Source organism: Pseudomonas frederiksbergensis, assembly GCF_001874645.1.
GTDB lineage: Bacteria > Pseudomonadota > Gammaproteobacteria > Pseudomonadales > Pseudomonadaceae > Aquipseudomonas > Aquipseudomonas frederiksbergensis_B.
This window is the reverse complement of record NZ_CP017886.1, coordinates 957052-1067339: the sequence shown is the minus strand read 5'-3', so window position 1 is coordinate 1067339 and position 110288 is coordinate 957052. Positions and strand designations below refer to the sequence as shown.

117 protein-coding genes, 1 tRNA gene and 3 pseudogenes (1 of these 121 running past the window's edge) are annotated in these 110288 nt (G+C 58.7%); 48 read left to right on the top strand and 73 right to left on the bottom strand.

Going from position 1 to position 110288, the window contains the following annotated elements:
- The first annotated feature begins 25 nt into the window (after nt 1-25).
- The 8 genes from BLL42_RS05350 to BLL42_RS05315 all read left to right on the top strand — a co-directional run bounded on the left by BLL42_RS05350 (nt 26) and on the right by BLL42_RS05315 (nt 6000).
- Nucleotides 26-529, top strand: a complete 504-nt coding sequence (locus tag BLL42_RS05350) for a translation initiation factor 2 (RefSeq protein ID WP_071551112.1) — start codon at nt 26-28, stop codon at nt 527-529.
- Nucleotides 530-697: 168 nt separating this feature from the next.
- Nucleotides 698-952 (top strand): YkgJ family cysteine cluster protein, encoded by a 255-nt coding sequence (locus BLL42_RS05345; protein ID WP_071551111.1) that lies wholly within the window; start codon nt 698-700, stop codon nt 950-952.
- Nucleotides 953-993: 41 nt separating this feature from the next.
- On the top strand, nt 994-1599 hold the full coding sequence (locus tag BLL42_RS05340; RefSeq protein ID WP_071551110.1) for an START domain-containing protein: 606 nt from the start codon (nt 994-996) through the stop codon (nt 1597-1599).
- A gap of 138 nt (nt 1600-1737) precedes the next feature.
- Nucleotides 1738-1974 carry a hypothetical protein gene (locus tag BLL42_RS05335; protein WP_071551109.1) on the top strand — a complete coding sequence of 79 codons (237 nt, stop codon included), beginning with the start codon at nt 1738-1740 and terminating at the stop codon, nt 1972-1974.
- A 211-nt stretch (nt 1975-2185) separates the two neighbouring features.
- A complete protein-coding gene (locus tag BLL42_RS05330; protein WP_019689386.1) occupies nt 2186-2527 on the top strand; it encodes a ribonuclease E inhibitor RraB in 342 nt (113 codons plus the stop codon).
- A 300-nt stretch (nt 2528-2827) separates the two neighbouring features.
- Complete coding sequence (locus BLL42_RS05325; protein ID WP_071551108.1) at nt 2828-4237, top strand: circularly permuted type 2 ATP-grasp protein; 1410 nt, start codon at nt 2828-2830, stop codon at nt 4235-4237.
- Nucleotides 4238-4249: 12 nt separating this feature from the next.
- The gene (locus tag BLL42_RS05320; RefSeq protein ID WP_071551107.1) at nt 4250-5200 is read left to right on the top strand and encodes an alpha-E domain-containing protein; all 951 of its coding nucleotides are present in this window, start codon (nt 4250-4252) and stop codon (nt 5198-5200) included.
- Entirely contained in the window at nt 5197-6000 is an 804-nt protein-coding gene (locus BLL42_RS05315) for a transglutaminase family protein (protein WP_071551106.1), read from the top strand. The genes BLL42_RS05320 and BLL42_RS05315 overlap by 4 nt, the downstream gene beginning before the upstream one ends.
- A gap of 85 nt (nt 6001-6085) precedes the next feature.
- Here BLL42_RS05315 and BLL42_RS05310 read toward each other — a convergent pair whose 3' ends face one another.
- Nucleotides 6086-6892, bottom strand: a complete 807-nt coding sequence (locus BLL42_RS05310; RefSeq protein ID WP_236721969.1) for a c-type cytochrome — start codon at nt 6890-6892, stop codon at nt 6086-6088.
- A gap of 606 nt (nt 6893-7498) precedes the next feature.
- On the opposite strand from BLL42_RS05310, the gene BLL42_RS05305 reads away from it, so the two are divergent.
- The 3 genes from BLL42_RS05305 to BLL42_RS05295 all read left to right on the top strand — a co-directional run bounded on the left by BLL42_RS05305 (nt 7499) and on the right by BLL42_RS05295 (nt 11713).
- Nucleotides 7499-8704, top strand: a complete 1206-nt coding sequence (locus BLL42_RS05305; protein ID WP_071551104.1) for an acetyl-CoA C-acetyltransferase — start codon at nt 7499-7501, stop codon at nt 8702-8704.
- A gap of 41 nt (nt 8705-8745) precedes the next feature.
- Entirely contained in the window at nt 8746-10890 is a 2145-nt protein-coding gene (locus BLL42_RS05300; protein WP_071551103.1) for a 3-hydroxyacyl-CoA dehydrogenase NAD-binding domain-containing protein, read from the top strand.
- Between the two features lie 94 nt (nt 10891-10984).
- Nucleotides 10985-11713: an amidotransferase gene (locus BLL42_RS05295; RefSeq protein WP_071551102.1), complete on the top strand. Its 729-nt coding sequence runs from the start codon at nt 10985-10987 to the stop codon at nt 11711-11713.
- 112 nt (nt 11714-11825) lie between these two features.
- Here the strand turns inward: BLL42_RS05295 and BLL42_RS05290 are convergent, their stop codons facing one another.
- The 3 genes from BLL42_RS05290 to BLL42_RS05280 all read right to left on the bottom strand — a co-directional run bounded on the left by BLL42_RS05290 (nt 11826) and on the right by BLL42_RS05280 (nt 14563).
- On the bottom strand, nt 11826-12797 hold the full coding sequence (locus BLL42_RS05290; protein ID WP_071551101.1) for a magnesium and cobalt transport protein CorA: 972 nt from the start codon (nt 12795-12797) through the stop codon (nt 11826-11828).
- Nucleotides 12798-12936: 139 nt separating this feature from the next.
- Nucleotides 12937-13659: a 1-acylglycerol-3-phosphate O-acyltransferase gene (locus BLL42_RS05285; protein ID WP_071551100.1), complete on the bottom strand. Its 723-nt coding sequence runs from the start codon at nt 13657-13659 to the stop codon at nt 12937-12939.
- A gap of 214 nt (nt 13660-13873) precedes the next feature.
- Entirely contained in the window at nt 13874-14563 is a 690-nt protein-coding gene (locus BLL42_RS05280) for a crotonase/enoyl-CoA hydratase family protein (protein WP_071551099.1), read from the bottom strand.
- Between the two features lie 308 nt (nt 14564-14871).
- On the opposite strand from BLL42_RS05280, the gene BLL42_RS05275 reads away from it, so the two are divergent.
- Nucleotides 14872-14961, top strand: a tRNA-Ser gene (locus tag BLL42_RS05275).
- Between the two features lie 133 nt (nt 14962-15094).
- Here the strand turns inward: BLL42_RS05275 and BLL42_RS05270 are convergent.
- The 16 genes from BLL42_RS05270 to BLL42_RS05190 all read right to left on the bottom strand — a co-directional run bounded on the left by BLL42_RS05270 (nt 15095) and on the right by BLL42_RS05190 (nt 25139).
- Entirely contained in the window at nt 15095-16288 is a 1194-nt protein-coding gene (locus tag BLL42_RS05270) for an Arm DNA-binding domain-containing protein (protein ID WP_071551098.1), read from the bottom strand.
- A gap of 94 nt (nt 16289-16382) precedes the next feature.
- Complete coding sequence (locus tag BLL42_RS05265; protein ID WP_071551097.1) at nt 16383-16592, bottom strand: hypothetical protein; 210 nt, start codon at nt 16590-16592, stop codon at nt 16383-16385.
- Nucleotides 16593-16594: 2 nt separating this feature from the next.
- A complete protein-coding gene (locus tag BLL42_RS05260; RefSeq protein ID WP_071551096.1) occupies nt 16595-16891 on the bottom strand; it encodes a hypothetical protein in 297 nt (98 codons plus the stop codon).
- Nucleotides 16881-17228, bottom strand: a complete 348-nt coding sequence (locus BLL42_RS05255) for a hypothetical protein (protein ID WP_071551095.1) — start codon at nt 17226-17228, stop codon at nt 16881-16883. Before BLL42_RS05255 ends, BLL42_RS05260 begins: the two co-directional genes overlap by 11 nt.
- A 259-nt stretch (nt 17229-17487) precedes the next feature.
- A complete protein-coding gene (locus BLL42_RS05245) occupies nt 17488-17994 on the bottom strand; it encodes a class I SAM-dependent methyltransferase (protein WP_071551093.1) in 507 nt (168 codons plus the stop codon).
- Complete coding sequence (locus tag BLL42_RS05240) at nt 17991-18581, bottom strand: Mu-Gp12 family protein (protein ID WP_071551092.1); 591 nt, start codon at nt 18579-18581, stop codon at nt 17991-17993. Before BLL42_RS05240 ends, BLL42_RS05245 begins: the two co-directional genes overlap by 4 nt.
- A 2-nt stretch (nt 18582-18583) precedes the next feature.
- Nucleotides 18584-18847: a hypothetical protein gene (locus BLL42_RS05235; protein WP_071551091.1), complete on the bottom strand. Its 264-nt coding sequence runs from the start codon at nt 18845-18847 to the stop codon at nt 18584-18586.
- 57 nt (nt 18848-18904) lie between these two features.
- Nucleotides 18905-19111 (bottom strand): hypothetical protein, encoded by a 207-nt coding sequence (locus BLL42_RS05230; protein ID WP_071551090.1) that lies wholly within the window; start codon nt 19109-19111, stop codon nt 18905-18907.
- 13 nt (nt 19112-19124) lie between these two features.
- Nucleotides 19125-19856: an Nmad5 family putative nucleotide modification protein gene (locus BLL42_RS05225; RefSeq protein ID WP_071551089.1), complete on the bottom strand. Its 732-nt coding sequence runs from the start codon at nt 19854-19856 to the stop codon at nt 19125-19127.
- Between the two features lie 23 nt (nt 19857-19879).
- On the bottom strand, nt 19880-20698 hold the full coding sequence (locus BLL42_RS05220; RefSeq protein ID WP_071551088.1) for a hypothetical protein: 819 nt from the start codon (nt 20696-20698) through the stop codon (nt 19880-19882).
- A gap of 25 nt (nt 20699-20723) precedes the next feature.
- On the bottom strand, nt 20724-23447 hold the full coding sequence (locus tag BLL42_RS05215; protein ID WP_071551087.1) for a toprim domain-containing protein: 2724 nt from the start codon (nt 23445-23447) through the stop codon (nt 20724-20726).
- Between the two features lie 12 nt (nt 23448-23459).
- Nucleotides 23460-23693 (bottom strand): hypothetical protein, encoded by a 234-nt coding sequence (locus BLL42_RS05210; RefSeq protein ID WP_071551086.1) that lies wholly within the window; start codon nt 23691-23693, stop codon nt 23460-23462.
- Between the two features lie 75 nt (nt 23694-23768).
- The gene (locus tag BLL42_RS05205; protein ID WP_071551085.1) at nt 23769-24140 is read right to left on the bottom strand and encodes a hypothetical protein; all 372 of its coding nucleotides are present in this window, start codon (nt 24138-24140) and stop codon (nt 23769-23771) included.
- Entirely contained in the window at nt 24137-24427 is a 291-nt protein-coding gene (locus tag BLL42_RS05200; RefSeq protein WP_071551084.1) for an Ogr/Delta-like zinc finger protein, read from the bottom strand. Before BLL42_RS05200 ends, BLL42_RS05205 begins: the two co-directional genes overlap by 4 nt.
- The gene (locus BLL42_RS05195) at nt 24424-24897 is read right to left on the bottom strand and encodes a YmfL family putative regulatory protein (protein WP_071551083.1); all 474 of its coding nucleotides are present in this window, start codon (nt 24895-24897) and stop codon (nt 24424-24426) included. The genes BLL42_RS05200 and BLL42_RS05195 overlap by 4 nt, the downstream gene beginning before the upstream one ends.
- 29 nt (nt 24898-24926) lie before the next feature.
- Nucleotides 24927-25139, bottom strand: coding sequence for a DNA-binding protein (locus tag BLL42_RS05190; RefSeq protein WP_071551082.1), 213 nt, complete (start codon nt 25137-25139; stop codon nt 24927-24929).
- An 84-nt stretch (nt 25140-25223) separates the two neighbouring features.
- Here BLL42_RS05190 and BLL42_RS05185 point away from each other — a divergent pair, with 84 nt between their 5' ends.
- The 3 genes from BLL42_RS05185 (at nt 25224) to BLL42_RS30025 (ending at nt 26680) form a co-directional block, all read left to right on the top strand.
- A complete protein-coding gene (locus BLL42_RS05185) occupies nt 25224-25544 on the top strand; it encodes a helix-turn-helix domain-containing protein (RefSeq protein ID WP_071551081.1) in 321 nt (106 codons plus the stop codon).
- Nucleotides 25545-25610: 66 nt separating this feature from the next.
- Entirely contained in the window at nt 25611-26390 is a 780-nt protein-coding gene (locus BLL42_RS05180) for a zinc ribbon domain-containing protein (protein WP_071551080.1), read from the top strand.
- A 125-nt stretch (nt 26391-26515) separates the two neighbouring features.
- Complete coding sequence (locus tag BLL42_RS30025) at nt 26516-26680, top strand: hypothetical protein (RefSeq protein ID WP_161492342.1); 165 nt, start codon at nt 26516-26518, stop codon at nt 26678-26680.
- 30 nt (nt 26681-26710) lie between these two features.
- Here the strand turns inward: BLL42_RS30025 and BLL42_RS05175 are convergent, their stop codons facing one another.
- The 27 genes and pseudogenes from BLL42_RS05175 to BLL42_RS05045 form a co-directional block, all read right to left on the bottom strand.
- A complete protein-coding gene (locus BLL42_RS05175; RefSeq protein WP_071551079.1) occupies nt 26711-27982 on the bottom strand; it encodes a phage late control D family protein in 1272 nt (423 codons plus the stop codon).
- Nucleotides 27979-28419 (bottom strand): phage tail protein, encoded by a 441-nt coding sequence (locus BLL42_RS05170; protein WP_071551078.1) that lies wholly within the window; start codon nt 28417-28419, stop codon nt 27979-27981. Before BLL42_RS05170 ends, BLL42_RS05175 begins: the two co-directional genes overlap by 4 nt.
- Before the next feature lie 6 nt (nt 28420-28425).
- Nucleotides 28426-31197 (bottom strand): phage tail tape measure protein, encoded by a 2772-nt coding sequence (locus tag BLL42_RS05165; protein ID WP_071551077.1) that lies wholly within the window; start codon nt 31195-31197, stop codon nt 28426-28428.
- Entirely contained in the window at nt 31187-31306 is a 120-nt protein-coding gene (locus tag BLL42_RS05160) for a GpE family phage tail protein (protein ID WP_041752072.1), read from the bottom strand. The genes BLL42_RS05165 and BLL42_RS05160 overlap by 11 nt, the downstream gene beginning before the upstream one ends.
- 8 nt (nt 31307-31314) lie before the next feature.
- Nucleotides 31315-31644, bottom strand: a complete 330-nt coding sequence (locus BLL42_RS05155) for a phage tail assembly protein (protein ID WP_071551076.1) — start codon at nt 31642-31644, stop codon at nt 31315-31317.
- 39 nt (nt 31645-31683) lie between these two features.
- Complete coding sequence (locus BLL42_RS05150; RefSeq protein ID WP_071551075.1) at nt 31684-32199, bottom strand: phage major tail tube protein; 516 nt, start codon at nt 32197-32199, stop codon at nt 31684-31686.
- A 57-nt stretch (nt 32200-32256) separates the two neighbouring features.
- Nucleotides 32257-33426, bottom strand: coding sequence for a phage tail sheath protein (locus BLL42_RS05145; RefSeq protein ID WP_071551074.1), 1170 nt, complete (start codon nt 33424-33426; stop codon nt 32257-32259).
- Nucleotides 33427-33556: 130 nt separating this feature from the next.
- Nucleotides 33557-33982 (bottom strand): phage tail assembly chaperone, encoded by a 426-nt coding sequence (locus BLL42_RS05140; protein ID WP_071551073.1) that lies wholly within the window; start codon nt 33980-33982, stop codon nt 33557-33559.
- Between the two features lie 12 nt (nt 33983-33994).
- Nucleotides 33995-36319 carry a phage tail protein gene (locus tag BLL42_RS30975; RefSeq protein WP_081427284.1) on the bottom strand — a complete coding sequence of 775 codons (2325 nt, stop codon included), beginning with the start codon at nt 36317-36319 and terminating at the stop codon, nt 33995-33997.
- Entirely contained in the window at nt 36312-36932 is a 621-nt protein-coding gene (locus BLL42_RS05130; RefSeq protein WP_071551072.1) for a phage tail protein I, read from the bottom strand. The genes BLL42_RS30975 and BLL42_RS05130 overlap by 8 nt, the downstream gene beginning before the upstream one ends.
- Nucleotides 36932-37843, bottom strand: a complete 912-nt coding sequence (locus BLL42_RS05125; protein WP_071551071.1) for a baseplate assembly protein — start codon at nt 37841-37843, stop codon at nt 36932-36934. The genes BLL42_RS05130 and BLL42_RS05125 overlap by 1 nt, the downstream gene beginning before the upstream one ends.
- Complete coding sequence (locus tag BLL42_RS05120) at nt 37840-38184, bottom strand: GPW/gp25 family protein (protein ID WP_071551070.1); 345 nt, start codon at nt 38182-38184, stop codon at nt 37840-37842. Before BLL42_RS05120 ends, BLL42_RS05125 begins: the two co-directional genes overlap by 4 nt.
- A complete protein-coding gene (locus BLL42_RS05115; RefSeq protein ID WP_071551069.1) occupies nt 38181-38753 on the bottom strand; it encodes a phage baseplate assembly protein V in 573 nt (190 codons plus the stop codon). The genes BLL42_RS05120 and BLL42_RS05115 overlap by 4 nt, the downstream gene beginning before the upstream one ends.
- 92 nt (nt 38754-38845) lie before the next feature.
- Nucleotides 38846-39718 (bottom strand): hypothetical protein, encoded by an 873-nt coding sequence (locus BLL42_RS05110; protein WP_071551068.1) that lies wholly within the window; start codon nt 39716-39718, stop codon nt 38846-38848.
- Between the two features lie 68 nt (nt 39719-39786).
- Complete coding sequence (locus BLL42_RS05105; protein WP_071551067.1) at nt 39787-40248, bottom strand: phage virion morphogenesis protein; 462 nt, start codon at nt 40246-40248, stop codon at nt 39787-39789.
- Complete coding sequence (locus BLL42_RS05100; protein ID WP_071551066.1) at nt 40245-40721, bottom strand: phage tail protein; 477 nt, start codon at nt 40719-40721, stop codon at nt 40245-40247. Before BLL42_RS05100 ends, BLL42_RS05105 begins: the two co-directional genes overlap by 4 nt.
- Before the next feature lie 207 nt (nt 40722-40928).
- Nucleotides 40929-41117 (bottom strand): annotated as a pseudogene (lysC, locus tag BLL42_RS30415) (Rz1-like lysis system protein LysC); the annotation flags it as partial.
- A complete protein-coding gene (gene lysB, locus BLL42_RS05090) occupies nt 41032-41475 on the bottom strand; it encodes an Rz-like lysis system protein LysB (RefSeq protein WP_071551064.1) in 444 nt (147 codons plus the stop codon). The gene lysB and the pseudogene lysC, both read right to left, overlap by 86 nt.
- A complete protein-coding gene (locus tag BLL42_RS05085) occupies nt 41472-41954 on the bottom strand; it encodes a hypothetical protein (RefSeq protein ID WP_071551063.1) in 483 nt (160 codons plus the stop codon). Before BLL42_RS05085 ends, lysB begins: the two co-directional genes overlap by 4 nt.
- The gene (locus BLL42_RS05080; protein ID WP_071551062.1) at nt 41951-42157 is read right to left on the bottom strand and encodes a hypothetical protein; all 207 of its coding nucleotides are present in this window, start codon (nt 42155-42157) and stop codon (nt 41951-41953) included. Before BLL42_RS05080 ends, BLL42_RS05085 begins: the two co-directional genes overlap by 4 nt.
- Nucleotides 42154-42996, bottom strand: coding sequence for an N-acetylmuramidase domain-containing protein (locus BLL42_RS05075; RefSeq protein ID WP_071551061.1), 843 nt, complete (start codon nt 42994-42996; stop codon nt 42154-42156). Before BLL42_RS05075 ends, BLL42_RS05080 begins: the two co-directional genes overlap by 4 nt.
- Nucleotides 42993-43316 (bottom strand): phage holin, lambda family, encoded by a 324-nt coding sequence (locus BLL42_RS05070; protein WP_174553325.1) that lies wholly within the window; start codon nt 43314-43316, stop codon nt 42993-42995. Before BLL42_RS05070 ends, BLL42_RS05075 begins: the two co-directional genes overlap by 4 nt.
- A gap of 45 nt (nt 43317-43361) precedes the next feature.
- Nucleotides 43362-43574, bottom strand: coding sequence for a tail protein X (locus BLL42_RS05065; protein ID WP_071551060.1), 213 nt, complete (start codon nt 43572-43574; stop codon nt 43362-43364).
- A complete protein-coding gene (locus BLL42_RS05060; RefSeq protein ID WP_071551059.1) occupies nt 43574-44035 on the bottom strand; it encodes a head completion/stabilization protein in 462 nt (153 codons plus the stop codon). The genes BLL42_RS05065 and BLL42_RS05060 overlap by 1 nt, the downstream gene beginning before the upstream one ends.
- A 102-nt stretch (nt 44036-44137) precedes the next feature.
- The gene (locus BLL42_RS05055; RefSeq protein ID WP_071551058.1) at nt 44138-44845 is read right to left on the bottom strand and encodes a phage terminase small subunit; all 708 of its coding nucleotides are present in this window, start codon (nt 44843-44845) and stop codon (nt 44138-44140) included.
- Nucleotides 44846-44856: 11 nt separating this feature from the next.
- A complete protein-coding gene (locus tag BLL42_RS05050) occupies nt 44857-45864 on the bottom strand; it encodes a phage major capsid protein, P2 family (protein ID WP_071551057.1) in 1008 nt (335 codons plus the stop codon).
- A gap of 45 nt (nt 45865-45909) precedes the next feature.
- Nucleotides 45910-46788 (bottom strand): GPO family capsid scaffolding protein, encoded by an 879-nt coding sequence (locus tag BLL42_RS05045; protein ID WP_071551056.1) that lies wholly within the window; start codon nt 46786-46788, stop codon nt 45910-45912.
- Nucleotides 46789-46939: 151 nt separating this feature from the next.
- On the opposite strand from BLL42_RS05045, the gene BLL42_RS05040 reads away from it, so the two are divergent.
- From BLL42_RS05040 to BLL42_RS05015, 7 genes and pseudogenes are all read left to right on the top strand, one after another.
- Entirely contained in the window at nt 46940-48697 is a 1758-nt protein-coding gene (locus BLL42_RS05040; protein WP_071551055.1) for a terminase ATPase subunit family protein, read from the top strand.
- Nucleotides 48697-49749, top strand: a complete 1053-nt coding sequence (locus BLL42_RS05035) for a phage portal protein (RefSeq protein ID WP_071551054.1) — start codon at nt 48697-48699, stop codon at nt 49747-49749. The genes BLL42_RS05040 and BLL42_RS05035 overlap by 1 nt, the downstream gene beginning before the upstream one ends.
- 156 nt (nt 49750-49905) lie before the next feature.
- A pseudogene (locus tag BLL42_RS05030) lies at nt 49906-50705 on the top strand (DNA adenine methylase).
- A 76-nt stretch (nt 50706-50781) separates the two neighbouring features.
- Nucleotides 50782-51057, top strand: a complete 276-nt coding sequence (locus tag BLL42_RS30970; RefSeq protein ID WP_071551053.1) for a BrnT family toxin — start codon at nt 50782-50784, stop codon at nt 51055-51057.
- A complete protein-coding gene (locus BLL42_RS05020) occupies nt 51035-51343 on the top strand; it encodes a BrnA antitoxin family protein (protein ID WP_071551052.1) in 309 nt (102 codons plus the stop codon). Before BLL42_RS30970 ends, BLL42_RS05020 begins: the two co-directional genes overlap by 23 nt.
- Nucleotides 51344-52364: 1021 nt before the next feature.
- On the top strand, nt 52365-52493 hold the full coding sequence (locus BLL42_RS30965; RefSeq protein WP_408004015.1) for a DUF4160 domain-containing protein: 129 nt from the start codon (nt 52365-52367) through the stop codon (nt 52491-52493).
- 107 nt (nt 52494-52600) lie between these two features.
- A complete protein-coding gene (locus BLL42_RS05015) occupies nt 52601-53059 on the top strand; it encodes a DUF2442 domain-containing protein (RefSeq protein WP_071551051.1) in 459 nt (152 codons plus the stop codon).
- Nucleotides 53060-53257: 198 nt separating this feature from the next.
- On the opposite strand, the pseudogene BLL42_RS30410 reads toward BLL42_RS05015, so the two are convergent.
- Nucleotides 53258-53374 (bottom strand): annotated as a pseudogene (locus BLL42_RS30410) (Hsp20 family protein); the annotation flags it as partial.
- A 160-nt stretch (nt 53375-53534) separates the two neighbouring features.
- On the opposite strand from BLL42_RS30410, the gene BLL42_RS05005 reads away from it, so the two are divergent.
- A complete protein-coding gene (locus tag BLL42_RS05005) occupies nt 53535-53789 on the top strand; it encodes a DUF1652 domain-containing protein (RefSeq protein ID WP_071551049.1) in 255 nt (84 codons plus the stop codon).
- A 53-nt stretch (nt 53790-53842) separates the two neighbouring features.
- On the opposite strand, the gene BLL42_RS05000 is transcribed toward BLL42_RS05005, so the two are convergent.
- Complete coding sequence (locus BLL42_RS05000; RefSeq protein ID WP_071551048.1) at nt 53843-54178, bottom strand: c-type cytochrome; 336 nt, start codon at nt 54176-54178, stop codon at nt 53843-53845.
- 155 nt (nt 54179-54333) lie between these two features.
- Nucleotides 54334-54696 (bottom strand): osmotically-inducible lipoprotein OsmE, encoded by a 363-nt coding sequence (osmE, locus tag BLL42_RS04995; protein WP_071551047.1) that lies wholly within the window; start codon nt 54694-54696, stop codon nt 54334-54336.
- Between the two features lie 219 nt (nt 54697-54915).
- Between osmE and BLL42_RS04990 the strand changes: the two genes are divergently transcribed.
- Nucleotides 54916-55251 (top strand): hypothetical protein, encoded by a 336-nt coding sequence (locus BLL42_RS04990; protein ID WP_071551046.1) that lies wholly within the window; start codon nt 54916-54918, stop codon nt 55249-55251.
- 87 nt (nt 55252-55338) lie between these two features.
- Here BLL42_RS04990 and BLL42_RS04985 read toward each other — a convergent pair whose 3' ends face one another.
- On the bottom strand, nt 55339-55917 hold the full coding sequence (locus tag BLL42_RS04985; protein ID WP_071551045.1) for a DUF4337 domain-containing protein: 579 nt from the start codon (nt 55915-55917) through the stop codon (nt 55339-55341).
- A 454-nt stretch (nt 55918-56371) separates the two neighbouring features.
- Complete coding sequence (locus tag BLL42_RS04980) at nt 56372-57277, bottom strand: LysR family transcriptional regulator (protein ID WP_071551044.1); 906 nt, start codon at nt 57275-57277, stop codon at nt 56372-56374.
- Between the two features lie 94 nt (nt 57278-57371).
- Here BLL42_RS04980 and BLL42_RS04975 point away from each other — a divergent pair, with 94 nt between their 5' ends.
- Nucleotides 57372-58361 carry an SDR family oxidoreductase gene (locus BLL42_RS04975; protein WP_071551043.1) on the top strand — a complete coding sequence of 330 codons (990 nt, stop codon included), beginning with the start codon at nt 57372-57374 and terminating at the stop codon, nt 58359-58361.
- 32 nt (nt 58362-58393) lie between these two features.
- Here BLL42_RS04975 and BLL42_RS04970 read toward each other — a convergent pair whose 3' ends face one another.
- A complete protein-coding gene (locus tag BLL42_RS04970; RefSeq protein ID WP_071551042.1) occupies nt 58394-58588 on the bottom strand; it encodes a hypothetical protein in 195 nt (64 codons plus the stop codon).
- A 258-nt stretch (nt 58589-58846) separates the two neighbouring features.
- Here BLL42_RS04970 and BLL42_RS04965 point away from each other — a divergent pair, with 258 nt between their 5' ends.
- A complete protein-coding gene (locus tag BLL42_RS04965) occupies nt 58847-59038 on the top strand; it encodes a hypothetical protein (RefSeq protein WP_071551041.1) in 192 nt (63 codons plus the stop codon).
- Nucleotides 59039-59406: 368 nt separating this feature from the next.
- Nucleotides 59407-59751, top strand: a complete 345-nt coding sequence (locus BLL42_RS04960; RefSeq protein ID WP_071551040.1) for a bacteriocin — start codon at nt 59407-59409, stop codon at nt 59749-59751.
- A gap of 119 nt (nt 59752-59870) precedes the next feature.
- On the opposite strand, the gene BLL42_RS04955 is transcribed toward BLL42_RS04960, so the two are convergent.
- Both BLL42_RS04955 and BLL42_RS04950 read right to left on the bottom strand, forming a co-directional pair.
- Complete coding sequence (locus tag BLL42_RS04955; RefSeq protein ID WP_019689429.1) at nt 59871-60197, bottom strand: helix-turn-helix domain-containing protein; 327 nt, start codon at nt 60195-60197, stop codon at nt 59871-59873.
- Nucleotides 60178-60432 carry a type II toxin-antitoxin system RelE family toxin gene (locus BLL42_RS04950; RefSeq protein WP_071551039.1) on the bottom strand — a complete coding sequence of 85 codons (255 nt, stop codon included), beginning with the start codon at nt 60430-60432 and terminating at the stop codon, nt 60178-60180. Before BLL42_RS04950 ends, BLL42_RS04955 begins: the two co-directional genes overlap by 20 nt.
- 255 nt (nt 60433-60687) lie before the next feature.
- Between BLL42_RS04950 and BLL42_RS04945 the strand changes: the two genes are divergently transcribed.
- Nucleotides 60688-61380 carry an HAD-IA family hydrolase gene (locus tag BLL42_RS04945; protein WP_071551038.1) on the top strand — a complete coding sequence of 231 codons (693 nt, stop codon included), beginning with the start codon at nt 60688-60690 and terminating at the stop codon, nt 61378-61380.
- Nucleotides 61381-61463: 83 nt separating this feature from the next.
- On the opposite strand, the gene BLL42_RS04940 is transcribed toward BLL42_RS04945, so the two are convergent.
- The gene (locus BLL42_RS04940) at nt 61464-62210 is read right to left on the bottom strand and encodes a 3-oxoacyl-ACP reductase family protein (protein WP_071551037.1); all 747 of its coding nucleotides are present in this window, start codon (nt 62208-62210) and stop codon (nt 61464-61466) included.
- A gap of 125 nt (nt 62211-62335) precedes the next feature.
- Between BLL42_RS04940 and BLL42_RS04935 the strand changes: the two genes are divergently transcribed.
- The gene (locus BLL42_RS04935) at nt 62336-63259 is read left to right on the top strand and encodes a LysR family transcriptional regulator (protein ID WP_071551036.1); all 924 of its coding nucleotides are present in this window, start codon (nt 62336-62338) and stop codon (nt 63257-63259) included.
- A 77-nt stretch (nt 63260-63336) separates the two neighbouring features.
- Here the strand turns inward: BLL42_RS04935 and BLL42_RS04930 are convergent, their stop codons facing one another.
- Nucleotides 63337-64071, bottom strand: a complete 735-nt coding sequence (locus BLL42_RS04930) for a phosphoadenylyl-sulfate reductase (RefSeq protein WP_071551035.1) — start codon at nt 64069-64071, stop codon at nt 63337-63339.
- A 174-nt stretch (nt 64072-64245) separates the two neighbouring features.
- Between BLL42_RS04930 and thrH the strand changes: the two genes are divergently transcribed.
- Entirely contained in the window at nt 64246-64863 is a 618-nt protein-coding gene (thrH, locus tag BLL42_RS04925) for a bifunctional phosphoserine phosphatase/homoserine phosphotransferase ThrH (protein ID WP_071551034.1), read from the top strand.
- 115 nt (nt 64864-64978) lie between these two features.
- Here the strand turns inward: thrH and pabB are convergent, their stop codons facing one another.
- The 4 genes from pabB to rloA all read right to left on the bottom strand — a co-directional run bounded on the left by pabB (nt 64979) and on the right by rloA (nt 69507).
- On the bottom strand, nt 64979-66322 hold the full coding sequence (gene pabB, locus BLL42_RS04920) for an aminodeoxychorismate synthase component I (protein WP_071551033.1): 1344 nt from the start codon (nt 66320-66322) through the stop codon (nt 64979-64981).
- Nucleotides 66323-66446: 124 nt separating this feature from the next.
- On the bottom strand, nt 66447-67433 hold the full coding sequence (locus BLL42_RS04915) for an alpha-L-glutamate ligase-like protein (protein ID WP_071551032.1): 987 nt from the start codon (nt 67431-67433) through the stop codon (nt 66447-66449).
- Nucleotides 67433-68965: an osmotic stress tolerance membrane protein RloB gene (rloB, locus tag BLL42_RS04910; RefSeq protein WP_071551031.1), complete on the bottom strand. Its 1533-nt coding sequence runs from the start codon at nt 68963-68965 to the stop codon at nt 67433-67435. The genes BLL42_RS04915 and rloB overlap by 1 nt, the downstream gene beginning before the upstream one ends.
- A 5-nt stretch (nt 68966-68970) precedes the next feature.
- Nucleotides 68971-69507 (bottom strand): retropepsin-like aspartic peptidase RloA, encoded by a 537-nt coding sequence (rloA, locus tag BLL42_RS04905; protein WP_071551030.1) that lies wholly within the window; start codon nt 69505-69507, stop codon nt 68971-68973.
- A 270-nt stretch (nt 69508-69777) separates the two neighbouring features.
- Here rloA and BLL42_RS04900 point away from each other — a divergent pair, with 270 nt between their 5' ends.
- From BLL42_RS04900 to prpD, 6 genes are all read left to right on the top strand, one after another.
- The gene (locus BLL42_RS04900; RefSeq protein WP_071551029.1) at nt 69778-70500 is read left to right on the top strand and encodes a GntR family transcriptional regulator; all 723 of its coding nucleotides are present in this window, start codon (nt 69778-69780) and stop codon (nt 70498-70500) included.
- Nucleotides 70497-71387 (top strand): methylisocitrate lyase, encoded by an 891-nt coding sequence (prpB, locus tag BLL42_RS04895; protein ID WP_071551028.1) that lies wholly within the window; start codon nt 70497-70499, stop codon nt 71385-71387. Before BLL42_RS04900 ends, prpB begins: the two co-directional genes overlap by 4 nt.
- A gap of 142 nt (nt 71388-71529) precedes the next feature.
- Nucleotides 71530-72657 carry a bifunctional 2-methylcitrate synthase/citrate synthase gene (gene prpC / locus BLL42_RS04890; RefSeq protein WP_071551027.1) on the top strand — a complete coding sequence of 376 codons (1128 nt, stop codon included), beginning with the start codon at nt 71530-71532 and terminating at the stop codon, nt 72655-72657.
- A 114-nt stretch (nt 72658-72771) separates the two neighbouring features.
- Complete coding sequence (acnD, locus tag BLL42_RS04885; protein WP_071551026.1) at nt 72772-75366, top strand: Fe/S-dependent 2-methylisocitrate dehydratase AcnD; 2595 nt, start codon at nt 72772-72774, stop codon at nt 75364-75366.
- Nucleotides 75367-75420: 54 nt separating this feature from the next.
- Nucleotides 75421-76611: a 2-methylaconitate cis-trans isomerase PrpF gene (gene prpF / locus BLL42_RS04880; protein ID WP_071551025.1), complete on the top strand. Its 1191-nt coding sequence runs from the start codon at nt 75421-75423 to the stop codon at nt 76609-76611.
- 145 nt (nt 76612-76756) lie between these two features.
- Nucleotides 76757-78241: a 2-methylcitrate dehydratase gene (prpD, locus tag BLL42_RS04875; protein WP_071551024.1), complete on the top strand. Its 1485-nt coding sequence runs from the start codon at nt 76757-76759 to the stop codon at nt 78239-78241.
- 114 nt (nt 78242-78355) lie between these two features.
- On the opposite strand, the gene BLL42_RS04870 is transcribed toward prpD, so the two are convergent.
- On the bottom strand, nt 78356-79243 hold the full coding sequence (locus BLL42_RS04870; protein WP_408004018.1) for a DMT family transporter: 888 nt from the start codon (nt 79241-79243) through the stop codon (nt 78356-78358).
- Between the two features lie 143 nt (nt 79244-79386).
- Between BLL42_RS04870 and BLL42_RS04865 the strand changes: the two genes are divergently transcribed.
- A complete protein-coding gene (locus BLL42_RS04865; RefSeq protein ID WP_071551023.1) occupies nt 79387-80805 on the top strand; it encodes an aminotransferase-like domain-containing protein in 1419 nt (472 codons plus the stop codon).
- Nucleotides 80806-80918: 113 nt separating this feature from the next.
- Here the strand turns inward: BLL42_RS04865 and ppsR are convergent, their stop codons facing one another.
- Nucleotides 80919-81737, bottom strand: a complete 819-nt coding sequence (gene ppsR / locus BLL42_RS04860; protein WP_071551022.1) for a posphoenolpyruvate synthetase regulatory kinase/phosphorylase PpsR — start codon at nt 81735-81737, stop codon at nt 80919-80921.
- Nucleotides 81738-81913: 176 nt separating this feature from the next.
- Between ppsR and ppsA the strand changes: the two genes are divergently transcribed.
- From ppsA to BLL42_RS04815, 8 genes are all read left to right on the top strand, one after another.
- Entirely contained in the window at nt 81914-84289 is a 2376-nt protein-coding gene (ppsA, locus tag BLL42_RS04855; RefSeq protein WP_071551021.1) for a phosphoenolpyruvate synthase, read from the top strand.
- Nucleotides 84290-84391: 102 nt separating this feature from the next.
- On the top strand, nt 84392-85381 hold the full coding sequence (locus BLL42_RS04850) for an alpha/beta fold hydrolase (protein WP_071551020.1): 990 nt from the start codon (nt 84392-84394) through the stop codon (nt 85379-85381).
- A 228-nt stretch (nt 85382-85609) separates the two neighbouring features.
- Nucleotides 85610-86101 (top strand): ribonuclease E activity regulator RraA, encoded by a 492-nt coding sequence (gene rraA / locus BLL42_RS04840; RefSeq protein ID WP_071551019.1) that lies wholly within the window; start codon nt 85610-85612, stop codon nt 86099-86101.
- 26 nt (nt 86102-86127) lie between these two features.
- Nucleotides 86128-87123, top strand: a complete 996-nt coding sequence (gene cmaX, locus BLL42_RS04835) for a divalent cation transporter CmaX (protein ID WP_071551018.1) — start codon at nt 86128-86130, stop codon at nt 87121-87123.
- Nucleotides 87124-87186: 63 nt separating this feature from the next.
- Nucleotides 87187-87432, top strand: coding sequence for a CrfX protein (locus tag BLL42_RS04830; protein ID WP_071551017.1), 246 nt, complete (start codon nt 87187-87189; stop codon nt 87430-87432).
- 2 nt (nt 87433-87434) lie between these two features.
- Nucleotides 87435-88259 (top strand): mechanosensitive ion channel family protein, encoded by an 825-nt coding sequence (locus BLL42_RS04825; RefSeq protein WP_008048604.1) that lies wholly within the window; start codon nt 87435-87437, stop codon nt 88257-88259.
- Nucleotides 88260-88349: 90 nt separating this feature from the next.
- Nucleotides 88350-88940, top strand: a complete 591-nt coding sequence (gene sigX, locus BLL42_RS04820) for an RNA polymerase sigma factor SigX (RefSeq protein WP_075949123.1) — start codon at nt 88350-88352, stop codon at nt 88938-88940.
- Nucleotides 88941-89047: 107 nt separating this feature from the next.
- Nucleotides 89048-90025 carry an OmpA family protein gene (locus BLL42_RS04815; RefSeq protein WP_071551016.1) on the top strand — a complete coding sequence of 326 codons (978 nt, stop codon included), beginning with the start codon at nt 89048-89050 and terminating at the stop codon, nt 90023-90025.
- A 132-nt stretch (nt 90026-90157) separates the two neighbouring features.
- On the opposite strand, the gene cobA is transcribed toward BLL42_RS04815, so the two are convergent.
- The 8 genes from cobA to BLL42_RS04775 all read right to left on the bottom strand — a co-directional run bounded on the left by cobA (nt 90158) and on the right by BLL42_RS04775 (nt 101895).
- Nucleotides 90158-90928, bottom strand: a complete 771-nt coding sequence (cobA, locus tag BLL42_RS04810) for a uroporphyrinogen-III C-methyltransferase (RefSeq protein WP_071551015.1) — start codon at nt 90926-90928, stop codon at nt 90158-90160.
- Between the two features lie 10 nt (nt 90929-90938).
- On the bottom strand, nt 90939-93656 hold the full coding sequence (locus tag BLL42_RS04805; protein ID WP_071551014.1) for a nitrate reductase: 2718 nt from the start codon (nt 93654-93656) through the stop codon (nt 90939-90941).
- Nucleotides 93656-93973, bottom strand: a complete 318-nt coding sequence (gene nirD, locus BLL42_RS04800; protein ID WP_054593246.1) for a nitrite reductase small subunit NirD — start codon at nt 93971-93973, stop codon at nt 93656-93658. The genes BLL42_RS04805 and nirD overlap by 1 nt, the downstream gene beginning before the upstream one ends.
- On the bottom strand, nt 93970-96423 hold the full coding sequence (gene nirB, locus BLL42_RS04795; RefSeq protein ID WP_071551013.1) for a nitrite reductase large subunit NirB: 2454 nt from the start codon (nt 96421-96423) through the stop codon (nt 93970-93972). The genes nirD and nirB overlap by 4 nt, the downstream gene beginning before the upstream one ends.
- 456 nt (nt 96424-96879) lie before the next feature.
- Complete coding sequence (locus BLL42_RS04790) at nt 96880-98550, bottom strand: bifunctional protein-serine/threonine kinase/phosphatase (protein ID WP_071551012.1); 1671 nt, start codon at nt 98548-98550, stop codon at nt 96880-96882.
- Nucleotides 98551-98557: 7 nt separating this feature from the next.
- The gene (locus tag BLL42_RS04785; protein ID WP_071551011.1) at nt 98558-99769 is read right to left on the bottom strand and encodes a nitrate/nitrite transporter; all 1212 of its coding nucleotides are present in this window, start codon (nt 99767-99769) and stop codon (nt 98558-98560) included.
- Between the two features lie 320 nt (nt 99770-100089).
- On the bottom strand, nt 100090-100668 hold the full coding sequence (locus BLL42_RS04780) for an ANTAR domain-containing response regulator (RefSeq protein WP_071551010.1): 579 nt from the start codon (nt 100666-100668) through the stop codon (nt 100090-100092).
- A 15-nt stretch (nt 100669-100683) separates the two neighbouring features.
- On the bottom strand, nt 100684-101895 hold the full coding sequence (locus BLL42_RS04775) for a CmpA/NrtA family ABC transporter substrate-binding protein (RefSeq protein ID WP_071555702.1): 1212 nt from the start codon (nt 101893-101895) through the stop codon (nt 100684-100686).
- Between the two features lie 249 nt (nt 101896-102144).
- Between BLL42_RS04775 and BLL42_RS04770 the strand changes: the two genes are divergently transcribed.
- A complete protein-coding gene (locus BLL42_RS04770) occupies nt 102145-103164 on the top strand; it encodes a quinone-dependent dihydroorotate dehydrogenase (RefSeq protein WP_071551009.1) in 1020 nt (339 codons plus the stop codon).
- 150 nt (nt 103165-103314) lie between these two features.
- Here the strand turns inward: BLL42_RS04770 and rmf are convergent, their stop codons facing one another.
- On the bottom strand, nt 103315-103530 hold the full coding sequence (gene rmf / locus BLL42_RS04765; protein ID WP_003223300.1) for a ribosome modulation factor: 216 nt from the start codon (nt 103528-103530) through the stop codon (nt 103315-103317).
- Between the two features lie 545 nt (nt 103531-104075).
- Here rmf and rlmKL point away from each other — a divergent pair.
- Nucleotides 104076-106346: a bifunctional 23S rRNA (guanine(2069)-N(7))-methyltransferase RlmK/23S rRNA (guanine(2445)-N(2))-methyltransferase RlmL gene (gene rlmKL / locus BLL42_RS04755; protein WP_071551008.1), complete on the top strand. Its 2271-nt coding sequence runs from the start codon at nt 104076-104078 to the stop codon at nt 106344-106346.
- Between the two features lie 137 nt (nt 106347-106483).
- Complete coding sequence (locus BLL42_RS04750; protein WP_071551007.1) at nt 106484-108883, top strand: sensor domain-containing diguanylate cyclase; 2400 nt, start codon at nt 106484-106486, stop codon at nt 108881-108883.
- A gap of 89 nt (nt 108884-108972) precedes the next feature.
- Here BLL42_RS04750 and dacB read toward each other — a convergent pair whose 3' ends face one another.
- On the bottom strand, nt 108973-110288 hold the 3' portion of the coding sequence (gene dacB / locus BLL42_RS04745) for a D-alanyl-D-alanine carboxypeptidase/D-alanyl-D-alanine endopeptidase (protein ID WP_071551006.1). It continues 145 nt past the right edge of the window; 1316 of the gene's 1461 nt are visible here — the last part of the coding sequence; the start codon falls outside the window, past its right edge; its stop codon occupies nt 108973-108975.

Here is a 110288-nt window from a genome sequence, read left to right as displayed (position 1 = left end):
CTCTGCCGTTAGCGCTGTAGTGTTCATGAAAGCGATTTTTCCTGCTGGTTTGATGTTGGCGTGCCTGTTGAGTGTCTTCATACCAGGTAGCGCGATGGCTGCGGCCGCCCCGGATAAAGGGGGCGTCAGCACGTCTGAGGTGAAGGCCAAGCCCGTTGCGCCGGCAAAAAAACACACACCCGCCAAAAAGACCGAAGCGGTAAAGAAGCCGACGTCACAAAAAAAACGCCCACCGATTGCCTCAAAATCAAAATCCGCGAGTGAGGTGGTCAGAACCACGTATTTGCCTCCGGCCACGCTGGATTTGAGCCTGCCGCCGGACATGGTTAAGCAGTTGCAACCTATTGGCACCGTTCCGCTAGTCAAACATGCTCCTTTGCTGCCACCCATGTTTGATGATAAAGCCAAGGATGACAGCCCTTTTCAGCTCAATGGGCGCCTGCTCAGCAACGAAATGCAGCTGCAAATGCGCAAAGAAGAGCACAGAGAAGTCGAAGGTGCGGCACTGGATTTTCAGTTCAAACAGTAAAAACCTGCATTGATCTGTGACCCTCGCACCTGACGCTTTGTCGGAGACTGGTCAGTCACGCGCGGTTTGAGCGAAAAACCGCTATTCGGCCAATTTCAAACGGCTGTTTAAGCGGGTACTCTAGTCCACGTTATTCAACACATTACCCGTCGCGAGGAGCGTGTCGTCATGAACTGCCGTGAAGGCTGTGGCGCCTGTTGCATTGCCCCTTCCATCAGCACACCCATCCCCGGCATGCCAAACGGCAAAGCGGCGGGAGAACGCTGTGTGCAACTGTCTGTCGATAATCTGTGCAGTATTTTCGGCAAGCCTGAACGGCCGGCGGTATGTGGCGCGTTCCAGGCGGATATCGAGGTGTGCGGCAACAGTCTGGAAGAAGCCATCAAGTTGATCGGTTGGTGGGAGCAAATGACCGCGGCGTAGTGTGTTCAACGAACGGAACTTCAACAATAAGGAATAAGACCATGGGTTCGCTGCATCGTATCGCTGTGTTGTGTGGTTTGACGGTTCTGTTGGCCACAACGGCCCAGGCTGAAGACTGGGTAACTGCCAAGGACGAAGGGGGTATCAAGGTTTCCTTGAGTGAAGTCGCCGGTTCTCAGTACAAGGCCTACCGCGGTGTGACCGTAATGAAGACCTCCGTGGCCAAGTTGCGCGCTCTTCAGGAAGATGTGGCCGGCGCGTGTGCCTGGATTCATGAGTGCAAGTTGCAGAAGCTGATCAAGCACGAAGGCGATCAAAGCTGGACCTACACTCAGTTCAGCACCCCATGGCCGGTGACCGCGCGTGATTCGGTATTGCACGTGACCACCGTCGAAGGTACCGATGGCAGCCTGACCCGTAAGCTTGAAGGTGTGCCGACCTACATTCCAGAAGAAAAAGGCTTTGTTCGTGTCGCTCAGGTTCAAGGCTTCTGGAAGTTTGTTCCAAAAGGCGCGGACCAGGTCGAAGTGACCTATCAGGTTCACACCGATCCAGGTGGCAGCGTACCTTCCTGGCTGGCCAACAAGTTTGTGGTCGACGCGCCCTTCAATACCTTGAAAGCACTGAAAGAGCGCGCCGAGAAGTAATTCCGCGCTCTTGGCATAGAGGCTGCCAACAGGCGGCCTTTTTCATCTCTAACCATCGGGTTCAGCGGGAACGATTATCCGGTATTCGGGGTCGAGATGTGTGTAAGCCCATCTGTGGGTTTTATCAAGGAGGCACCGATGCAAAAGTGGGAAGTCACCTTCGTTGATGATCACGGTGTGCCGACCGTGGAGCAATTCGATTGCGAACAAGAACCCACGATGGAGCGGGCCGCGCAATTGATTCGCTCAAAACTCCTGCCTGTCCCGGCCGAGCTCGATCTCAATGATCTGGAGGGCCGGACCGACGATCCGACAGTCAAAAGTCTGAAAGATCAGAACAGCATTGAAATCCTCAGTATCACGCTAATTGCATAACCTCTTGATGCGACTCGCAAGCAGGCCTTGGCAGCAGCTCTGACTTGAGGCTACTCTGCAATCGAGATCAGCGAATGGATCGCTAAGGTCTGGTCTTGTCAGCTACATGCTTGTTTCCCGGCGGCAATTGTATTGCCGTATCGCCCTCACCATTCGGTTGCGGGCGCAGGGAGTACGGAAAGTCTATCCATCAGTTTGAGGAGGACGTTTCATGAGCACAGCCTATCAAGAAGACATCAGCAGCAGCGTGCTGCGCCGCATGAAAGAGGGCGGTTTTGACTTTTCACGGTTTCATCCCATCGAGTTCTACGCCATTTTCCCGGATGAGGAGCGGGCACGGAGGGCGGCAGGGCATTTTCGCGGTGAATCCTTGAATGCGCAGGTCAGCGTGCGTGATGACGGTGCCTGGCATTTGGAGTTGAGCAAGGTGATGTACGCCACTTACGGCGGCATCGGCGACTTCGAACAGGACTTTGAGGCGGTGGTCGAGCCTTTGGGTGGGATTATCGAAGGATGGGGCGTCAAGCAGGAGGTACGAGGGCTACTCGCATAACACTATGAACAGCGACAACACTCAGCAACGGCTGACCTCAGGGTTGGCCGTTTTCGTTTGTGGTGATTAAAAATCAAAAGACTGCAGTCGCACGCGGGCAGTGGAATCAACTCTGGCTATGCTGGTTATAGCCATGAGCATTGCTTCGCAATGAAGCGGGGGCAATCAGGTTGGGGTATTTGCCGCACGGGATTGGTGCAGCGCGCTTTGGGCGATTATCCAACCTATTGATAATAAAGCGTTTATGCCGCTGGCACGGGCCTTGCGAAGCCTAGGTGTCCGGGTGACAAGGAGTACGGCATGATCCGCACCTATTTTGATGAGATGTATGACGCCGGCGGCCTGGTCCGCCCGCACTATCGGGAGTTTGCCCGTTGGTTAGCTGAAACGCCTGACGAGCTTTTGGCACAACGGCGACGCGAGGCCGATCTGTTGTTTCATCGTGCCGGGATAACCTTCACGCTCTACGGTGATGAGCAGGGGACAGAGCGTCTGATTCCCTTCGACACCATTCCCCGCAGCATCCCCGCCAGCGAATGGCGGATCGTCGAGCGCGGCTGTATTCAGCGGGTCAAGGCATTGAACATGTTTCTCGCCGACCTGTATCACGAGCAGCGCATTATCAAGGCCGGCATCATCCCGCCCGAACAAGTGCTGGCCAACGAGCAATACCAGTTGGCCATGCAAGGGTTGGATCTGCATCGCGATATCTATTCGCACATCTCAGGCGTCGATCTGGTGCGCGATGGCGACGGCACGTACTACGTGCTCGAAGACAATTTGCGCACGCCCAGTGGCGTCAGTTATATGCTCGAAGACCGCAAGATGATGATGCGGCTCTTCCCCGAGTTGTTCGCTGCCCAGCGCATCGCGCCCATCGATCATTACCCGAACCTGTTGCTTGATACCTTGAAAAGCTCCAGTGCGCTGGACAACCCGAGTGTCGTGGTACTGACCCCTGGGCGCTTCAACAGTGCGTTCTTCGAGCACGCGTTTCTGGCGCGGGAGATGGGCGTGGAGTTGGTGGAAGGCGCGGACCTGTTCGTACGTGATGACAAGGTGTTCATGCGCACCACCGACGGGCCGAAAGCTGTCGACGTGATCTACCGTCGCCTCGACGATGCCTTCCTCGATCCGTTGGCGTTCAACCCGGATTCGATGCTCGGCGTTCCAGGACTGCTGTCGTCCTATCGCTCCGGCAATGTGGTGCTGGCGAATGCCATCGGCACCGGTGTCGCGGATGACAAGTCGGTTTATCCGTTCGTGACCGACATGATTCGTTTCTACCTGGACGAAGAGCCGATCCTGAAAAACGTGCCGACCTGGCAGTGTCGCAATCCGTCAGAGCTTTCTCACGTGCTGGCGAACCTGCCTGAGCTGGTGGTCAAGGAAACCCAAGGTTCCGGTGGTTACGGAATGCTGGTCGGGCCCGCCGCCACCGCCGCCGAGATCGAGTCGTTTCGCGCACGCATCAAGGCCAAGCCACACGCGTATATCGCCCAACCGACGTTGTCCCTGTCGACCTGCCCGACGTTTGTCGAAAACGGCATTGCCCCGCGGCACATCGACTTGCGCCCGTTTGTCCTGTCTGGCCGCGAAACCCGGGTCGTCCCCGGTGGCCTTACCCGTGTCGCCCTGCGCGAAGGATCCCTGGTGGTCAATTCGTCTCAGGGTGGTGGAACCAAGGACACCTGGGTGGTCGAGGATTGAAGGAAGCCTGCCATGTTAAGTAGAACTGCCTCGGATTTGTATTGGATGTCGCGTTACCTGGAGCGGGCGGAAAACCTCGCGCGGATGCTCGATATCAGTTATTCGCTGTCATTGATGCCACAGGATGGCCGCGGTGATGGTCTGCACGAATTGGCGATGCCCTTGCTGATCACCGGCACGCTGGACGATTACCTGGAGCGCCACGGCGAGTTACACGCCGAGCGTTTGCTACACTTTTTCGCTCTGGATGCGGCCAACCCGGCCAGTATCTACAGTTGTCTCGGCGCCGCGCGGGCCAGTGCTCACGCAGTACGTGGGCGAATCACCGCCGACATGTGGGAAAACATCAACGCGACCTGGCTGGAGATTCGCGGTATCGCCGAACAGGGCCTCAGTCGTTATGGCATGAGCCGTTTCTGCGAGTGGATCAAAGAGCGTTCCCACCTGTTCCGGGGCGCGTCCTACGGCACCATCATGCGCAACGATGCCTTCCGCTTCATTCGCCTGGGGACCTTCATCGAAAGGGCCGACAACACGCTGCGCTTGCTCGATGCGCGCTACGAAATGGCCGGCGATCAGGCTGAGGCGGTCAGCGACGGTACGGCTCATGCGTATTACCAGTGGAGTGCGTTGCTACGGGCCTTGTCGTCCTTCGAGGCGTACACCGAGATCTACCGCGACGCGCCCGGCGCGAGGCACGTCGCCGAGCTGTTGCTACTGCGTGCTGACGTACCGCGTTCGCTGCGTGCCTGCACTGAAGAAATCGACCAGATACTCGCCAGCCTGCCGGGGGCCAACGGCCGTCCTGCGCAACGCCTGGCGGCGGAAATGGACGCGCGGCTGCGTTACACCGGCATCAATGAAATCCTCAAGGAAGGCCTGCACGCCTGGCTGACCGAGTTCATCCCGCTGGTGCGCCAGTTGGGCAATGCCATACACAGTTCCTACCTGGAGGCTGCATGAGACTTTCCATTAGCCACGAGACCACCTATCACTACGAAGATCAGGTGCGGGCGAGCATCCAGTATTTGCGACTGACGCCTCACGACAGCGAGCGTCAGCATGTGCTGAGCTGGCAGCTGGATCTGCCACGGCCAGTGCGTGCGCAACTTGATCCGTTTGGCAACATCCTGCATGTGCTGACGATGGACGAGCCCCATGAGGCGATCATCATCGGCGCCAGGGGCCAGGTGGACATCGATGAGTTGCGTGAGGCTGAGCATGAGAGCCAGTCGGCGCTGCCGTTCTTGCGTTTCACTCGACTGACCGAGGCGGATGAAGCGCTACGTGCATTCGCCGAGAAGGCATGTCGCCAACGCCGTGATCGCACAGCGTTGATCGACTTGATGCATGGCCTCAACCAGCACATGACCTACACGCCGGGTTCCACCGAAGTCGAAACCAGCGCCGCTCAAGCGTTCGCCGGACGTGCCGGGGTCTGTCAGGATCACGCCCACGCGTTTCTCGCCTGCACGCGCAGCCTGGGGATTCCAGCGCGGTATGTGTCGGGTTATCTGTACAGCGGAAACAGCGAACACCTGGCCAGTCACGCCTGGGCTGAAGCCTGGCTCGACGACGCGTGGTACAGCTTCGATGTCACCAATGAACTGGCCAGGCCCGAGCGTCATCTGAAACTGGCGGTGGGCCTCGACTATCTCGATGCCTGCCCGGTACGCGGCATGCGTCGTGGCGGTGGGAGTGAGCAGATGCACGCCAAAGTGTTTGTCTCACCAACGCCGGTGATTTCAGTGCAACAGCAGTAAGTGGCGGACGTTGAAAAGATCGCAGCCTGCGGCAGCTCCTACGGGGTCGGTGTAGGAGCTGCCGCAGGCTGCGATCTTGCAAGGTTCATGGAGTCTGCTTTCGGCCCGCCATATGCTTCAAATACCCCACCAGCAACGTCAGCTCCTCATCCGACAATACCGCCGTCGAGAACCCCGGCATTTTTGCCTGTGGCCATTGGCGCAAGCTTTGCGGGTCGCGGATATAGCGCTTGAGGAATTCGGCGCCAAAGTACTCGGTAGGGTTGAAGGGAATGTTCAAGTCCGGACCAAACTGCGCATCGCCCGCGCCGTTCAGACGGTGGCACGCCAGGCAGTTTTTCTGGAACAGTGCATAGCCCAGATTCACCGGGTCATTGGCTGCGAGCGCCGGGTCTGGAAGCAGGGCAGGGAAGCGTACGCCGACCGCTGCCAGGCGTTTGATACTGGCAACTTGGAAAGGCCATTGTTCAGGACTGATATGACCGGCCTGGGGGTGGGTCCACACCAGATAAAACGGTCCGGCGCCGGGTTTACCTTCCGCCAGCGCTGGCCAAGGGTTGGCCGGGTCTTCAATGGCCAGCCACGCCTGTGCACCCACCGTGTCGAGCAACGGCGCGGCAGCCAACTCGGCGGCGAAACCGTCCAGGGCCACGGCTTGCAAGTGGTCGTCAGCTTTTATGCCGGTCAACAACGCCGCCAGCGGCACAGCGCGATAACTCATGTCCCGTTTATAGGACACATCGTCGGTGATCTGAATAGTCTGAACCTGAGGATGCTTGAGCAACTCCTCGGTCTTCCAGATTCGGCTGCCGGTGCCCAGGTCGAGCACCAACTGCGCGGCATACGAGGGCGTGCTGAGCAGCAAGGCCCCAAGTAAAAGTAGAGCTTTCAAGTGATCGCCATCCTGTCGAGGGTATGCCGTGAAGGTTGGCACACGCTCGCAGACCCGGATAGCGAGCGAGTCAATTTTTGAGTGAGGCGTCGTAAACAACCACGCTTGATTATCCGATCACTTTGGTAAGGTTCGGCAAAATCAGTAATAGCGTAGTGGCGAATAAAATGAGTCCGGCTTGACGCACTTTCGAATGTTTGAACATGGCTGTCTGCCTTTTTTTGTTATTTCCTGAGCGTCGAATGCTTGCCTGCATTTCTCCATGACGGCAAAGCGCTGTAGTTCCTTTCTCACAGGTGCCTCGGCAAAACCCGACGACAACCTCGTACGGTTTACCTTAGGGGCCCCGCAGACTGTGGTTTAGATCTATTTCGTATCAAATAAGCGCAAAAGGTTACTAAAAAGGCATGAGGCATACTGCCAGCTGCTTTGCCGGCCTTTTGCTAGACAGTTCGGTGACCTGAATCGGTTAATCCGATAGCTCACTACCGTTCGTCTGAGCGTGACCGTCAAGGCCGTTGAGCGCTTCGGTCATTGAATCCATCGCTGCTGAGCCTAAGGTGAGAACTCGCTAACTATTCACCTGCCCAGCGGTACGAGGACGTCATGACCCAAGCTTTGATTTTCGATGCGTTACGCACGCCCCGTGGCCGTGGCAAGGCTGACGGCGCCTTGCACAGCGTCAAACCGGTGAACCTGCTGGCAGGCTTGCTTGGCGCTCTGCAACAGCGTACGCAACTCGACACCAGTCAGGTCGATGACATCGTGATCGGCTGCGTCACGCCGATAGGCGATCAGGGCGCCGATATCGCCAAAACCGCAGCGTTGGTGGCCGACTGGGACGTTAGCGTCGCGGGCGTACAAATCAACCGGTTCTGCGCGTCCGGGCTGGAGGCGGTCAACCTCGGTGCGATGAAGGTACGTTCCGGTTTCGAGGACCTGGTAGTGGTCGGCGGCGTCGAGTCCATGTCGCGGGTGCCGATGGGCAGCGACGGTGGCGCCTGGGCGCTGGATCCGCAGACCAACCTGCACAGCCATTTCACCCCGCAAGGCGTGGGTGCCGACCTGATCGCCACGATCGAGGGCTTCAGCCGTCAGGACGTCGATGCGTATGCGCTGCACTCTCAGCAGAAGGCTGCGCGGGCGCGGGCAGACGGCTCATTCAAGAAATCCCTGGTGCCGGTGCAGGATCAGAACGGCATAGTCCTGTTGGATCATGACGAGTTCATTCGCGCCGAATCGACGCTGGAAGGTCTGGGCACGCTCAAGCCGAGCTTCGAGATGATCGGGCAAATGGGCTTCGACGCCACCGCGTTGCGGGTCTACAGCCACGTGGAGCGAATCAACCACGTTCACACGCCAGGCAACAGTTCGGGGATCGTCGACGGCGCGGCGCTGATGCTGATCGGATCCGAAGCCTGTGGCCGGGCGCTGGGCTTGCAGCCTCGGGCGCGGATCGTCGCCACGGCGGTTACCAGCACCGATCCGACCATCATGCTCACCGGCCCGGCGCCGGCCACTCGCAAGGCCTTGGCCAAGGCCGGGCTGCGGGTCGAGGACATCGATCTGTTCGAGGTCAACGAAGCGTTCGCCTCGGTGGTGCTCAAGTTCATCAAGGACATGGCCATCGATCCGGCCAAGGTCAACGTCAACGGCGGCTCTATCGCCATGGGCCATCCGCTGGGCGCGACCGGTTGCGCGATTCTCGGCACCTTGCTCGATGAACTGGAAGTGCGGCAACTGCGCTACGGCCTGGCGACCCTCTGTGTCGGCGGCGGCATGGGCATCGCCACCCTCATCGAACGCCTCTGAGCCCCCGACTTCAGGGAATCCCGACTTCAAGGAAAATTGCCATGACCGATGCCATTCGTTACGAAAAAGGTCAGGACCAGATCGTCGTCCTGACTATCGACATGCCGGACCAAAGTGCCAACACCATGAACGCGGTGTACCGCGAGGCCATGGCTGACTGCGTTGCACGGCTGGTGGCCGACAAGGATTCGATTGCCGGGGTGATCATCACCTCGGCGAAAAAAACCTTCTTTGCCGGCGGCGATCTCAATGAGCTGATCACCGTCGGCAAGCCCCAGGCCAAAACCTTCTACGAGATGGTGCTGATACTCAAAGGCCAACTTCGGACGCTGGAAACGCTCGGCAAACCGGTGGTCGCGGCGATCAATGGTGCGGCGCTGGGCGGTGGTTGGGAAATCTGTCTGGCCTGCCATCACCGCGTTGCGCTGGACAATTCGTCGGTGCAGATCGGTTTGCCGGAAGTCACGCTGGGCCTGCTGCCGGGCGGTGGTGGTGTGGTGCGCATGGTGCGCATGCTGGGGCTTGAGAAGGCGCTGCCGTACCTGCTCGAAGGCAAGAAGGTCCGGCCGCAACAAGCCCTGCAAGCCGGTTTGGTCGATGAGCTGGCGGTGGATCGTGATGAGCTGCTGGCGAAGGCGCGCGCGTGGATTGTCGCCAACCCGACGGTCAAACAGCCTTGGGATGTGAGCGGTTATCAGATTCCCGGTGGTACACCGTCGCACCCGAAAGTCGCGCAGATGCTGGCCATCACACCGTCGATCCTGCGCAGCAAAACCCAGGGTTGCATGCCGGCACCGGAGAAAATTCTCTGCGCCGCGGTTGAGGGCGCCCAGGTTGATTTCGACACGGCGCAGCTGATCGAAACCCGTTATTTCACCGAGCTGACCACCGGCCAGGTGGCGAAAAACATGATCGGCACCTTCTGGTTCCAGCTCAACGAAATCAATGCCGGTGGTTCGCGACCTGCGGATTTTGCGCCTTACGTGACGAAAAAAGTCGGAGTGCTCGGCGCGGGCATGATGGGCGCCGGGATTGCCTACGTCAGCGCCGTGGCGGGCATCGACGTCGTGCTCAAGGACATCACTCTGGCGGCAGCCGAGAAGGGCAAGGCCCATTCGGCCGTGTTGCTGGACAAGAAAGTCGCCCGTGGCCAGTTAAGCGCAGAGCAGCGTGACGCCACACTGGCGCGGATCAAAACCAGTGAGCAGGATGCCGACCTGGCGGGCTGTGACCTGATCATCGAAGCCGTGTTCGAAGACCGCGAGCTGAAAGCCAAGGTCTCCTCGGCCGCACAAAAAGTCGTCGGTGCCGACGCGGTCATCGCTTCCAATACCTCGACCTTGCCAATCAGTGGTCTGGCGACGGCGGTGCCGGATCAGTCGAAATTCATCGGCCTGCACTTCTTCAGCCCGGTCGACAAAATGCCGCTGGTAGAAATCATCAAAGGCGCCAACACCAGCGATGAAACCCTGGCCCGAGGTTTCGATTTCGTCCTGCAAATCAGGAAAACCCCGATTGTGGTCAACGACAGCCGTGGCTTCTTCACCTCGCGAGTCTTCGGCACTTTTACCAATGAAGGTATTGCGATGCTCGGCGAGGGCATCACGGCGTCGATGATCGAAACCGAGGCGCGCAAGGCCGGGATGCCAATAGGTCCGCTGGCGATTTCCGACGAAGTTTCCCTGAGTCTGATGAGCCATATCCGACAGCAAACTGCCAAGGACCTGCAAGCCGAAGGCAAACCGCTGACAGTGCATCCGGCGTTTGCTGTGATCGATCTGCTGCTCAATGAATACAAGCGTCCTGGCAAGGCCGCTGGCGGTGGTTTCTACGAATACCCGGCCGGTGGGCAGAAACAGTTGTGGCCGGGGCTCAAAGCGCGTTTCGAGAAGGCTGACGGGCAGATATCGCCACAGGACGTACGCGATCGTCTGCTATTCGTGCAGGCCATCGAAACCGTGCGCTGCGTGGAGGAGGGCGTGCTGCAGTCGACGGCCGATGCCAACATCGGTTCGATCTTCGGCATTGGCTTCGCCGCCTGGACGGGCGGTGCGTTGCAGTTCATCAACCAATACGGCGTGAAGGATTTTGTCGCCCGTGCCCAATACCTGGCCGAGCAGTACGGTGAGCGCTTCACACCGCCGGCTCTGTTGCTGGAAAAAGCCGCGAAGGGCGCGTTGTTCTGACGGACTGGCGGCGCGCACCGGGCTTGCCTTGACCCCGCGTTTCAAGGCAGGCTCTGGGTGTGCACTATCGCCTCTATCGTGTCAGGTACTTTTTATGTCGTTACGCATCTGCATTCTGGAAACCGACATCCTGCGCCCAGAACTGGTCGATCAATATCAGGGTTACGGGCAGATGTTCCAGCGTCTGTTTTCGCAGCAACCCATCGCTGCCGAATTCACCGTCTACAACGTCATGCAGGGCGAATATCCAAGCGATGAGCTGAGCTTCGATGCCTATCTGGTGACCGGCAGCAAGGCTGACTCGTTCGGCACCGACCCGTGGATTCAAACCCTCAAGACTTACCTGTTGTCGCGCTATGAGCGCGGCGACAAGCTGCTGGGCGTGTGCTTTGGCCATCAATTGCTGGCGCTGCTGCTGGGCGGTAAAAGCGAGCGCGCGACCCAGGGCTGGGGTGTCGGCACCCACAACTACAAACTTGCCGCCAAAGCGCCGTGGATGAGCCCGGTGAGGGAAGAGCTGACCTTGTTGATCAGTCACCAGGATCAGGTCACTGCGCTACCGGAAAACGCCACGGTGATCGCATCCAGCGATTTCTGCCCCTACGCCGCGTACCACATCAATGACCAGGTGCTGTGCTTCCAGGGGCACCCGGAGTTCATTCACGATTACTCGCGGGCGTTGCTGGAAATTCGCCAGCAGCACCTTGGCGAGCAGGTTTACCAGAAAGGCGTGGCCAGCCTGGCGCATGAGCACCACGGCGCCACTGTCGCGGAATGGATGATGCGGTTTGTGGCTCATAAGCCAAAGGCGAAATCTGTATAGATGCCCGTAGGAGCTGGCGAAGCCTGCGATCTTTTCAGCGGAAACTGTGCGTCGTCGACGTGTGAAACGATCAAAAGATCGCAGGCTTCGCCAGCTCCTACGGGGTAAGGCTCTATAGCCACCCCGACCGCTTGAAGCTCGCCCACAACCCGAAACATCCCACGGTAATAAACCCCAGCACCGAAAAATAGCCGTAGTGCCAGCTTAGCTCCGGCATGTTCTGGAAGTTCATCCCGTAGATCCCGGCCACTGCCGTCGGGAACGCCAGAATTGCCGCCCAGGCCGCAAACTTGCGTTGCACCACGCTTTGTCGGGCCGCTTCCAGCAACACGCCGATCTCGATGGTCTGGCTGGCGATGTCGCGTAACGTCGTAAGGTCCTCCATCTGCCGCGTGACATGAATCTGCACATCACGAAAGTACGGGCGCATGTTCTTGTCGATAAACGGGAAGCTCAGCTTCTGCAGCTCTTCGCTGATTTCCACCATCGGCGCTGCATAACGACGTAGACGCAGAACGTCGCGACGCAAGCCGTGCAGGTTCTGAATGTCCTTTTCGTTGAGTGTGCTACACAGCACGTTGCGCTCCAGCTCATCGATCTCGTTATGGATCGCTTCGCCCACTGGCTGATAGTTTTCGATGACGAAATCGAGCAGGGCGTACAGGACGAAATCTTCGCCGTGCTCAAGCAGCAGCGGACGTGCCTCGCAGCGTTGACGCACATGGGCGTAGGACGCCGAGTGACCGTTGCGGCAGGTGATGATGTAACCCTTGCCGGCAAAGATGTGGGTTTCGATGAACTCCAGTTTGCCTTCATGGCGCACCGGCGAGTACGTGACGATAAACAGCGCATCGCCAAAGGTTTCCAGCTTCGGTCGGCTGTGTTTATCCAGGGCGTCTTCAATCGCCAGTTCGTGCAGGCCGAACTGGCGTTGCAGATTGGCCAGCTCCTGAGCGTTCGGCTCTTCTAGACCGATCCATACAAAGTGGCCTTGTTTTGCAGCCCAGGCGGCGCCCTCGTCGAGAGTGATATTGGTGACTTTCTTACCGGCACTGTAGACCGCAGCCGCAACGACTCTACCCATAATTCTGATTCACTTCTTCTTGGCAAATGGTAAATGGCAGTGACAGGCAGCGTTCAGCTTATCCTGCTCTGAGGCTTGAGAGTCAGCAAAGTCGGCGAAGTTCGCCGGCAAAAAGAAGCCCGCACGGGGCGGGCTTCATTCAGGCAGCTTGTAGCTGTCGGTCCATTGACTCGATGCACTCGCGCATCTGTTCGCGGCATTGGGCGATCAGCATCGGCATGTCGTCCAGGCTCAAGCCGGCGGTAGGAATCGCCGGCAGCGAGCGGATCAGGATCTTGCCACTGCGCCAGCGGTTCAGGCGCATATGGTTGATGTAGCTGCTGACGCACACCGGCACGATCGGCACCCCGGCAGCGATTGCCATCTGGAACGCGCCTTTCTTGAATGGCAGCAACTCTTCACCCAGGTTGCGCGTGCCTTCCGGGAACACCCAGATCGATGTGTCCTTGTGCTGCAAGGTGTTGGTCGTGGTGAGCATCGACTGCCGAGCCTTGTGCGCATTACCACGGTCAATCAGCACATTGCCGGCCAGCCAGAACAGCTGCCCGAACAACGGCACCCATTTCAGGCTCTTTTTGCCGATGCACACGGTGCGGTGCGGTACCACATTACCCAGTACAAAAAGATCATAGTTGGATTGATGGTTGGCGATCACCACGCAGCTTTGCGTCTTGTTCGTTAACCCGCCGACATCGGCCTTCACTCGTAATCGCAAAATGCACATCGCTGGCCAGGCATAAAGGCGCGCGCACAAACGGCTGTTATCCGGGTTGAACGGCCGGCACAGGCCCAGTAATACACCGAGCACACCCGCTACAACAAAATGCAGGCCCATCAATAACATGCGAAACAGATACAGCATCTACAGGCCCACCGGGACAAAAGGTGGCGCAGTGTACGGATGTGCACTGTTTTCGGCAATTGCCGCTATAGAAGTAGGAGATAGGCGATGTTTAAGCGCATGTTTCAGACTGATAGCGTCAGATGCGGAGTAGAGCGGCTGAAGGACTGTGAACAGATCAGGCAAGAAAAAGCCCGACTCGGCGGTCGGGCTTTTCGTTGCAGCGCTTTCGGGGTTAAGCCAAGTGTTCCTGATCCTGGATGATTGCGTTGTCCAGCGTCTCCAGCAGGGCCTTGCGTACTTTGAGCTTGGTGTTCTTGTGCGCGGTCATGTTGATCTTCTTCAACTGACGCGCCACAGCCAGTGCTGCACCTTGCAGTTCTTCGGCAGAGACGACCTTGTCGAGGAAACCGGCATCCACAGCGCTCTGCGGATCGAACATCTCAGCATTGATCACCGAACGGTGGAACGCCGACTTGCGCAGACGATCACGCGCCAACTCGATGCCGGCGTGGTGCATGGTCATGCCGATCTGCACTTCGTTCAGGCCAATGCTGAACGGGCCATCGACACCAATCCGGTAATCGGCCGACAATAAAATGAACGCGCCCTTGGCCACCGCATGCCCAGGGCACGCTACGATCACCGGGAAAGGGTGCGACAACAGGCGACGGGCGAGGGTCGAACCGGCAGTCACCAGGCTGACTGCTTCTTTAGGGCCGGCCGTCATCACCTTCAAGTCATAACCGCCCGACAAAATGCCCGGCTGACCGGTGATGATCACCACCGCACGATCCGTCACCGCACGATCCAGCGCAGCATTAAACGCGGCAATCACGTCCGGCGAGATGGCATTGACCTTGCCATTACTCAAGGTCAGGGTCGCGATACCGTCTTCGAGATGGTAGGAAATCAACTCACTCATGACGCTATTCCTTGTATTGAAGTGGGGCAGACGTTACCCACCGCCGTAGGCCAGGTAAAGCGCCATGACTGACCGGCCAGTCAGCCAATTCGCGTCCGCCAAGCGTAGCCGGCCATACGTACCGCGCATTGCCCTCTCTATAGAAGCATTCAGCCAGCCGAAGATTGGCAGGTTTGCCATGCCTCCAGACCCGCCCGAACGTACAAATGTCTTAACCGCATGAAAATTCTGAAAAAAATGTTTGCCATCAGAAAAGCTTTCGACTACATTAGCGCGCCTCGACAGACAGAACATGTTTGAAGAGATACGGTGAAGTGTCCGAGTGGCTTAAGGAGCACGCCTGGAAAGTGTGTATACAAGAAATTGTATCGAGAGTTCGAATCTCTCCTTCACCGCCAAATTTGAAACGACTAAACCCCTGAAAACGTTAAAGTTTTCAGGGGTTTTGTGTTTTCAGGGGGTCGAAAAAGGCCCATATGGGAACATCCATGGGAACACGGACTGCTGGATTGCCCGCGTTCAAACCCCGGTTTACGGGGCTTTGTCACCATCTGGTGGCTGAATGCTCAGGGCGTGCTGCAGCATGCCGATGACGTCCGGGCCGTCCTCGTTGATCCACATGCCGTAGTGCTGTCGGATCATGTTCGCGCTGGTGTGGCCCATTTGCTCCGCGATCCAGTCGACCGAAGCCACGCCGGTGGTGAGCAACTGGCTGGCGTAGGTGTGTCGGCACTGGCCAGGACCGCGATAGCGAACGCCGGCTGCTTTCAGGTGCGCTTTGAAGAACCTGTCCCTCACGACAAAGTCGCTGACGTGCGGCAGGCCGCTCTTCGTGTTGAGGAATACGAAGTGCAGCTTGTGCTTTCGGACGGTCTTGTTGTCCCGCTCGACGACGTCGACCGTATCCACGGTCTTGAGCTGGTTGATCGCGTCCAGCTTGCGCAGGGCATCCCACGCGGGCTCCAGCAGGCGAACCTTACGCGTCGAGCGCCGGGTTTTGGTCACACGATAGGCCCCGCGCACCTTGGACCGGCGGAAAGTCACCGTCCCCTGTTTCAGATCGACGTCCTCCCAGGCCAGCGCGATGGTCTCCGATACCCGTGGGCCTGCCCAAATCATGAACTGCACCATCAGCAATTCCTGGGTGCGGCTGGTGTGTGTTTCGAGGATCTGCTTGATTTCCGCTCGGGTGAACGGGTCCGGCGCTTCTGGATCGGGCAGACGCACGAATAACCCCTCGGTTGGGTCGTGTGCGACCTTCTTCCGGGTGCGGTAGAGCCGGAACACCTGGCGCACATTGCTGATGATGTCCCGGATGGTCTTGTTCTTCAGGCGCTTCGACAGCGGCCCCTGAATCCACTCTTGCAGGTCCAGGTGGTCAATCTGATCGATCTGAATGTCACCCCAGCGTGGCCGCACATGAACCTCGGCCTTGTTCTTGTACCCACGGAATGAGGTCGCGGCCACGCTGTTGCCTTTGATCGTCAGCCATAGATCCAGGTAATGCCCGAAGCTGTTTTCGGCCAGCTTGGTCGACTCTGGAAAATGCCGGCGGTAATCGAAGGTGCCGGCCTGTATCTCGTACTCGATCACCGTCACCAGGCGCTTTGCATGCTCGCGATTGGCCGATGTGTTGCCACCTGGAACCAGCTCCCGGCACAACTCGCCATTGAAACGAAAATAGACCCGTACCGAATTGCCACGGGCCTCTACGCCATCTGCCATATGCGTCCCCACGCGATGTATTGAAAGATCCAGCGTGCTGGAAGAAAAAAGGCCCGTTGCCGGGCCTCATGTATTGCGGTTTTAGTGTTGCCGATCACTGCTGGCGAAGTAACCAGAACAAACCGGCACTTTTTCTAGGTGCCGGTGTGGCCCCGGCTTGGGCTTCCTCGGCCCGACGCTTGGCGTTGAGGGCCTGGCGCGCTTTGCTGCACTTCTTGTGGTTGCCGTGGGCACGGGATCTACCGCACTGATCGCAGACGCCGGTCAGATCGAGGTTCCAAGGGAAGGATTTACCGTTGTTCATGGTTACACCCCCGGACGGCCTTTGAAGGCAAGCCAAATGTAGTGGCGACCTTTGGCGGTAACCTTGATTTTGCCCGTCGGCTTGTTCCAGCTGATAAGGCGAAGCTCTTGCAGGATGGTGGTCAGCGTGTGCCCCTGGTGCCAGCAAGCCAGTGCCTTGATGCAGCCTTGAGCCAGCAGGCCACGGTAGTCGTCGTGGCCGAAGTTGGTGCCCTGGAATGCCCCCAGCATCTGTTCGTCGGTCACAAGGTCGGTGACGGCGTTTACGGCTGGATCGCGGCGGTAGCACTTATGCGTCATCGCTTTCAACCTCTGCTGGCTTGAGTGCGGCCTCTGTTTCATGCAGAAGGACAGAGGCAATGCCGCCGAGATGACCGAGATGCTTATTCCAGCGCCGCAACAACCCCTCCAGCAGATCCATACGCTGCCCGGCTTCAAGGCTCACCAGCGAAAAGTCATCGTCTGCCTTTTCAAGAGTTGATTCGGCTGCGATCAGGCGCTGTAGCAGTGCGTCACGCTCGGCGGAGAGGCGGTCGAAGTCTTCAGCTGTAACAACCCAGGGCTGGAATAGCGCTTTCGAAACGCCTTCAACGCTTGGAATGAAGCCCTTCAATTTCCATCGCATTACTTCGCTCATACAACCTCCCTCTACATCCGAAACGATTGATGAATGAACGCCGGCTGAGCCTTATGTTCTGCGGGGCTCGCACTATCACTCCGGACCTCGCAAACGAACCGATGCCTTTCCCGGTTGGATGCAGTCAGCGCCTCGGTCAGGCCGGGCACGACGTTAATGCATCGCTCGTAGGCGTGAGGCCCGTTCCAGCTATCAGCCTTCACCACCTGGCAATCCGTTCGTGTCGCATCCGCGCACAGGTAGAGCAGTAGGAAAACAGTCATACAGCCTCCGAAACAGTTGGAGGCTGTGATGCCTCGGCCTTCATGAAAATAATCCAATGCGTGCCGCCTTTCTTACCGCTCGGATGCCCGAACAGTGGCTGCTGATCGGTAAGCGACAGAATCTGGCTGGTGCGAATCTGTGTTTCGTTCCACTTGAAAACCAGTACACCGTCGGTGGCCAACACGCGAAAGCACTCTGCAAAGCCCCGTCGGAGGTCTTCCTGCCATGTGTTCGGGTTGAGGACCCCGTACTTGGCCTTCATCCAGCTTTCAGCCCCTGCACGCACCAAGTGAGGTGGATCAAAGGAAACCAACTTGAACGCGCCGTCTGCATAGGGAAGGTCACGAAAATCAAGCGTGACGTCAGGACAAACAGTCAGCGTTCTCCCATCGCACAGGGATTTTTGCTCGGTCCTGATATCGCCAAAAATGACCGCAGGGTGTTTTTTATCGAACCAAAACATTCTGCTCCCACAGCACGGATCGAGAATTGTCTTGGTCATGACTGCTGGTCCAGCTTCGCCACGCGAGCGGCCTGGTATTCGCTGGCAAGAATTTCAACCGCGCCGTCGATCCACCCGCTGGTAGGCTCGCCAGCTGCTACGTTAGCCAGGTGCTTTTCCTCATTGATTTGGAAGCCCAAGTGAAAGTAGGCGGTGCCGTCGAGTTCAAACTTGATCCCGCCGCACAGCCACAGGTTGCCGCTGTTAACGCCAAGTCGATCCCAGTAGTCGGTACTGCTCAAGCGTTTTGGGCAATGCTCCTTCCACAAAGCGATAAGGCGCTCGTGCTCTGCTCGAATCGCTGCCCGATCCTCTTTCGGGACGCCTTTCCCAGGCTTGGCGGCTGCGCGCAGTGTCCGGTAGCCATGGTCATCAGGACGGCACCAGTGCACATCTAGCTCGGCGCCCCCGCTGAGTTTCACGCCGCCGGCAAAGTGAGAGTCCACATCACGCATTGGCGCGACCTTACCGCCGAAGTGAGCCCCCAGTGCCGCCAACTGAACGTTGAGAGCATTCTTCATTGAGTAAAATTCGCGAACAATGGCAACGGTCGCTGGCTCGCTTGATTTGTAGAAAAAGTCGGACATGATCACTGCCCTCCCATGAGCATGCGTGTCAGCTCGTTGGGCTGGCCGTCAGGCGTCAATTTGCTCAGTTGTTGCGTGGTGGTGCGGCCGTTGGAGCTACGCAATGTAGCGGTGTCGCCGTCGATTGCTTCGATCACGGCTTGGCGAGCGCTGAAGCTATAGCTGCTGCCACCTCCACTGATTGCGACGTAGCTGACCTTGTCGCCGACGGCGAGTGGGGTTGTGATAGCCTCTACGGTGCTGCCTTGGGGTTGATTCACTTGCATGGTGCTTCTCCTTTTGGTGGTAGGTGTCGGGGAGTTGGCGCTCCTCGACACCATCTTTCAGGCCGTTTTGGCCTGGTCTTGCTCAATAATCGCTATGACTTCGTTCCGGTCTTTCGCATAAGCGAAGGGCAGTTCGCCCCCTGGGCGGGTGATGGGGTAGCGCGACTCTGGTAACCGGCACAGCGCGACGGTGTAGCCGCTGTCAGTAACCCAGCAGTTCTGCTGGACTTGGCCCTCTCTGTTGCGTTTCGGCGCCCATTTCATGCCCACGTCCTGATCAGTTCTGCCCATATGCGGCAACGCCCTTGCTGAGGGTGGCGCGCACGGATGCGATCAACTCGACAGGCGCGAGCTGCTGTTCGTTTTTTATGGGTTTTGGCAGTAGCTGAGCGGCTTCAGGGAATAGCTCTTCCACCTGGCGGGAGCTTCGGCAGGTGATCAACACATCAATCACCTGTCCCCTGAAGGTTGCAGCTGCCTGAAGCAGTTCATTCATCTCGACTTGGATCTGCCGGCAGGTGGTGACAATGGGGTGTTCCCCAGGTATGTCACTCATGCTGTGGGTACGAGGAACTGATCCGCTTAAAGACTTGAAGCGCAGAGAAAAGGTGTTGCTGTAGCGTTCGGATTGTTTTACGAGATCGGCGACACCGGCAAAAGCAGGGGATGTCATAACAGCCACGAAAAGCGCCTTGGCCTGGGCCTCACGGTCTGAAAAGTAGAATTTCAGGAACTCACGGCTGTAGAAGTTCTGACCCTCTTGAACCGGGGTTGTTGGTACGCAAGTGCTGACGGCCGTGACCGAACCCACTTGAATCAATTCTGCCCAATGCTCTCTGTCTAGACCTGGCAACGCGGACACGCGGCTGGCGTGTTCGCTCCAGAAAATATTGTTTGCAGCCTGTAGCTTCTGAGATATCGCGGGACCTGACTGGGCGACAGCCTGGACTGTGAGCTGATCGGCGATGGTGTTGCGCATGGCGTTGGTGATAGAGAAAGGCTTGCTCATTTTTTGCTCCAGTGATGAGTGAATCAATAAGGAATGGTGTCGAGAAAAGCGATGTCGTTAATCACTTTCCTGGACTCAAGGCGTAGCCCCTCTGGGATCGACAGAAGCGTGCAAAGCACTTCGAGCAGAGCTAGCAGTTGCGCGCAATTAAGGGCGGTACGCCCGCTCAGACTTGCCCCGTATTTGCGCGTTAGTTGGCCCTGGTATGCAGGTACGAGGGCGTGGAGGCTGCTGGAAACCCACTCCTCGGACTGGGCCACCTTGATACCGAACGCGATAGCCTTTTCTGCTTTGAGGTCGTTTAGCGCGTCCGGCCGGACTCGGGTTGCATGTGGGTTATCGTCCGAAAAATTGATGGTCACCATGCGACTGCTGACGGCATCGCTGCATTGCAATGGCTGATTGGCGGTGATCGTTAAAGCACCTTTGAAGGGGAGAAGTTCGGCGTGGCCATCTCCCGATCTGACGGCGAAGCTGCCTTCGCTGTAGAGCGGTTTCAGTTCGTCCCAGTCAATTTGTTCATCCGATTTACCTTCTTGTTCGCAGATAACCACTCGGTTTTCTGCGCTAGCGACAAACCGTGCTCGCGCCGCTGGAGTGGAGTGGGCCAGCGAATAAGCATACGGAACTTGGGCTGTCAGTTTTTGCAGGTAGTTGAGAAGGAGGGTTTTGCCTACGCCCGCGTCCCCGATGATCTGAAGGAACGGAAAGCTGTTGTGGTCTTGGCGAATGCGAGCGGCGTGTACTGCCCCCAGCCACCAGGCCATGGCGACCACCCCCCGAGGCCCAAAGTAGGCAACGAAGTCCTTAAAGCGAATGACGGATTTCAGGTTGTTTTGCATGGTGCTGCTCCTGTTGTTGCGGTGGTTAAACGCCCTGGAACACCCAGCAGCGAGTGGTTTTCGGTTTATCAAATGCGTCGAGCAACCGTGCGGAGTTGACGGGTTTGTTCGACTCTAGAAACTTGGGTGACTTGCTGGTCTTGAGCAGGCGCTTCAGATCGCTGAGCGCGGGCACCTGCTGGCGTTTGTTGGCGGCCATTTCCACGAATTCGTTGAGGTTCACAGCGATCAGGCCATCGCGGCGGGCGTGGTTCAGCGCACCTTTCTCATCCAGGCCGTTGAGGAATTCGTACAGGTCCCAAAACTCGCGCACAGTCGGGTGGTCGGCGTTGATTGCCTGCTGCCGCTCCAGGGCCATGCGGTTGATCTCGGCGTGCGCAAGGGCCTTGCGGCGCTCGCCGAGCGGCACGACCCCGGCCAATGCATCCACCAGGCTGCGCAGCTGTGCGTGGTTTTTGGCGATACGCACGGTGCGCACGCCAGGCAGGGCCAGCAGTTCCTGTTCGTAGCCGGAGGTGTTTTCCTCCATCAGGCGCATGGTTTCGGTTTCGCGTTGCAGCGCCTTGACCATGAAGCCGCTGATGCTTTCCATCGGCATGCGCTCCAGCTGCTCGGCGTACTGCTTGGTTTCCGGGGTGTGGTGTTCGCGTGTCAGATGGACATGGCAGATACGCTGCAGGATGGGTTCCGAAGCGTTGACCGGGTTGTTCTGCGCGATCAACAGGGCGGCACGGAACGGCGGTTCGTGGGTGTCGTTGCCGTTGTTTTTCACGCCGGTGGAGCGAACGCTGCGGCCGTTGTAGGCGGTTTTCAGCTCGTCCCAGTCGAAGTGTTTAACTGGCTGGCCTTCCTTCTGCTCGCGCTCCGACTCGATCAGCACCACCGGCAAGTTGCTGACCTGCGAGAAGTTACGCGCACGGCTTGCGGCGGTCGCTTTGGACGGGTCGAAGCCTTCGTAATCAGTACGCCCGACCGACTTCCACAGCAGTTCCACCAAGGTGGTCTTGCCCGAGCCGGCTTCGCCCACTAGCTCCAGGAACATCAGTGACTTGTGGATCTGGCGGATTTGCTCAGCGTGCAACGCGCCAAGCCACCAGGCCAGTACCACCACGCCCTGGACGCCAAAGCAGCGCCAGTAGATGTCGAACCAGCCTTCGTTGTAGGCGTTGAGGTCGGTATTGATGTGCAACACCGGCGACTGGCTCTGCGACTTGATGCTCAGCTTGCCGAGGTCAAAAAAATCTTCCTTGTTGCGCACTTGGGCCGCGCCGCCGAAAAAGGCTAGGTCGTTGAAGACATAAGCCCCGTGCTCGCGGCTGTAGCCGATCCATTCGATGGTGTTGACGGTTTTCAGGCAGTCCAGCTGGGGCGCCAGAATCCGCTTCAGTTGTTGGGCGCTGCCCTCAAACATCGCGCCATTGGAGACGTTGAGCAGGCGATTCGCGAATTCAGGCGCCGACGTGAGCTGCTTGGCCGTGAATGTGCTTTTAATGGCAGGCCCTTGCGGGCGTTCGATACGGAAGTAGTACCAGGCCTCATCGGTCAGGTCGTTACGCATGTAGTACAGCGCCTGGAAATTGCAGTTGGCGATGCTGGTCACTGAGCCGGATTGGCGCAGTGCCTTGTAGCGCTTTTGTTCGTCGTTGAGCAGCTGGTCCTCATGGCGGTCTGAACTCTCCAGATCGCCCATGGCGCGGTCGTACTTATCAAGGTCCAGCCGGAACCAGTACAGCCGCTTGCGGAAGGTGAAGTTGAATTCCTTGCGCTCGTCGCGCAGGTAGATGAGGAAACCCTTTTCTTCAGCCGAGTCTGCCAGCAACAAATCGCCGTGGTGGCGGGCTTCGTCGAGATCCTGCTCGATCCGCTCGGCGCGTTTGTCATCGCCCTCGATCGGCTTCCACCGCAGGTGCAGGTCGTTCCAGTCAACCTTTTTGCCATTGGGCTGCGGGATCACCGCCGCCTTGCAGGTGAAGCCCAGGTCGCGCGCTTCCTTCGCCCAGCGGCGCATGTTGGCCTTGGCGACGGGCTCGTTGTCCAGTGCCCACACCAGAAGCGGCAGGCGCTTGTCAGCGTCGTGGCGCAGCTTGACCAGGGCCTTGAGCGAGTCGGTCGGGCAGGGGGCGCTGGACATCATCGACACGGCCGACGTGTCGTTATGCAGCAGTGCGATAGCGTCGAAGATGCCCTCTGTTATCCAGAGTTCTTCGACTTCCAGTAGATCTACGCTCGGCGGGCACCACCAGACGCCTTTGTAACCGGACAAGCCTTCGCCAGTGGGGCGAAAGCGTGCTTTCATCTTGCCGAATCGGTCTGGCCGATCTATCAGGCGCTCCCAGTAGCCACCTTTTTCTAGGGGGAAACGCACCGTGGCACTGCCGATGTTCAGCCGGCTATCCCAGTAGTTATCCTGGGTGAACCAACCAGCGATCAGCTCAAACTTGAAGCCCCGCGCAAACTCAAGGTAGGCGCGTGCCGTGGCAACCGGGTTATCTGGCGTCGAAGGTGCTGTCTTGCTCCAGTCGTTGAACAAGTCGTCGTAGACGTCCTTTACATGGACGCGGTGGCCGCACTTTTCTGGCCGGCCGCAGATCAACGTCCAGGGCGAATCGTAGAAGGTGTACAGGGTCTTCTGGCCGCAACTTGGCGCAGGGCATACACCCTTGCGCATGTAGTTGGTGCCTGGCATGTGCTTGAGCTGATAGTCCCGCTCAATGCGTTGGATGACGTCGGCTCGTAGCCTTTGTTCCATTTCCATCGTGGCTTACTTCGCTTCGTCGAGACTGTGTTTAAGGGCGCCAATCAGGCGTTTTTGCGCGGCCATCACTGGGAAGGCCGCGAGCAGCGAGCCGTGCCGTAAACCCTCGGGGATCAAGCGAAAGCGATCGTCATACCAATGCTCGTTGAACAGCATCGAGTACTGCACACGCAGGTCCTGGAGCATGGCTTCGGCCTCGCTGCGGGACATTTTTGCGGTGATGTCGACGTCGATTTCCATGGTCCACCTCGGATTTCGGGCAAAGCTCACCCAAACCCACGGGAAACGGGTCAGGGAGGGGTGTTTAAAAAGGGCTTATTGAGGGTGTGGCTTGTGCGCGGAATCGCGCTGAGCGAGCAACGTCTGCGGAAGCAGGCGTGCCGGGATCGGGTAACGCAGATCGGCCCGCATATCGATCAAGTGGACGACGGAACTGCCGGGGCTGTTTCCCCAGTCAACACTGATGCACTTGCGCTGGTTGATCACCTGCAATTCTGTCCAGGCGTTGTGTACCAGTTGCTGAGCCATGAATACCGGCACTTCCAGTGCGGTGGTCATGTGCCTGACGCAGTTGTCGTACAGCAGGTCGGAATTCACCAGGTACTGCGCTTCGTGCCGTTGCAGGTAGGCGAACGCCGCACGTTGCATGCTGCTGCGGTAGTCGTGGGTCAACTGTTCGTGGTTCATTGCGTGCACTCCTGTTCCATTTGGTCCAGCAGGTCTGGTTGATCGTCGGCGGTTTTCATTGCGGCACGGCGCAAAGCGATGTCGGCAATAGGGAGCTTTACGGTGGGGTTAGCCATACCGCTGGGGCTCATCTCATGAGTCATTTCGAATTCGGCCCGAACGGACCAGCCGCAGGCCTCGTTGGTGCATTGCAGGTAAGCCACGCGTAGAAAAATGTGCGTGCCTTCACTGGTGCGGATCCGCATACGGCCGTGGCAGTGGGGGCAGACGAGTTTGTAGGTGCTCACAATGCGGCCTCTTGGCTATAGAGCTGGATAGTCGCGAGCACTTCGGCGTAGCGGGCAGACATGTAATTGATCAGGGCGCTGATAATGGCTTCTGCCTCGCCTTTTTGTATGACGCCGTCGTCCAGAGCCTTGGCAATGATCTGATCGACTCGGCCACGCTTGGCGGCAGCCTTAACGGAGCGGTTGTAAAGGTCGACGTTGTCCAGCGTTCCCGGAGTGGTCAGCTGCACGAACATGCCGCCATACATGGCTGCAACATAGTCCGGCAGGAAGGTCGTGCCGGCCTGCTGTTCCAGTCTGAAAATGTGTTCGTCGGTCAGCGGGCGGCTGCCGGCATTTTCATAGGCCTGGTTGTCGAACTTTTTGAGCGGCATACCCAGGTTGACTGCGGCATAGGCTCGCCCCCCCGGATAGCTACAAATGACTGCGCTGACGACATCTTTTCTGGTGCCTAGAACTGGGCGTTTCATCTTCTGGTATCCCCTTGGAGCCAGAGGCCCTAGTTTGTGAGCTCGCCGTCTTTGATGCCGAGCAGGACGGCTGCCCGGTGTGCTTCGCCACGCAGGCATTTTTTTTGCCCGTTCAGTACGGCATATACGGTAGAGGGATGAAGGCCGTACTGAATGGCGAAGTCCTTGACGGACATGCCTTTCATTTCCAGTCGAGTTCTGGCGGCCTGGCATGCTTGCCCGGGTGCGTAGGTGGCGTGCATAGTTCGGATTCGTGTGATTTCGCGTAATGATGTGATGATATTGGTTCAGTTAATTGAACCTGTCAATGGTCGGGGTTCAAAAATATGACCATCAGCGTTCGGCTGAAGGAAGAAAGGTCGCGCCTAAAGCTCAGCCAGACTGATTTAGGGGCGGCAGGTGGGGTAGGAAAAACCACTCAAATCAATTACGAAAAGGGCGTTGGAAGCCCTGATGCCAAGTACTTGGCTGCTGCTGCCTCATTGGGGGTCGACGTCCTCTATGTGATAACAGGTGAGCACCGATTGACTTCGAGTGAGAGCATCACGACGGAGGAAGCTGGATTACTTGAGTTCTATCGAGCGATGGCAGATTCCGACCGCCAATCGTTGATGCGTATGGCATATGCACTAGCAAAGGCAGTTTGAGCTGTATAGGCAGTGACAACTGTGGACCGATGAACAGCGTGGCAATAAGAGAAGAGAGCAGGGACGATGGGAATGATTGCTTGTAAGGAATGTAAACATCAGATATCCACCACCGCAAAAACGTGCCCGAGTTGCGGTGCTGAGTCGCCAACTGGTGATCGTGGGAAACAGATTTCGGGGTTGATCTACTTAGGGTTAATCGGGTATGCGTTCTACTGGGTGTGGGGGCTGCTGACTCCGAAAGTTGATGACGTGACTGTGCCTGTCAGTGCACCAACGTCTTACACCATTACTCAAGATGAAAGTCGGGCTCCTGTTAAACGAACAGTAGAAGTAGAGCTAGTGTCTCGCGTAAATGAGGCGGATCTGGCCCTTGTCGCAAAAGAAATTTTTGCTCAAGGAAAAAATAAAACAGATCGAACTTTTATTGGGTACCGAGTAGATGGAAAAACTAAAGGGACTTACTGGGCAACGAGTCATTACGACCCAGACCTGAAAGTTGTCATCCGAGGTCTAACGCTAGCCGATTTCCAAACCTTACAAGCGTTTGACGTTGCGAAGGCATATCCTCAAGCAACCGGTGCTTGGATACGGGACGATGGTTTTGGCTACCTAATGGTGGTTTATGAATGTAACGGAAAGTTTTTCATAGACTCCATTTTTCCCAACGGTGAGAAGAACACAAATGCAGTCGTGTCGAAGCGAATGCCGGATGGCGGACTTCGCTTATCTGAGCCCGATAATAGTTTCGGTGAGTTCTATGTTGTTGATGCTGAGGGCGGCTTGCAAGGCTGGAGTGAAAATGGCGTTTATATGACTTTGCAGCCACTACAATCGATGCTTTGAAATAAAAAGTATCTGATTATTAGTTTTGCGATAGGTACGGCAAGCTGAAAGTCGGTTGTTCCCCGAGCGTATTGACGGTGCCATTGTGGCACCAGACGCTCGTTGCGAGAGTATGGAGTAGTCGCATGTTGGAGAGCAGCCGAGTGCCGAAAGCCCAAGATATAGTTGTTAGTCCAGACTCACAGAGTGATCAAGAGCTGAAGTTGTTGGCAATGTTCAGGCAAATCAGTGAACAGCATCAGAACGATATTCTGCGCCTGTTGGAGGCGCTTGCGCAGTTGTCGGAGTAGACCTATGGGGCCCCGGCCAGTACCGGGGTTTTATGTTGATTTGGCAGCTTGCATCCTCTGCCACTCCCGATCCACCGCCCGCTTCGCCGTTTTCTCATTGGCATACAACCACCGCAGTCGCTTCGGCTTGCTCTGATCCCCTGCGGTAACGGTCTTTTCCTTTCCGGTTTTCTTGTCGCGGTAGTAGGCAATGATCCCGGTGTAGTCGCCGGCACTCTCTTCGGCCAGATCCTCGAAGGTGTCCTCAGGCAGCTTACTTTCCAGGTCCAGGCTCATGGTGTAGCCGCTGTCGGCACTGAGGCTGTGCTGCACGTTGCCTCCGTACCAGATGATTTCGTCAATCTCAGGCTTCACTCCATCCAGCGTGTAGGTCAGTTCGGGAATCAGCTCGGGGCGCCCCATGGCGAGGGTGTAGCTGAGTGTCGCGCTGCCGCGCTGCAGGCGGTTGAATTCGGCCCGGGCGGCGCGTAGGGCGGATTGACGGTCGCTGTAGGTGTGGCGCAGGTCTTTGAGGTTCTCGCCGCCGCCAGCAATGGCTTCCTGTTTTTTCGCGCTGTTCACGTCGTAGAAATAGGCGCGCACCCCGTCGTAGCTATCGCGGTCGGCTTGCAGGTAGCGGTGCTGGTCGCCGTCGGTACGGGTCAGGGTGATGTGCGGCAGGTCCAGGCCGCTGGCGGTCTTGCCACCGCCGGCCGGGATGCACAGCAGGCAGCCGGCCTTGACGCTGACCACAGCGTCGAATTCTTCCCCCAAGCGGCTGATCAGATTGGCGTCGGACTCGTTGGCCTGGTCGAGTTGCAGAATGGGCAAACCATCCAGCGCGCCTGCAATGGTCGAGGTGAGGCCGTTACCCAGGGCGATGTCACCCAATACGTCGCCCAGCGTTGTGTTGCTCCAGCTCCGTTCGCGCTTGGTCTTGAAGCCTTTTCGCAGATCCGCAGACCGAGCTCGGATGCTCAAAACGTCCGGTGAGCCGCTGTGTTCGGTTTCGTCGACGGTGTAGGTGCCTTTATCGACCAGGCCGGTGTCACTCCAGCCCAACCACAAACACACGACCGCGCCCTTGGGCGGGATCGCCAGCAGCCCGTCATGGTCGCTGAGGGTGATGCTGAGTTGGTCGGCCTCGATCCCTCGGTTGTCGGTCAGCTCCAGGCTCATTAGCCGCGGACTGATCAGCTTGGCAATGTCGTTGCCGTCGACGGTGATGCGGAACGCCGGAACCGGGTAAGCCGCGTCACGTTTGTAGCGTTCGGCAGCGTCATCCAGAAAGCCAGTGACGCGGGAGAGGGCGGCATCGATCACAGCAATGACCTCATGATGCTGACACCGGCGGCGGTACCTGCACCGAGCAGGTCTATGCGGTCGTCGTCGGTACGTTTGAGGTTAATGGTGAACTCGATGCGCCGGGGTGTGCCGTCGCGAAAGAAAAGGGTTTTGGTCTCGCTCAGGCTCTCGATCACCCACAAGCCGTAGATCCGGCCGCTGCCTTCGACCATAGGCCAGGCCTTGCCGGTGTTGGCCATCAGGCGCACGGCGTCGAGGCTGAGGGCGCTGCCGGCCAGTTCTGGCAGGATCACTCCGGGTAAGGTGATGGAGTCGTCGCCGCGACCGACAAACTGCCGTGCTGGGGCGGCGCCAATGCGGTTGTTGCTGGCGTGGCGCCATTCGGTCTGGCGTTGCAGTTCCTGGTAGGCGGCGGTGGACAGGCTGAAAACGAACATGCCGAGGGCAAGCATCATAGTGATTTACTCCAGGTCCGACAGTCTGCTGCGCTTGCGAGCGCCTTTTTCACTGTCGATACGGGCCAGTTCGGCACGCACGGCACGGGCAATGGATTGCGCATCCATTCCGGGGGTGGGGTGGATATTGATTTCGTAGTGGTCATGGCTGTCATAGGTGGATGCGGAGCTGGAGCTGATCGGTGCACGGTTATCGATCGCCAGAGCGGGCATAGCAATCGAACCCAGGGCTAACGCACCAGCAGCTAACTGCTTGCCGAAATTGACAATCGTAGAGAGTGATCCCCTGTCGTTAGCGGCCGCAGTGGGGTGTGTTTCGGCAGTAGGGCCGAGCGCGAGTGCTCTTGTTTCTCTGAGTTGCTTTGCCGGTCTGATGGCAGTGTCGAACAGGTCGTTTTTAACCGCAGGTACCGGTACCGTCGGTACGCCGAGGGCAAAAGCTCCAGCCTCGGTGATTTGCTTGCTGAGCTGGTTAACTGCGTCGAGTGGGCCTTCTATGCCGCCTTCCAACCCTTGAGTGAGGCCCGCCATGGTGAATCCGCCCAGTTCGGAAAACACCCGCGAAGGGCTATGGATGCCAAGCTTTTCCTTGAACCAGCCAATGGTTGAATCGCCAATCGAGGTGATCGCGCCCTTGATCTGCCCAAGCCCCGCGAACAGCCCATTGACCAAGCCGTTGACGATCATGTTGCCGAACTCGGTGAAGCGGTTCGGCAGATCGATGCCCAGGTAATTCAATACTTCAGCGAAGGCCTGGTAGATCAGGCCGATGGGGCTGAAGTTTGCCAGCACTGTCAGGATGCCGCCGACGCCGCCGCTGAAGCCGGCTTTGATTTCGGTCCAGGCGCTGGTGAAGTAGGTTTTCACCGCGTCCCAATTTTTATAGATCAGGTAGGCCGCGCCCGCAATGGCGGTAATGGCCAGACCGATGGGGTTGAGCATCAAGGCGCGTCCCATCATGAGCAGGGCCTTGCCGACAAAAGGCAGTACGGTCTTGCCGAGGTTCCACAGCAGTCCGGTCAGGCCGGGTAGTCGAATGCCCAGTTGAGCGAACATAAAACGCAGGGCCACGAACGGCAATAGAACGCTGGCCGCCGTGACCACTAGCCCGCCAAGGGCCATGGTTAGCCCGGCAATGATGGCGGCGGTTTTGACCAGTCCCGCAGCGAGTCCGGGGTTTTCCTTGGCCCATGTTTTGACGCCACGGACGATGTCGATCACCGACTGAACCAACCCGCGTAACGGGCCGTCCTGTTGTTCTTCCAGCTCGATGCCCAGGTCTTGCCAGGCGCTGCTAAGGGTGGTCAGGTCGCCCTTAAGGTTGTCGGCCATGACCTTGGATGTTTTTGCCGCCTCACCTTGGGTTTGGCGCAGTGTCGCAATGAGTTTTTGCAGTTCGCCGATGCCGGCTTGCTCGACCAGTTGCGCCATGCCTTTAACTGCTTCTTCCCCTGCGATGGCTTTGAACAGTCCACCCTTTTTGGCCGTGCCCAAGGCTTTGGTTTTGTCGTAGATCTCTTTGAGGATATCTGGCATTTGTCGCAGATTACCGTTGGCGTCGGCAGTTTTGATCTTCAGTTGATCGAGGGCTTTCTGCGCTGCTTTGGGCGGAGCGGCCAAGCGGTTCATGATTGAGCTCAGAGCAGTGCCGCCCATACTGCCCTGTAGACCTGCGTCGCCCAGTTTACCGGCCATGGCGGCAGCGACTTCCAGTTCCACGCCGTAGGTTTTTGCCATGGGCGCAGCGTATTTCATGGTGTCGCCGAGCATTTGAAGGTTGGTGTTGGAGCGCGTGAAGGTGCCCACCAGCACGTCGCCCAACTTGCCCATCTGGTCGGCGGTCATACCCAACCCGGACATAATGTTTGAGGCGATGTCGGCGGTTTGTGCCAAGTTAGCACCACCAGCGGCAGCGAGGTCGAGCATGCCGGGCATCGCGGCTTTGATGGCTTTAGGGTCGAAACCGGCCATGCCGAGGAAGCCCTGAGCGTCGGCAGCCTGGCCTGCGGTGAACAGTGTCGAGCCACCCAGTTCGCGGGCCTGGTTACGCAAGGTTTCAAGCTGCTTTGCCTTCTTCGGGTCGCTCTTATCCAGTCGTGTGATGGCTTGCACCCGGCTCATGCTGGCGTCGAACTCCAGGCCAGGTGTAAGAATTCGCGCCCCGCCGTAGAGCGCAGCACCACCGCCCGCCATAGCGGTGGCACCTTTGGTTGCCAAGTTTCCGGAAAGTTGCCGTTGTTTGTCATACGTGGCGCGAGCATCGGCTAGTGCATTTTTGCGTTTGCTGATGGCGACCAACCGATCTTTCTGGGTATTGAGTGATCGATTGGCCGCATCCACTTGCGTCTTCAAAGTTGCTTCGTGTTCGCCGAGTTTGCCGGTGGCGATACCGGCCTCCCTCAGTTTGGTCATGTGAGGTGTCAGCCCCCTTCGCTGTTCTTGCAATTTGGTGGTCAAATCTCGAACAGCTTCATGGGCTTTGCGAAAGTCGTTCTTGAACTTGCCGGATGCAGCTTCTCCACTGTTGTGAAGGGCCGTTTTCATCAGGCGCAGTTGCTCCTGCGCTTTGTTCAGCTTTTCGGAGGTAACACCTATGGCGCCTTGTTGTTTCTTGAAAGAGGAAATGTTGGCCTGTTGATCCTTCAGTGCCTTGAGTTGGTCGCGAGCAGCTTTCAGCGCTTTCGCCGTGTCGGAACTACCGCCAGCGATACGCCTTAGCGGCCCGCTGGCCTTGTCGATGGCGTTGAGCAGTACCTGAAGTTTTAGATCATTCGCCATCGGTGGAACTCCGCACCCTGGCACGTTCGCGCCAGTCCATCAGCTCTTGCAGGCCCAACTGATCCATGTCAGCCGGCGCCCAGTGAAAGACCACCGCCAAGTCAGCCATGGCGTCCTCTACGCAACGAGGGAGGCTTCCGTCTTCACCGACTTCTGCAACAAAAAACTGGTGATCTTGCTGCCGCAGGCCAACAGGTCGGCCGGGTCCATGCCAGCGGCTTCAGGCGCGGTGATGCCTGGGCTGCTGATGCGCGGAATGACCTTGATGAGACTGGCCACGTCCATGTTCAACAGTTCGACCAACTGCACACCGCGAAGCTCGCCGGATGCCGGTTTGCGCAGGGTGATGGTGTCGATGGTGGTCTTGCCTCGAATGATCGGGGTGTCGAGGGTGACGGTGTTGTCTTCGACGGTCGGCAGTGCTTCGGTGGTGTCTTCGGACTTCATGGGATGCTCCTGGTTGCGGGGTTGGTTGGGGGATTTGGGTTAGATGCCCAAGGCGGTGCGCTGCTTATCCAGCATGTCGACGCCGTTGACCTTTTCGATAAAGTTGAGCAAATCGATCTCGATGATTTCCTCGTTGTCGACGATCAGCTTGTAGTAGGTGCAGGTGGTTTTCATGCTGTGTTCGGTGTCTTCACCGGCTTTGGCTTCGCCCATTTCGATGGTTTCGTGGCGACCGCGCAGGACGATTTCCACCGCACTGATGTCGCCGGTGTCGTCCTGCTGGAACGAACCGGTGAAGCGCAGAGCGACGCCCGACGCGTTGACCGCTCCGAACTGGCGCAGGGATATCAGGTCCAGGCCACCGGTTTTCCAGTCGAACTGGATACCGTCGTCGGACATCCCCAGGTCAGCCTTGACCGGGCCATTCATGCCACCGCCGCGATAGGCTTCCATCTTGCGACCAAGTGGCGGGAGGGTGACCGACTTCACGACACCCACATAGGCGTTGGCGTCGTTGAACAACATGAGGCTTTTGAGTTTGCGTGGCATGGCCATGGCGGTGTTCTCCGGTGTGCAGGCAGGGGGTCAGCTCCCCTGGCGGGGAGTCCCGGTTTAACGGTTGATCTTGCTGGCGAACTGCATCAGGTAGCGATCTGTGATGCGCTGACGCAGGGTGAGGTCTTCCAGCGGCGGCACGGGCGTGTAGTCGTAGTCGAGGAAGAGCTTGCCGGCCTTGAGGGTGTCTTTGTCGTTGATGTCTTCGGGGAACCAGCAACTGCCACCCATCAGGTAACCCGAGGCGATCAGCTCGCGGAACTTGGCGTTGACACCTTCGATGATGTCGCGCACCAGGGAGGCGTGCATCGGCTTGTCGATGGCCCACATGTGCGCCTCGGCCATGGTGTCGGCAAGGATCTGCGCAGTGCGGGTGTAGTTCTCGAATGCGAACAGGGGATCATCGCTGCAGGTGCGGCTGCCCCAGAAGCGGAAGCCACCCTCATTGATCAGCGTGGTGACTTCGTTGCTGTTGAGGTAATTGGCGTCGGTGGCTGGGTTTTGCAGATCCCAGAACACGTCGGCGCTGATGCCAGTCACGCCGTTGACGGCAACGTTGGACAGGGTTTTGTGCCAGCCCGTTTCCTGATCGATCTTGGCGCGCAGGCCGAGGGCGCGAGCCACTGCGGCTGCGTTCACGGTCTTGCTGGTGACGGTGTCCCAGTTCTGGAAGTCCGGCCAGATCACCATGACTTCCCGAGCACCGAAGTTCTCGCGGTAAGCGACTGCCTCTTCCTTGGTTTTGCAGTCCCAGGCGCTGACGTAGTTGAAGGCGCGCAGCTGTTGGCCGATGGCGACCAGGGCGGTGGCCACTGGTTGGCTGTCCAATCCCGGCACGCCGAGAATGCGTGGCACCAGGCCGACTTTGGCCTTGGCGGCGAGCAGGGCTTTCATGCCGGTGTATTTGCCGTCTGCCGTCGTGGTGCCGATCAGGGCGCTGGTGGTTTCAGCTTCAGTCGGACCTTCTTTTACCCGGACCACGATGACGTACGGCTTGGTCTGGTCGGCAATGGCTTGCAGGCTGACGGCGAGGGTGCCTTTCACACCGGCTTTGCCGATGGCGGTTTGCACGTTGGTCAGCAGCACCGGCGTGTCGAACGGAAATACAGTGGCGTCAGCGTCGTCGGCAGTGCAAACCAGGCCGATGACAGCGGTGGGGATGGTGCGAATGGGGCGGGTGCCGTCGTTGAGTTCGATGACCCGCACGCCGTGAAGATAATCGGCCATGGGTTTTTGCCTGCGCAGTGAATGGAGTGACAGTGCACAGGCTGCCGCGCGCGCGCCGGATGGGCGAGCGCGGGGACTTGTAGCGGGTGGGGCTACAGAACGCTTGAATAAAAAACGCCCTGTCAGGGCGTTATTGGGCTTGTTCAGCCAGCCAAGGCGGTGCGGCCGGGCGATGATCCGCAAGTGGAAACTCGGCCCCTTGTGGCCAGTCGCGCAACTCACGTCGGTAGACTTGCAGCGCGGTGTATTGCGCGGCCGTGAGCGTAGTGCTCGGGCCACCTTCCAACTCGTCACGGTGACGCGCCACAACGCCGTCGGTAGTCGCCAACTGCCCGTTACGCCAGGCGCGCTCGATGTCGGCCAAATGCTCAGCACTCATTGGCGGGCGCGCAATCAGTGAGGGTGGCTCGGTATCAAAGTTGATCTTGATCAGCTCTGACTGGCCGCTCAAAAGCTCAGCATGCAGTTCGCGGGATATTTCGAGAGCGTCCGCTGGCAGCTCGCCGCCTAAATCGGAGTCATGGAACAGACCGGTGGTCTTGCTGGAATAAATCATGTTCGTATCTCCTTACATCCCGAAGGCAAGTACACGCACAGCCGATTGACTGGCGGTGTAGTTGGACTGCAAAAGCACCTGCCCAAGACCATTGGGCATGCCTGCTACGAAGGGCGCCCCGGTACTGTCGTAAATGGCGCTTTCCGTTAGGCTGACGTGACAGCCGAAATGCATACCGGGAAAGGCGATTGGCAGGTTGAAGGCAGCGGCCTTAAAGGCTGAAAGAAAGTTCGCGGTAAACCATTGCATGATCAAACCTGACGGCAGCTTCTGATAGCCCGACGGGCCCAACAGACAGCCCCACGGCCGGGTTTTCCCGACCACACCCGTGCCGGTCAGCAGCCAATAGTTGGTGCCGATGTACATGCAATCAACGTGGGAATCTGGTGGAATCGACCGCGTTGCGTTGGTCCATGAACCATCAATATTTTCCTGCATCTTGTCCGCGCCTTGCACGTTCAGATACAGGGTGGTGATCGCCCAGTTCTGTACCCGAATAACCGCACCGACCGGGATACTGTTCGCGGTGGCGTCAGGCAGGCTATAGGCGTTGCTCCCCGCACCGGAGCAATGAACCACCCCGCCAACGTGCGCGACGATCCCGGCCGTTGAGCCGGCGAAAGACCAAAAGCCCGAATACTGATGCCCTCGGGCTTGTGCCGCCGCCGTGCTCATCACCTGATCGCTGATATCGAACCGTGAAGGAAGGGCCGTTAACGGCTTTCCCCGCAGGACTGGGCTGATGAAGTCCGATTGCTGCAACTGCACATTGCTGCCATCACAGAACAGTAGAGAGGATGTGTTCGGCGTGATAACGATCCCGGCGCCCATCGCCGTCCTCACCGTCACCGTAAAGGCGCCCGTCGTGACGTTCTGCATTTGGAATCGAGCGGCCCCGTTGGGCACGATCACCGTTTTGTTGCCGGTCAATACGCCCCACAGATACACGATGCCGGTACTCAGTTGAGCCGCTGTCAGCGCAATGCTGCCGGCCCCCGCGATGCTCACCGACGTACTGCCATTGACAGCGTTCTGCACAAACTCGGAGTTCACTACCGACTTATCGTTGGCTCCAGGGGGCGGCGTAGGGGTTTTCGGGTTGCCGGTCAGGTTGATGCTGTCAAAGTCGCTCTGCTGCTGAGCAATGGTGTTTGACCCTGTGCAGAACAGCAGTGTCGAACAGCCTTGAGTGACTGCGACGCCCGAGCCAGCCGCCGTCTTCACTATCAAGGAGAAAGCGCCTTCGGTGCTGTTGACCACCTGATAACGAGCAGGCAAGGTCGGCACGATGATCGTCCGGTTACCGGTGAGAGTCCCGTACAGACTCAGCGTTCCGGTCCCGGCCTGAGCCGCCGTCAGCGTTAGGACACCCGAACCTGAAACATCAATGAACGTATTGCCATGCACCGCTGTGCGCACGAATTCAGTGGTCGACAGCTGCCGCGTATTGCTGCCGGGCGCTGCCGTGTCGGCCGTTGGCGTGCCCAGGAAGGCCGGGGAATTAATCGGTGCATAACCTTGGTTCACGTCCTGAAAAACCAGTGGCGTGCTGCCGAGGATAATCCCCCCGTCCGTGACCAGCTGCCAGCGGCTATCGGCCTGCGTAGCGCCCTGTTCGACTGACACCGCCAGCGCTGACGTTACTTCAGCACTGGTATCTGCATCGGGTGCGCGCGGCCAGACACCAGCGGCCACGATGTACAGGCCGTTGTCTTTGGCCACCGTTTGATTTTTCACCAGCACCCGATCACCAGCGACCAGGGCGATAGCGTCGATGGTCTGAAGACCGGCCAGCGCGATATTGGCCGTGGTGGCCACCCGGACCGACTGTTTGCTGTCGAGCTTGTACAGCTCCTCCATAATCCGTTGTTCGACAAATTCACGGGTCGCCAGCACTACCGCCGGATCGATCTTCAGGGTGATATTGCCGGCACTGGAGACGATCAGGTTCATCCGCACAATTTGCGTGCGGCCAGAGCCTTGCGACAGAACCGGCTTGAAGCTGGGTGCGCAGTTCGCTACCGCCACCAGGTCACCGTCGGCGTCGTACAGGCCGATCTCCCGTATCCACTTGCCACCCTCGTCAGCGGGGATGATCTGCTCGGCGATGATCACCGCCGGGTTGACCGGGTCAATCTTGAGCTGGTTTAGCGGCCGGCGCCGCCATTCGTTGATCAAGCGGGTTTGCTGGCGATCTGGCAAAGGGTCGGTGCCGTTGGCATCACCAACGCCCATGTCAGTGATCAGCCAAGGCCGGCCGAGTGCGTCGGCGTTCGCCTGCTTGGCCTCGCCGACTTGGGTCAGGATGGCGAAAAACTGCGAGTTCGCGTCAATCATGGTAAACGTCCAGGGTATCGATGGAATGTTCGCGACCGACCGCTCCGAAGCGGCCTGTGACCTCGATGTCACGCATTACCGGCGGGTAAATGTCGATGACGTCGCCTTCGTACAGGGCGACGCTGATGTTCACGCTGCCATGGGTCTCGAGGCTGATGGCGAGTCCTGTCAGGTGGCGCGTGAGGGGTTTGGCATCGTCAATAAGCCAGGTCAGCTCCTGGTACATCTCTTCGGTGATGCCGGTATCCAGCACACCGACCTTGAGCGCGAAGGTGGCGCGAGGGCCAGGCGGCACCGTTTGCCACCATTCCATCACCTCGATCAGATATCCCAGCGGTTCGACGACCCGGCGGAGTGAGCCGATGGTGCCCTTGCGCGAGTGGATGTAATACGCGGAGCGAATGGCTGCACGCTTGGCAGCTTCAGGCCATTTGCTGTCCCAGCGGTCCACCGAGAAGGCCCAGGCCAAGTACGGCAGCAGGGGCAGGGGGCACAGGTCCGGGTTGTACAGCGTGCGCAACGGAATAGGCACGCGCTGGATCTGTGCCAGGGCTTGCGCGGCCTGGCGCTCTAAAGGCGTCGAGTTGCTGGGGAGAAGCGGCAGGTCGGCCATCACTCGACCCCCAACGCCAGATCAATGAGCGTGCAGTAGGGGGCCTGGTACTTGGTGGCGACGATATCGACCCAACCTTCCAGCACCACCTTGCGCACGCCTTCGACGTGCAGATAGGCGTGCACGACGGATTCGGACACTTCCAGCCCCAGGCGTCGGCGCTGATGGGCAAACTTCAGCAGGCTGGTTTCGGCAGCTTTGAGGATCAACTCGGACTCGGGGCCTGCCGTCAGCAGGAAAATCTTGGCCTTGACCTGGTAGTTGATGATCTCGGCGCTTTGAACGGTCAGCCGGTCTCCCACGGGGCGGCGGTCGTCATCGCTGAGGTAGGCTTTGACGATGGCCAGTAGCGCAGGTGGGGCGTAGCCGTCACCGAGGGCAGATTGCACCGTCACCACTGCTTCGGCGGGGAAGGGGCTCTCGGCGGTGGCGTCGGCCACCTGACCGTCAGCGGATCGGGCGTGGAAGATGTAGCTGTTGCGCGGCCCGGCCGTGCTCAGACCTTCCCACGCCATCTGCGCCCGTTCGCGCAGGCTGTCGTCGCTTTCCATCAGTTTCGGAATGGGCGGTACCGCTGACGGGTTGGCTTTCTGGATGGTCAAGCGCTTGACGTTGTAGTTGGCGGCGAGGTTCTCCAGGTCGGTGCCTTTGGCCAGGGCCAGCATGTTGGCGACCGATGCTTCATTGACCCGCTGCCGCCAGACCATTTCGCGGTAAGCGTTCTCTTCCAGCAGCTTGGTCAGCGGCTCGGATTCCATGTCGAGGCGTCCAGCGATTTCGGCTTGTTCCTCGGCTGGCCAGAGGCTGATGGCGTAGGCCTTACGTTCGGCAAGGATCTGCTCATAATCGATCTGCTCGACCACTTGCGGCGCAGGCAGTTGGCTGAGGTCGATGGCGGTGAAGCTGTTCATACGCTGCCCCCCAGATGCAGGGGAATGCTCAGGCTCAGTGGTTCGTTGGTGTCGACGATGCTGCCTTCAATATCCAGCGTTGACTGGCCTTGCAGGGTGGCGCCGAGAAACTGCACGCGGCTGAGGCTGACCCGAGGTTCCCAACGCATCAGCGCCATGACAGAGGCGGCGTAGACCCGCAGGCGAGTGACATCGTTGAACGGATGGTCTACCAGCTCAGGCAACAGGCTTCCGTACTCGCGGCGCATGACTCGGGTGCCGATGCGGGTGCCCAGAATATCGGGCATCGACTGGGCGATGTGTTCGACGGTGTCGATGGCGGCGCCGGTTTCTCGGTTCATAGCGGCTCGCCCGACTGCTCGTTGCCAGACTTCACACCGCCGTGCGGGTGTTTGACCAGGCTGATATCCGCCGCCACCACGTCCACCGAGGCGGTGACCTTGCCGGTGATGTTCTGGTTGCCGGTCTGGGTGTAGTCGCCCTCGTGGGTGATTGGGCCGACGATGTGAATGCCACCGGTGCTGATCAGGTTGGTGGTCCCGCCATCGACCAGCGTGGCGTTCAGGTGGTGGGCGACGCTGTCATATTCGATGACGGTGCCGTCGCGGTAGGTACGGCGGTGCAGACCTTCGCGGTCACCGTTCGCCGGGAAGTGGTCGCTGAACAGGCCGGTGAGGACGATGCCGTTGCCGAGCTGGCCGGAGGGGCTGAACAGGATGACTTGTTCGTCTACGGTCGGTGGGTCCCACTCGCGGTCGGCTCCTGCACGCGGGGCGATCCAGGGTAGCCAGCCGGTGGTGAGGGCGCCGGTTTTGACTCGTACGCGTGGGGGCTTCATCTGAATTTCGGCAATGGTGCCGAAGCGGATGAGGTTTTCAATCAGACGGGCGAGGGTGGCTAAGTCGTTCATGGCGCCGATGGTGGCGCCATGCGTTTGGATATGCAGCCTTAACAACTTGTGATCACGTGTAATACAACTTAAAGGCGATCAGAACGATATTACTAGGTGCTTGGGTTAGCTTGAGTCAAATGGGGAGACTCAAGCATGCCTGGTACATGTAGGCCAATGAACACTAAAAATGAAAAAGCTTTGAAGCTATTCAATTCCGTCCCATAGTCAGAAACCTCTCCGTGCATCACCTGATGCCGATTCAGAGCATCGAATACTTTACCTTTTTCTATGCTTTCCTTATCTCGCTGACCCTTGCTTTTTAGGATGTCCATGGTGTGAAGATTTAGTAACTGGTGCAATAAATCTTTTACCTTTTGGTTGTCGCCAATTCGATCCTTAACCCAAACGCTACCCTTGACCACACCATTGCTTTTATCCATCGCCGAGGGTATGCCCGTTATCTCTGAAAGCATTCCATCTGCTTGGGCGAGAAATACAGGTATGCTCAAATAGTAACCTTCTGGGCCATAATTTTTATGGGCGCTAACTGCGGCCTCAATAGCTGGTTTTCTTTTCGGGTACAAATTAGTTAGTTGGCCAGCATACCAATCCATGTCTGTTGTGTAATGAGCTTTCAGGATCTCGTCTACTTCGTCCGCTTTCGCAGCTTGAAGGTTTTCGACCAGCTCAAAAGTGTCTCGAAACGAATTTATCCAGTTAAAAAACCATCCTTCTGAAGAAGCTATGATCATTGCTTTTCGAGAGCGCGCCGGCATGCTTTCGATGCGCTCCTTTACAGCTTTCCAATCAATCTGTGCGATTTTTATCAGTAGAGGTGCGAGATCGGTCCGCACTCCTTCGAACCATTGTCCTAGCTTTTGTAATCCCGCGTTGATAGCTGGGATATGTGGTTCCAGCATTTCAGCTAAGAACTTTGCAAATGCTTCATTGTTCTCCTTGATTTTTTCATCCGGATCTTTCACGACAACCCCCTAGAACAGCGGTGACTAGATTCAATATTTCTACCTTGTACCACTGATTAAAGGTCCAATCACTTTGCGACGAAATGAGCGAGCAGGCCGTCGCGAACCAGATCGATGTCGGCATCGGTAAAACCGAGTATTTCCCGTTGTTCATACTTCACACCCGGTGCACCCCGTTCAGCACGGTCTTTCAATCCGTACTGGTGCACCCTGGCAATGCGGGCAATGCGCCCCGTAAATCCGACGCTGATGGCATTGCTGTCGGCCTTGACCTTCAGGAAGCGTGCGGTGCGCATCTTCTGGAACATCTGCACCTTGCGTTTCACTCGGCCCTGCTTACCCCCCAGGTTGCGCTGTTTGCGCGGGGCATACTTGCTGCCGTCCGGGTTGCGTTGGGCGATAACCCGTTGTTGCTGGCTTCGGCGTAAAGCCTGGCCGAGGCTGCGGGCGAGCTGGTTGCGCGCTGCGGGTTCCAGCTGTCGGAGCAAGCCGGCGGCCCAGTCTTCCAATGCTTCCAGTCGATTGGTCATTGAGGGACAACCCATTCACTGCCGGTGCCTTGAGCGCCGGGAATCCATGTCGGGTCGAGAAAGCTCGCGATACGCTGCGGCTCGCCAGGGTGGCGGATGGTGGTGTTGCCTGCATCGTCCTTGCCCACCACGACGCGTTCGGTCAGCGGTAAGGTTAGGCTGAGATCGACTTTGCTGTTGTCGAGAATATCGGCCTCGAACTGGATGCCTTCCGCTGACTTGTAGAGGTTTTCCAGCAGCTCGGATTGGTGGACGCTCAGCCAACCGAGCAGGGGGAGCATGATGCTGTCGGGGTGCCCGGCGAAGTCGGTGAGTATGACCTGCAGGTCGAAGCTGTATTCGAATGACAGACTGGCTGCAGCCGTGCAGCGGACTTTGCCGTTGTCGATGAAAATCAGCAGTCGGTCAGGGTTGTGCCGGAGGTCTTGCACGGTTTTGAGCAGATGGGCACGAAGGCTTTCGGGCTTGTTCATAGTGGACCTGTTGAAGGTTGAGTATGTCGAGGAGTGTTGCGTCACGCCATTGGCCGACGTATTCGACGGGACTGTAGAACGGCGGCGGGGCCTTGGGATAACTGCTCTTCGGTACCTTGTATTCGACCTGCAGGATGATTTTGCCGAACAGGCCACGTCGCCAAGCTGTTTTCCCGGTGAGTACCCCGTTGCTCTGTTTGGATGAGTTCATTGGGATTGTGTCTGTTGGTGCTGGTAAACCATATCGACCTGGCCTGCGCATTCCGCCCAGGCGGCTTCGACGCGGTCCTGGTCGGTGAGCTGGTCGCCGTTACTGAGCGGGCTGGTCGCCGGCAGGGTGCAGGGCACCACGGCCGGACAGCCACTGACGATAAGCGTCGGCGCCGGTGAGGGCGGGGCGCTCGCGCAACCGGCGAGCAACATCAGGCAGAGGCTGGGCAGCCCATTCTTGTAGTTCGGCGTTTTCAAGTTTCAGTGCCTCGATCATTCGTTCGCGTTTAGCCAGGCCCTGGCGCAGTAGATCCTGCTGGGTACGCAGAGCGGCCTGTGCATCACGTTCCCGTTGCAGGATGGTGCGCAGGGCGTTGGCGGTGGCAAGGTTGCGGCCGGCCTCTTCACGAGCGGTGCGAGCGTCTTTCGTTGCCAGTTCCGCGTTCTTGTCGGCGACCGCGATTCGTTGTTCCTGACCCCAGATCAACAGCGCCAGGGCGCCGAGCAGGGTCATGCCATACAAGGCCTGGCGCAGGGTAGTCATTGTAGAAACTCGCCAAGGAACAAGGCCCGGAACTGCTCGGGCGTGTACTCGGCCCGGAGAGTGTTTAACCAATCATCTTCTAGGCCGAACGGCCAGAAGTGGCGTTCAAAACGAAACCCATTGGCCTCAAGTAACCGCATCAATAGGTCATTGTCGGGGTTGTCGACACCTAACGTTCTGACGCGTTGCGCTGTTGTGGCGTAGTAACCGCCTTGGCGAATCTCGGTTGAGGTAAGCCAGTCGAATTCGTCGTAAAACCAGATGGCTTTTAGCGGGTCGACGGAGTCCAACAATCGCGCACCATCGGCGAGCACTGTGACGTGCGGCATTTGCTCACGAAGCCCGTTCACCAAGGCCGGGATAGCGACGTAGACCACGAGATGTCCGTCAGCGCTGAGTTGGTTTGCCAACTTGACCAGACGCGAAGTTTTGCCGGTCTGACGGGGGGAAATGTCGAGGTAGGCAATTTTCTGTGTCATGTGCGGTACCAGCCGAGGTTGTTCATGTCGCCGACGTCGAGCTGGTCGATGGGGCCGCGCACTATCACGGCCTTGCAGCCAGGTGTCATGAAGTGCAGGGCCTCGGCCAGCACTTCCATGTCTTCCTGTTCGGTGTTTTCCGGTACCACCAGTAGGTCGCCGTCTTGCACTTTCAATTTGCGCACTGCGTCGAGGTCGATCATGCCGCCACCGCCTGACCGCAGTCGCAGTCGGCGTGCCGTTCATAAGCGCGCTGCAATTTGATGTCGTACAGGTTCCGCTGGTAGTTCGGGCCGTTGTAGAGCTTGGCGAATTCGGCCCATTTGCGGGCCTTCAACGCTTTATGCAAAGCCGGGTCGGTTTCGATGAAACGCACGAAGGCGTCGAATTGCTGCGACTCGCTCGCGCTCATGGCGGCGACAAAATCCTGCACGCTGGCATAACCCAGACGCTTCCAGTGAAAGCCCATGATCTGGAACGCGCCCCAGGACGCGGACTCCAGCGCGGTGGTGTCGTCGATCAGTCGGGCATTGCTCAGGCGTTGGTGTTCGGCGGTACCGCCGACGTAACCACCGGCCTTCGGGTTGACCAGGGCCGGGTTGGTGAGGGCGAGTTGATCGGCTTGGCGCTTGAGTTCGGCAGGGTCGTCACTGTCGTGTCGCGGTGTAACCAGTTGGCGGTACATGATGTGCCGTTCGAACAGGATCACCGGCTTGCCGTTGTCGAGAAAGCCCTTGCCTCTGGACTCGACTTCATTCACCGCGTAGACGCTGGCCAGCGGCAGGTCGAGGCGCTGAGCTGCATTGACCAGGTCGGCGTTTTTCAGCAACTGCACACAATCGCCACCCGTCAGGCTGCTCTGGGTCTTGGTCCCGGCGATGCCATCGGCCACCAGCCCGACTTTCAACTGATAAGCCCGCACCGCAGTCTCGGTGGCGTCTCCATAGTCGCCGTCGACGGTTAGCTTGGCGCCGTGGTTGTTGAGGTTCTTTTGCAGGATGCGCACCGCTTGCGAGCGGTCGCCGTGGCGAAGTGTGGTCATAGTTGTTCTACCTTACGGGTGAAAAACTTCTTGGCGGCGGCGCGAGTACCCTCGACACCGAGCAGACCGATAACCCCGCCGAAAAAGGGCGCGGTGGAGGCCGGAATGCCGAGCAACGCCAAACCATGGCTGGCGGCCAGGGCCAGGGTGCCGCAGAGCGGGGCTTCAATCGCCATGCGGCGCAACGTGCCACCGCCGTACATGGTGCGAAGGGCGGCGATGACCAAGGCAAGAAGGCCGGCGTACAGCGTCGGCCAGTTCTGTTCGAGCCAGGCGGCGAGCCAGGCCCAGGTGTCGGGACGTTCAGGCATACGCTTCATTCCGTGGTCCAGGGTGGGTGGGTTCAAGGGCTCGGTGCAGCGGTGTCAGTCCCATAGGTTCACCATCTGCCGTTGCGGGGCTGCGGCTTGGGCTTCGGGCATTTGAACGGTGAGACCTTGCGGCAGGGTTGGGCCGTGATCGGCGAGGCCGGGGTTGGCGTCGAGTACCGCTTCGGTTACGCCCGCCGTGCGGCCGTAGTGACGCCAGCAAAGCGCATCGACGGTGTCGTATTGCTGGGCGCGGACGGTGATGGGCATCAGATCAACTCCACGGTGGTGCGGTTGCGACCGAGGAAGTCACGGATGGCCCAGCGCAGATCGCGGCGGTAATCGTCGATGTTGGGCGTGAGTTCTTCGGCCTTGTGGTTGCCGGTATTGGTGGTGTCGTAGGAGCGGTAACGCTCGCAGACTTCGGCGCCAGTGGCCGCTTCGATGGCGCGCTTATACAAGTGCACCTGCTCAGGGATGTCCTCAACTATGTCACCCGGAACGTCGCTCAGCTTGGTGAAGCCGGCAGCCTGTTGTTCGATACGCCAGGTTTTCAATTCGCGGTTGACGCTGATGGCTGCTGAAATCACAGCGGTTTCCAGCCGTGCCGGTGTGACGCTGGAGTCAATACGCAAGGTGGCGCGCAGGTTTTCCAGATCGATCGAGGGCCAGAAAGGGTCGGTATTGATATGGCCGCTGGCTGGAATGTCACCGGCTACGAATCCGCTCATGTCGCTGCGCTCAAATAGGTCGCCGGTGGTCGGGGCTTCACGTTCAGGAGGAGCGGCCTGGCCGATCCGCCCCGAGCCGGCGGGGTGCGTGGGGACGCTCGGTTAACTGCCTGGGGCAGTGTGTTTCTTCAGGAGGCGCTCGACGCGCTCCAAATCTTTCTTGCCGCCGCAGTTGGTGTGCAACTCAATGGCGCGGGCCAGGTGTGTCTTGGCCTTCTCCAGCGGTTCCAGGGCGTCGCTCGGCGGAGCTTCATCAGTGACCTGCGCTGAAAGCGCTTTGCCAATGGCCAGGTGCAGCTTGGCGCGGGCTTGGTCGGGCATGTCTTCCTTGGCCGTGATTTGCTCGGTGCGTAGCAACAGATCCAGGTCAAAGGTGCCACCGGCTTTCTGCGCCTTCAGTGCCGCTTCGGCGATCTCTTCCGCCACGATGGTGCCGGTGGTGCGCTCAAAGCGATCCGGCATCAAAAGCGAGTGGGTGATCACGTAATCGGCGATGTCCAGGGCGCCGGCAAAGTCGGTGGCGTCCATCCGCCAGACCATCAGGGTGGTGAGCACTTGGTCTTGCGCACCTTTACCCTCGGCGAGAACACCTTCCACATAGGGGGTGTACTCCGGCAGTAATTGCCGTTTCAGCTCCGCCTTTCCTTCGGTCGACTGCACCTGTTTCAGGCGCAGGTAGTCCTGCTGGAGCTTGGCGAGGTGCAGCTCGTAAACAGTTGCGCCTTCCATGGTCATGGCGGGGCCGGCCACAGCAGCCGCTGCAACGGCTGCTGTGGTGCGCTGGTAGTGACGGCGGCAAGGGTTGCTCATGATTGCCCGCCTCAGCTCAGGGTGATGTTTTCGGCCATGGCAGCACAGCCCAGGTCTTCAATCACATAGCTTTCATTGACCGATTCGAAGTTCTCGATGCGGTCGCGTTTGGCGTTGTCGACGACGGTGCGGCGGCGAGTGCCTTCCTGCCAGTAGAGCGACAGGTTGTCGAGACGGGTTACCAGCAGCCCGTTGGCCGGGAAGTGCGGCACGCGCACGGCGGGCAAGTTACCGATACGCTTCTGGCTGGTGACGATATCGGCCGCGAGCATTTCGGTCGGAGCCTGGGTTTTGTTGATGATCGGGAAGTACTTGTCTGCCAACAGCTGGCGACCACAGATCACTACCAGGTCGGTGTCTTCCTGATACCAGGGCTCGATGAACTCGTTGACCATGCTGACGACCAGAGCGTCGATATTTTCGAAGTCCTTACCCGCACCGATCTCGATTTTTCCACTGCCGGACACTACTTCATGCAGTACGCGAGCGGCGTTCTCCAGACGCATTTTCTGCAGCCAGCCAATGTTCACGTCTTGCAACAAGGGACTCGTGGCCGGGTTGGAGGTCGCTGCTCGGCTGGTGCCGTTCCAGCCGATCATGATCCGGTTGAGCGCCTGGGCCTTGATGATGGCGTCGCGAATACGCGCCTGGAAGTCCTTGAACTTGGCCCACTGGTCCAGCTTCTGGTAACGGATGCCGGTGTCAAAGTTAGTCTGGGTGCAGGTGTACCCACGGTTGTCCAGGCCGCTCGGGTCGCGGGGCTCACGATCCTTGAGGGTTGTGTCGGTGGTGCTGGCAATGGTGCCGTCGATACCGATGCCGATTTTTTCACCCGACTGTTCGGAGACGCCGAACACGTTGATAGCACTGAGGAAAGCGCTGGATTCCTGGATGCGGGTTTCCAGGGTTTGGGCGACGCTCGGGGCAGCGGTGAATTTGGTGGTGACGTCGCTCACGCCGTGCAGTTGCGCGAGTTGTTGCAAGTAGGCGTTGTACAGGACGCGGGTATCGTTACGCATGGTGTTCTCCGATGTTCCTTGGCTGGGTGTTGTCCGTGGTGTGGATCAGCAGTCGGTGACGAGTGCGCCGTCACCGCCCGTAGCCGGCGGGCGAACGGAGAACTGCGGTTTTTGTCCGGTGGTATCCGGGGTGTTTTCGAGCTTTTTGACCAAAGCCGTGAAGTCGGTGGACAGCTTGTCGTGGGCTGTCTGTAGCTTTTCGCGAGCAGATTTTTCGGCGGCGAAAGCTTCGCCTTGGCCGGCTACATGCTCGGCCATCGCTTCAACGGCCTCGCCGAGTTCGGTAAAAAGAGCGGCATCCTTGCCTTCCTTGTCCTTGCTCTTGCCGAGGAGATCGAGAACGCGGCTGAACAGGCCTGCGACCTTGCCGCTTTCGTCCTCGACTTCTTCGAATTCAAGTTCGATCTCGATGGCCTCGGAAAACAGGTTGCCGGGATCGCGTTTACGGTTTGCCAGCGGGTTCTTGTCTGGGTGCTGAGCGCTGAAGGTCAGCATCTCGGTGCCCAGGCTTGCCGGGGTGTCGGTGACCGCGATGCCATCCAGATAAGCGCGCCCGGTGTCGGCGAACTTCGGGCGGATCTCGATACTGGTAAACATTTTCTGCCGCGCCTTGTTCATGGTGACCAGGTCGGCAGTGGGTTCGATTTGGGCAAAAAGGGCGAGCTTTTTGGCCCCGGCGATTTCGACTTCCTCAGTCTTCAGCGCGACCACATCGCCGTAAGCACGGAATGGGCTGTCTGGCAGCAAACTGCGCATGTGCTCAATCCAGACCCGCGCGCCGTAGGTGTTTTGGCTGTAGGTCTCGGCGGCATCGACCAGCCATTGCCGTTCGATCTGGCGACCGTCGGTGGTGGCGCCTTCGACGGCGACGCGGAAGAACTTGGAGCGGTGTTTCTTGGCTGGGGTGTCGGTTTTGCCGGCCATGCGTGAATCCTCAGTGCGGTGGCTGTGTGCCTTGGCGATGGGCGCATGTTGTTGAGCGCGAGCGCGACGGGCAACGAGGCGCTGTTGTAGGGGCAGGGACTACAAGGGCCGACGCGAGAACTGTTCGCGCGCGGGCGGCAGGATCTGCGCCATGAATGCCATCGTCGATTTGCCCACCGATCACCGCCGCCATGCCAAGCACCTGTACTGGCAGGGGTATCGCGTGTGCGAGATCGCCGAGCTGATCGGGGAGAAGGAAAAGACGCTGCACAGCTGGAAGGCCCGCGACGAGTGGGACCGGGCTACACCGCTGGAGCGTATCCAGGCCGCGACTGAAGCCCGCTTGGTACAACTGATCCTCAAAGACCCCAAGTCAGGATCGGACTACAAGGAAATTGACCTGCTGCACCGTCAGCTGGAGCGGCAGGCTCGCATTCAGCGCTTCAACGATGGCGGTACCGAAACCGAGCTGAATCCGAACCTGGCCAAGCGCAATGAGGGGCCGAAGAAGGCGCCGAAACGCAACGAGTTCGACGAAGAGCATATCGAAAAGCTGACTGAGGCTTTCATCGACGGCTGTTTCGGTTATCAGCTGGATTGGTACAAGGCGGGCAATCAGCGCACCCGTGCAATCCTCAAGTCTCGGCAGATCGGGGCGACGTTCTATTTCGCTCGGGAGGCGTTGATTGATGCGCTGACTACCGGGCGTAATCAGATTTTCCTGTCGGCGTCGAAAAATCAGGCGCATATCTTCAAGGCTTACATCCAGGCCTTTGCTCGCGAGGTGGTCGGTGTCGAGTTGACGGGCGACCCGATCATTCTGGGGAATGGTGCGGAACTGCACTTCCTGGGCACCAACGCCCGCACGGCCCAGGGCTATCACGGCAATTTCTACTTTGACGAGTTCTTCTGGACGTTCAAGTTCAAGGAGCTGAACAAGGTAGCCAGCGGCATGGCGATGCAGAAACAGTATCGCCGGACCTACTTTTCGACGCCCTCCAGCATGGCGCACGAGGCCTATACGTTCTGGACTGGTGAGCGTTTCAACAAGGGCAAGCCGGCGGCGCAGCGGGTCAAAATCGACGTTTCCCACAACGCGCTGCAACAGGGGCGGCTGTGTGAGGATCGGGTCTGGCGGCAGATCGTCACCATTCTGGACGCGGAAGATCGTGGCTGCGATCTGTTTGACCTCGACGAGCTGCGTCAGGAATACGATGCCGAGGCCTTCCAGAATCTGCTGATGTGCCAGTTCATCGACGATGGGGCCAGTATTTTCCCGCTGGCAATGTTGCAGCCTTGCATGGTGGACAGTTGGGACCTCTGGGCGCAGGACTACAAACCGTTTGCCGCGCGGCCGTTTGGGGATCGGCAGGTCTGGGTGGGTTACGACCCGGCCGAGAGTGGCGATAGTGCCGGCCTGGTGGTGATCGCCCCGCCAATGGTGCCCGGTGGCAAGTTTCGGGTGCTGGAGAAACACCAGTTCCGGGGTATGGACTTTGCGGCGCAGGCCGAGGCCATTCGCCAGGTCACCAAGCGCTACTGGGTCACCTACATCGGAATCGACATCACTGGAATGGGCTCAGGCGTGGCCCAGTTGGTGAAACAATTTTTCCCGAACATAACCGCCTTCAGCTATTCGCCCGAAGTCAAAACCCGCTTGGTGTTGAAAGCCTACGACGTCATCAAAAACGGTCGTTTGGAGTTCGATGCCGGCTGGACTGATTTGGCGCAGTCCCTCATGGCTATCCGCAAAACGATCACCGCCTCCGGGCGCCAGTTTACTTACACGGCCGGTCGCACCGACGAGACCGGCCATGCCGATTTGGCGTGGGCGACGTTCCACGCGCTGCACAACGAACCCCTCGAAGGGCAGACCACGGCGAACACCGGATTTATGGAGTCCTACTGATGAGCAGACGTAAGCGCGGAACCCAGCTGGCCACCGCTGAGCCTCCCGTTGAGGGGGATCTGCTGCCGCCTGAATCTGGGCCGGTTGAGGCGTTCACTTTCGGTGATCCCGCCCCCGTGCTGGATAGCAGGGAGATCCTCGACTACCTGGAGTGCTGGGCCAATGGGCGTTGGTTCGAGACGCCCATGTCCATGGACGGCTTGGCCAAGACGACACGGGCCAGCGTGTATCTACAGTCCGGGTTGAACTTCAAGCGCAACATGCTTGCCCGCACGTTCGTTCCCCACCGGCTGTTGAGTCGGCAGGCATTTGAGCAGTTCGCCCTGGACTGGCTCTGGTGCGGCAACTGCTATCTGGAAAAACGCAACAACATGCTTCGCAACACCCTGGGCCTGCTGCCGCCGCTGGCGAAGTACATGCGCCGAGGCATCGACTTGGAGACCTATTACCAGGTGCGTGGCTGGAAGGATGAACACGAGTTTGCGCCAGGCTCGATCTGCCACCTGCGCGAGGCCGATATCAATCAGGAAATTTACGGCCTGCCGGAGTGGCTCGCAGCACTACAAAGCGCTCTGCTCAACGAGAGCGCCACCTTGTTCCGCCGCAAGTACTACAACAACGGCAGTCACGCCGGGTTCATCCTCTACATGACCGATGCGGCGCAGAAAGAGGAGGACATCGACTCACTGCGCACCGCGCTGAAGAACTCCAAAGGGCCAGGCAACTTTCGCAACCTGTTCGTGTATGCGCCTGCCGGGAAGAAGGATGGAATTCAGCTCATTCCGGTGAGTGAGGTTGCTGCCAAGGACGAATTCAGCTCGATCAAGAACATCAGCCGCGACGACCTGCTCGCAGCTTTGCGTATTCCGCCGCAATTGATGGGCATCGTGCCGCAGAACGCGGGCGGTTTTGGATCGTTGCGGGAGGCCGCAGAGGTTTGGGCGGTCAACGAGCTGGAGCCGTTGCAGGCGAGGCTTGCTCAGGTCAACGAGTGGCTTGGCGAAGAGGTCGTCAGCTTCAAGGAGTTTGAGCTTCCAACGGGGGGAAAGTAGTACCCCCGCGCAGTAAACGAGGCGACGAGCTGGTGCGCTAACACCCGCTCGACGCTGAATCACTCGAACGTGCCGAGTGCTCCAACCAAGGCCTCGCCCCACTGCGCAGGGGGTGCGAAGCCTAAGCGAATCCAATTTTTGAAACAAGGATCACTTATGAGCACACCAATAATTCCGTGGATGGGCGGCAAGCGTCGCCTGGCTGATCGTCTTATTCCACTGTTCCCACCCCATGAATGCTATGTCGAAGTCTTTGCCGGCGGGGCCGCGCTGTACTTCATGCGCCCGCAGGCTGCACCTGTTGAAGTGCTCAATGACATCAACGGCGATCTGGTGACGTTATACCGCGTGGTCCAGAACCACCTGGAAGAGTTCGTGCGCCAGTTCAAATGGGCGATCAGCTCCCGGCAGGTATTCGAATGGCAGAAGATGACCCGGCCGGAAACGCTGACCGATATCCAACGCGCTGCCAGGTTTTTCTATCTGCAGCATCATGCTTTCGCCGGCAAGGTCAGCGGCCAGACGTTCGGCACGGCGACAACTGGTCCCGCCATCAACCTGCTGCGGATTGAGGAAAACCTGTCAGCGGCTTGGCAGCGTCTGTCCGGCACCTACGTGGAAAACCTGGCTTGGCTTGAATGCGCGGAACGCTACGACCGGCCGCACACCTTCCACTACATGGACCCGCCTTACTGGCAGACAGCAGGGTATGGCGTGGACTTCCCGTTTGAGAACTACGAACGCATGGCCGACTTTATGCGGCGATGTAAGGGCAAGGTGATGGTCAGCATTAACGATCACCCTGACATTCGGCGGGTGTTTGAGGGCTTCCACTTCGAAACGGTGGACATCCGTTACAGCACGGCGAACCAGCGGCAGGGCAGGGCAAGGCTGAGGTCAGTGGGGAGCTGGTGATCATGAACTGGGAGCCTGCGGCGTTGGGTGGGCTTTTTTGATCTGGCAGATGATTTCTGGTCAGGGTATTCGATGTAGTACCTTGTGCGCGTTATTTATTGTGGGTACAATAATTAAATGCAGATTACTTATGATCCAGCCAAAGATGCTCGTAACGTTGAAGAGCGTGGACTCTCATTCGTCCAGGTCTGGGACTTTGAGTGGTCTACAGCTTTGATCGTGGAAGATGATCGATTCGACTACGGCGAGTGCCGGTATCGGGCGATGGGGTACATAAGGGATCGACTGCATGTTGTGGTGTTCACCCCTCGCGGTGACGCGCTCCACGTTATTAGTTTTCGTAAAGCCAACAAACGGGAGGTCAAAAGCTATGACCAAGAAACTCAATCCTGAGATGGTCGATACGGCAAACCCTGAATGGTCGGCCAAGGATTTCGCCAATGCCAAGCCAGCTAGCGACGTGCTGGCGGGATTGTTCGGCAAGGCCCAGGCAAAGGAGATGCTCAAACCGAGGCGTGGCCGGCCAAAGTCGGCGACCACCAAAGAGCACGTCAATTTGCGCTTTGATTCTGACGTGCTGGCTCAATTCAAGGCATCCGGTCCTGGTTGGCAAACCCGGATGAACGCCGCCCTTGCTGATTGGCTCAAGACGCATACCCCTGGTGATCTGAAGGCATAAGCACAGGAACCGAACTCGCGTAAAAGGTCGTACCAGCGCCGCTGGGGGACTGTTCTGATCTGTCTACGTTGTAGCGCTACTGAGCCGCCCATGAGGCGGCTTTTTGCTGTTCGCATAAAAGCTGGTGGGCAATGTCACAACACGCTGGAGGGGCGTCGAGGGTGTTCAGGAGGGAGCGGGGTATCGCACCATAATGGTGCGGGCGTTCTGGCGAAGACGTGTTTTACCCTGGCGCGCGCCGTCGTCCCCCCACCTCGCCTGCGGGCTAAATGGGTCGTTTTTTCTGCGCCCCTGCGGACCACTCCCGGCGGCTCAGGCTGGGCGCTCGCTTAGCGTTGTTGGGAGGTTGAAAGCCTGCGGAACCCTGCACCGAGGCGGTGTTTCTTCGAAAGGTCTGGAGGCTTTGCTGTGGCGGTAGAGGGGGGGCGTTTCAAAAAGAGTAATTTCAGTAACCACCACTGGGGAACGGGCTGGAGGCCGCGTATTCCGTGGGGTTTGGTATTACAAAAAGGAGTAACAGAGAAGTAATTGAAAAAGTAATTATTTACCAAGCTATTGTTTTTAAAGGGGTTTTATAAGGTTGAGAATTACATTTATAAAGAGTAATCAGATTACTTCAATATTACTTAAAGATTACTTTTTGGTCGAAATGTAAAACCCTTTAATTTCAATGGCTTGGGCGTCAAAATCGGTCAAGATTACTTATGTTACTCTTTTTTTTGCCCCCTCTAGATTTCGAATTTCAGCCCCCTATACGTGTGATGCGCACGCGTAGTGAGGTGCATGCTGATGCTCGTGGGAATGGCGTGGGAATGCTTTTGCGCGACTGGCACCGCTGGAGCCCTTGTATTTCGGGGCGTCGGATGAGCGATCGAGGGTGCGGGTACTTTCGAATCTCTCCTTCACCGCCAAATTCGATGTACACAAAACCCCTGATTTCGAAAGAAGTCAGGGGTTTTGTGGTTTCTGGCATCTGAAAATGTTGGTTGTGCCAGGGAAAAAATTTCTCTAGCATCCTGCTATGGCTACTCTTCATAGCGAACGAAACTGGAAAGTAAAAATCTATCCCGACGACCATGCGCCGCCGCACTTTCATGTGCAAACGCCAGATGGTGAGTCGTTGGTTCAGATAGAGGGCTCGTGGTTTTAGGCAAAGGAGCTGAAACTAAAGCCTTGAAAGCAGCTCTGCATTGGGCAAGAGCACATACCGCCGATCTCTGGCGTGTATGGAATGAGCAAAACCGGAGGTACTGATTTATGACCAGCAAGCTGCGCATTTCTGCTGTGCAACCAGTTGCCGGCAAACATGCCCTCAACATCGAGTGGAGCAATGGCAAGCGGCATACCGTTGATGTCACCGAACACATCAAGACGTTCCCTGTGCTCAAGCCATTGCAAGACCTGACACTGTTCAGCCAGGTCGCGGTAGGCGAGTGGGGATTTGACGTGACGTGGGGTGATGAAATCGAGCTCTCCGCCACGACGTTGCATCGCATGGGCCTGGAGCAATCTGGAGAAGTCATGCCGACCCGTGATTTCAAACGCTGGATGTTGAGTAACAATCTCTCGTTATCGGCGGCGGCTGTTGAGCTGGGATTCACTCGCCGAACCATCACCGCGTATAGCAGCGGTGCAGCGTTGATCCCAAAGCATGTGGGACTGGCATGCAAGGGCTGGGAGTACGAGCACAGGGAACGCAGGCAAAATTGCGTTTAGATTTCGAAGTGGAATCACAGGAAGGGGAAGACTTAATAATCTTCCCCTTTCGTTTGTCCGTTAGGAAGGTGTTGTAGTGGTCAACTAATCCCGGACACGACGTTAAGTTTTTTCTCGGCCTGAGCAGCGCAAGCTGAACGCCGAGGCCGGCAAGATGAGCCGTGAAACTTTTTGGTATCCGGTAGCCATTGCGACGGGTCTGATCGGCACGGTCTTTTCCGGTTTTATGGCGTCGGGTTTTTTCGGCAGCGATAGGCTCAGCACACCGTTGCTGAATTTTGCTTCAATCTTGTCGGCATCAATTCCTTTCGGCACTCCTAAACGGTCTAACAGACGGCTACTTAAGGCGTAGACTGGAAATGCTGTCACCTCGCCAAGTGGCTTGGGGGCGGTGTTCAGGCGTTAATGCTTCTGGACTCATCAGCACCATCAAGCCAGAGCACCTTGGCTGGCTCCTGTCCTGAACGGAGTCATCATGTTATCTACGCTCGAGTTGCGTCACCTCATCGAATCAGCATTTCTGCCCCTTTCCTGTGAGTGTCGAATTGACCCAGGCGGATCGCTGCATGCTCAGATTTTCGAGCCGGTCACTGGCCGAGTAGAGTTGCTGGTGACCGGGATTCCTGCTTCCAGCCTGAGTGGTAATTTGGCGATAACCAAGCTCATCGGAGATATTCGACACGACCTCAAGGCCACCCATGAGCGGCGGGGATTGCAGAGGATCAGGTAGGACCACAATGTAAAAGGCCGGCGCCGCTCAAGCGTCCGGCCTAAAGCAATGCGTTATTTTTGCTTGTGCAGGTATTGCTGTATTGCGTCCACTTCAAGCTTGCTGGGTTTTGCGCCATTGTCAGCCTTGAAGCTGGCGCCGCTCCAGTGCGGCATGGGGGCTTTCAAGGGCTTTCCATGGTCGTCGACACCGTTCAATACAGCCCGCTCGAATGTCTTTGATTTCCACTCGCTGGCATCTCCCGCCAATTTAGGTGCCGAGCCTCCCATGCCGCGAGGTCCATGGCAGGCACTGCAGTTCTCCTGGAAAAGCGCTTCCCCATCGGGCGGCAACGCCATGGCCGAAGAGCAAAACAGCAGAGTCGTCAGGGTAAAAAAGGCGCACTTCATTTCAGGCTCCTTGGCAGGCCAGCCGTTACGTGGGTCACGCAGGAAGGAGGGTGCGTGAAAACGGCGCGAGCCTTTGATTTGCCGCTCAGTGAAGCGTAGCAGAGCGGGTGCAGAGGCCTGGCAAGATGAAGGTATAGGCCGGCATGATCCCTGCACTAGTAACCACCACCTCCCATGCCGCCCATACTGCCGGATGGCTCTCTAGCCTTTTGCTGCATGTGACTCCATTCCGCGCACGTCATAAAGCTCTTATGGTCGACTTTTCCTCGGCCATCAAAACTGACATTGAAGGTGTGCTTTTGGCCGACTTGCGTGAGCATGTAGTCAAAGCAGGTGCCGGGCTCGACGGTGCGATCGCTGATCGATAAAGGCTTGCCGCCGATTTGCTGGACTTGATCCTTGCTCATGCCCATCTCGACCTTTGCGACCAGCGGTTGCTCTCGATAGACCTGTGAATCAGAACTGCATCCAGCCACTGCGGACAACACGGCGACCAGTGCCAATAGAGGGGTGTTCATGGCTGGGCTCCCGAAAGTGAGTGTCGTGAAGAAACTCCTGGGTGCATCAATAAAATTAAAGTCGAGTTCGGCGGTGCGCGCCAAATATCCTCAGGGCTGAGGTATTGGCGTGCGAGGGAAGGGCAGATAACAGAAAGCCCGCGCCTACCCCCCCCAAATACACTGGATGTCTAGTCGGCCGCGAGTTACATTTGCCACATTTTATTGCAGGGAACAATTATGCGAATTTTGATCGGTGCGCTTGCTGTTGCGGCATTGGCGGGGTGCTCTTTGCCGGCATCCTTGGTGCCGGGTGAACCGAATGTCAGCGAGATCACTGCCAAGGTTCCCAAGGACTACGCCCAGTGCGTTCTGCCAGCCTGGCAGCGCGAGATCCCTAAAACCACTCAAACTGCGATTGCAAACGGCTACAGGATTACTGCGCCAAGCGTTGTGACTGCCGATGAGACGCTGGATATCGTGAAGTACAAGAATGGGAGCCGCATATCGCTGTATCAAGGCCCGCCGTGGGCCAAGTCCCACGCTCTGATGAAGTCGGTGCACGACTGTTTGTAATTCATACCTGATGAATTGACGTTGGAGTGATGCCGGGTGCGTGGGTGGAGGAGCGATGACTTGATGTCGCTCCTCCCCGTCAAAAGCTTATAGATGCAACCACGCCAGCGAGCCCAGCACGACGCTGAGGCCCGCCGCACTGTACGCGACCCGTTTCAGCCACTCCTTGCGCGTCAACAAGGTGATCGCCGCCAGCGAAATGGCAATCTGAATCGCCGTCATTGCCTGTGCCCAGCGGTGATGCTGGTGCAATACCAATTCTGACTTTTCATCCCACTCGCGAGCCTCTGCTTCGAGTACTTCCGCTTTCTTGCGCACTTCTTCTTTTTCGGTCTTGTAGCGTTGCGCTTCGGCGGTGTAGTGCGCGGCATCAAGGCCGGGGATGTGGATTGCCAGTTCAGACAGGTTTTGTCGGCTGGATTTTGCCTGGTAATAATTCCATTCGTTGGAGGCCTCGGTTTTCTTGATGGCGGCGTTGTTTTTGTCCATTGCCGCTTCGCTTTCCGTGGAGCCTGCCTGATAGCTGAGCATGGCGCCGATGGTCGCCATGATCGCCGTCATCACCGCTATCTTGCTGGCGAAACTGTCCCCGCGGGCCTGAGCGTGTTCGGTAGCGTGTTCCAGCTGCTTTTCGTGCGGGCTAGGGACTTCGAAGTCTTCAGTCATGACTTTGGTCTTTGGGGAGTGAATAAGTGTCAAATTGTAACGGTAGTATTTGCCAAAGGCGCTATCTCAATGCGCCGCTTTCAGATTTTTTGTTCCGGGAAACCACGAAGTTTTCACCTTTATCCGACGGTAACCCTACAACCCCAAACCGGCGCTCTGCGGCGCCGTTGGCTGAGAGTGAGGAGGTACAGGCAAAGGGCAGGACTCAAAGGGCAACGTTGAGGTACATCGCTGAACGATTCACGCGTGCGTAATCCACTTGTTCAGGAGTTACCTATGTCCATTGGAGCAATCTCGGCTTCCAACCCAGTGACTATCAACGGGCTCAGTTCTGCCCAAAGTCAGCCCAAGGCGCAAGCGGATCAGGCAACTGCATCCACCCGCTCCACCAGTGTTGCCAGTAACGTCAGTGTTTATTAGACGCTACGCCGGGTAATCCATCCCCTTTGGCAATTCAATAATTCAGAGCGTCTTGATTGGCATAGTGCTGTAACCCTTCAACCAATGCGTCGAAGGTCGTGCGGCATCGCGGGCTGTTGCGCAAGTCCTCGTGCATGGTGACCCAGGTTTCCAGTCCCAGCGAAAACGATGTCGACAGTACGCGTTGCAGCGTTTCATCACGCTTGGCCAGCGGAACCTGGCAGACACCTATTCCCGCCCCCGCGCGTATCAACGCTAACTGCGCGAGATCGCTGTCGCTGCTCAGTGAGAAAAGGTTGCGGTCAAGGCCTTTGATGGATTTCCCGATACTGCGGATAAAGGCATTCGGCTGGTCGTAACCGATGATCGAATGGCCGGCCAGTTCGTTGAGGTCGCGCGGTGTGCCGTGTTGGCTCAAGTACTCGGTGTGTGCATGCAGCCCAAGTTCGATTCGACCGATCCGACGTGCCACAAGCTGCTCTTGGCGAGGGCGCATCATGCGCACGGCGATGTCGGCTTCGAGCTGCAAGAGATCCACTACGCGGCTAGTCAGTACGAGTTCTACTTTCAACGCCGGGTGTTGTTGGCGAAGCCGCGTGATGATGGGCGGCAACACTTCGACGCCAATCACGTCGCTGGCTGAAACACGGACAATCCCGTGTACTGCCGTGCCCTGGCTTGAGGCGGCTCGCTCAATGGCGGCCGCTGTACTTTCCATGGTGTGTGCGTGGGCGCGCAGGGTCAGTGCCACTTCGGTGGGCATCAGTCCTGTTTGTGATCGCGTAAACAAAACAACACCCAGCGCCTTTTCGAGCGCGGCGATGTGCCGACCGACCGTGGGCTGTGTGATGCCGAGCAAGCGCGCCGCGCCCGACAGCGATCCTTCATTGAGTACACCCAGGAAGGATCGATAGAGCTCCCAACCAATATTCGATGCCATGCATAAATGTATAGCGTCACGCTGATCTTCTGCAATTTATCTATAGCGTCCATTCGCTCAGGATCAAGCCCTCTATAACCTTGAGGTGTCGGGCATGAACAGCAATAAAGTGCTGGTACTGGGAGCGACAGGAGGGATTGGTGGGGAAGTGGCGCGACAATTGAAAGACGCCGGTTGGGAGGTGTGCGCGCTAACACGTCATCTCGAAAAGGGCATCAATCAACGAGCGGGCATCACGTGGTTGCACGGTGATGCGCTGAATCGGCAGGATGTTATCGAGGCAGCGAAGGGCTGCTCGGTGATTGTGCATGCGGTCAATCCGCCGGGCTATCGGCGATGGCCGGAACGGGTGCTGCCGATGCTCGATAACACCATCGCTGCTGCCCTGGTTGAAGGTGCAACCATCGTGCTGCCCGGCACGGTTTATAACTTTGGTCCTGATGCCTATCCGGTGCTGCGCGAGAATTCACCGCAGCATCCGCAAACACGCAAGGGGGCTATTCGGGTGGAGATGGAGCAGCGACTGCGCAACGCCACTGGCAATGGCGCACAAGTGTTGATCGTGCGTGCCGGAGATTTCTTTGGCCCCCAAGCGGGTAACAGCTGGTTTTCCCAAGGCTTGATCAAGCCGGGAAAGCCCATTAAAGCGGTGAGTTATCCAGGTGCGCAGGGCGTTGCTCATCAATGGGCCTACTTGCCCGACGTTGCACGAACCATGGTCGAGTTGCTGGAGCGGCGTATCACACTCGACGCCTTCGAAAGCTTTCATATGGCCGGTCATCTGGACACCGACGGTACTCGGATGAGCCGTGCTATCCAGCGTGTTGTTTATCAGCAGACGGGCATGGAGCCGCGTGTGACAGCGTTCCCATGGTGGTTGCTGAAAGTGGCTTCGCCTTTTGTGGTCACCTTCCGCGAAATGCTGGAGATGCGTTATTTGTGGAGCACGCCGGTGCAGATGGACAATGCACGATTGATCGAGGTGCTGGGGCGCGAACCGCATACGCCGCTGGATGAGGCTGTCGAAGCGGCATTGGTGGGCATGGGGTGTATCCGTCGAGACGGCTTAGAGACTTTTTCCTGATGCAAGACCGCTAACAGGTGTCTCCATTACGTTCACTGACCGACTTGAGTTTCGCAGACAAAGTAATTGCTCTTACGATTCTTGGCCGTGAGATCTACCGTCAGCTGTTTGGCAGCAGCGATGCACTGCTTGTAAGCGTCAGCTTGTACCCAGTGTTCGACGGGTATCACCTGGCAGTCAGTGCGGGAGGCGTTGGTGCACAGGTACAGCAGTAAAAATACCGTCATACAACCTCCTGTGCGCTTGACACTAAAACCATCAGTTGAATCCGGGTCGTAACACGCCTTGGCAAGTAAAGCTGATTGGCGTTTTATCTGTCAGAAGCAGGTCGGTGAGCTCAGGGGCTTTTCTTGGCCGTTCGTCGGGTGTTGCGTATTTGAATCATTGGTCTAGGAATGACCAGCTAGTCTCAAAAACCTTGGGGTCGGTATTTTTTTAGGCAATCAGTTGCTTGCCGGTATCGATCTGTCTGGAGGGACTGATAGATGAGCAATGCTTACATAGAAGATGATGGCGCTGAGTACCCGGTCAACAATTGTGTGCAATGTGGCCAGACGGATTATGTGGCGGGGTTTGGTGAAACGCCGACCAAACCGGGCAGGGCCAGGCTGCCAGCGGTGACAAAAACCACCGCAAAACCGTTCATGCCCAAGGTCGCAGTGCCTGTACGCAAGTAACTGAAAGGTAGGCAGACCCCGCCATTGAGCGGGGTTTTTTGTGAGTGGTGTACGGGCGTGCGGAGTGGTGCAGGCGGGTGGTGGGGTGGGCATGCGACGTGTCATGCGCGGTATCAACATTATCGATTTCCAGGCGTTTCTTTCACGCTTCTTTCACAAGCAAATCCGTAGGCTCAGCTCATCCGTTAAAAAGCAATTCCATTAGCCCGTCTCCCCAGCGGGCTTTTTTTTGCCCGCGATAAAACTCTTTGCATATAAACTGTCCAATCCTCGCGCTCAGGAGGGTTGGGCCGGTTCTTTGGCTGAACCGACGGCCTTTTTAAGCATCCGGATTTTTACTTATCAGTACCCTTTTTGAGGTTCATGTCATGCGTTTAACTTTGCCTGCTCTGGTTCTGGGTCTTTTGGTCGCGCAAGGTGCAATGGCTGGTGATGGCAGCGCAGCGCTTGGCGGCGGCCTGGGTGGTGCGCTGGGTAATGTGGTCGGTCAGAAGCTCGGTGGCAGCACTGGCGCGGCGATCGGTGCAGGCGTTGCAGGCGCGGCAGGCAGTGCTGCCGGCGCGAAAAAGGGCCACCGCACTAAAGCTGCAATCGGTGGTGGTGTAGGCGCGGCGGGTGGTTCGGTCATCGGCAACTCGCTGGGCGGCAAGACCGGCTCCGCCATCGGTGCAGGCCTTGGCGGCGCAGCGGGCGGTGCGCTCATGGGCAAGTAGGGGCACTGATTCCAGCGGTACGATTTGAAAAAGCCCGGCTAATTGCCGGGTTTTCTCATTCTGTGGCACTCCCCATGCTAGTGCGCTACCTGAGCCCACAGCCTGCAATGGCTCAGACGTCACAACTCCAGCTGATCGGCCCGGATCCCGAACGCCATGGCGATCTTTTCCCGAGTGGCGCGGCGCGGTTTGTTCACCGCCTCCTGCTGGGCGAACGCAGGTTGTGAAATCCCCATCCGCTTTGCTACTTCTTCCTGAGTCAGGTTCAAGTGTTCACGCCAGGCGCGGATTGGGGTGGCGCCGTCGACAATACGGCTGACCACCTGATGAGGAATCAGCTCGGTGCCGCCGTGTTGAGCGACATATTGCTGGTAGGGGATGACCACAAAGGCCGGCTCACCGTCCGGGCCGTTGATGATTTGTATGTCAGTAGGTGCGTTCGTCACGTTTTTTTACCTCTTGAATGCTGACCACCTGGACCGAGCCGTCCCAGTCAAACAGAACCCGGTAGCTACCGACTCTCAGGCGATACCCGCAATCGTGCAGGGCCAGCGCTTTGACGTTGATTGCGTCGGGCATGCGTTCCAGCTGCGTCACGGCATCGCGGATTTGCGGCCGATGCTCCGTGTGTACCCTGAGCAACTGCTTTACGGCTTTGCGGGTCCAGTAGATTTCGTTCATGAGATATTAATAAGTCTTCCATAAGTTGTGCAATGGTTTTCTTATATTTATATAAGTAACCGTATGACGCTTTCCTTGCGTTCACTACACACCCTAGGCCGTGATCTGAGGGTAAGGGGCGTCAAACAGTTGCTGCATGTGAACCGTGCTCGCTATGCTGCTGGCCCCTACAGTCGATCCTTCTTCGGTCGATCAAGGCTCTGGCCGTACCTGAGCCGCCTCCCGGAATATTGTGTTGATAACGGATCAGATGCGATGAATGCACCGCTCGACTTCGGCCCGATCAAGGCCGTGATTTTCGATATGGATGGTTTGCTGCTCGATACCGAGGGCATTTACACCGAGGTCACGCAAATCATTGCCGAACGCTACGGCAGAACCTTCGACTGGAACATCAAGCAGAACATCATCGGCCGCGGTGCTGGCGATCTGGCGCGCTATGTCGTCGAGGCGCTGGACTTGCCGATCAGTGCTGAAGAGTTTCTGCTGATCCGCGAGCCCTTGATGCGTGAGCGCTTTCCACGTGCGCTGGCGATGCCAGGGGCGCAGGAGCTGGTTGAGCATTTGAAAGCGAACAACATTCCGATTGCCGTGGGCACCAGCTCTTCAAGTCAGTCCTTCGGGCAGAAAACCACGTTGCATGGCGATTGGTTTGCGCTGTTCGACACCATTGTGACCGCTGATGACCCTGAGGTCGGCGCGGCCAAGCCAGCGCCGGATATTTTCCTTACCGCTGCGCGACGTTTGGGGGTGGCGCCGCAGGATTGTCTGGTGTTTGAGGACTCGCCGTTTGGCGTCACAGCAGCAAAAGCTGCGGGGATGACCGCGATTGCAGTGCCGGATGCGGCCATGGCTGACGAAAAGTACGCGCATGCCGATAGCATTCTTCGTACGCTAAAAGCCTTTCAACCGGATGTGTACGGCTTGCCCGCACTCGAGCAGGCATAACGGAAAACGCTGAACGACCAAACGCCGGGCAACCTGATCAAAGGTTGCCCGGCGTTTTGTTTTTACGTTGCAAAAACGCTGAATCAGGCGCCAAAACCACCGTCGATACTCAGGCTGGCACCGGTGATGTAGCCGGCTTCCGGGCCGACCAGGTACGCCACGAAACTGGCGATCTCGGAGGCGGTGCCATAACGACCAACGGCCATCAGCGGGATCAGGCTCTCGGCGAACTCACCGTGGGCCGGGTTCATGTCGGTGTCGACCGGGCCAGGCTGCACGTTATTGATGGTGATGCCTCGTGGGCCCAGGTCGCGGGACAGGCCTTTGGTCAGGCCGACCAGCGCCGCCTTGCTCATGGCGTAAGGGCCGCCACCGGCGAAGGGCATGCGGTCGGCATTGGTGCTGCCGATGTTGATGATGCGACCGCCTTCGGTCATGTGTTTGGCGGCCTCTTGGGTCGCGATGAACACACTGCGTACGTTGATCGCCAGGGTTTGGTCGAAGTCTTCGAGTTTGAAATCTTCCAATGGGGCGACGGCCAGCACACCTGCGTTGTTGACCAGAATATCGAGGCGACCAAAGGTTTCGACTGTGCTGTTGACTGCATTGCGAATGGCTACTGCATCAGCACTGTCGGCTTTGATGGCCAGGGCTTTGCCTCCAGTCGCGATGATGCTGTTCTGCAATTCTTCAGCCTTGGCAGCGGAGCTGACATAAGTGAAGGCAACCGCTGCGCCTTCAGCGGCCAGACGTTTGACAATGGCGGCGCCGATGCCGCGGGAGCCGCCCTGGATCAGAGCTACTTTACCGCTGAGGTTCTGAGTGGTCATGTCTATCTCCAAAGTCCCGAGGCGAGATGCCTCGGTTGATGGAGCCTAGTATCGATACTGGATTACGAGCTGTGTAGACGGTAATTGTTATAGTCTGTGTAAACCAAAAGTTTATAGTGGCCGTCATGGAAACCTTCAGCAGTATCGAATGCTTCGTCCGCAGCGCCGAGGTCGGCAGCTTTGCCGAAGCCGCGCGGCGCCTGAGCCTGACCCCGGCGGCGGTGGGAAAAAGTGTCGCCAAGCTTGAGGCGCGCCTGGGCGTTCGGCTGTTTCAGCGCAGCACGCGCAGCTTGACGCTTACCGAAGCCGGTCAGCTGTTTCTCGGCGAAGTCAGTGCCAGTCTGCACACCATTCAGAACGCGGTGGCCAATCTGGCCAGCGCCGAAGGGCGTCCGGCGGGGACGCTGAAAGTCAGCATGGGCACGGTGTTTGGGCGGCTGTACATCGTGCCGCTGCTGGGCGAGTTCCTGCGACGTTTTCCGGCGATCAACCCGGATTGGCATTTCGATAACCGCCAGGTCGATCTGATTGGCCAAGGCTTCGATGCGGCAATTGGTGGCGGCTTTGAGCTGCCGCAAGGGGTGGTGGCACGCAAGCTGACGCCGGCTCACCGGGTGTTGGTTGCATCAGCGGACTATCTGGCACAACGCGAGGCGATTCGCGAGCCGGATGATTTGCGCGATTGCGACGGGATCCTGATCCGCTCACCACAGACGGGTCGTGTGCGGTCCTGGCAACTGACCAGCCGACATGAGGAACACCGCCCGCTGAACCTCAAGGCACGGATGACCATGAGTGATTCCGAAGCCGCTTGCGCCACCGCCGCCCAAGGCTTGGGGATCGCGCTGGTGAGCATGCCGTTTGCCGTCGGCTACCTGAATGCCGGCACCTTGCAGCGCGTACTGCCGGACTGGTACGTCGATGACGGCAACATCTCGATCTACTACGCCGAACACAAACTGCTGCCGGGCAAGACACGAGCGTTCGTTGATTTCATCATCGAACAGTTTGCCGAGCAGCAATGGGCGCAGCGGTTCAGTGCCGCTTGAGTATGGCTAAAGACCGAAGCGCCGCCATCGCAACAGCTAGGCGCCCCGCCGCTCTACAGGGGGGCTCAGGGCAGGGGTTATGCTTTTTTGATGATGTTACCCGCGTGCAAGCCGCATTCTTTCTGCGTGGCTTCTTCCCACCACCAGCGACCTTCGCGCTCGTGCTGGTTCGGCAGCACAGCGCGGGTGCACGGTTCACAGCCAATGCTGATGAAGCCGCGTTCATGCAGGCTGTTGTAAGGCAGCTCCAGCATGCGGATATAGCCCCAGATCTCTTCGCTGGTCATTTGTGCCAGCGGGTTGAATTTGTACAGGGGGCGCTCCGGCGTCGAGAACGCGCTGTCGATTTCCAGTACGGCCACCTGGCTGCGGGTCCCCGGGCTCTGGTCGCGGCGCTGACCGGTGGCCCAGGCGCTGACGGTGGACAGCTTGCGGCGCAGCGGTTCGATCTTGCGGATGCCGCAGCATTCGCCATGGCCATCCTTGTAGAAGCTGAACAGGCCTTTTTCCTTGACGAACGGTTCGAGCTTGGTGTGGTCCGGCGAGACCAGTTCAATCTCGATCTTGTAGTGTTCGCGCACCTGATCGATGAATCGATAGGTTTCCGGGTGCAGGCGCCCGGTGTCGAGGCTGAAGACCTTGACGTTTTTGTTGATCTTCCAGGCCATGTCCACCAGCACCACGTCTTCGGCGCCGCTGAAGGAGATCCACAGGTCGTCCCCGAACTCGGCAAAGGCGAGTTTGAGAATGTCTTGGGCGGATTGGGTGGCATAGGTCGCGGCGAGTTCAGCGACGTCGAACGATGGGCTCATCAGGGCGGTTTCCTACAGGTCGGTGGCGCTAAGCGCTCTATAGGGTGGCGATGGTAGCAAAAACCCGAGACGACGGGGGCGCTCGTCTGCGTTGCGTCGCTCGGTACGACTCGCTAGAGTTCGGCAGCCCGATTGCTCGCTCAACTCAATAATCAGTACAAATGGGAGTGTCTTGTGGAAATTGCCTGTCTCGATCTGGAAGGTGTATTGGTCCCGGAAATCTGGATCGCCTTTGCCGAAAAAACCGGGATTGAATCCCTCAAGGCAACCACCCGGGATATTCCCGATTACGACGTGCTGATGCAGCAACGCCTGCGCATCCTCGACGAGCATGGCCTGAAGCTGTCCGACATTCAGGAAGTGATCGCCACCCTGAAGCCGCTCGACGGTGCCATCGAGTTCGTCAACTGGCTGCGCGAGCGGTTCCAGGTGGTGATTCTTTCTGACACGTTCTACGAATTTTCCCAGCCGCTGATGCGTCAACTGGGCTTCCCTACCTTGCTCTGCCATCGTCTGATTACTGACGACACGGGTCGGGTGACGGGCTATCAACTGCGTCAGAAAGATCCCAAACGTCAGTCGGTGTTGGCCTTCAAGAGCCTCTACTATCGCGTGGTCGCCGCCGGTGATTCGTACAACGACACCAGCATGCTGGGCGAGGCGGACGCCGGAATCCTGTTTCACGCGCCAGACAACGTGATCCGCGAGTTCCCGCAGTTCCCGGCGGTGCAGAGTTTTGCCGAGCTGAAGCAGGAATTCCTCAAGGCCTCGAATCGCGATTTGAGCCTGTAACCCCCCTCCACCGTAGGAGCTGCCGCAGGCTGCGATCTTTTGACTTTAAAAAACAAGATCAAAAGATCGCAGCCTGCGGCAGCTCCTACACGGGCGATGTTGGCCGTTGGATGAGTTACAGGTTTTGCAAAGTTTCGAGCAACACCTTCACTTTGGTGATGGATTCCTGATATTCGGCCTGCCAGTCCGAATCGGCGACGATCCCGCCGCCACCCCAGCAGCAGACTTGACCCTCCTTGACCAGCAAGCTGCGGATGGCGATCGAGCTGTCCATTTCCCCGCGTACATCCAGGTACAGCAGCGAGCCGCAGTACAAGCCACGGCGGGTCGGCTCCAGTTCGTCGATGATCTGCATGGCGCGGATTTTCGGTGCGCCGGTGATCGAGCCGCCGGGGAAGCTGCCGGCAATCAGGTCCAGGGCGTCTTTATTGTCAGCCAATTCGCCGGTGACGCTGCTTACCAGGTGATGCACGTTGGGGTAGCTTTCCAGGCTGAACAACTCGGGCACGCGCACCGAACCAATGCGGCAGGTGCGGCCCAGGTCGTTGCGCAACAGGTCGACGATCATCAGGTTTTCCGCGCGATCCTTGGGGCTGGCCAGCAGTTCAGCGGCGTTGGCCGCGTCTTCGGCAGCGTTCTGCCCACGCGGACGGGTGCCTTTGATCGGGCGGGTTTCCACATGGCCTTCGCTGACTTTGACGAAACGCTCCGGCGACAGGCTCAGTACCGCGCCGCCGTCGGGCAAACTCTGGAAGCCAGAGAACGGCGTTGGGCAGGCTGCTCGTAGCGCGCAATAGGCCGTCCATGGATCGCCCTGGCAGTGCGCGCGAAAACGTTGTGCGAAGTTGACCTGATAGCAGTCGCCGGCCTGGATGTACTGCTGGATACGCACGAACGCCTGCTGATAGTCGCTGGCGCTGAGGTCGGGGCTCATGACGCCGCTCAGGGTGAACGGTGCGGCAGCCGCAGTCGCGGGCTGGCTGAACAGTTCGATCAGACGCTGGCGTTCGGTTTCGATCAGGTTTGGATGGAACACCAACTGGCTGCTGCCGATCAGGTGATCGCTGATCAGTGCCCAGTCATACAGACCGAAGCGCGCGTCGGGCAGTTGCAGGTCATCGAGAGCCCGGGACGGCAAGGCCTCCAGGTGACGGCCGAAATCGTAACTGAGGTAGCCGATCAAGCCCCCTGCGAACGGTAGTTCGTAGGGGGCAGGGATCGTTGCATCGCCGAGCCGGGCGAGCGTGTCGCGCAGACGTTGCAGGAAAGCGCCGCCACTTTCGTCAGGCGACACCGCCAGTGTTGCCAGCGGCCAGGCACTGAGCACGTCATAACGTCCGCGCTCGGCGCTCGGTCGGCCGCTGTCGAGCAGTACGCTGCCCGGGGCATGACGAATTGCCGCGAAATACTCGGCGGGGTTGGCGCGATAGGGAAGCGGGTATACGGAGCAGGTCAACATGAGCGGGGTAGATCAGCCATCGAGGCGGGGTGGCGATTGTAGTCCTCTGCAGGATTTGCTCCTAGAGGGGATGTCGGGAAGAGATACATCATGTACGGCTGCACAACCCCTGTGGCGAGGGAGCTTAGTCTTCAGCCGAGGGAATGTGCCCAAACATCTCCTGAACAAACTCCACCCGTTCTTGCGGCGTTTCGGTAATCCCTCTGGCCTTCAGCTCTTCCAGGCGTGCCTCGACTGCATGAGTACGCGAGGTCAACCCGCAGTCATTGGCAATCTGAATGTTCAGCCCGGGCCGCGCGTTGAGTTCGAGAATCAGCGGGCCTTTTTCCTGGTCCAGCACCATGTCGACGCCGATGTAGCCCAGGCCACACAGCTCATAACAGCTGGCGGCGAGCTTCATGAAACCGTCCCAGTAGGGCAGTTGCACGCCATCCACCGCGTTGGTGGTGTCCGGGTGTTTGGTGATGAATTTGTTCAGCCAGGTGCCGCGCAAGGTCAGGCCGGTGGCCAGGTCGACACCGACGCCGATAGCGCCCTGGTGCAGGTTGGCCTTGCCGCTGGATTGCCGGGTGGGCAAGCGCAGCATGGCCATCACCGGGTAACCCATCAGCACGATGATGCGGATGTCCGGCACGCCTTCATAACTGATGCTTTTGAAGATTTGGTCGGGAATCACCCTGTATTCGATCAGCGCACGGTCGCGGTGACCACCCAGTGAATAGAGCCCGGTCAGAATGCTGGAAATCTGGTGCTCGATTTCTTCATGGCTGATGATCTTTCCGGAAACCGTGCGGTACTGGCCCTCGAAGCGATCAGCGATCACCAGAATGCCGTCACCGCCGGCACCCTGTGCCGGTTTGATCACGAAGTCGCTGTGGTTGCCGATGATTTCGTCGAGTTTTTCGATTTCTTTCTCGGTGGAGATCACGCCGTACATTTCCGGCACGTGAATGCCGGCCTTGATTGCGCGTTCCTTGGTGATGATCTTGTCATCGACAATCGGGTACAGGCTGCGCTTGTTGTACTTGAGTACGTAGTCAGCGTTGCGCCGGTTGATGCCCATGATGCCCCGGGCGTGCAAGGCCTTCCAGGTCTTCCAGAAACCGAACATTACGAATCGGCCTTGATGAAGGCTTTGAAGCGCATCAGCTCGGTCAGGCGGTAGCCGCGATAGCGACCCATGGCCAGCATGAAACCCACCAGGATCAACAGGATCGCCGGGAAGGTGAACACGAAATACACCAGTTCCGGAATACTCATGATCAGGTGTCCCAGAGAGGCGGCCAACAGCGTACCCATCGCGACTTTCAACGCATGCCCGGCGCCGCGTTCTTCCCAGGTGATCGACAGGCGTTCGATGGTCATGGTCAGAATCACCATCGGGAACAGCGCCACCGACAGCCCGCGCTCCAGGCCAAGCTTATGGCTGAACAGGCTGATGGCGGCAATCAGCACCACGACGAAGGTCAGCACCACCGACAGCCTCGGGAGCATTTGCAACTTCAGGTGCTCAAGGTAGGAGCGCAGCGACAGCCCCAGCGCCGTGATCACTGTAAACAGCGCAATACCAAAGCCCAACCCGGTTTCGCGGAAGGCCAGAGCAATCAGCACCGGGGTAAAGGTGCCGAGGGTCTGCAAGCCGATCAGGTTGCGCAGGATCAGGATAACCAGCACGCCGATCGGGATCATCACCATAATCATGAAGGTTTGCTGGGTTTGCAGCGGCAAGCCGTACAGCGAGTAATCAAGGAAGCTGGCGTCGGTGTTTTCGTCGGTCAGCTTGGCCAGGCGAATGGCGTTCATTTCGCTGTTGTTCAGGCTGAAGGTGACGTTGGCTTTCTTGCCGCCCTCGACAGTGATCAGGTTGTCATCGCCGGTCCACCACAGCAGGCGATCGGTGGGCAGGCCCTGCTCGCCGGTTTCCGGGTTGAAGTACAGCCAGTCAGTGCCATTGAAGCTACGGAGCCAGAGCTCCGGGGTTTGCGGCTGATCGGCTACCAGGCGGATGGTGTGGACCTTTTCCATCGGTACGTGGGCAATGGACAGCAGCAGCTCGACGATTTTCGCTTTGTGCGCCGGTGACGGATCACCGGCCAGCAGCAGTTTTGCGTTGTCGTCATTGGAGTTGTTGACGCGTTTGATCGCTTCGCCGATGAAGGTCTCGACGTCTGCCGAGTGCTGGCGAATGGGGGCGAGCAGGGCATCGGCGGCGATTTTTTCCGGGCCTTCGACGGCGATGCTATCGCGGAAGGTCGGGCCTTTGACTTTGGATTTCTCACCGGTATAGCGCTTGGTCAGCACCAGGCGGTAGTAAAGCGTCTGGTTGCCCTTGGCCCGACGTGCCGACCAGGTGACCTTGCGGTTGCCGTCGACGCGGTTTACCGCAACGCCATAGTTGTTGGAGATAAAGCTTTCATTGAGGCTGACGTAATCGCGGCTCAACGGTGGCACGAACATCTGAATCTTGACCGGGTCCTTGGCACTGGCGACGAACTCGACCTTGGCGTCGATGTTCCACAAGTCGTCGGTGGCGTCTTCGGTCACCGGAATACCCAGCACGAAAATCTGATAGGCCGTAACTGAAATGCCCAGCACCACCAATAGGGCGATCAGGATTTTCAGGTGGAGGGTAAGAGAGCGCATGGGCATTACTCTGCGGTATGAGCGTCGGTGGCGCAGGCGGGTTTGCCAGCAGCGTATTTAAGACTGGGGTCGACCAGCGCATCAAAGCGTTTCAAGGCTTCGGAACCGATCAAAAGCGGGTATTGGAATGCACTTCGGTCGGTCAGGTTCACTTCTATGCTGCGCAGTGCCGTCCCCATGCAGATATCCAGCTCGATCACCGGACGAGCGGTGTACTGCTTGCCTTCCTCGGGATCGAAGTCGCCCGCGCGGCGTTTGATTTTGCTGACCCGTGCCAAAGGGCGCTCGATCGGGTGCGAGTGGGCGGTGTCGATGGCCAGATAAAAGCGCACCCACGATTCGCCATTGCGTTTGAAGCGCTTGATATCACGGGCACTGAGGGAGGCGGTTTTGGCCCCGGTGTCGAGTTTGGCCGCGACTTCCAGGTCGATCCCTGCCAGCTGTGCGTACTCGTTGAGACCGTACACAGTCTTTTCGCCTGCGATAGCGAGACCTGGCAGGCAGAGTAGGCAGAACAACAGGGTGAAGGGCTTGAGTCTCATAGATCCTGGCGCGGTGCCGTCCGTTCTTCGGTTCAAGGCGACTGGCATTGCTGCGCAAGCTCCTTCTCATGCCTGCCATAAAAAGATGACAGACAAATGCGGGCGGCATTCTAGCACGGTGGTTTTATGGCGCCAGCCGCGGGTCTGTCCTTTACTTAGGTTTTACCTAAGGCGTTTATTAGATGATTGTCGACAATAGATCTATTTCCTTTGACTGATTGCGCGATATTGGTTAGTTTTTGCCGCATTGGTTTGCGAGGTGTCGACAATATGCTAGAACAACTCGATCCCCCGGTGATGGCGTCAGACGATTCGGAAACCCTTTCCGAAAACGTCTTCCGACGCATTCAGGCGGCCATCGTCAAAGGCGAGATCGCCCCGGGCAGCAAGATCTCCGAGCCTGAGCTAGCGCGCACTTACGGCATCAGCCGCGGGCCATTGCGCGAGGCGATCCATCGTCTGGAAGGTCAGCGCCTGCTGGTTCGCGTCCCGCATGTGGGGGCCAGGGTGGTGTCGCTGAGTCACGCCGAGCTGCTTGAACTCTACGAAATTCGCGAGTCCCTGGAAGGCATGGCTTGTCGCTTGGCCGCCGAACGCATGACTGCCGAGGAAATCGACGAGCTGCGTCAGGTGCTGGAAACCCACGAGCGCGATGCGGCGTTTCAGGCCGGCGTTGGCTACTACCAGCAGGAAGGCGACTTTGACTTCCACTACCGGATCATTCAAGGCAGCGGCAACCGCACGCTGACGCAAATGCTCTGCGGCGAGCTGTATCAATTGGTGCGCATGTACCGCATCCAGTTTTCCGCCACGCCCAATCGGCCGCGCCAGGCGTTCGCCGAGCACCACCGGATTCTCGATGCCATCGCCGACCGTGACGGTGAATTGGCCGAGTTGTTGATGCGTCGTCACATCGGCGCTTCAAAACGCAATATCGCCCGTCACTATCAGGACGGAGCCCATCAGACAGCCACTCCACGAGGTGAGTCATGAGTTCGAACAAGAGCACACCAGGCCAGCGTTTCCGCGATGCGGTTGCCAGCGAGCATCCTTTGCAAGTGGTCGGCACGATCAACGCCAACCATGCGCTGCTGGCCAAGCGCGCCGGTTTCAAGGCTATTTATCTGTCCGGTGGCGGGGTCGCTGCCGGTTCTCTCGGTGTGCCGGACCTGGGCATTACCGGTCTTGATGACGTGTTGACCGACGTACGCCGGATCACCGATGTCTGCGACCTGCCGCTGTTGGTGGACGTGGACACCGGTTTTGGTTCCTCGGCGTTCAACGTCGCGCGCACCGTGAAGTCGATGATCAAGTTCGGCGCGGCGGCGATCCACATCGAAGACCAGGTCGGCGCCAAGCGCTGCGGTCACCGTCCGAATAAAGAGATCGTTTCCCAGCAGGAAATGGTCGACCGGATCAAGGCTGCGGTCGACGCGCGTACCGATGACAGCTTCGTGATCATGGCCCGCACCGACGCCCTGGCGGTAGAAGGTCTGGAGTCGGCACTGGATCGCGCCGCGGCATGCATCGAAGCCGGCGCCGACATGGTGTTCCCGGAAGCCATCACCGAGCTTGAGATGTACAAGCTGTTCGCCAGCCGCGTCAAAGCGCCGATCCTGGCCAACATCACCGAATTCGGCTCGACGCCGCTCTACACCACCGAGCAGCTTGGGTCTGTTGGTGTGTCGCTGGTGCTGTACCCGCTGTCGGCCTTCCGCGCCATGAACAAAGCGGCGGAAAACGTTTACACCGCGATCCGCCGCGACGGCACGCAACAGAACGTCATCGACACCATGCAAACTCGCATGGAGCTTTACGATCGCATCGATTACCACACCTTCGAGCAGAAGCTCGATGCGTTGTTTGCTGCGAAGAAATAAGGATCAAAAGATCGCAGCCTGCGGCAGCTCCTACAGGGATGTTGCCAGGCTCGATCAATGTAGGAGCTGCCGAAGGCTGCGATCTTTTCGGCATCCCCCAAAAATTGCAGATTCCCGAACAAATTCAAAATTGGAGACAGCAATGGCCGAAGCAAAAGTATTGAGTGGCGCCGGGCTGCGTGGCCAGGTGGCCGGGCAAACCGCATTGTCCACCGTGGGACAAGAAGGCGCAGGCCTGACCTATCGCGGCTATGACGTTCGCGAACTGGCGGCCGAAGCGCATTTCGAAGAAGTGGCGTACATGCTGCTGTACGGCGAGTTGCCAAACAAGGCGCAACTGGCGGCCTACATCAGCAAGCTGAGCAAGCTGCGTGACCTGCCGCAAGCGCTGAAGGAAGTGCTCGAACGCATTCCGGCGGACGCGCACCCAATGGACGTGATGCGCACCGGTTGCTCGTTTTTGGGCAACCTTGAACCGGAGCAAAACTTCTCTGAGCAACATGACAAAACCGACCGGCTGCTGGCCGCGTTCCCGGCGATCATGTGCTACTGGTATCGCTTCAGCCACGACGGTCAACGCATCAACTGCGTGACCGATGAGGAGTCGATCGGCGGGCATTTCCTGCACCTGCTGCACGACAAGAAACCGAGCGAGTTGCACGTCAAGGTGATGAACGTTTCGCTGATCCTGTATGCGGAACACGAATTCAACGCGTCGACCTTCACCGCCCGCGTTTGTGCATCGACCTTGTCCGACCTGTTCTCCTGCGTCACCGCGGCCATCGGCTCCCTGCGCGGCCCGCTGCATGGCGGCGCCAACGAAGCGGCGATGGAAATGATCGAGCGCTTCGCGTCGCCGGAAGAGGCGATCAAAGGCACCCTCGGCATGCTCGAGCGCAAAGACAAGATCATGGGCTTCGGTCACGCGATCTACAAAGACAACGACCCGCGCAATGAAGTGATCAAGGGCTGGTCGAAAAAGCTCGCTGACGAAGTCGGTGACAAGGTGTTGTTCGCGGTTTCCGAAGCCATCGACAAGACCATGTGGGAACAGAAGAAACTGTTCCCCAACGCCGACTTCTACCATGCCTCGGCGTACCACTTCATGGGCATTCCGACCAAGCTGTTCACGCCGATTTTCGTTTGCTCGCGCCTGACCGGTTGGGCGGCGCATGTGTTCGAACAGCGTGCCAACAACCGCATCATCCGCCCGAGCGCCGAGTACGTCGGCGTCGAACAGCGCAAGTTCGTGCCAATCGAACAACGCTGAATGGTGGGGTTTGGCACTGGTAGCTGAAGAAACCGGGAACCCACAGTAGATCAAGTTGAATTCAGCGCTGGTGCCAGGCGCCTCCTTTGCAATCACCGTGACCGAGTCCTGACGATGAACACAGATTTCCGTAAACCGCTGCCCGGCAGCCATCTGGATTACTTCGACGTCCGTGCGGCAGTCGAGGCCATCCAGCCTGGCGCCTACGACACTCTGCCGTACACCTCCCGCGTACTGGCGGAAAACCTGGTGCGTCGCTGTGACCCGGCCACGCTCACCGAATCCCTGAAGCAGTTCATCGAGCGCAAACGCGACCTCGACTTCCCGTGGTTCCCGGCCCGTGTGGTGTGCCACGACATTCTCGGCCAGACCGCACTGGTGGACCTCGCCGGCCTGCGTGATGCCATTGCCCTGCAAGGCGGCGATCCTGCGCAAGTGAATCCGGTGGTGCCGACGCAATTGATCGTCGACCACTCGCTGGCGGTCGAGCGCGGTGGCTTCGATCCAGAGGCGTTCGAAAAGAACCGCGCCATCGAAGATCGTCGTAACGAAGACCGTTTCCACTTCATCAATTGGACCAAGAAGGCGTTCAAGAACGTCGACGTGATCCCGCCGGGCAACGGCATCATGCACCAGATCAACCTGGAGAAAATGTCTCCGGTGATCCAGGTGCGCGATGGCGTGGCCTTCCCGGACACCTGCGTCGGCACCGACAGTCACACCCCGCACGTCGATGCCCTGGGCGTAATCGCCATCGGTGTTGGTGGTCTGGAAGCGGAAAGCGTGATGCTAGGTCGCGCGTCGTGGATGCGCCTGCCGGAAAGCGTTGGTGTCGAACTGATGGGCAAGCTGCAGCCGGGCATCACCGCGACTGACATGGTGCTGGCGTTGACCGAGTTCCTGCGCCAACAAAAAGTGGTTGGTGCCTGGCTGGAGTTCTTTGGTGAAGGGGCATCAAGGCTGACCCTCGGCGACCGTGCAACCATTTCCAACATGGCTCCGGAATACGGCGCCACCGCAGCGATGTTCTACATCGACCAGCAGACCATCGACTACCTGAAACTCACCGGCCGCGAAGACGAGCAAGTGCAGTTGGTCGAGAATTATGCCAAGACCACGGGCCTGTGGGCCGATAGCCTGAAGGGCGCGCAATACGAGCGCGGCTTGACCTTCGACCTGTCTTCGGTGGTGCGCAACATGGCGGGGCCGAGCAATCCTCACGCCCGTGTCGCCACCTCTGACCTCGCGGCTCAAGGCATCTCCGGCCAGTGGGATGAAGTGCCCGGTCAGATGCCGGACGGCGCAGTGATCATCGCCGCCATCACCAGTTGCACCAACACCAGCAACCCGCGCAACGTCATCGCTGCCGGCCTGCTGGCACGCAACGCCAACACGCTGGGGCTGACCCGCAAACCGTGGGTCAAGTCGTCCCTGGCGCCGGGTTCGAAAACCGTGGCGCTGTACCTGGATGAAGCCGGCCTGACCTCTGAACTGGAACAACTCGGTTTCGGCGTGGTGGCATTCGCCTGCACCACGTGCAACGGCATGTCCGGCGCACTCGACCCGGTGATCCAGCAAGAGATCATCGACCGCGACCTGTATGCCACCGCTGTGTTGTCGGGTAACCGCAACTTCGACGGCCGGATTCACCCGTACGCCAAGCAGGCGTTCCTCGCGTCGCCGCCGTTGGTGGTGGCTTACGCCATCGCCGGGACCATCCGTTTCGACATCGAAAAAGACGTGTTGGGCCTGACAGCTGACGGTAAGGAAATCCGCCTCAAGGACATCTGGCCGAGTGATGAAGAGATCGATGCGGTGGTCAAGTCTTCGGTCAAGCCGGAGCAGTTCCGCCAGGTTTACATCCCGATGTTCGCCATCCACGAAGACACTGGCCCGAAAGTCAAACCGCTGTATGACTGGCGCGAGATGAGCACTTACATCCGCCGTCCGCCGTACTGGGAAGGCGCCCTGGCCGGGGCGCGTCCGCTCAAGGGCATGCGCCCGCTGGCGGTGCTGCCGGACAACATCACCACCGATCACCTGTCGCCGTCCAACGCCATCATGCTCGACAGCGCCGCTGGCGAATACCTGGCGAAAATGGGTCTGCCGGAAGAGGACTTCAACTCCTACGCGACTCACCGCGGTGACCACCTGACCGCGCAACGCGCGACCTTCGCCAACCCGAAACTGTTCAACGAAATGGTTCAGGAAAATGGCAAGGTCAAGCAGGGTTCGCTGGCCCGTGTCGAGCCGGAAGGCAAAGTGATGCGTATGTGGGAAGCCATCGAAACCTACATGGAACGCAAGCAGCCGCTGATCATCATCGCAGGTGCCGACTACGGTCAGGGTTCGTCCCGCGACTGGGCAGCCAAGGGTGTGCGTCTGGCCGGTGTCGAAGCCATTGCTGCCGAAGGTTTCGAGCGCATCCACCGCACCAACCTGGTGGGCATGGGCGTGTTGCCGCTGGAGTTCAAGCCGGGCACCGACCGCAAGACGCTGGGCATCGACGGCACTGAAACCTTCGATGTGATCGGCGAGCGCACGCCGCGCGCCACATTGACCCTGGTCATCACTCGCCAGAACGGTGAACAGGTGTCGGTGCCCGTGACGTGCCGTCTCGATACGGCTGAAGAAGTCTCGATCTACGAAGCCGGCGGTGTGTTGCAGCGTTTCGCCCAGGACTTCCTTGAATCGGCTGTTGCCGTTTAACGCGACTTGCCGGGGCAGGGCGATGACGTTCTGCTCCGGCACATAAGGAACACTATGGCTCACGTACCTCAGATCAAGATCCCTGCCACCTACATGCGGGGAGGCACCAGCAAAGGCGTGTTCTTCAGCCTGCAAGACCTGCCTGAATCGGCACAGGTTCCGGGCCCGTCCCGTGACGCGCTGTTGCTGCGAGTCATCGGCAGCCCTGACCCGTATGAAAAGCAAATCGACGGCATGGGCGGGGCGACTTCCAGCACCAGCAAAACGGTGATCGTGTCCAAGAGCATCAAGGCCGATCACGACGTCGATTACCTGTTCGGTCAGGTCTCCATCGACAAGCCTTTTGTCGACTGGAGCGGCAACTGCGGCAACCTCTCGGCGGCGGTCGGTTCGTTCGCCATCAGCAGCGGTCTGGTCGAGGCCAGTCGCATTCCGCACAACGGCGTGGCGGTGGTGCGTATCTGGCAGGCCAATATTGGCAAGACCATCATCGCCCATGTGCCGATCACCGACGGTGCGGTGCAGGAAACCGGTGATTTCGAACTCGATGGCGTGACCTTTCCGGCCGCTGAAGTGCAGGTCGAATTCATGGGCCCGGCCGCGGAAGAAGAGGGCGGCGCAGGTTCGATGTTTCCTACCGGCAACCTGGTCGATGACCTGGAAGTGCCAGGTGTTGGCACTCTCAAGGTGACCATGATCAACGCCGGCATTCCGACCATCTTCGTTAACGCCGATGCCATCGGTTACACCGGCACCGAGTTGCAGGGCGACATCAACGGCGACCCGAAGGCGCTGGCGATGTTCGAGACCATTCGTGCGCATGGCGCACTGCGCATGGGGCTGATTTCGAACCTGGACGACGCTGCCAAGCGTCAGCACACCCCCAAGGTTGCGTTCGTCGCACGGCCCGCCGATTACCTCGCTTCCAGCGGTAAGCCGGTGGCAGCAGGCGATGTCGACCTGCTGGTCCGCGCACTGTCCATGGGCAAGTTGCACCACGCAATGATGGGCACGGCTGCCGTCGCCATTGGTGCGGCGGCGGCGATTGACGGCACGCTGGTCAACCTCGCCGCAGGTGGTAACCCACGCAACGCCGTGCGCTTCGGGCATCCGTCAGGCACCTTGCGCGTCGGCGCCGAAGCCAATCTGGTCGATGGCGAATGGACCGTGACCAAAGCCATCATGAGCCGCAGTGCGCGGGTGTTGATGGAAGGCTGGGTGCGTGTGCCGGGCGATGCGTTCTGACAGTTAGCCCCGTAGGAGCTGCCGCAGGCTGCGATCTTTTGATGTTTTCGAATGTGCTGAAGATCAAAAGATCGTCCGAACGCGGCCCGAGCCTTCGCCAGCTCCTACGCAGTGTTTGCTTCGCCATTAACGTAGGGAGTCGAACATGAGCGCCAACGTTGACCTGAACATCCGCCCCGACTACGACAAAGTCCTGCAGGACATTGCCGACTACGTCCTGAATTTCAAGATCGAATCCAAAGAAGCCCTCGACACCGCCCGCAATTGCTTGATGGACACCTTGGGCTGCGGCCTGTTGGCGCTGCGTTTTCCCGAATGCACCAAACACCTGGGCCCCATCGTTGAAGGCACGCTCGTGCCCTTTGGCGCACGTGTTCCCGGTACCCGCTTTCGTCTCGACCCGGTAAAAGCGGCGTGGGACATCGGTTGTATTGTCCGTTGGCTCGACTACAACGACACCTGGCTGGCTGCCGAGTGGGGTCATCCGTCCGACAACCTTGGCGGGATACTCGCGGTCGCCGATCATCTGTCGCAGAAACGCGTGGCCAATGGCGATGCCCCGCTGACCGTGCGGGCCGTATTGGACGCGATGATCATGGCTCATGAGATCCAGGGCGTGATTGCCTTGGAAAACTCGTTCAACCGGGTCGGCCTGGATCATGTGTTGCTGGTCAAAGTCGCCTCGACGGCGGTGACTGCGAAACTGATGGGTGCCAATCGCGAGCAACTGTTGGCGGCGCTGTCCCATGCTTTTGTCGACGGCCAGGCACTGCGCACTTACCGTCACGCGCCGAACGCCGGTTCGCGCAAGTCCTGGGCGGCGGGCGACGCCTCCAGTCGTGGCGTGCGGCTGGCGGACATCGCCCTGCGTGGCGAGATGGGCATTCCGGGCGTGCTGACAGCAAAGCAGTGGGGTTTCTACGACGTGCTGTTCAGCCATACCAACAAGGATCTGGCGCTCAAGCCCGACGACAAGCGCGAGTTCAGCCTCTCGCAGAAGTACGGCACCTACGTGATGGAAAACGTGCTGTTCAAGATCAGTTTTCCGGCCGAGTTTCACGCGCAAACCGCTTGCGAAGCGGCGGTGACCCTGCACCCGCAGGTGAGCAATCGTCTGAATGAAATCGACAAAATCGTCATCACCACTCACGAGTCGGCGATTCGTATCATTTCCAAGGTCGGCCAGCTGGCCAACGCCGCGGACCGCGACCACTGCATCCAGTACATGACGGCTGTGCCGTTGGTGTTCGGCAATCTGGCGGCCGAACAGTACGAAGACCAGTTTCACGCGGCGCACCCGATCATCGACGAGTTGCGCGAGAAAATGGTCATTGTCGAAGACCCGCGCTACACCCGCGAGTATCTGGAGGCCGACAAGCGCTCCATCGCCAACGCCCTGCAAGTGTTCTTCAAGGACGGCTCAAGCACCGAGCAAGTGGTGGTCGAATACCCGATTGGTCATCGTCGTCGCCGCGCCGAGGGTATTCCCTTGCTGGAGGACAAGTTCAAGGCGAATCTGGCAACCCGATTCACTGCGCAACGCTCGGCGCAGATCTTTGCCTTGTGCAAGGATCAGGCGAAACTCGAGGCCACGCCGGTTAACCGCTTCATGGATCTCTTCGTGATCTGAAGTCGAACCCTGCGTAGGAGCTGCCGAAGGCTGCGATCTTTTGGCGTCTGAATGTGCGCTGAAGATCAGGATCAAAAGATCGCAGCCTTCGGCAGCTCCTACAGGGAAGGGCGTTCAGCCCTTGAGCCATTTTTCCACCGGAAGTTTGGTGATGGCGAAACCCGCCAATAAGACCGTCGAATAGATGATCAGCTCCGGAGAAATCGCCAAGCCTTCGTACCAGGCGCCGATGAGCACGGCGAACACCGGGAAGATGATGAAGACAAAGGACAGGATGATCGGGCTCAGACGTTTGAGCAGCATGAAATACACGATAAAACCACCGACGGAAGCGACCAGTCCGAGATAGAGCAAGGCGCCCCATGAGCGCAGGCTGATGGTCTCGAACGCGGGTGTCTCGACCACCAGACCTGCGCTCAACAGCATCAGTCCGGCGATGCCAATGGGCAGCGTGTTGTAGGTGATGACGCTGATGGCGCTGCCCTGTTTCTTGGTCACCACGTAACACAGTGCATGCATGATCGCGGCGGCGAGAATCGCAATGACTCCGAAAAACTCCGCATGGTCCAGGTGCAATCCCTGGCTGCGGATGATCATGTACAGGCTGCCAAACCCGATCGCGATACCGATGACTTGTGAAACGAAGATTTTCTGGTGCAGAAACACCGCAGAAAAAATCAGGATGAACACCGGCATGCAGCTGAACAGTAGAGCGGTCAGGCCAGAAGAAACGTGCATCTCACCGTAGTTCAGCAGGTAGTACGGCAGGCTGAAGTACGACAGCGTGACAAATGCGAAAAACCAGCGGCTTTCCTTGGGAAACAACAGCGGTTCCCGACGTAGCTTCGCGAATGTCAGGAACAGTGGAAAGGCAATCAGAAAGCGCAGGCCCGCAGCGGTCAGGGGCGGCACGCTTTCGACCGCAATCTTGATTCCCAGCCATGTGGTGCCCCAACTCAGGCAAACGATGAGAAACAGTGCACTGGTGATCAGGCCGGCCAGCCAGGGTTTGTGGTTTTTTTGAGTGGCATCGATGGCAATGGACATCGGCATGATCGAGCACCTTCCGTGAGCGGAATTGACCTGTCCATGGAAAAGGTCTATCCCTGATTGAACCTGTTTCCAGCACGCTATTAGGGAAGATAATGGCTGTCAAAGTAAGTATTGCCATGGTGTCAATCATGCGGGCCGGGCTCGCGGACGGGCTGGGCGTGAAGTACAAGCGTCTGGCTGAGGCCATCGAAACGGGCATTCACGACGGCTTGATCGAGCCCGGTTGCAAGTTGCCGCCGCATCGACTGTTGTCTGACAGTCTGGGCGTTACCGTTGGGACCATCAGTCGTGCTTACGCCGAACTGGAGCGCGTGGGGCTGGTGGTTGCTCGCGTAGGCGATGGTACTTATGTGCGTCAGCGTGGGATGGAGCGTCCGCGCGACGGTGGGTTTCGCAATGTCAGCGATGAGCCAGAACCCTGTTTTGACATGAGCCGCAACCAGCCGATTCCCGGGCAAGCGGCGCTGTTTCTGAGTCAGAGCTTGCAGGCGTTGGCCGGTGATTCAGAGAGGTTGCAGGGGATCAGCGGCTACACCGTCGATGCCGGTTTGCTGCGGTATCGGTCTGCGGGTGCGCATTGGCTCAGTCACAGGGAGTTTGCTGCGAGTGCGGAGCAGGTGATTTGTGTCAATGGCGGCCAGCACGGGCTGCTCTGTGCGCTGATGGCCTTGCTCAAAGCGGGCGATACGCTGGTAACCGAGCAATTGACGTATCCGGGATTGATCAGCGTCGCACGCATGCTCGGAATAAAACTCATGGGGCTGGGGATGGATGACGAAGGATTGCTGCCGTCCGCGTTGGATGAGGCTTGCCGTAATCATCGAGTGACTGCGTTGTACTGCACTCCGACGATCCAGAATCCTACGGCGGCGGTGATGTCTGTTGCGCGGCGTGAGGCTATCGCTGAGGTCTGTCGAGAGCACAATTTGCTGATCATTGAGGATGAAGCCCATGCCGTGCTGGCGCAAGAGCGCCCGCTGCCCCTGAGCTTTTTCGCACCGGAGCGGACGATTCTGATTGGCAGCTTGAGCAAGGCAGTCTCGGCCGGATTGCGCGTCGGTTATCTGCAGGCGCCGCAACCCTTGATCAGTCGTTTATCGGCGGCTGTGCGGGGTACATGCTGGATGGCCACGCCGTTGACACTGGAGCTGGCCACTTCATGGATTGAGCGCGGTGTCGCCGAGCAGTTGCTGGGGCAACAAATCGCAGAAATCATTCGCCGCAAAGCCTTGGTCGCCGGGCTGCTCAAGGGGCTTGAGTACAAAACCCACCTCCACAGCCCACACTTCTGGATCGAAGTGCCCGAGCCTTGGCGTGCGTCGCAGATCGAGGCTGAGCTCAAACAGAACGGTTACCTGATCACTACTGCCGAAGCGTTCGCTGTCGGACATGCGAGCGTGCCGCAGTTCATTCGGGTGAGTGTCTGCAATACGTCTGGGGATGACCGGTTGCTGTGTGAAGGGTTTGCGGCGGTGGCGAAGGCGTTGGAGCAGGGCGCGGAAATCGCGTAATCGCTCATCACGGGCCAGCCTTGCTCCTACCGGTTCTGCGTCGATCACCTCATTGCGGTTCAGCCGTAGGAGCAAGGCTGGCCCGCGATAGCAATCTGATAGGCGACGCAGAACTACTTGAACCGCCGCTCCACGCCTTTCTCCACCAGAATCTTCGCCGAAATCTCTTCCACGGAAAAATGCGTGGAGTTGATGTGCGCGATGTTCTCGCGGCGGAACAGGTTCTCGACTTCACGCACTTCGAACTCGCACTGGGCGTAGCTCGAGTAGCGGCTGTTGGGCTTGCGTTCGTTGCGGATCGCGGTGAGGCGGTCCGGGTCGATGGTCAGGCCGAACAGCTTGTGCTGATGGGCGCGCAATGCCGGTGGCAATTGCAGGCGTTCCATGTCGTCTTCGGTCAGCGGGTAGTTGGCTGCGCGAATACCGAATTGCATGGCCATATACAGGCAGGTCGGGGTTTTGCCGCAGCGCGACACGCCGACCAGAATCAGGTCAGCCTTGTCGTAATAGTGGGTGCGGGCGCCGTCGTCGTTGTCGAGAGCGAAGTTCACCGCCTCGATACGCTCCATGTAATTGGAGTTGTGGCCAATGGAATGGGACTTGCCGACCGAATACGACGAGTGCTCGCTCAACTCTTGCTCCAGCGGTGCGAGGAAGGTCGAGAAGATATCGATCATGAAACCGTTGGAGGTCGCGAGAATCTCACGAATTTCCTGGTTGACGATTGTGTCGAAGATGATCGGACGAAATCCGTCCTTTTCGGCGGCCAGGTTGATTTGTTGTACCATGGCCCGCGCTTTGTCCACGCTGTCGATGTACGGCCGTATGGCCTTGCTGAAGGTAATGTTTTCGAACTGCGCCAACAGACTTTGACCCAGGGTTTCGGCTGTAATGCCCGTGCCATCGGAGATAAAGAAAGCAGATCGTTTCATTTGCGCCTTGGGCCTTAAGCTGGTGACGATTCTTGGATATGATAGGCGCGATTTGTCGGCCTGGATTGGCCCGCATTCTCACTTATTTTCCAGGTCCAGGCCATATTGCTGGCAAATGCTCCTGATGAGCCGCCAGCGCCCTGAGCTTTTCCAACACAGTTAGTGGAGAGATCACCTTGGTAGAGTACGTAGTTTCCCTCGATAAGCTCGGCGTCCATGATGTAGAGCATGTGGGGGGCAAGAACGCATCCCTGGGCGAGATGATCAGTAATCTTGCGGGTGCCGGTGTATCGGTCCCGGGTGGCTTCGCCACGACGGCTCAGGCTTATCGTGATTTTCTCGAATCAAGTGGTTTGAACGACCAGATCCACGCAGCCCTCGATGCGCTGGACGTCGACGACGTGAATGCCCTGGCGAAAACCGGTGCGCAAATCCGTCAATGGATCATGGAAGCCGAGTTCCCGGAGAAGCTTAACGCCGAAATCCGCACCGCATTCGCCGCGCTGTCGGCCGGTAATCCGGACATGGCCGTGGCCGTGCGCTCTTCGGCGACCGCCGAAGACTTGCCGGACGCTTCCTTCGCCGGTCAGCAGGAAACCTTCCTGAACATCCGTGGCGTCGAAAACGTCATTCGCGCTGCCAAGGAAGTGTTTGCTTCCCTGTTCAACGACCGCGCGATTTCCTACCGCGTGCACCAGGGTTTCGACCACAAACTGGTTGCGCTGTCGGCTGGCGTACAGCGCATGGTCCGTTCGGAAACCGGCACTGCCGGCGTGATGTTCACCCTGGACACCGAATCCGGCTTCCGTGACGTGGTGTTTATCACCGGCGCCTACGGCCTGGGGGAAACCGTCGTACAGGGCGCGGTGAACCCGGATGAGTTTTATGTCCACAAAGGCACGCTGGCAGCCGGTCGTCCGGCTATTTTGCGCCGCAACCTGGGCAGCAAAGCCATCAAGATGATCTACGGCGACGAAGCCAAGGCCGGTCGTTCGGTCAAGACTGTCGATGTCGACAAGGCCGAACGCGCACGTTTCTGCCTGACCGATGCTGAAGTCAGCGAACTGGCCAAGCAGGCGATGATCATCGAGAAGCACTACAAGTGCCCGATGGATATCGAATGGGCCAAAGACGGTGACGATGGCAAGCTCTACATCGTTCAGGCTCGCCCTGAAACCGTGAAGAGCCGCACCCAGGCTAACGTCATGGAGCGTTACCTGTTGAAAGAAACCGGCACCGTGCTGGTTGAAGGTCGCGCCATCGGCCAGCGCATCGGCGCCGGTAAAGTACGCATTATCAAGGACGTTTCCGAGATGGACAAAGTCCAGCCGGGCGACGTTCTGGTTTCCGACATGACCGACCCGGACTGGGAACCGGTCATGAAGCGCGCCAGCGCCATCGTTACCAACCGTGGCGGTCGTACCTGCCACGCGGCGATCATTGCGCGTGAACTGGGTATCCCGGCAGTCGTGGGTTGCGGTAACGCCACCCAACTGTTGAAAGACGGCCAGGGCGTGACTGTTTCCTGCGCTGAAGGCGACACCGGTTTCATCTTCGAAGGCGAGCTGGGCTTCGACGTGAAGAAAAACTCCGTCGACGCCATGCCGGAACTGCCGTTCAAAATCATGATGAACGTCGGCAACCCGGATCGCGCCTTCGATTTCGCGCAGTTGCCGAACGCCGGTGTGGGCCTGGCCCGTCTGGAGTTCATCATCAACCGCATGATCGGTGTGCACCCTAAAGCGCTGCTGAATTACGACGGTCTGCCGTCGGAAATCAAGGAAAGCGTCGACAAGCGCATTGCCGGTTACAACGATCCGGTCGGCTTCTACGTCGAGAAACTGGTCGAGGGCATCAGCACCCTGGCCGCCGCATTCTGGCCGAAAAAGGTCATCGTACGTCTGTCGGACTTCAAGTCCAACGAATACGCCAACCTGATCGGCGGCAAGCTCTACGAGCCGGAAGAAGAAAACCCGATGCTGGGCTTCCGTGGCGCTTCGCGTTACATCAGCGAGTCGTTCCGTGACTGCTTCGAGCTCGAATGCCGCGCGCTGAAACGCGTGCGCAACGAGATGGGCCTGACCAACGTCGAAATCATGGTGCCGTTCGTCCGTACCCTGGGCGAAGCCAGTCAGGTCGTGGACCTGTTGGCCGAGAACGGCCTGGCGCGTGGCGAAAACGGTCTGCGCGTCATCATGATGTGCGAACTGCCGTCCAACGCGATCCTTGCTGAAGAGTTCCTCGAGTTCTTCGACGGTTTCTCCATCGGTTCCAACGACCTGACCCAGCTGACCCTGGGCCTGGACCGTGACTCCGGGATCATCGCGCACCTGTTCGACGAGCGTAATCCAGCGGTCAAGAAGCTGCTGTCCAACGCGATTCAGGCCTGCAACAAGGCTGGCAAATACATCGGTATTTGCGGCCAGGGCCCTTCCGACCACCCAGACCTGGCCAAGTGGCTGATGGAGCAGGGTATCGAAAGCGTTTCGTTGAACCCCGATTCCGTACTGGAAACCTGGTTCTTCCTGGCTGAGGGTCAGGCTGCGGTCTGATCCGTGAATGAAGCCCGGGTCAGGCTACACTGCTGACCCGGGCTTTAAGATTCAAGTAGGGCGGGCCCCGGTGGATGCCGCCCTTTTTTGTGCAAGAGCATTATGCAAAGCAGCAGCAACCTGTTTCCTGTCGCCTTGATCAGCGCCGAGCGTCGCGGCGATCTGAGCGAGGACGTCTATCGCCTGAAACCCGGCAATAGCCCTGACGGCACCGTCGAACTGGCGGTCACCCGCTTGGGCATGGCCGATGAGCCGTCCGTGCGTGGCGTTCCGGTGATTTTGCTTCACGGCAGCTTTTCCAATCGGCGTTTCTGGTATTCCCCCAAAGGCCTTGGTCTGGGTGCCTATCTGGCGCGCGCCGGTTTTGATGTGTGGATACCGGAAATGCGCGGTCACGGCTTGTCCCAGCGCAACCAGAACTATCGAAAGAACCGCGTTGCCGACTATGCCCGTTACGATCTGCCAGCGATTGCTGCGTTCGTTCGCGAGCAAAGCGGTCAGGTGCCGCACTGGATTGGTCATTCACTGGGCGGCATCACCCTGGCGGCAGCGCTGGGTGGTCAGTACCTGGGGGAGCCCGCCGTGGCCTCTGCCGCATTTTTTGGTACGCAGGTCAGTCGCACCTATTGGCCACTGAAAATTCCCCCGGTGGAGTGGAGCGGGCGGTTTATCCTGAAGCGTTTCGCGCAAATTTCGGGCTCTCGCCTCAAGCGTGGTCCGGAAGACGAGCCCATAGGCCTGGCCCTGGAGGGCATGCGCTGGTACGGCTTGTTCGGACGCTTTGGCGATGCCGAGAAAGACTGGTGGGCCGGGCTGGCCGAGGTTCAGGTGCCGGTATTGGGCGTCAGTGCGACCAGCGATCATCAGGACCCGGATTGGGCGTGTCGCAAGCTGTTCGACCAGATCGGTTCCGAGCATAAACAGTTCATCTGCCTGGGGCGCGAGCAGGGTTTTTCGGACAATTTCGGGCATGTTGAAATGCTGGTCAGCAAAGCCGCACAGGCCGAAGTCTGGCCGTTGGTGCAGCGCTGGCTGACAGATCCGCAGGCGCCGTTATTGGCTGGCAAGCCGGATTTGGCTACAGCAGTCTGAGTACGAATGCTCTGACAAGAGCGTTTCGCTCCGATCAGCGAACGGCTAAGATATGACGCACTGAGCTGTTCTGGTCACAATCGGTTGCTGGGTCGGCTTTATGTTCGTACCTCTTGAGCGTCTGATCAATCTGAATGAAGGTTTTCGGCGGACGTTCCCGGTCGAAGGGCGTAGCCTGCAATTTTCGACAGCCCAAAATCGTGTTCTTTCTCTTACAGGAGTTTCTCGATGAACCATTACCTCACTCCCGACCTGTGCGATGCCTATCCGGAACTGGTGCAGGTGCTGGAGCCGATGTTCAGCAATTTTGGCGGCCGTGACTCCTTCGGTGGCGAGATCGTTACCATCAAGTGCTTCGAAGACAACTCGCTGGTCAAGGAGCAGGTCGAGCTCGAAGGGGATGGCAAGGTGCTGGTGGTCGATGGCGGTGGTTCGCTGCGCCGCGCACTGCTGGGCGACATGATCGCCGAGAAAGCTGCGAAAAACGGTTGGGAAGGGTTGGTGATCTACGGTTGTATCCGTGACGTTGACGTTATTGCGCAGACCGATCTGGGCGTGCAGGCGCTGGCCAGCCACCCAATGAAGACCGACAGGCGTGGCGTCGGTGATCTGAACGTCGCGGTAACCTTTGCCGGTGTGACTTTCCGTCCAGGTGAATACATCTACGCGGACAACAATGGCGTGATCATCTCGCCAAGTCCGTTGAAGATGCCTGAATAAATAACTGATTCAAGCCAGGGGTGAGGATGTTCGAGGAAGAAAACGCGCAGTGGGGGCTGGTGCATGCCCTGGTGCTGGATGGTAAAGGCGGTGCGCGTTGGCTTGCCCGGACTGAACTGGATGACCTGCAACTGCAACCCCATGAAAGCCTTTGGCTGCATTGGGACCGTAGTCACCCGCAAACTCAGACCTGGTTGCGTCAATCCAGCGGTCTGAGTGAGTTCAGTTGTGACCTGCTGCTCGAAGAAAATACCCGGCCGCGCCTGTTGGCGCTGCCGGACTCCGAGTTGTTGCTGTTTTTGCGCGGAATCAACCTCAATCCGGGCGCCGAGCCTGAAGACATGGTGTCGGTGCGGATCTTCGCTTCTGCTCAGCGGGTCATTTCCCTGCGTTTACGGCCGTTGCGCGCCACCGATGAGTTGCTGGTGCAACTGACTGAGGGCAAGGGGCCAAAAACCACCTCTGAACTGGTCCTTTATATGGCTCAGTACCTCACCAACAAGGTGCAGGATCTGGTCAGCGATCTCTCTGAAATCGTCGATGACGAAGAAGAAAAGCTGGATGCCGACGAACGGTATGCTCCGGAACATGGTGCCATTTTGCAGATCCGTCGGCGAGCGGCAGGACTAAAGCGCTTCCTTGCTCCGCAGCGGGATATCTTTGGTCAGCTGACGCGGATAAAACTGCCCTGGTTTGTCGACGATGACGGCGACTACTGGAACGAATTGAACAACAGCCTGACGCGTTATCTGGAAGAGCTGGAATTGACCCGGGAGCGCGTGGGGCTGGTGCTTGAGACTGAAGACCGGCGTTTGAGCGTGCGCATGAATCGCACCATGTACCGCTTTGGGATCATTACCGGAATCTTTCTGCCGATGAGTTTTTTGACCGGTTTACTCGGCATAAACGTCGGTGGAATTCCTTTTTCCGGGAACCCTTATGGCTTCGTGATTGCCTGCCTGATGATGGTGACAGTGGCGGTGGGGCAGTGGTGGTTGTTCCGGCGTTTGCGCTGGGTATGAGGGAGAGCCATGTGACCCGAAGAATTTTGATCGCGTCTTTCACAGATATCACGAGAGGTGCGTATGCACGATCCGTTTGAACAGTCCTTGCGCGACATGCTCAAGGCATCACCGTCCACCCGTGACGACGATGCCTGTCTGGGGCGTGTGCTGAAAACCGCCAACCGCCAGGTGGGTGCCGGTGATCTGTTCAGCCTGCTGGGCCGCTGGCTGCCCGCGCTGATGATCGCCCTGAATAACGGATCGGCCCACGTCTTGCCGGTTTCCCGTCGTAAACCTACTGCTCGCACTGCTGATAAGGCTGATTGAATATGGAACTTGATCTCTGGACTCAGAGCCTCGTCACGGCAATGACAGCGTTGTGGACCAAGGTAGCGAACTTCATTCCTAACCTGTTCGGCGCACTGGTAGTGCTTTTGCTGGGTTTTGTCGTGGCCAAGCTGCTCGACACCCTGCTCTCGAAACTGCTCGCAAAACTGGGCCTGGATCGCTTGATGGGGGGTACCGGCTTGACCAAGCTACTGTCCCGTGCGGGCCTGCAGGTGCCGATTTCTACGCTGATCGGCAAGATTGTTTATTGGTTCGTTTTGCTGATTTTTCTGGTTTCTGCTGCAGAATCCCTTGGCTTGGAGCGAGTTTCGGCTACGCTCGACATGCTGGCACTGTATTTGCCGAAAGTATTTGGTGCCGCGCTGGTGTTGCTGGTGGGCGTGTTGCTCGCACAATTGGCCAATGGGCTGGTGCGAGGCGCCGCAGAAGGCGTAGGGCTGGATTACGCATCGGGCCTTGGGCGTATCGCTCAAGGCCTGGTGATCATCATCAGTATTTCGGTTGCGATCAGTCAGCTTGAGGTCAAAACAGACCTGCTGAACCATGTGATTGTGATTGTCTTGATTACCGTTGGTCTGGCAGTTGCCTTGGCCATGGGGTTGGGAAGCCGGGAAATCGCCGGTCAGATTCTTGCTGGAATCTATGTGCGTGAGTTGTATCAGGTTGGGCAACAAGTGCGTGTTGGTGAGGTCGAAGGTCAGATCGAAGAGATCGGCACGGTTAAAACTACATTGCTGACCGATGAGGGTGAGCTAGTCTCACTTTCCAATCGGATCCTCCTGGAGCAGCATGTTAGTAGCCGCTAACCCGGCAAACCCTGCTAATGTATGCCGCCGCAAAATGCCCGATACGATGGGCTGCGGCGGACATTGACCTGACTGTCGGCCCGACTTGTTTTGAATAAAGCCCAATCGCTATCCATGCGCTACGACCCCCGCGAGCTCTCTGATGAGGAGTTGGTCGCGCGCTCGCACACGGAGCTGTTTCACGTGACGCGCGCCTACGAAGAGCTGATGCGGCGTTATCAGAGAACATTATTTAACGTTTGTGCACGGTATCTTGGGAACGATCGTGATGCAGACGATGTCTGTCAGGAAGTGATGTTGAAGGTGTTGTACGGTTTGAAGAACTTCGAGGGCAAATCGAAGTTCAAAACGTGGCTCTACAGCATCACGTACAACGAATGCATCACACAGTATCGGAAGGAACGGCGTAAGCGTCGCTTGATGGACGCTTTGAGTCTGGACCCCCTTGAGGAAGCGTCTGAGGAAAAGGCGCCGAAACCTGAGGAAAAGGGTGGGCTTGATCGCTGGCTGGTGTATGTGAACCCGATTGACCGGGAAATTCTGGTGCTACGATTTGTCGCAGAGCTGGAGTTTCAGGAGATCGCAGACATCATGCACATGGGTTTGAGTGCAACGAAAATGCGGTACAAACGCGCTCTTGACAAATTGCGTGAGAAATTTGCAGGCATTGCTGAAACTTAGTTCGGCGCAAATTTCTCTTACGTGTAGGCAAGTTCTGATAGACTTGCCGCCGAGTTGTCCCCCGGTTTGCGGGACTGCTTTACAATCACCAGATGGGGATTTAACGGATGAAACTGAAAAACACCTTGGGCTTGGCCATTGGTACTCTTATTGCCGCTACTTCGTTCGGCGCTCTGGCACAAGGCCAAGGCGCGGTCGAAGGTGAGGCTTTCTACAAGAAGCAATACAACGACAGCATCAACGACGTTGAAGACGGTCGCCGTCCAGGCGTTTCGATCGGTTACTTCCTGACCGACGACGTTTCGGTCAACGCCACTTACGAGAAAGACGATTACACTCGTTCGAACAACAACACTGGCAGCCAAAAGATCCGTGGTGATCACTTCGGTCTGAAGTCCCAGTACCACTTCGGTACCGTAGGCGACGCTATCCGTCCTTACGTTGAAGGCGGTGTATCTCACGGCAGCATGACCAACGTCGCTGCTGACGGTCACACTGGTCGTGACCAGTCCACCTTCCTGACCACTGGCGCTGGCGCCAAGTGGTACATCACCGACAACCTGTACGCTCGTGCCGGCGTTGAAGCTGACTACAAGCTGGACAACGGTCGTTGGGACTACGCTGCACTGGTAGGTCTGGGCGTTAACTTCGGCGGCACTGGCGGCAAAGTTGCTCCAGCTCCAGTAGCCCCAGTAGCAGCGGCTCCAGAGCCAGAGCCAGAAGCTCCAGTTGCTGAAGTTGTTCGCGTTCAACTGGACGTGAAATTCGACTTCAACAAGGCTGTTGTCAAGCCAAACAGCTACGGCGACGTGAAGAACCTGGCTGACTTCATGAAGCAGTACCCGAACACCACCACCGTTGTTGAAGGTCACACCGACAACGTCGGTCCTGACGCTTACAACCAGAAGCTGTCCCAGCGTCGTGCTGACGCTGTGAAACAAGTTCTGGTCAAGGATGGTGTTTCGGCTAACCGCGTTCACTCGGTTGGTTATGGCAAGTCCCGCCCAATTGCTGACAACAGCACTGACGCTGGCCGCGCTGCAAACCGTCGCGTAGAAGCGCAGGTTGAAGCTACTGCTAAGTAATTAGCGTGTAGTTCGGAAAAGCCCGGCTTAGGCCGGGCTTTTCTTTGTCTGCGATTTGATCTTGAGCGAAAAGCTGCAATGGCGTTGGCGTTGAAGAGATCGTCCGAACGCGGCCCGAACCTGCGGCAGCTCCTACGCAAGATTGGCGTAATGCTCCTCTGTAGGAGCTGCCGCAGGCTGCGATCTTTCAGCATTGTCGCTGGCGGCCACCGCGCCGATCACCAGGATAGCCGGGCTTTTCAGTTGGAAGTTGTGGGCGTCTTCCTGCATCGCAGTGAGGTTGCTCCGACATTCCCTCTGGTGTGGCAAGGAAGCGTTTTCAATCATCGCCACCGGCGTATCAGTCGCCATCCCACCGGCGAGCAATTGCTCGCGAATCTCGCTCAATTTCGCCACGCCCATGTAAATCACCAGCGTCGTACCGCTGTGGGCCAAGGCTCGCCAGTTAAGCTCGCTGTCGTCCTGAGTGTGCGCGGTGACCAGGGTTACGCCGCGGGCGACGCCGCGCAGGGTCAGGGAAATATCGCATTGTGTGGCGCCGGCCAGGCCTGCGGTGATGCCATTGACCAACTCCACTTCAATCTCGCGCTCGCGCAGCCACTGCGCTTCTTCACCGCCGCGTCCGAAAATGCACGGATCGCCGCCCTTGAGCCGCACCACACACTTGCCTTGGCGGGCATAACGCAGCATCAAGCGATGAATGAACGCCTGCGGAGTAGAGCGGCAGCCACCGCGTTTGCCAACTGCAATAATCCGTGCCTGCGGGCAATGCACCAGCACCGCGTCGTTGACCAGATCATCGATCAGCACCACATCGGCTTCATTCAGCGCCCGAACGGCTTTGAGGGTCAGCAATTCAGGGTCACCGGGACCTGCTCCCACCAACCAGACTTTTGCGCTCATGTTCTATTCCTCACGACGTGAATGCGATGGGCTGCACGCTGGCCGCCAACAGACGCTTGATTTCCGGGACACAGGAGCCGCATTGCGTGCCGCAACCGAGTTGTTGTTTCAGACCCTGCAAGTCCAGCCCGTTGCGAATGCCGGCACACACCGCGTCTTCACTGACGTTCTTGCAGTTGCACAGGGTCTTGCGGGGGCTGACAGTGGCGCCTGCACTACCGGGAGGCGTGCTCAACGGCGCCAAGAGCCAGCGCCGCAGTTGTTCGTCGGCACGACCTTCCAGCCAGAGGTTTTGCAGCCAGTGTTGTGCAAGGGTTTCACCGGCCAGACGAATGGCGGTAATCCGGCCCTGGTCGATGCGTACTCGTTTGCAAATGGCGCGCCGTGGATCGTCATAAGCCAAGACTGGGCCATCGTTGAGTCCCAGTTGTTGATCGATGTCATGCAGCCGTTGTGGATCGGGTGCCTGGGCGCTGGCGGCACGTATCAGCAGCGCTGGGCGTTCACGGCCGGTCAGGCTGAGGCTGACATAGGAAAAGTCCTCGCAGAGCGGTCGTAAGGCCTCGAAATGCTGCTGAACATCGCCCTCAACCAGTGCGAACAAATGCCATGGCAGCTTTACCGGTTCGAGACGCACGCCGCTGTGCTTGAGTTCGGGTTGTTTCGACAGGGGGTCGAATGCCGGCTGGGTGAGCGCATTGACGCCGCCCTTGAGGAAACGGTCTCCCCAGTGCATCGGCAGAAACGCCTGGCCCGGGCGCACGCTGTCATCACTGCCGACGGCAACGATCACGCTGCCTCGACGGCTTTTGAGGTTGACCAGGTCACCGTTTTGCAGTCGATACCGACGCAGCTCGTCAGGATGCACGCTCAACAGGGCTTCGCTGACGTGGCCGAACAATTGCGCCGCAGTGCCGGTGCGGCTCATGCCGTGCCATTGATCGCGCAGGCGTCCGGTGATCAAGGTCAAAGGAAAGCGTGCATCGCGTTGCTCCTTGGCGGCGCGATAGGGGTCGGCGACAAACTGTGCGCGACCACTTTCGGTAGGGAAAATCCCATCCATATAGAGCCGCGGCGTTCCGTTCAAGGCGCCGTCCGGGAACGGCCATTGCTGTGGGCCGAGGCGGTCGAGCAGCGCATGACTGATCCCGCAGAGGTCCAGATCCCGTCCGCGCGTCAGTTGTTTGTACTCATCGAAGACCTGCGCCGGTTGTTCGAAAGCAAACAGGCTGGGCTGTCCAGGACGCAGACGCCGTTCCAGACGCTGTGCGAAATCCACAGTGATCGCCCAGTCCGGGCGCGCTTCACCTGGTGCGGTAATGGCGCGGCGAACGTGGGAAATCCGCCGTTCGGAATTGGTCACCGTGCCTTCCTTCTCACCCCAACTGGCGGCGGGCAGCAGCAGGTCGGCGAAGGGCGCGGTTTCGGTGGTGTGAAAGGCTTCTTGCAGCACCACGAATGGGCAGGCCTGCAATGCAGCGCGGACGGTTTGCTGATCCGGCAGCGACTGCGCCGGGTTGGTGCAGGCGATCCACATTGCTTTGATCTTGCCGCTCTGGACCTGTTCGAACAGCTCAATGGCGGTCAAGCCGGTGGTGTCGGGCAGCTTTTCGACCCCCCAGTAAGCTGCCACTTCGGCGCGATGTTCAGCATTGGCCGCTTCGCGATGACCTGGCAGCAAGTTCGACAAACTGCCGGTTTCGCGCCCGCCCATGGCATTCGGCTGACCGGTGAGCGAGAAGGGACCTGCACCTGGGCGGCCGATTTGCCCGGTCACCAGGTGCAGGTTTATCAGCGCACTGTTTTTTGCGCTGCCGGCAGTGGACTGATTCAGCCCCATGCACCACAGCGAAAGAAAACTCTTTGAGGTGCCGACCCACTCGGCGCATTGCTGCAAGTGTTCAACGCTGATCCCGCAGAGTTGCGCGACCATTTGTGGGGTGTAATCACGCACCAGGTTTTTCAGCTCGGCCAACCCTTCGGTGTGAGCGTTGATGAACGCCCTGTCGACCCAGTCTTCCCATAGCAGCAAGTGCAAAATCCCATGGAACAGCGCGACATCGGTGCCCGGTAGAATGGCCAGATGCAGGTCGGCGAGGTCGCAGGTGTCAGTGCGTCGAGGGTCGATGACGATGACTTTCATCTGTGGTCGGCGAGATTTGGCTTCTTCCAGTCGGCGAAACAGCACCGGATGGGCGTAGGCCATGTTGCTGCCGACGATCATCACGCAATCACTCAGTTCAAGGTCTTCATAGCTGCACGGTGGGGCGTCGGCGCCCAGGCTACGTTTGTAGCCGACCACCGCCGATGACATACAGAGTCGCGAGTTACTGTCGATGTTGTTGGTGCCCACCAGCGCCCGGGCCAGCTTGTTGAAGGCGTAGTAGTCCTCGGTCAGCAGTTGCCCCGAGATATAGAACGCCACGCTGTCCGGACCGTGCTCGCTGATGGTGGCGGCGAACACCGTAGCAGCGTGCTCCAGTGCGGTGTCCCAGTCGGTGCGCCCGCGAGCCAGGGCTTTGCCGAGGCGCAGTTCCGGGTACAGCGCCCGCGCCGCGAGGTCGCCGGTGAGGTGCAGGGTCGAGCCTTTGCTGCACAGCTTGCCGAAATTGGCCGGGTGCGTCGGGTCGCCGCTGACGCCGAGGATCTGCTCGCCGTCATGCTCGATCAGTACGCCGCAGCCCACCCCGCAGTAACAGCAGGTCGAGGCGGTCGTTTGGCGGCTCATCAGCCTGCTTCCCGCAGAGCCAGCATGACCCGACCATTCTCCACCCGTGCCGGATGGTGATGGGCGCAACCGACGTCAGGCGCCAGGGCCTGACCGGACTCCAGGTCGATCTGCCAATTGTGCAACGGGCAAGCGACGCGTTTGCCATAGATCAGTCCCTGGGACAGCGGCCCGCCTTTGTGCGGGCAGCGGTCGTCGAGGGCGAAAACCTCATCGTCGCTGGTGCGAAAAATAGCGATGTCACCTTTGGGTCCGCTGACGATGCGCGAGCCCAGGGCGTTGATTTCTTCGAGTGCGCAGATATCCAGCCAGTTCATGCCGGCACCTCCAGGTTTTTCACGGGGATGACATCGAACTCCTTCTTCAGCAACGGCTGCTCAAGGCGTTCTTTCCATGGGTCCTGCTCGAACGAAAGGGAGAATTGCAGCCGGTCGTTGAGTGCTTTGCGGCGCTCGGGGTCTTCCAGCACGGCTTTCTTGATGTGTTCCATGCCGACTCGTTGCAGGTAGTGCACGGTGCGTTCGAGGTAGAAGGCTTCTTCGCGATACAGCTGTAGGAAAGCGCCGTTGTATTCGCGCACTTCTTCAGCCGTTTTCAGTTTGACGAAGAACTCCGCGACCTCTGTTTTGATCCCGCCGTTGCCGCCGATGTACATCTCCCAGCCAGAGTCGACGCCGATGATCCCTACGTCCTTGATCCCGGCTTCCGAACAGTTGCGCGGGCAACCAGAGACCGCCAGCTTGACCTTGTGCGGCGACCACATGTTGAACAGGTCATGCTCCAGTTCGATACCCAGTTGTGTGGAATTTTGCGTGCCAAAGCGGCAGAACTCGCTACCGACGCAGGTTTTGACCGTGCGAATCGATTTGCCGTAGGCATGGCCGGACGGCATGTCGAGGTCCTTCCAGACGCCGGGCAGATCCTGCTTCTTGATCCCCAGCAAGTCGATGCGCTGGCCGCCCGTGACCTTGACCATGGGCACGTTGTACTTGTCGGCCACATCGGCAATGCGCCGCAGCTCTGAAGGATTGGTCACACCGCCCCACATCCGTGGGACTACCGAATACGTGCCGTCTTTCTGAATATTGGCGTGGGCCCGCTCGTTGATCAGGCGTGATTGCGGATCGTCCTTGGCCTCGCCCGGCCACGTGGAAATCAGGTAGTAGTTGAGCGCCGGGCGGCACGTGGCGCAGCCATTCGGGGTGCGCCAGTTCAGGTAGCTCATGGTTCCGGCGATCGTCAACAGATGCTCTTCGCGGATCGCCTGGCGGATCTGCCCGTGGTTGAGGTCGCTGCAGCCGCAAATGGCTTTTTCGCTTTTCGGTTTGACGTCCGCCGCGCCGCCGACGGTGTTGATCAGGATCTGCTCCACCAGTCCGGCGCAAGAGCCGCACGAGCTGGCCGCTTTGGTGTGTTTCTTGACCTCGTCGACGCTGAACAGCCCGTGTTCCTGAATCGCCTTGACGATGGTGCCCTTGCAGACACCGTTGCAACCGCAGACTTCGGCGCTGTCGGCCATGCTCATGGCTTTGTCCTGGCCCTGGTGGCCTACATCGCCCAGAGCGTTCTCACCGAACATCAGGTGATCGCGGATCTCGCCGATGGCGTGGTTCTCGCGAATCTGCCGGAAATACCAGCCGCCATCCGCGGTGTCGCCGTACAGACAGGCACCGACCAGCACGTCATCCTTGATCACCAGTTTTTTGTAGACCCCGCCAATAGGGTCGGAGAGGGTGATGGTCTCGGTGCCTTCGCCGCCCATAAAGTCGCCGGCGGAGAACAGGTCGATGCCGGTGACTTTCAGTTTGGTCGAGGTCACCGAGCCCGAATAGCGCGCGAAACCCAGTTGCGCCAGGTGGTTGGCGCAGACCTTGGCCTGCTCGAACAGCGGCGCCACCAGGCCGTAGGCGATGCCACGGTGACTGGCGCATTCGCCGATGGCGTAGATGCGCGGGTCATAGGTTTGCAGGGTGTCGTTGACCAGAATCCCGCGGTTGCACGGGATGCCGGATTTCTCCGCGAGTTCGGTATTGGGGCGAATGCCGGCGGCCATCACCACGAGGTCAGCGGGAATGATATCGCCGTTCTTGAACTGTACCGAGCCGACCCGGCCGTTGCCGGCGTCGTGCAGGGCCTGGGTCTGTTCGCACAGGCGAAAGTGCAAGCCGCGACCTTCCAGGGCGGTTTGCAGCAACTGGCCACTGGTTTTGTCCAGTTGCCGTTCCAGCAACCACTCGCCGAGGTGCACCACGGTCACTTGCATGCCGCGCAGCATCAGCCCATTGGCGGCTTCAAGGCCCAGCAGGCCGCCGCCGATGACCACCGCATGTTTGTGGGTTTTGGCGGTGTCGATCATGGCCTGGGTGTCGGCGATGTCGCGGTAGCCGATCACGCCCTGTAAGGTGTTGCCAGGGATTGGCAGGATGAATGGCGTCGAACCGGTGGCGATCAGCAGCCGGTCGTATTCGGCTTCGCTGCCGTCTTCGGCAATGACCCTGCGTTTGACCCGGTCGATCTCCACCACCTTGCGGTTGAGCAGCAGTTTGATGTTGTTGTCCAGGTACCAGCTCAGGTCGTTGAGCACGATCTCTTCAAAGGTCTGCTCCCCGGCCAGTACCGGCGAGAGAAGAATACGGTTGTAGTTGGTGTGGGGCTCGGCACCGAAGACCGTGATGTCATACAGCTCGCTGCTCAGCTTGAGCAATTCTTCCAGGGTGCGAACCCCGGCCATGCCGTTGCCGATCATCACCAGTTTTAGTTTTTTCATCAGGTTCTCCGGGGAGCTCAGACTGGCCTCATCAGGGCGGTCAGGCTGGCTCGAGATATTTTGCGCAAACAAAAAAAGGCGTCCCGCTAGTTGCCTAGCGAGGACGCCTTTGTCCTGGTCCCTACTCTGAGGGAAGCCCACCCTTCGTCGTTGAAGGCTGGGCTTTATGTATGGTGAAACAGGTAATGCAGTGGTCGTGCCAAATCGGGGGAGGGCGTGGTTTTGTTGGGTTTTGGTCCGTCATGCAGTGCCTGAATTGGGCTTTTTGCACCGATTAAAGGCGTGCCGCCCACAATTGGCGCGACACATCCCCGTAGCAGCTGGCGAAGCCTGCGTTCGGCGGCGAAGCCGTCGTAAAATCTCAACACGCGGTTCAACAGGTAGACCGAGCGTACCGGATTACGACGGCTGCGCCGCCGAACGCAGGCTGCGCCAGCTGCTACGTAAAGCAAGGCGTCAGCCATGAAATACCAGATACAACAACGCCAGATTGATCAGCAACGACACCAGCGCCAGTGTCCGCCAGACCTTCAACGGTTCACGCTCCAGCAGCGGCCGGGGTCGTACACTCAAACTGCGCCGTTCGCCTTGTTCCAGCAGCAGCAACCATTCCTCCGCCGTTTCATAACGTTGCGCCGGGTCGGCGCATACCGCGCGTTCCAGGCTTTGCCCGAGCCAGTCCGGCAAATCCGGCCGATAGCGGTTGGCGCTGACCGGCGAGCCAAAGCGCGGACGTTGAAAGGCTTCGATTTCTCCGTAGGGAAAATGCCCGGTGGCCAGGTAATACAGCGTCACGCCGACGGCATACAGATCCTGTTGCGGTGTCGGCGGATCCCCATTGAACGCTTCCGGGGCGATGTAGCTCGGAGTGCCCGGCAGCGCGTTCGATGGGTCTTCGGATAAGCCAGTGCAGTACGCCAGACCGAAATCCAGCAGCCGTAACTCGCCGTCTTCAGCCAGCAGCAGGTTTTCCGGTTTAATGTCGCGATGGAAAATCTGCCGCCGATGCAGCATGCCCACGGCCCGCAGCAGACGTTCGGCCAGTTGTTGCCATTGGGGCAGCGGCAACGGACCGTTTTGCGCGAACAGCTCGGCCAAGGTCACCCCCGGGTACTCGCGCATCACGTAATACAGGTGCTGACGTTGCGCTGCCGGGTGTATTTCCGGAAAGCTTCGACCGGCAACGCGCTTGAGAAACCACTCTTCGCAGAGCAGCGCCTGGCCGGCCGCTGTGTCGGTGTTCAACTGCGAGGGGAGGGTTTTCAGTAGCCAGGGCTGTTGCTGCCCATCACGTACACGGTACATCAGCGACTGCTGACTCTGCCCGAGCAGCCGCTCGACGTGCCAGCCCTCGAAGGCCTGACCGGGTTTGAGTGGCGGCGGCAATGGCCATTGCTGCAGGTGGATCAGCGCATCACCGATGCTCGTTTCGCCTAGAGTGTCGACCCGCACCAGCAGCGCACTGGCGTTGTCCTGGCTACCGGCCAGGTGGGCCGCGTTGACCAGGGTTTGCGCAGCGCTGTCGAGGTCGGGCTGATCGCGCAAAATGGCCGCGATGGCCATGTCGCCGAGTGTCGCCCAAACGCCATCGCTCAGCAGGACGAAACTCTCGCCCGCGCGCAACTCGCCATCGAGAAAGTCCAGCACCAGATGCTGATCCAGCCCTAGTGCGCGCTTGAGCACATGCTGCATGCCCGGTTGCTCCCAGACGTGGTCCTCACTGATGCGCTGCAACTGGTCGGCGTGCCAGCGATAGACCCGACAATCGCCGACATGCGCCAACGTGAAGCGTCGACCGCGCAGCACCAGCGCGCTGAGGGTGGTGAGCAACGGCTGGCCACCGCCATTGGCCTGCAACCAGCGATTCTGCGCCAGCAGCAGGCGGTCCAGCGCTTGGGCCACAGCCCAGGTCTGCGGTGTGGCGTAGTAGTCGAGGGCCAGAGCCTGCAAGGTTGACCGGGCGGCGAGACCACCGTCGGCGCATTGACTGACACCGTCGGCGATCGCGAACAGAAACCCCTTGCTCGCCGCCAGTTCAGCGGCGGGCGTGACCAGGCACAGGGCGTCCTGATTCTCGTCCCGTGGGCCGATGGCACTGGCCTCGGCGAAGCTCAATTGCAGGCTCATTGGCGCATCATACCCGCGCTGCGGTCACAGCGGCCGAACCCCACGTGGTTCTCCAGCGGCGTTTGACCCCATGCAGGCCAAACCAGGCCAGAACACCGAGACTGGCGAACAACCACAAGGCCAACTGGTAGCTGCCGGTACTCTGCTTGATCGCACCCATGCCCGCCGCGAGGGCGAAACCGCCGATGCCGCCCGCCATGCCGATCAAGCCGGTCATCACGCCGATTTCGCGGCGAAAGCGCTGCGGCACCAACTGGAACACCGCGCCATTACCTGCGCCAAGGCCGAGCATGGTGCAGACGAACAGCGCCAGTGCAGCGTAGGAGCTGGGCAGGTTGAAACCCACGGCAGCCATGCAGATCGCTGCCAGCGTGTACATCACCAGCAAGGTGCGAATACCACCGAAACGATCCGCCAGTGCACCACCGAGTGGCCGCATCAAACTGCCGCCGAACACACAGGCTGCGGTGTAGTAACCGGCGGTGACCGGGCTCAGGCGATATTGGTCGTTGAAGTAGCCGGGCAGGGCGCTGGCCAGGCCGATGAAACCACCGAAGGTCACGCTGTAGAAAAACATGAACCACCAACTGTCGCGGTCACCGAGGGCCTTGAAGTAGTCGCTCATGGCTTTGGCTTTCGGCCGTTCAGGCGCGTTTTTCGCCAGCCAGGCGAAGATGATCAGCGTCAGGATCAGTGGGATCAGCGCGAAGCCAAAGACGTTGCTCCAGCCAAATGAGGCAGCCAGTATCGGGGCGATCAGTGCGGCGAACACCGTGCCCGAGTTGCCCGCACCGGCAATGCCCATCGCCTTGCCCTGATGCTGTGGCGGATACCACTGCGAAGCCAGGGGCAGGGCGACGGCGAAGGAGGCGCCGGCCATGCCGAGGAACAGGCCCAGCAGCAATGCTTGCTCGTAGCTGTGGATACCGAGCTTCCAGGCACCGAACAGGGCGCAGATCACAATCACCTGGCCGATCAGCCCGGCGGTTTTCGGCGACAGACGATCTGCCAGCAGTCCCATCACGAAGCGCAAGAACGCCCCGGCCAGAATCGGCGTGGCCACCACGAGGCCGCGTTGCTGGGTAGTCAGATGCAAGTCAGCGGCGATCTGCACCGCCAACGGGCCGAGCAGGTACCAGACCATGAAGCTCAGGTCGAAATACAGAAAGGCCGAGAAGAGTGTCGGGGTATGGCCGGATTTCCAGAAGCTTGAATTCATCGCGCACCTCAGCTGTGAAGAGTCTCGAAGGGAGTCATGAGCTTTGCGGTGGGGCGCCGCGACGGCCGCACCACCGGCCCCGGGCTGTGGGGCCAAAACGAAAAAACGCCGCAACCCGCTGCGCTTGCGCGAAAGGGGTGTGCGACGTCTTTGTCGTAGGTGGGGCAACCGCCGTTGGCTACCTGTGCGGTTTACATAGCGAGATCTGTGCCACATTCGGAATGTGTAGTGGGGTCGGAAAGATCGCAGCCTGCGGCAGCTCCTACATTGGAATGGCGTACACCCTGTAGGAGCTGCCGCAGGCTGCGATCTTTTGCGGGTCAACCACCCAGCAATTCGCTCATGGCAATGATCTGCTCGGCCACCTGGATAAGCTTCTGTTGGCGGCTCATGGCCTGGCGGCGCATCAGGGTGTAGGCCTGTTCTTCATTGCAGTCCCTCATTTTCATCAGCAAGCCCTTGGCCAGTTCGATGCGCTTGCGCTCGGCCAGTTGCTGGTCGCGGGCCTGGAGTTGGGCGCGCAGGGCCTGATCGCTTTCAAAACGTGCCATGGCCACGTCGAGGATCGGTTGCAGGCGCGCGGCATGAATGCCTTCGACGATGTAGGCGCTGACGCCGGACTTGATCGCCTGACGCATCACGTCCGGGTCGTGCTCGTCGGTGAACATCACGATCGGCCGTGGCTGGTCGCGGCTGACCAGCACCACTTGCTCCAGCACATCGCGGCTCGGTGACTCGGTATCGATCAGGATCACGTCCGGGCGCACCGTTTCGACGCGTGCAGGCAGGTCGATGGTCAGGCCTGATTCATCGATCACCTCAAACCCGGCTTCGGTCAGCGCGGCCTTGAGGCGCCCAACCTTTTTCGCGGTGTCGTTGATCAGCAGGATACGCAACATATTTGCAGGCTCCTGTCAGCGGCGGGCGAGAAGGGCGGGGGTGTCGGCCATGGCGTGCAGCTTGAAACTGCGGGCATACGCCGCCGGGTCCGAACCGTTCCATATTTTACCGTCGATCAACTGGCTGCTGCGCATGTCCTGAGCCCAGGCCGTAACACCCAGCGCAGTCGCTGCGTCGTGGTAGATACCGAGTTGCTGGACCTGGCGTGCCACGTCTAGATAGTCCGGGTCTTCGCGCAATAAGCCCCAGCGCCGGAACTGGGTCATGAACCACATGCCGTCGGAAAGGTACGGCACGTTGACCTCGCCGCCGCCGTGAAAGCGCAGCGCGTGAGGGTCCTGCCAGCGATTGCCAAGGCCGTCGGCATAATCCCCCAACAAGCGCGGTTCGATGCAGTCGATCGGTGCGTCCAGGTATTCGGCGGCACTCAACAGTTGCGCGGTGCTGCGGCGGTTTTCCGTGCTTTGTTCAATGAAGCGACTGGCCTCCAGGATCGCCATGACCAGTGCCCGTGCGGTGTTCGGGTACTGCTCGACAAAGGCTCGGGTGCAGCCGAGAACTTTTTCCGGGTGGTCGGGCCAGATGGTCTGGCTCGTCGCCAGGGTGAAGCCGAGGTTCTGCTTCACTGCACTGGCGCTCCAGGGTTCGCCGACGCAGAAGCCGTCGATCCGTCCGGCCTGCAGGTGCGCGACCATTTGTGGCGGTGGCACCACGACGCTGTCGACATCCTGCAACGGATGGATGCCCTGGCTCGCCAGCCAGTAATACAACCACATGGCGTGTGTGCCTGTGGGAAAGGTCTGGGCGAAGGTGAGTTTTGAGTGACTTTGGTGCACGTGACGGTCCAGCGCTTCAGGACCGGTCACGCCCAGCCCTTGCAGACCATGAGAAAGGTTGATGCTCTGGCCGTTCTGGTTCAGGCCCATGAGCACGGCCATGTCCGTCGCCGCGACGCCGCCGATGCCCAGATGCACCGCATAGATCAAGCCGTAGAGGCTGTGGGCGGCATCCAGTTCGCCGCTGACCAGTTTGTCCCGCAGGTTGGCCCACGACGATTGGCGCTTGAGGTTCAGGGTCAGCCCGTAGGGTTGGGCGAAGCCCTGGGTCGCAGCAACCACCACGGAAGCGCAGTCGCTCAGGGCCATGAAGCCAAGGTTGATCGCGGTCTTTTCCGGGGCATCGCTGCCGTTGATCCAAGCCAGCGGTCCTGCTACAGATTCAGTCATCACATAAGCACCTTGCATGAAAAAAGCGCCGTCCCCAGGCCCCTTGTGCACGTAAGGCCAGGTAACGACGCCGTTGTCCTTTTTAATCGCAGCCTGGCACTCATCCCGCTATTGGTATGGGGGCAGATGAGCAGGTTGGTGCAAGGCATATGCCATTGATGGCTGATTTTGTCGTGCGCCTCGCTTGCGACGTCGATGCACGGCTATAATCGCCGCCTTATTTCGCCGCCAACCGAGTCAAATTCGCCCATGTATACCCTGGCCCGCCAACTGTTGTTCAAACTCTCCCCGGAAACCTCCCACGATCTGTCCCTGGACCTGATCGGCGCAGGTGGGCGTTTGGGTCTCAATGGCTTGCTGTGCAAGGCGCCAGCGCAGTTGCCAGTGAATGTCATGGGCCTGGACTTTCCGAACCCGGTGGGTCTGGCGGCCGGTCTGGACAAGAACGGTGCGGCCATCGACGGGTTCGCGCAATTGGGTTTCGGCTTCGTTGAAATCGGCACCATCACCCCGCGTCCGCAACCGGGTAATCCGAAACCACGGATTTTCCGCTTGCCGCAAGCCGAGGCGATCATCAACCGCATGGGGTTCAACAACCTTGGCGTCGATCATCTGCTGGCACGGGTGGCGGCTGCCAAATACAAGGGCGTGCTGGGGATCAACATTGGCAAGAACTTCGACACGCCGGTTGAGCGTGCGGTCGACGACTACCTGATCTGCCTGGACAAGGTCTACGCCCACGCCAGTTACGTGACGGTCAACGTCAGTTCGCCGAACACGCCAGGCCTGCGCAGCCTGCAATTTGGTGATTCACTCAAGCAACTGCTCGAAGCCTTGCGTCAGCGCCAGGAAGACCTGGCTCAACGCCACGGCAAGCGTGTACCGCTGGCGATCAAGATCGCGCCGGACATGACCGACGAAGAAACCGTTCAGGTGGCTCAAGCGCTGATCGACACCGGGATGGACGCGGTGATTGCGACCAACACCACCCTGAGCCGTGTAGGCGTCGAAGGCATGGAATACGGTGACGAGGCGGGTGGATTGTCTGGCTCCCCGGTGCGCGACAAGAGCACTCACACGGTCAAGGTGCTGGCGGCTGAGCTGGCTGGACGTTTGCCGATCATCGCGGTGGGCGGTATTACCGAAGGCAAGCATGCGGCTGAGAAAATCGCTGCGGGCGCCAGTCTGGTGCAGCTGTATTCGGGCTTCATTTACAAAGGCCCGGCGCTGATTCGCGAATCGGTGGATGCCATCGCCGCCCTGAGGTAAGTACAGACCTCCTGCGCGAAATCTTTGTGGCAACGGAAATAAAAAAGGGCTCCTCGAAGGAGCCCCTGGGCCGAAGCCCGCCGTCCGGAGAGGACGTGCGTGGTTAAGTCGTTACGTAATCAAGTTTTTGTGTCGGAGTATGTGCCCTGTTTAGCCGACGGCGTGAAGTTCGTTGAGTCTATGGATTCCCGCAGTGCCGGTCATACCGTCCCAGTTGTCGCCGCGTCCTTCTCGCCAGCCGTTGATCCAGGCTTGACGTACCGACGGTAGAGTAAATGGGCAAAGCTCACGGGATTTTCCACCAACGCCATATTGATATCCGCGCAAAAATGCTCTTTCCAACGGATCACGCTTAAGTCTTCTCATAGGGTGTTGCCCTCACTTGTTGACTGTTTTCGTCGCGTTGACCTCTATCGAGGTCAGGCAGAAAAATTTCTGCCGTTGGTGGCTCGCTGCCGGCGTCACGAGCCAAGGTGTTGACGTCGTTGCGGCGTCAACCTGTATTGAGTTCTAACCAATGCGTCACATCGAGGGAATGATCGTTTTGTCATAAGGACGTAACGATAATGATGCTAAGGCCATAAGTAACACGATGTAATTTTCGTATTCATTGACCAAAGCCCGATATGATCAGCCTTTCACTGGATGATGAGGCTGATTTTTTAGTGAAAATGTCCACCCGTTGCACTCGGGTACTATTCGACGAAGGGTCGAGTTATGACATTTTGTTGCACAGAATTTTTTATCTGCCTGGGCATCTAAGCTCATTCAACCGGTTGGTTGAGTGAGCGGCCAGGGTGGGACGGCACACTTTCGTGCCACGCGAGCGCTCTTCAAGAAAAGCGCTTGATTGAAAACCGAGCGGTCAATGCGTTGCCCGTTCACTTATTGCTAAAGGCCCTGGAACTCCCATGTCGGATCGTTACGAACTCTTCCTCACTTGCCCCAAGGGCCTCGAAGGCCTGCTGATCGAGGAAGCCGTCGGGCTTGGCCTTGAGGAAGCGCGTGAGCACACGTCGGCCGTGCGCGGCATGGCCGACATGGAAACGGCTTATCGCCTGTGCCTGTGGTCGCGTCTGGCGAACCGGGTGCTGCTGGTGCTCAAGCGTTTCCCGATGAAGGACGCCGAAGACCTGTACCACGGCGTGCTGGATATCGAGTGGCAAGACCACATGCTCAATGACGGCACCCTGGCCGTCGAATTCAGCGGTCACGGCTCGGGCATCGACAACACGCACTTTGGCGCGCTGAAAGTGAAGGACGCCATTGTCGACAAACTGCGCACCCCGTCGGGCGAGCGTCCGTCCATCGACAAGCTCAACCCGGACCTGCGCGTTCACCTGCGTCTGGACCGTGGCGAGGCGATCCTGTCTCTCGACCTGTCCGGCCACAGCCTGCACCAGCGCGGTTACCGCCTGCAGCAAGGTGCAGCGCCACTGAAGGAAAACCTCGCCGCGGCGATTCTGATCCGTTCCGGCTGGCCACGCATTGCGGCTGAAGGCGGCGCCTTGGCTGACCCGATGTGCGGTGTCGGTACCTTCCTCGTCGAAGCCGCGATGATCGCTGCCGACATGGCGCCGAACCTGCGTCGCGAGCAGTGGGGCTTCACCGCCTGGCTCGGTCATGTGCCAGCGCTGTGGAAAAAACTTCACGAAGAAGCCGTCGCCCGCGCCGCTGCCGGTCTGGCCAAGCCACCGCTGTGGATTCGCGGTTACGAAGCCGACCCGCGCCTGATTCAACCGGGCCGCAATAACGTCGAGCGCGCAGGCTTGAGTGAGTGGATCAAGATCTACCAGGGTGAAGTCGCAACCTTCGAGCCGCGTCCGGACCAGAACCAGAAAGGCCTGGTGATCTGCAACCCTCCGTATGGCGAGCGTCTGGGCGACGAGGCGAGCTTGCTCTATCTCTACCAGAACCTCGGCGAGCGTCTGCGCCAGGCCTGCCTGAACTGGGAGGCGGCGGTGTTCACCGGCGCGCCGGATCTGGGCAAGCGTATGGGGATTCGTAGCCACAAACAGTATTCGTTCTGGAACGGCGCCTTGCCGTGCAAATTGCTGCTGATCAAAGTCCTGCCGGACCAGTTCGTCACCGGTGAGCGTCGTACCCCGGAACAGCGTCAGGCTGAACGTGAACAGGCGGCCTACGATCAGGCGCCGGTCGAGCCGCAAGAGCGTCAGTACAACAAGAACGGCAACCCGATCAAACCCGCCCCGGCGCCGGCTCCTGTTATTGAACAGGCACGTCTGAGCGAAGGCGGGCAGATGTTTGCCAACCGCCTGCAAAAGAACCTCAAGGCCATGGGCAAGTGGATCAAGCGCGAGGGTATCGACTGCTACCGCGTTTACGATGCCGACATGCCGGAATATTCCATGGCCATCGACCTGTATCACGACTGGGTCCATGTCCAGGAGTACGTGGCACCGAAGTCGATCGATCCGGAAAAAGCCTCGGCGCGGATGTTCGATGCGCTGGCGGCCATTCCGCAAGCCTTGAACATCGATAAGAGCCGCGTGGTCGTCAAGCGTCGCGAGCGTCAGAGCGGCTCCAAGCAGTACGAGCGCCAGAGCGCGCAGGGCAAGTTCACCGAGGTGAATGAAGGCGGCGTGAAGTTGCTGGTCAATCTGACCGACTATCTCGACACCGGGCTGTTCCTGGACCACCGTCCAATGCGTCTGCGGATTCAGAAGGAGGCGGCCGGCAAGCGCTTCCTCAACCTGTATTGCTACACCGCAACAGCCAGCGTCCACGCGGCCAAAGGCGGCGCGCGCAGCACTACCAGCGTCGACCTGTCGAAAACCTACCTGGATTGGGCGCGCCGCAACCTGTCACTGAACGGTTTTTCTGACAAGAACCGCCTGGAGCAGGGCGATGTGATGGCTTGGCTGGAAGCCAACCGTGACGAGTTCGACATGATCTTTATCGATCCGCCAACCTTCTCCAACTCCAAGCGCATGGAAGGGATCTTCGACGTGCAGCGTGACCACGTGCAGTTGCTGGACCTGGCCATGGCTCGTCTGGCGCCGGGTGGCGTGTTGTATTTCTCCAACAACTTTCGCAAGTTCCAGCTCGAAGAAAACCTCACGGCGCGCTATGCCGTCGAGGAGATCACCGCTCAAACCATCGACCCGGACTTTGCCCGTAACGGCAAGATCCATCGCGCCTGGAAAATCATGGCGCGCTAACGCCTGATTGGATCCATAGAGCCTTGATTTTTCGAGGCTCTTTGGTCTTTTTGCGCTGGCTAATCTAATGGCTAATGGCTATAACTTTACTCAAAGCCAGGTGACGCCAAAGCACGCCGGCGTTTTGAGTTTCGCTTATGCCGTTGCACGCCGTACGACCCAAGATCTTGGGCTTCATCAGTGAAGATGTTTCGGCCTGGCTCGTTGCGCTGCTAGTTCTACTGGGCGGTGGCGTGCTGACGGGGCTGCTCGCCTGGGCCAGCTTCAATGCGCACCATCAGCAGATGGCGCAGCGTTTTCATTTGCTGGTCAACGAGCGCAAAAGCCGGATTGCCGAGCGTTTCGACGATCAGGAACAGCGCCTTGATAGCGTGCGGCGATTCTTCGTCAACTCCGAATCGGTCTCTCGTGAAGAGTTCGACGGCTTTACCAAAGCACTGTTGCATAGAACTCAGGCCTACGCCTGGGCGCCGTTGGTTGCCCGCAGTGAACGTTCCGCGTTCGAGCGACGGGTGCGCGAGCAAGGTAAAACAGGGTTTTCCATCTGCGATTTGACACCTTCCGCAACGTTGCAGCCCGCCGTCGAACGTGATGAATACGCACCGGTGTTGTACAGCCAGGTGCAAGGCTCAAAAGGCGCGCCGCTGGGTTTTGATTTACTCTCGGAACCGGCTCGTCGCGCAACCCTGCAAAGGGCTCGCAACCTCAACGGGATGGCGGTGTCCGACCCCATGCAACTGATGGGTGTCGATCCCGAGTATGCCCGTGGCGTTCTGCTGGTCGAGCCGGTTTTGCGCCATACCGTAGCACCTGCTCATGACACCGCGCCCCTTGGTTACGTGCTGGCAGTGATCAGCATGCGTCAGTTGATGGCCGATGGTTTTCCGATGCCAAGTCAGGACAACCTTGTGGTACAGATTCGCGGTCGGGCGCAGGACGGTCGGGCAGAAGCACTCTACGAATCCACCAACCCGGTGGCGAACCATCCGTTGCATTACGGCTCGATGTTGCGACTGGGCGATCATGTCTACGACCTCGATGTTCGCACCAGTACCGTGTTTGAGCACGCCAATCATTCGGCGGTTGCCGGTCTGATCGTGATGGGGGCTCTGTTGAGCGTGCTGCTCAGTGCCTTGCTCTACATGCTGGTCAGTCAACGGCAACGAGCGCTGGCGCTGGTTGAGCAGCGCACCCGCGAGTTGCGCTTGCGAGAGCTGGAGTTGAGCGGCGCTCATGGGCAGTTACGCGGGGTGCTGGACGCAGCGACCCAAGTGGCAGTGATTGCCACCAACCTGCGTGGCGTGATCACAACCTTCAATGCCGGTGCCGAGCACATGCTCGGCTATCGCAGTGTCGAAGTGTTGGGACATGCGACCCTGGAAAGCCTTCATCTGCCCGCTGAGCTGGAAGCGCGAGCCATGGAACTCAGTCAGCGTTACTGCAAACCGGTGCCGAGCTGTCAGGCGATGCTGGTGGAAGGTGGCGAGGAGGGTGGGCATGAAGCGCGTGAATGGACCTTGGTGCGTCAGGATGGCAGCCATCTGACGGTGAACATGCTCGCCACCGCCGTGCTTGATGAGCTGGGGCTTTGGGTCGGGAATCTGGCGATCTGCATCGACATTACCGAGCGCAAGCGGGTGCATGAAGCGTTGGCGGCGCGCGATTTGCTGCTCAAAAAACTCAGCGCGCATGTGCCGGGCGGCATTTATCAGTTAAAGATGGTGGCGGATGGGCGCTTCAGTGTGATCTACGCCAGTGATGGCATCCGCGATATTTACGAGATCGATCCGGACGTACTGCAACAGAACGCCGAGGCCATTTTCGAGCGGATCCATCCGCAGGATGTCGCTCGGGTGCGTGCCTCGATCCGGATCTCTTCATTAAAGCTCAGCCCGTGGCGCGAAGAGTACCGCGTGCAGTTGCCCGTCCGTGGTCTGCGTTGGGTGCGCGGTGAGGCAACGCCGGAAGAACTGCCCGGCGGTGGAGTGCTGTGGCATGGTTATATTTCGGATATCTCCGACCTCAAGCGGGTCGAGGAAGAGCTGCGCGCGTTGTCGGTGACCGACTCGTTGACCGGGATTCACAATCGACGCTATTTCCAGGAGCGGCTGACCACGGAAATGGCTCGGGTCGAGCGCGGTACCGGGGAGTTGGCGGTGATCATGTTCGATATCGACCACTTCAAACGCATCAATGACGTGAACGGTCACGCGGCAGGCGATCGGGTGTTGCAGGCGATCTGTGAGCGTATCCGTCAGCGCTTGCGTCGTACCGATGTGTTCTGTCGCCTGGGAGGCGAGGAGTTTATGGTGTTGTGTCCGGACACCAACGGGCAGCATGCCCATGCGTTGGCCGTCGAGCTATGGCAGAGCTTGCGCAATACGCCGATCGACGGGCTGGGTACGGTGACTGCGAGCTTCGGCATCGCCAGCTGGCGTTCCGGAGAAGGCGCCGATGCCTTGTTGTTGCGCGCGGACTCGGGGGTTTACGCCGCGAAACAGGCGGGACGGGATCGGGTTGAGGTAGAGCTGGCATAGCTGATGCCGCTGAAGATCAAAAGATCGCAGGCTCCTACGGGCGTACACATTCCATGTAGGAGCTGGCGAAGCCTGCGATCTTTAAGGGCTTAAAGTGCCGACTCGGCTGTCGCCAGTTTCGGCTGGCGGTACAGGTCCAGCAGCACCTGATCGAGCACTGTATGCGCGCCAAACGGTGCGGGATCGTTAAGGATCGCGACCACCGCCCACGTGTTGCCGTTGCTGTCGCGGCTGAAACCGGCGATGGCGCGTACGGTGTTCAGGGTGCCAGTCTTGACGTGTGCTTCACCCCTCATTGCGGTGGTCTTGAGGCGTTTGCGCATGGTGCCGTCCATGCCACTGATCGGCAGCGAACTGACGAACTCGGCCGAGTATGGGCTTCTCCAGGCAGCCTGCAGCATGCTCGCCATTTCACGGGCGCTGACCCGTTCGGCACGCGACAGACCGGAACCGTTCTCCATCACCAGGTGCGGTGCGGTGATGCCTTTCTTCGCCAGCCACTGACGGACCACCCGTTGTGCGGCTTTTGCATCGTCAGCATCAGCGTCGGTGCGGTATTTCGCACCCAGGCTGAGGAATAGTTGCTGCGCCATGGTGTTGTTACTGTATTTGTTGATGTCGCGGATGATTTCCGCCAGGTCCGGCGAGAACGCTCGCGCCAGTACCTTGGCATCTTTCGGCACGGCGGCCAGACGGTCCTTGCCCTGGATGCTGCCGCCCAGTTCCTGCCAGATTGCCCGTACGGCGCCTGCGGTGTAGGTCGCATGATCGAGCAGCGAAAGGTAAGTCTGCGAGCTGCAACCGTCGGCCAACTGGCCCGCAACGGTCACGCTCACGCTGCCGTCGGCCTGGGTGACCGGGTTGTAGCGCACGCCCCCGGAACACTGTTTGCCGCTGAGCGCTTTGACCTGGTTGTCGATACGAATGCTGGCGATCGGTGGTTCGACCGACACCAGCACCTTGCCCGAGTCGTTTCGGGCCACGAAGCGCAAGGCCTTGAGGTTGACCATCAGTGCGTCAGGTTTGACCAGGAACGGCTTGTTTTCGTCTTTGCCGTCGTCATTGAACTCAGGCAATTGCGGCTGGACGAAGAAACTGCGGTCCAGCACCAGGTCGCCGGTGACTTGCTGCACGCCATTGGCCCGCAGGTCACGCATCAGCAGCCAGAGTTTTTCCATGTTCAGCTTTGGATCGCCGCCACCCTTGAGGTACAGGTTGCCGTGCAGGATGCCGCCATTGAGGGTGCCGTCGGTGTAGAACTCGGTTTTCCACTGGTGGTTCGGGCCAAGCATTTCCAGCGCAGCGTAGGTGGTTACCAGTTTCATGGTCGAGGCCGGATTGACCGAAACGTCTGCGTTGAAGACCGTCGGTGTGCCCGGGCCGTTGAGTGGAATCATCACCAGCG

Excerpts from the sequence above, each read along its gene's own strand:
- BLL42_RS05350 (WP_071551112.1), top strand. The coding sequence starts at position 26 with ATGAAAGCGATTTTTCCTGCTGGTTTGATGTTGGCGTGCCTGTTGAGT.
- BLL42_RS05345 (WP_071551111.1), top strand. The coding sequence starts at position 698 with ATGAACTGCCGTGAAGGCTGTGGCGCCTGTTGCATTGCCCCTTCCATC.
- BLL42_RS05340 (WP_071551110.1), top strand. The coding sequence starts at position 994 with ATGGGTTCGCTGCATCGTATCGCTGTGTTGTGTGGTTTGACGGTTCTG.
- BLL42_RS05335 (WP_071551109.1), top strand. The coding sequence starts at position 1,738 with ATGCAAAAGTGGGAAGTCACCTTCGTTGATGATCACGGTGTGCCGACC.
- BLL42_RS05330 (WP_019689386.1), top strand. The coding sequence starts at position 2,186 with ATGAGCACAGCCTATCAAGAAGACATCAGCAGCAGCGTGCTGCGCCGC.
- BLL42_RS05325 (WP_071551108.1), top strand. The coding sequence starts at position 2,828 with ATGATCCGCACCTATTTTGATGAGATGTATGACGCCGGCGGCCTGGTC.
- BLL42_RS05320 (WP_071551107.1), top strand. The coding sequence starts at position 4,250 with ATGTTAAGTAGAACTGCCTCGGATTTGTATTGGATGTCGCGTTACCTG.
- BLL42_RS05315 (WP_071551106.1), top strand. The coding sequence starts at position 5,197 with ATGAGACTTTCCATTAGCCACGAGACCACCTATCACTACGAAGATCAG.
- BLL42_RS05305 (WP_071551104.1), top strand. The coding sequence starts at position 7,499 with ATGACCCAAGCTTTGATTTTCGATGCGTTACGCACGCCCCGTGGCCGT.
- BLL42_RS05300 (WP_071551103.1), top strand. The coding sequence starts at position 8,746 with ATGACCGATGCCATTCGTTACGAAAAAGGTCAGGACCAGATCGTCGTC.
- BLL42_RS05295 (WP_071551102.1), top strand. The coding sequence starts at position 10,985 with ATGTCGTTACGCATCTGCATTCTGGAAACCGACATCCTGCGCCCAGAA.
- BLL42_RS05290 (WP_071551101.1), bottom strand. The coding sequence starts at position 12,797 with ATGGGTAGAGTCGTTGCGGCTGCGGTCTACAGTGCCGGTAAGAAAGTC.
- BLL42_RS05285 (WP_071551100.1), bottom strand. The coding sequence starts at position 13,659 with ATGCTGTATCTGTTTCGCATGTTATTGATGGGCCTGCATTTTGTTGTA.
- BLL42_RS05280 (WP_071551099.1), bottom strand. The coding sequence starts at position 14,563 with ATGAGTGAGTTGATTTCCTACCATCTCGAAGACGGTATCGCGACCCTG.
- BLL42_RS05270 (WP_071551098.1), bottom strand. The coding sequence starts at position 16,288 with ATGGCAGATGGCGTAGAGGCCCGTGGCAATTCGGTACGGGTCTATTTT.
- BLL42_RS05265 (WP_071551097.1), bottom strand. The coding sequence starts at position 16,592 with ATGAACAACGGTAAATCCTTCCCTTGGAACCTCGATCTGACCGGCGTC.
- BLL42_RS05260 (WP_071551096.1), bottom strand. The coding sequence starts at position 16,891 with ATGACGCATAAGTGCTACCGCCGCGATCCAGCCGTAAACGCCGTCACC.
- BLL42_RS05255 (WP_071551095.1), bottom strand. The coding sequence starts at position 17,228 with ATGAGCGAAGTAATGCGATGGAAATTGAAGGGCTTCATTCCAAGCGTT.
- BLL42_RS05245 (WP_071551093.1), bottom strand. The coding sequence starts at position 17,994 with ATGACCAAGACAATTCTCGATCCGTGCTGTGGGAGCAGAATGTTTTGG.
- BLL42_RS05240 (WP_071551092.1), bottom strand. The coding sequence starts at position 18,581 with ATGTCCGACTTTTTCTACAAATCAAGCGAGCCAGCGACCGTTGCCATT.
- BLL42_RS05235 (WP_071551091.1), bottom strand. The coding sequence starts at position 18,847 with ATGCAAGTGAATCAACCCCAAGGCAGCACCGTAGAGGCTATCACAACC.
- BLL42_RS05230 (WP_071551090.1), bottom strand. The coding sequence starts at position 19,111 with ATGAAATGGGCGCCGAAACGCAACAGAGAGGGCCAAGTCCAGCAGAAC.
- BLL42_RS05225 (WP_071551089.1), bottom strand. The coding sequence starts at position 19,856 with ATGAGCAAGCCTTTCTCTATCACCAACGCCATGCGCAACACCATCGCC.
- BLL42_RS05220 (WP_071551088.1), bottom strand. The coding sequence starts at position 20,698 with ATGCAAAACAACCTGAAATCCGTCATTCGCTTTAAGGACTTCGTTGCC.
- BLL42_RS05215 (WP_071551087.1), bottom strand. The coding sequence starts at position 23,447 with ATGGAACAAAGGCTACGAGCCGACGTCATCCAACGCATTGAGCGGGAC.
- BLL42_RS05210 (WP_071551086.1), bottom strand. The coding sequence starts at position 23,693 with ATGGAAATCGACGTCGACATCACCGCAAAAATGTCCCGCAGCGAGGCC.
- BLL42_RS05205 (WP_071551085.1), bottom strand. The coding sequence starts at position 24,140 with ATGAACCACGAACAGTTGACCCACGACTACCGCAGCAGCATGCAACGT.
- BLL42_RS05195 (WP_071551083.1), bottom strand. The coding sequence starts at position 24,897 with ATGAAACGCCCAGTTCTAGGCACCAGAAAAGATGTCGTCAGCGCAGTC.
- BLL42_RS05190 (WP_071551082.1), bottom strand. The coding sequence starts at position 25,139 with ATGCACGCCACCTACGCACCCGGGCAAGCATGCCAGGCCGCCAGAACT.
- BLL42_RS05185 (WP_071551081.1), top strand. The coding sequence starts at position 25,224 with ATGACCATCAGCGTTCGGCTGAAGGAAGAAAGGTCGCGCCTAAAGCTC.
- BLL42_RS05180 (WP_071551080.1), top strand. The coding sequence starts at position 25,611 with ATGGGAATGATTGCTTGTAAGGAATGTAAACATCAGATATCCACCACC.
- BLL42_RS30025 (WP_161492342.1), top strand. The coding sequence starts at position 26,516 with ATGTTGGAGAGCAGCCGAGTGCCGAAAGCCCAAGATATAGTTGTTAGT.
- BLL42_RS05170 (WP_071551078.1), bottom strand. The coding sequence starts at position 28,419 with ATGATGCTTGCCCTCGGCATGTTCGTTTTCAGCCTGTCCACCGCCGCC.
- BLL42_RS05165 (WP_071551077.1), bottom strand. The coding sequence starts at position 31,197 with ATGGCGAATGATCTAAAACTTCAGGTACTGCTCAACGCCATCGACAAG.
- BLL42_RS05160 (WP_041752072.1), bottom strand. The coding sequence starts at position 31,306 with ATGGCTGACTTGGCGGTGGTCTTTCACTGGGCGCCGGCTGACATGGAT.
- BLL42_RS05155 (WP_071551076.1), bottom strand. The coding sequence starts at position 31,644 with ATGAAGTCCGAAGACACCACCGAAGCACTGCCGACCGTCGAAGACAAC.
- BLL42_RS05150 (WP_071551075.1), bottom strand. The coding sequence starts at position 32,199 with ATGGCCATGCCACGCAAACTCAAAAGCCTCATGTTGTTCAACGACGCC.
- BLL42_RS05145 (WP_071551074.1), bottom strand. The coding sequence starts at position 33,426 with ATGGCCGATTATCTTCACGGCGTGCGGGTCATCGAACTCAACGACGGC.
- BLL42_RS05140 (WP_071551073.1), bottom strand. The coding sequence starts at position 33,982 with ATGATTTATTCCAGCAAGACCACCGGTCTGTTCCATGACTCCGATTTA.
- BLL42_RS30975 (WP_081427284.1), bottom strand. The coding sequence starts at position 36,319 with ATGATTGACGCGAACTCGCAGTTTTTCGCCATCCTGACCCAAGTCGGC.
- BLL42_RS05130 (WP_071551072.1), bottom strand. The coding sequence starts at position 36,932 with ATGGCCGACCTGCCGCTTCTCCCCAGCAACTCGACGCCTTTAGAGCGC.
- BLL42_RS05125 (WP_071551071.1), bottom strand. The coding sequence starts at position 37,843 with ATGAACAGCTTCACCGCCATCGACCTCAGCCAACTGCCTGCGCCGCAA.
- BLL42_RS05120 (WP_071551070.1), bottom strand. The coding sequence starts at position 38,184 with ATGAACCGAGAAACCGGCGCCGCCATCGACACCGTCGAACACATCGCC.
- BLL42_RS05115 (WP_071551069.1), bottom strand. The coding sequence starts at position 38,753 with ATGAACGACTTAGCCACCCTCGCCCGTCTGATTGAAAACCTCATCCGC.
- BLL42_RS05105 (WP_071551067.1), bottom strand. The coding sequence starts at position 40,248 with ATGACCAATCGACTGGAAGCATTGGAAGACTGGGCCGCCGGCTTGCTC.
- BLL42_RS05100 (WP_071551066.1), bottom strand. The coding sequence starts at position 40,721 with ATGAACAAGCCCGAAAGCCTTCGTGCCCATCTGCTCAAAACCGTGCAA.
- lysB (WP_071551064.1), bottom strand. The coding sequence starts at position 41,475 with ATGACTACCCTGCGCCAGGCCTTGTATGGCATGACCCTGCTCGGCGCC.
- BLL42_RS05085 (WP_071551063.1), bottom strand. The coding sequence starts at position 41,954 with ATGACACAGAAAATTGCCTACCTCGACATTTCCCCCCGTCAGACCGGC.
- BLL42_RS05080 (WP_071551062.1), bottom strand. The coding sequence starts at position 42,157 with ATGATCGACCTCGACGCAGTGCGCAAATTGAAAGTGCAAGACGGCGAC.
- BLL42_RS05075 (WP_071551061.1), bottom strand. The coding sequence starts at position 42,996 with ATGACCACACTTCGCCACGGCGACCGCTCGCAAGCGGTGCGCATCCTG.
- BLL42_RS05070 (WP_174553325.1), bottom strand. The coding sequence starts at position 43,316 with ATGAAGCGTATGCCTGAACGTCCCGACACCTGGGCCTGGCTCGCCGCC.
- BLL42_RS05065 (WP_071551060.1), bottom strand. The coding sequence starts at position 43,574 with ATGCCCATCACCGTCCGCGCCCAGCAATACGACACCGTCGATGCGCTT.
- BLL42_RS05060 (WP_071551059.1), bottom strand. The coding sequence starts at position 44,035 with ATGAGCGGATTCGTAGCCGGTGACATTCCAGCCAGCGGCCATATCAAT.
- BLL42_RS05055 (WP_071551058.1), bottom strand. The coding sequence starts at position 44,845 with ATGAGCAACCCTTGCCGCCGTCACTACCAGCGCACCACAGCAGCCGTT.
- BLL42_RS05050 (WP_071551057.1), bottom strand. The coding sequence starts at position 45,864 with ATGCGTAACGATACCCGCGTCCTGTACAACGCCTACTTGCAACAACTC.
- BLL42_RS05045 (WP_071551056.1), bottom strand. The coding sequence starts at position 46,788 with ATGGCCGGCAAAACCGACACCCCAGCCAAGAAACACCGCTCCAAGTTC.
- BLL42_RS05040 (WP_071551055.1), top strand. The coding sequence starts at position 46,940 with ATGAATGCCATCGTCGATTTGCCCACCGATCACCGCCGCCATGCCAAG.
- BLL42_RS05035 (WP_071551054.1), top strand. The coding sequence starts at position 48,697 with ATGAGCAGACGTAAGCGCGGAACCCAGCTGGCCACCGCTGAGCCTCCC.
- BLL42_RS30970 (WP_071551053.1), top strand. The coding sequence starts at position 50,782 with ATGCAGATTACTTATGATCCAGCCAAAGATGCTCGTAACGTTGAAGAG.
- BLL42_RS05020 (WP_071551052.1), top strand. The coding sequence starts at position 51,035 with ATGACCAAGAAACTCAATCCTGAGATGGTCGATACGGCAAACCCTGAA.
- BLL42_RS30965 (WP_408004015.1), top strand. The coding sequence starts at position 52,365 with ATGGCTACTCTTCATAGCGAACGAAACTGGAAAGTAAAAATCTATCCC.
- BLL42_RS05015 (WP_071551051.1), top strand. The coding sequence starts at position 52,601 with ATGACCAGCAAGCTGCGCATTTCTGCTGTGCAACCAGTTGCCGGCAAA.
- BLL42_RS05005 (WP_071551049.1), top strand. The coding sequence starts at position 53,535 with ATGTTATCTACGCTCGAGTTGCGTCACCTCATCGAATCAGCATTTCTG.
- BLL42_RS05000 (WP_071551048.1), bottom strand. The coding sequence starts at position 54,178 with ATGAAGTGCGCCTTTTTTACCCTGACGACTCTGCTGTTTTGCTCTTCG.
- osmE (WP_071551047.1), bottom strand. The coding sequence starts at position 54,696 with ATGAACACCCCTCTATTGGCACTGGTCGCCGTGTTGTCCGCAGTGGCT.
- BLL42_RS04990 (WP_071551046.1), top strand. The coding sequence starts at position 54,916 with ATGCGAATTTTGATCGGTGCGCTTGCTGTTGCGGCATTGGCGGGGTGC.
- BLL42_RS04985 (WP_071551045.1), bottom strand. The coding sequence starts at position 55,917 with ATGACTGAAGACTTCGAAGTCCCTAGCCCGCACGAAAAGCAGCTGGAA.
- BLL42_RS04980 (WP_071551044.1), bottom strand. The coding sequence starts at position 57,277 with ATGGCATCGAATATTGGTTGGGAGCTCTATCGATCCTTCCTGGGTGTA.
- BLL42_RS04975 (WP_071551043.1), top strand. The coding sequence starts at position 57,372 with ATGAACAGCAATAAAGTGCTGGTACTGGGAGCGACAGGAGGGATTGGT.
- BLL42_RS04970 (WP_071551042.1), bottom strand. The coding sequence starts at position 58,588 with ATGACGGTATTTTTACTGCTGTACCTGTGCACCAACGCCTCCCGCACT.
- BLL42_RS04965 (WP_071551041.1), top strand. The coding sequence starts at position 58,847 with ATGAGCAATGCTTACATAGAAGATGATGGCGCTGAGTACCCGGTCAAC.
- BLL42_RS04960 (WP_071551040.1), top strand. The coding sequence starts at position 59,407 with ATGCGTTTAACTTTGCCTGCTCTGGTTCTGGGTCTTTTGGTCGCGCAA.
- BLL42_RS04950 (WP_071551039.1), bottom strand. The coding sequence starts at position 60,432 with ATGAACGAAATCTACTGGACCCGCAAAGCCGTAAAGCAGTTGCTCAGG.
- BLL42_RS04945 (WP_071551038.1), top strand. The coding sequence starts at position 60,688 with ATGAATGCACCGCTCGACTTCGGCCCGATCAAGGCCGTGATTTTCGAT.
- BLL42_RS04940 (WP_071551037.1), bottom strand. The coding sequence starts at position 62,210 with ATGACCACTCAGAACCTCAGCGGTAAAGTAGCTCTGATCCAGGGCGGC.
- BLL42_RS04935 (WP_071551036.1), top strand. The coding sequence starts at position 62,336 with ATGGAAACCTTCAGCAGTATCGAATGCTTCGTCCGCAGCGCCGAGGTC.
- BLL42_RS04930 (WP_071551035.1), bottom strand. The coding sequence starts at position 64,071 with ATGAGCCCATCGTTCGACGTCGCTGAACTCGCCGCGACCTATGCCACC.
- pabB (WP_071551033.1), bottom strand. The coding sequence starts at position 66,322 with ATGTTGACCTGCTCCGTATACCCGCTTCCCTATCGCGCCAACCCCGCC.
- BLL42_RS04915 (WP_071551032.1), bottom strand. The coding sequence starts at position 67,433 with ATGTTCGGTTTCTGGAAGACCTGGAAGGCCTTGCACGCCCGGGGCATC.
- rloB (WP_071551031.1), bottom strand. The coding sequence starts at position 68,965 with ATGCGCTCTCTTACCCTCCACCTGAAAATCCTGATCGCCCTATTGGTG.
- rloA (WP_071551030.1), bottom strand. The coding sequence starts at position 69,507 with ATGAGACTCAAGCCCTTCACCCTGTTGTTCTGCCTACTCTGCCTGCCA.
- BLL42_RS04900 (WP_071551029.1), top strand. The coding sequence starts at position 69,778 with ATGCTAGAACAACTCGATCCCCCGGTGATGGCGTCAGACGATTCGGAA.
- prpB (WP_071551028.1), top strand. The coding sequence starts at position 70,497 with ATGAGTTCGAACAAGAGCACACCAGGCCAGCGTTTCCGCGATGCGGTT.
- prpC (WP_071551027.1), top strand. The coding sequence starts at position 71,530 with ATGGCCGAAGCAAAAGTATTGAGTGGCGCCGGGCTGCGTGGCCAGGTG.
- acnD (WP_071551026.1), top strand. The coding sequence starts at position 72,772 with ATGAACACAGATTTCCGTAAACCGCTGCCCGGCAGCCATCTGGATTAC.
- prpF (WP_071551025.1), top strand. The coding sequence starts at position 75,421 with ATGGCTCACGTACCTCAGATCAAGATCCCTGCCACCTACATGCGGGGA.
- prpD (WP_071551024.1), top strand. The coding sequence starts at position 76,757 with ATGAGCGCCAACGTTGACCTGAACATCCGCCCCGACTACGACAAAGTC.
- BLL42_RS04865 (WP_071551023.1), top strand. The coding sequence starts at position 79,387 with ATGGCTGTCAAAGTAAGTATTGCCATGGTGTCAATCATGCGGGCCGGG.
- ppsR (WP_071551022.1), bottom strand. The coding sequence starts at position 81,737 with ATGAAACGATCTGCTTTCTTTATCTCCGATGGCACGGGCATTACAGCC.
- BLL42_RS04850 (WP_071551020.1), top strand. The coding sequence starts at position 84,392 with ATGCAAAGCAGCAGCAACCTGTTTCCTGTCGCCTTGATCAGCGCCGAG.
- rraA (WP_071551019.1), top strand. The coding sequence starts at position 85,610 with ATGAACCATTACCTCACTCCCGACCTGTGCGATGCCTATCCGGAACTG.
- cmaX (WP_071551018.1), top strand. The coding sequence starts at position 86,128 with ATGTTCGAGGAAGAAAACGCGCAGTGGGGGCTGGTGCATGCCCTGGTG.
- BLL42_RS04830 (WP_071551017.1), top strand. The coding sequence starts at position 87,187 with ATGCACGATCCGTTTGAACAGTCCTTGCGCGACATGCTCAAGGCATCA.
- BLL42_RS04825 (WP_008048604.1), top strand. The coding sequence starts at position 87,435 with ATGGAACTTGATCTCTGGACTCAGAGCCTCGTCACGGCAATGACAGCG.
- BLL42_RS04815 (WP_071551016.1), top strand. The coding sequence starts at position 89,048 with ATGAAACTGAAAAACACCTTGGGCTTGGCCATTGGTACTCTTATTGCC.
- cobA (WP_071551015.1), bottom strand. The coding sequence starts at position 90,928 with ATGAGCGCAAAAGTCTGGTTGGTGGGAGCAGGTCCCGGTGACCCTGAA.
- BLL42_RS04805 (WP_071551014.1), bottom strand. The coding sequence starts at position 93,656 with ATGAGCCGCCAAACGACCGCCTCGACCTGCTGTTACTGCGGGGTGGGC.
- nirD (WP_054593246.1), bottom strand. The coding sequence starts at position 93,973 with ATGAACTGGCTGGATATCTGCGCACTCGAAGAAATCAACGCCCTGGGC.
- nirB (WP_071551013.1), bottom strand. The coding sequence starts at position 96,423 with ATGAAAAAACTAAAACTGGTGATGATCGGCAACGGCATGGCCGGGGTT.
- BLL42_RS04790 (WP_071551012.1), bottom strand. The coding sequence starts at position 98,550 with ATGAGCCTGCAATTGAGCTTCGCCGAGGCCAGTGCCATCGGCCCACGG.
- BLL42_RS04785 (WP_071551011.1), bottom strand. The coding sequence starts at position 99,769 with ATGAATTCAAGCTTCTGGAAATCCGGCCATACCCCGACACTCTTCTCG.
- BLL42_RS04780 (WP_071551010.1), bottom strand. The coding sequence starts at position 100,668 with ATGTTGCGTATCCTGCTGATCAACGACACCGCGAAAAAGGTTGGGCGC.
- BLL42_RS04775 (WP_071555702.1), bottom strand. The coding sequence starts at position 101,895 with ATGACTGAATCTGTAGCAGGACCGCTGGCTTGGATCAACGGCAGCGAT.
- BLL42_RS04770 (WP_071551009.1), top strand. The coding sequence starts at position 102,145 with ATGTATACCCTGGCCCGCCAACTGTTGTTCAAACTCTCCCCGGAAACC.
- rmf (WP_003223300.1), bottom strand. The coding sequence starts at position 103,530 with ATGAGAAGACTTAAGCGTGATCCGTTGGAAAGAGCATTTTTGCGCGGA.
- rlmKL (WP_071551008.1), top strand. The coding sequence starts at position 104,076 with ATGTCGGATCGTTACGAACTCTTCCTCACTTGCCCCAAGGGCCTCGAA.
- BLL42_RS04750 (WP_071551007.1), top strand. The coding sequence starts at position 106,484 with ATGCCGTTGCACGCCGTACGACCCAAGATCTTGGGCTTCATCAGTGAA.